This window comes from Streptomyces sp. NPDC005863, assembly GCF_042871345.1.
Taxonomy (GTDB): Bacteria; Actinomycetota; Actinomycetes; order Streptomycetales; family Streptomycetaceae; genus Streptomyces.
On the sequence record NZ_JBIAII010000004.1, the window covers coordinates 1 to 115343 of the forward strand.

General features: G+C 72.1%; 86 protein-coding genes and 1 tRNA gene (1 of these 87 running past the window's edge). 50 read left to right on the forward strand and 37 right to left on the reverse strand.

Features of this window, described 5'->3' with window-relative positions:
• Positions 1–289: 289 nt before the first annotated feature.
• The 3 genes from ACFYO9_RS16325 (at position 290) to ACFYO9_RS16335 (ending at position 5812) form a co-directional block, all read left to right on the forward strand.
• A complete protein-coding gene (locus ACFYO9_RS16325; RefSeq protein ID WP_355819683.1) occupies positions 290–1402 on the forward strand; it encodes a DUF1996 domain-containing protein in 1113 nt (370 codons plus the stop codon).
• Positions 1403–1538: 136 nt separating this feature from the next.
• The gene (locus tag ACFYO9_RS16330) at positions 1539–3299 is read left to right on the forward strand and encodes a discoidin domain-containing protein (protein ID WP_358778970.1); all 1761 of its coding nucleotides are present in this window, start codon (positions 1539–1541) and stop codon (positions 3297–3299) included.
• A 44-nt stretch (positions 3300–3343) separates the two neighbouring features.
• Positions 3344–5812 (forward strand): glycoside hydrolase family 3 C-terminal domain-containing protein, encoded by a 2469-nt coding sequence (locus ACFYO9_RS16335; RefSeq protein WP_358778969.1) that lies wholly within the window; start codon positions 3344–3346, stop codon positions 5810–5812.
• On the opposite strand, the gene ACFYO9_RS16340 is transcribed toward ACFYO9_RS16335, so the two are convergent.
• The 4 genes from ACFYO9_RS16340 to ACFYO9_RS16355 form a co-directional block, all read right to left on the reverse strand.
• Positions 5773–7455 (reverse strand): ABC transporter family substrate-binding protein, encoded by a 1683-nt coding sequence (locus tag ACFYO9_RS16340; protein WP_358778968.1) that lies wholly within the window; start codon positions 7453–7455, stop codon positions 5773–5775. The two genes, ACFYO9_RS16335 and ACFYO9_RS16340, sit on opposite strands and share 40 nt — an antisense overlap.
• Positions 7456–7516: 61 nt before the next feature.
• Positions 7517–9658 carry an ABC transporter ATP-binding protein gene (locus ACFYO9_RS16345; protein WP_358778967.1) on the reverse strand — a complete coding sequence of 714 codons (2142 nt, stop codon included), beginning with the start codon at positions 9656–9658 and terminating at the stop codon, positions 7517–7519.
• Positions 9655–10554 (reverse strand): ABC transporter permease, encoded by a 900-nt coding sequence (locus ACFYO9_RS16350; RefSeq protein ID WP_355819673.1) that lies wholly within the window; start codon positions 10552–10554, stop codon positions 9655–9657. Before ACFYO9_RS16350 ends, ACFYO9_RS16345 begins: the two co-directional genes overlap by 4 nt.
• Before the next feature lies 1 nt (position 10555).
• A complete protein-coding gene (locus ACFYO9_RS16355; RefSeq protein ID WP_358707395.1) occupies positions 10556–11536 on the reverse strand; it encodes an ABC transporter permease in 981 nt (326 codons plus the stop codon).
• A gap of 380 nt (positions 11537–11916) precedes the next feature.
• On the opposite strand from ACFYO9_RS16355, the gene ACFYO9_RS16360 reads away from it, so the two are divergent.
• Entirely contained in the window at positions 11917–13059 is a 1143-nt protein-coding gene (locus ACFYO9_RS16360; protein ID WP_358778966.1) for a LacI family DNA-binding transcriptional regulator, read from the forward strand.
• A 299-nt stretch (positions 13060–13358) separates the two neighbouring features.
• Here the strand turns inward: ACFYO9_RS16360 and ACFYO9_RS16365 are convergent, their stop codons facing one another.
• The 3 genes from ACFYO9_RS16365 to ACFYO9_RS16375 all read right to left on the reverse strand — a co-directional run bounded on the left by ACFYO9_RS16365 (position 13359) and on the right by ACFYO9_RS16375 (position 15348).
• Entirely contained in the window at positions 13359–14363 is a 1005-nt protein-coding gene (locus tag ACFYO9_RS16365) for a YdcF family protein (RefSeq protein ID WP_358778965.1), read from the reverse strand.
• A 52-nt stretch (positions 14364–14415) separates the two neighbouring features.
• Positions 14416–14988 (reverse strand): dihydrofolate reductase family protein, encoded by a 573-nt coding sequence (locus ACFYO9_RS16370; RefSeq protein WP_355819662.1) that lies wholly within the window; start codon positions 14986–14988, stop codon positions 14416–14418.
• 210 nt (positions 14989–15198) lie between these two features.
• The gene (locus tag ACFYO9_RS16375; protein ID WP_355819660.1) at positions 15199–15348 is read right to left on the reverse strand and encodes a hypothetical protein; all 150 of its coding nucleotides are present in this window, start codon (positions 15346–15348) and stop codon (positions 15199–15201) included.
• A 187-nt stretch (positions 15349–15535) separates the two neighbouring features.
• Here ACFYO9_RS16375 and ACFYO9_RS16380 point away from each other — a divergent pair, with 187 nt between their 5' ends.
• The 12 genes from ACFYO9_RS16380 (at position 15536) to ACFYO9_RS16435 (ending at position 35778) form a co-directional block, all read left to right on the forward strand.
• Complete coding sequence (locus ACFYO9_RS16380) at positions 15536–16102, forward strand: DoxX family protein (protein ID WP_355819658.1); 567 nt, start codon at positions 15536–15538, stop codon at positions 16100–16102.
• A 252-nt stretch (positions 16103–16354) separates the two neighbouring features.
• Complete coding sequence (locus ACFYO9_RS16385; protein ID WP_355819655.1) at positions 16355–17122, forward strand: heparin lyase I family protein; 768 nt, start codon at positions 16355–16357, stop codon at positions 17120–17122.
• Between the two features lie 72 nt (positions 17123–17194).
• Positions 17195–17467, forward strand: coding sequence for a hypothetical protein (locus ACFYO9_RS16390; protein WP_358778964.1), 273 nt, complete (start codon positions 17195–17197; stop codon positions 17465–17467).
• Positions 17468–17565: 98 nt separating this feature from the next.
• Positions 17566–18945: a mycothione reductase gene (locus tag ACFYO9_RS16395; protein WP_358778963.1), complete on the forward strand. Its 1380-nt coding sequence runs from the start codon at positions 17566–17568 to the stop codon at positions 18943–18945.
• Positions 18946–19278: 333 nt separating this feature from the next.
• Positions 19279–19518 (forward strand): phosphopantetheine-binding protein, encoded by a 240-nt coding sequence (locus ACFYO9_RS16400; RefSeq protein ID WP_358707383.1) that lies wholly within the window; start codon positions 19279–19281, stop codon positions 19516–19518.
• Positions 19515–20366, forward strand: coding sequence for a siderophore-interacting protein (locus ACFYO9_RS16405; RefSeq protein ID WP_358778962.1), 852 nt, complete (start codon positions 19515–19517; stop codon positions 20364–20366). Before ACFYO9_RS16400 ends, ACFYO9_RS16405 begins: the two co-directional genes overlap by 4 nt.
• Before the next feature lie 131 nt (positions 20367–20497).
• Entirely contained in the window at positions 20498–21493 is a 996-nt protein-coding gene (locus tag ACFYO9_RS16410; RefSeq protein ID WP_358778961.1) for an ABC transporter substrate-binding protein, read from the forward strand.
• Positions 21490–22524 (forward strand): iron chelate uptake ABC transporter family permease subunit, encoded by a 1035-nt coding sequence (locus tag ACFYO9_RS16415; RefSeq protein WP_358778960.1) that lies wholly within the window; start codon positions 21490–21492, stop codon positions 22522–22524. The genes ACFYO9_RS16410 and ACFYO9_RS16415 overlap by 4 nt, the downstream gene beginning before the upstream one ends.
• A 71-nt stretch (positions 22525–22595) precedes the next feature.
• A complete protein-coding gene (locus ACFYO9_RS16420) occupies positions 22596–23525 on the forward strand; it encodes an iron chelate uptake ABC transporter family permease subunit (RefSeq protein ID WP_358708076.1) in 930 nt (309 codons plus the stop codon).
• Positions 23526–23559: 34 nt separating this feature from the next.
• Positions 23560–24345, forward strand: a complete 786-nt coding sequence (locus ACFYO9_RS16425; RefSeq protein WP_358778959.1) for an ABC transporter ATP-binding protein — start codon at positions 23560–23562, stop codon at positions 24343–24345.
• A gap of 1 nt (position 24346) precedes the next feature.
• Positions 24347–34381, forward strand: a complete 10035-nt coding sequence (locus ACFYO9_RS16430) for an amino acid adenylation domain-containing protein (RefSeq protein WP_358778958.1) — start codon at positions 24347–24349, stop codon at positions 34379–34381.
• Positions 34378–35778, forward strand: a complete 1401-nt coding sequence (locus ACFYO9_RS16435; protein WP_358778957.1) for an MDR family MFS transporter — start codon at positions 34378–34380, stop codon at positions 35776–35778. The genes ACFYO9_RS16430 and ACFYO9_RS16435 overlap by 4 nt, the downstream gene beginning before the upstream one ends.
• 50 nt (positions 35779–35828) lie before the next feature.
• Here ACFYO9_RS16435 and ACFYO9_RS16440 read toward each other — a convergent pair whose 3' ends face one another.
• The 3 genes from ACFYO9_RS16440 to ACFYO9_RS16450 form a co-directional block, all read right to left on the reverse strand.
• Positions 35829–36722: a geranyl diphosphate 2-C-methyltransferase gene (locus ACFYO9_RS16440; protein WP_355819628.1), complete on the reverse strand. Its 894-nt coding sequence runs from the start codon at positions 36720–36722 to the stop codon at positions 35829–35831.
• 16 nt (positions 36723–36738) lie between these two features.
• Positions 36739–38088, reverse strand: a complete 1350-nt coding sequence (locus ACFYO9_RS16445; RefSeq protein WP_358778956.1) for a family 2 encapsulin nanocompartment cargo protein terpene cyclase — start codon at positions 38086–38088, stop codon at positions 36739–36741.
• Positions 38089–38157: 69 nt separating this feature from the next.
• Positions 38158–39570, reverse strand: a complete 1413-nt coding sequence (locus tag ACFYO9_RS16450; RefSeq protein ID WP_358778955.1) for a family 2B encapsulin nanocompartment shell protein — start codon at positions 39568–39570, stop codon at positions 38158–38160.
• 475 nt (positions 39571–40045) lie between these two features.
• Between ACFYO9_RS16450 and ACFYO9_RS16455 the strand changes: the two genes are divergently transcribed.
• Positions 40046–41428 (forward strand): monooxygenase, encoded by a 1383-nt coding sequence (locus tag ACFYO9_RS16455; RefSeq protein WP_358778954.1) that lies wholly within the window; start codon positions 40046–40048, stop codon positions 41426–41428.
• Positions 41429–41438: 10 nt separating this feature from the next.
• On the opposite strand, the gene ACFYO9_RS16460 is transcribed toward ACFYO9_RS16455, so the two are convergent.
• Entirely contained in the window at positions 41439–42068 is a 630-nt protein-coding gene (locus ACFYO9_RS16460; RefSeq protein WP_355819616.1) for an alpha-ketoglutarate-dependent dioxygenase AlkB, read from the reverse strand.
• Between the two features lie 118 nt (positions 42069–42186).
• On the reverse strand, positions 42187–42453 hold the full coding sequence (locus tag ACFYO9_RS16465) for a GlsB/YeaQ/YmgE family stress response membrane protein (RefSeq protein WP_355819613.1): 267 nt from the start codon (positions 42451–42453) through the stop codon (positions 42187–42189).
• A gap of 260 nt (positions 42454–42713) precedes the next feature.
• Between ACFYO9_RS16465 and ACFYO9_RS16470 the strand changes: the two genes are divergently transcribed.
• Complete coding sequence (locus ACFYO9_RS16470; RefSeq protein ID WP_355819610.1) at positions 42714–44759, forward strand: SpoIIE family protein phosphatase; 2046 nt, start codon at positions 42714–42716, stop codon at positions 44757–44759.
• Positions 44760–44861: 102 nt separating this feature from the next.
• Here the strand turns inward: ACFYO9_RS16470 and ACFYO9_RS16475 are convergent, their stop codons facing one another.
• The 6 genes from ACFYO9_RS16475 to ACFYO9_RS16500 all read right to left on the reverse strand — a co-directional run bounded on the left by ACFYO9_RS16475 (position 44862) and on the right by ACFYO9_RS16500 (position 53467).
• Positions 44862–46385 carry a catalase gene (locus tag ACFYO9_RS16475; RefSeq protein WP_355819607.1) on the reverse strand — a complete coding sequence of 508 codons (1524 nt, stop codon included), beginning with the start codon at positions 46383–46385 and terminating at the stop codon, positions 44862–44864.
• Positions 46386–46592: 207 nt separating this feature from the next.
• On the reverse strand, positions 46593–48326 hold the full coding sequence (locus ACFYO9_RS16480; protein ID WP_358779359.1) for a thiamine pyrophosphate-dependent enzyme: 1734 nt from the start codon (positions 48324–48326) through the stop codon (positions 46593–46595).
• Between the two features lie 52 nt (positions 48327–48378).
• On the reverse strand, positions 48379–49962 hold the full coding sequence (locus ACFYO9_RS16485) for an FMN-binding glutamate synthase family protein (protein ID WP_358779360.1): 1584 nt from the start codon (positions 49960–49962) through the stop codon (positions 48379–48381).
• Between the two features lie 87 nt (positions 49963–50049).
• Complete coding sequence (locus ACFYO9_RS16490; RefSeq protein WP_355819598.1) at positions 50050–50694, reverse strand: endonuclease; 645 nt, start codon at positions 50692–50694, stop codon at positions 50050–50052.
• 47 nt (positions 50695–50741) lie between these two features.
• Positions 50742–52862: a glycogen debranching protein GlgX gene (glgX, locus tag ACFYO9_RS16495; protein ID WP_358779361.1), complete on the reverse strand. Its 2121-nt coding sequence runs from the start codon at positions 52860–52862 to the stop codon at positions 50742–50744.
• Between the two features lie 122 nt (positions 52863–52984).
• Complete coding sequence (locus ACFYO9_RS16500; protein ID WP_358779362.1) at positions 52985–53467, reverse strand: pep a2; 483 nt, start codon at positions 53465–53467, stop codon at positions 52985–52987.
• Positions 53468–53771: 304 nt separating this feature from the next.
• Here ACFYO9_RS16500 and ACFYO9_RS16505 point away from each other — a divergent pair, with 304 nt between their 5' ends.
• The 16 genes from ACFYO9_RS16505 to ACFYO9_RS16580 all read left to right on the forward strand — a co-directional run bounded on the left by ACFYO9_RS16505 (position 53772) and on the right by ACFYO9_RS16580 (position 77261).
• The gene (locus ACFYO9_RS16505; protein ID WP_355819589.1) at positions 53772–54017 is read left to right on the forward strand and encodes a DUF5133 domain-containing protein; all 246 of its coding nucleotides are present in this window, start codon (positions 53772–53774) and stop codon (positions 54015–54017) included.
• Between the two features lie 59 nt (positions 54018–54076).
• Positions 54077–56170: an alpha-1,4-glucan--maltose-1-phosphate maltosyltransferase gene (locus tag ACFYO9_RS16510; protein WP_358779363.1), complete on the forward strand. Its 2094-nt coding sequence runs from the start codon at positions 54077–54079 to the stop codon at positions 56168–56170.
• Entirely contained in the window at positions 56167–57900 is a 1734-nt protein-coding gene (gene treS, locus ACFYO9_RS16515; protein WP_388666366.1) for a maltose alpha-D-glucosyltransferase, read from the forward strand. The genes ACFYO9_RS16510 and treS overlap by 4 nt, the downstream gene beginning before the upstream one ends.
• 13 nt (positions 57901–57913) lie before the next feature.
• On the forward strand, positions 57914–59254 hold the full coding sequence (locus ACFYO9_RS16520; RefSeq protein ID WP_355809798.1) for a maltokinase: 1341 nt from the start codon (positions 57914–57916) through the stop codon (positions 59252–59254).
• A gap of 117 nt (positions 59255–59371) precedes the next feature.
• Complete coding sequence (gene glgB, locus ACFYO9_RS16525) at positions 59372–61765, forward strand: 1,4-alpha-glucan branching enzyme (protein WP_388666369.1); 2394 nt, start codon at positions 59372–59374, stop codon at positions 61763–61765.
• Positions 61766–61820: 55 nt separating this feature from the next.
• A complete protein-coding gene (locus tag ACFYO9_RS16530; protein WP_355809796.1) occupies positions 61821–62147 on the forward strand; it encodes a plasmid stabilization protein in 327 nt (108 codons plus the stop codon).
• Between the two features lie 129 nt (positions 62148–62276).
• The gene (locus ACFYO9_RS16535; RefSeq protein ID WP_355809793.1) at positions 62277–62810 is read left to right on the forward strand and encodes a GNAT family N-acetyltransferase; all 534 of its coding nucleotides are present in this window, start codon (positions 62277–62279) and stop codon (positions 62808–62810) included.
• Positions 62811–62959: 149 nt separating this feature from the next.
• Entirely contained in the window at positions 62960–63283 is a 324-nt protein-coding gene (locus tag ACFYO9_RS16540; protein WP_355809791.1) for an ANTAR domain-containing protein, read from the forward strand.
• 261 nt (positions 63284–63544) lie between these two features.
• Positions 63545–66586 (forward strand): FAD-linked oxidase C-terminal domain-containing protein, encoded by a 3042-nt coding sequence (locus tag ACFYO9_RS16545; RefSeq protein ID WP_358778932.1) that lies wholly within the window; start codon positions 63545–63547, stop codon positions 66584–66586.
• A gap of 61 nt (positions 66587–66647) precedes the next feature.
• Positions 66648–68471 (forward strand): thiamine pyrophosphate-requiring protein, encoded by a 1824-nt coding sequence (locus ACFYO9_RS16550; RefSeq protein ID WP_358778931.1) that lies wholly within the window; start codon positions 66648–66650, stop codon positions 68469–68471.
• Positions 68468–69595 carry an enolase C-terminal domain-like protein gene (locus ACFYO9_RS16555; protein WP_358778930.1) on the forward strand — a complete coding sequence of 376 codons (1128 nt, stop codon included), beginning with the start codon at positions 68468–68470 and terminating at the stop codon, positions 69593–69595. The genes ACFYO9_RS16550 and ACFYO9_RS16555 overlap by 4 nt, the downstream gene beginning before the upstream one ends.
• A 52-nt stretch (positions 69596–69647) precedes the next feature.
• Positions 69648–71456, forward strand: coding sequence for a glycoside hydrolase family 15 protein (locus tag ACFYO9_RS16560; protein ID WP_358778929.1), 1809 nt, complete (start codon positions 69648–69650; stop codon positions 71454–71456).
• An 82-nt stretch (positions 71457–71538) separates the two neighbouring features.
• Entirely contained in the window at positions 71539–72546 is a 1008-nt protein-coding gene (locus ACFYO9_RS16565; RefSeq protein WP_358778928.1) for an SDR family oxidoreductase, read from the forward strand.
• Between the two features lie 194 nt (positions 72547–72740).
• Positions 72741–74207: an aldehyde dehydrogenase family protein gene (locus ACFYO9_RS16570; protein ID WP_358709338.1), complete on the forward strand. Its 1467-nt coding sequence runs from the start codon at positions 72741–72743 to the stop codon at positions 74205–74207.
• Between the two features lie 28 nt (positions 74208–74235).
• Positions 74236–75804 carry a GMC oxidoreductase gene (locus ACFYO9_RS16575; protein WP_358778927.1) on the forward strand — a complete coding sequence of 523 codons (1569 nt, stop codon included), beginning with the start codon at positions 74236–74238 and terminating at the stop codon, positions 75802–75804.
• A complete protein-coding gene (locus tag ACFYO9_RS16580) occupies positions 75801–77261 on the forward strand; it encodes an APC family permease (protein WP_355809773.1) in 1461 nt (486 codons plus the stop codon). The genes ACFYO9_RS16575 and ACFYO9_RS16580 overlap by 4 nt, the downstream gene beginning before the upstream one ends.
• 31 nt (positions 77262–77292) lie before the next feature.
• Here the strand turns inward: ACFYO9_RS16580 and ACFYO9_RS16585 are convergent, their stop codons facing one another.
• Both ACFYO9_RS16585 and ACFYO9_RS16590 read right to left on the reverse strand, forming a co-directional pair.
• Entirely contained in the window at positions 77293–77841 is a 549-nt protein-coding gene (locus ACFYO9_RS16585; protein WP_358778926.1) for a hypothetical protein, read from the reverse strand.
• 277 nt (positions 77842–78118) lie between these two features.
• Positions 78119–79261, reverse strand: coding sequence for a PQQ-dependent sugar dehydrogenase (locus ACFYO9_RS16590; protein WP_358778925.1), 1143 nt, complete (start codon positions 79259–79261; stop codon positions 78119–78121).
• 401 nt (positions 79262–79662) lie between these two features.
• Here ACFYO9_RS16590 and ACFYO9_RS16595 point away from each other — a divergent pair, with 401 nt between their 5' ends.
• Both ACFYO9_RS16595 and ACFYO9_RS16600 read left to right on the forward strand, forming a co-directional pair.
• Positions 79663–80694: a phospholipase gene (locus ACFYO9_RS16595; RefSeq protein WP_358778924.1), complete on the forward strand. Its 1032-nt coding sequence runs from the start codon at positions 79663–79665 to the stop codon at positions 80692–80694.
• Between the two features lie 87 nt (positions 80695–80781).
• A tRNA-Met gene (locus tag ACFYO9_RS16600) sits at positions 80782–80855 on the forward strand.
• Positions 80856–80916: 61 nt separating this feature from the next.
• Here the strand turns inward: ACFYO9_RS16600 and ACFYO9_RS16605 are convergent.
• Positions 80917–81357: a DUF2000 domain-containing protein gene (locus tag ACFYO9_RS16605; protein ID WP_358778923.1), complete on the reverse strand. Its 441-nt coding sequence runs from the start codon at positions 81355–81357 to the stop codon at positions 80917–80919.
• A 50-nt stretch (positions 81358–81407) separates the two neighbouring features.
• Between ACFYO9_RS16605 and ACFYO9_RS16610 the strand changes: the two genes are divergently transcribed.
• Complete coding sequence (locus tag ACFYO9_RS16610; RefSeq protein WP_358709326.1) at positions 81408–82268, forward strand: AraC family transcriptional regulator; 861 nt, start codon at positions 81408–81410, stop codon at positions 82266–82268.
• 280 nt (positions 82269–82548) lie between these two features.
• Complete coding sequence (locus ACFYO9_RS16615; RefSeq protein WP_355809756.1) at positions 82549–83013, forward strand: SPW repeat protein; 465 nt, start codon at positions 82549–82551, stop codon at positions 83011–83013.
• A 74-nt stretch (positions 83014–83087) separates the two neighbouring features.
• On the opposite strand, the gene ACFYO9_RS16620 is transcribed toward ACFYO9_RS16615, so the two are convergent.
• On the reverse strand, positions 83088–83522 hold the full coding sequence (locus ACFYO9_RS16620; RefSeq protein WP_358778922.1) for a hydrolase: 435 nt from the start codon (positions 83520–83522) through the stop codon (positions 83088–83090).
• Positions 83523–83664: 142 nt separating this feature from the next.
• Between ACFYO9_RS16620 and ACFYO9_RS16625 the strand changes: the two genes are divergently transcribed.
• A complete protein-coding gene (locus ACFYO9_RS16625) occupies positions 83665–84726 on the forward strand; it encodes an endonuclease/exonuclease/phosphatase family protein (protein ID WP_358778921.1) in 1062 nt (353 codons plus the stop codon).
• Here ACFYO9_RS16625 and ACFYO9_RS16630 read toward each other — a convergent pair.
• Together ACFYO9_RS16630 and ACFYO9_RS16635 are read right to left on the reverse strand one after the other, a co-directional pair.
• On the reverse strand, positions 84697–85539 hold the full coding sequence (locus ACFYO9_RS16630) for a cytochrome c oxidase assembly protein (RefSeq protein ID WP_358778935.1): 843 nt from the start codon (positions 85537–85539) through the stop codon (positions 84697–84699). The two genes, ACFYO9_RS16625 and ACFYO9_RS16630, sit on opposite strands and share 30 nt — an antisense overlap.
• A 44-nt stretch (positions 85540–85583) precedes the next feature.
• Positions 85584–86141: a DUF2243 domain-containing protein gene (locus tag ACFYO9_RS16635; RefSeq protein ID WP_358778920.1), complete on the reverse strand. Its 558-nt coding sequence runs from the start codon at positions 86139–86141 to the stop codon at positions 85584–85586.
• Positions 86142–86389: 248 nt separating this feature from the next.
• Between ACFYO9_RS16635 and ACFYO9_RS16640 the strand changes: the two genes are divergently transcribed.
• The 5 genes from ACFYO9_RS16640 (at position 86390) to ACFYO9_RS16660 (ending at position 90715) form a co-directional block, all read left to right on the forward strand.
• A complete protein-coding gene (locus ACFYO9_RS16640) occupies positions 86390–87730 on the forward strand; it encodes an APC family permease (protein ID WP_355809745.1) in 1341 nt (446 codons plus the stop codon).
• 103 nt (positions 87731–87833) lie between these two features.
• Entirely contained in the window at positions 87834–88742 is a 909-nt protein-coding gene (locus tag ACFYO9_RS16645) for an AraC family transcriptional regulator (RefSeq protein WP_358778919.1), read from the forward strand.
• A gap of 125 nt (positions 88743–88867) precedes the next feature.
• Positions 88868–89332, forward strand: coding sequence for an SRPBCC family protein (locus tag ACFYO9_RS16650; protein ID WP_358778918.1), 465 nt, complete (start codon positions 88868–88870; stop codon positions 89330–89332).
• A 79-nt stretch (positions 89333–89411) separates the two neighbouring features.
• Positions 89412–89864: an SRPBCC family protein gene (locus ACFYO9_RS16655; protein WP_355809737.1), complete on the forward strand. Its 453-nt coding sequence runs from the start codon at positions 89412–89414 to the stop codon at positions 89862–89864.
• 149 nt (positions 89865–90013) lie between these two features.
• Positions 90014–90715: a GNAT family N-acetyltransferase gene (locus ACFYO9_RS16660; RefSeq protein ID WP_358778917.1), complete on the forward strand. Its 702-nt coding sequence runs from the start codon at positions 90014–90016 to the stop codon at positions 90713–90715.
• Positions 90716–90736: 21 nt separating this feature from the next.
• On the opposite strand, the gene ACFYO9_RS16665 is transcribed toward ACFYO9_RS16660, so the two are convergent.
• The 4 genes from ACFYO9_RS16665 to ACFYO9_RS16680 all read right to left on the reverse strand — a co-directional run bounded on the left by ACFYO9_RS16665 (position 90737) and on the right by ACFYO9_RS16680 (position 96835).
• Positions 90737–92092 carry a phosphatase PAP2 family protein gene (locus ACFYO9_RS16665; protein ID WP_388666372.1) on the reverse strand — a complete coding sequence of 452 codons (1356 nt, stop codon included), beginning with the start codon at positions 92090–92092 and terminating at the stop codon, positions 90737–90739.
• 105 nt (positions 92093–92197) lie between these two features.
• Positions 92198–92815 carry an SUKH-4 family immunity protein gene (locus tag ACFYO9_RS16670; RefSeq protein ID WP_358778916.1) on the reverse strand — a complete coding sequence of 206 codons (618 nt, stop codon included), beginning with the start codon at positions 92813–92815 and terminating at the stop codon, positions 92198–92200.
• Between the two features lie 224 nt (positions 92816–93039).
• A complete protein-coding gene (locus tag ACFYO9_RS16675) occupies positions 93040–93432 on the reverse strand; it encodes a peptidase inhibitor family I36 protein (protein ID WP_358778915.1) in 393 nt (130 codons plus the stop codon).
• Positions 93433–93520: 88 nt separating this feature from the next.
• A complete protein-coding gene (locus ACFYO9_RS16680; RefSeq protein WP_358778914.1) occupies positions 93521–96835 on the reverse strand; it encodes a LuxR C-terminal-related transcriptional regulator in 3315 nt (1104 codons plus the stop codon).
• A 514-nt stretch (positions 96836–97349) separates the two neighbouring features.
• Here ACFYO9_RS16680 and ACFYO9_RS16685 point away from each other — a divergent pair.
• Positions 97350–98951, forward strand: a complete 1602-nt coding sequence (locus ACFYO9_RS16685) for a S8 family peptidase (RefSeq protein WP_358778913.1) — start codon at positions 97350–97352, stop codon at positions 98949–98951.
• A 69-nt stretch (positions 98952–99020) separates the two neighbouring features.
• Here the strand turns inward: ACFYO9_RS16685 and ACFYO9_RS16690 are convergent, their stop codons facing one another.
• The 3 genes from ACFYO9_RS16690 to ACFYO9_RS16700 all read right to left on the reverse strand — a co-directional run bounded on the left by ACFYO9_RS16690 (position 99021) and on the right by ACFYO9_RS16700 (position 102085).
• Complete coding sequence (locus ACFYO9_RS16690; protein WP_358778912.1) at positions 99021–99524, reverse strand: metallophosphoesterase; 504 nt, start codon at positions 99522–99524, stop codon at positions 99021–99023.
• Between the two features lie 12 nt (positions 99525–99536).
• The gene (proP, locus tag ACFYO9_RS16695; protein WP_358778911.1) at positions 99537–101090 is read right to left on the reverse strand and encodes a glycine betaine/L-proline transporter ProP; all 1554 of its coding nucleotides are present in this window, start codon (positions 101088–101090) and stop codon (positions 99537–99539) included.
• Between the two features lie 200 nt (positions 101091–101290).
• Positions 101291–102085, reverse strand: a complete 795-nt coding sequence (locus ACFYO9_RS16700; RefSeq protein ID WP_358778910.1) for a SigB/SigF/SigG family RNA polymerase sigma factor — start codon at positions 102083–102085, stop codon at positions 101291–101293.
• A gap of 340 nt (positions 102086–102425) precedes the next feature.
• Here ACFYO9_RS16700 and ACFYO9_RS16705 point away from each other — a divergent pair, with 340 nt between their 5' ends.
• Positions 102426–102653: a DUF5133 domain-containing protein gene (locus tag ACFYO9_RS16705; RefSeq protein ID WP_358709296.1), complete on the forward strand. Its 228-nt coding sequence runs from the start codon at positions 102426–102428 to the stop codon at positions 102651–102653.
• Between the two features lie 145 nt (positions 102654–102798).
• On the opposite strand, the gene ACFYO9_RS16710 is transcribed toward ACFYO9_RS16705, so the two are convergent.
• Entirely contained in the window at positions 102799–103404 is a 606-nt protein-coding gene (locus ACFYO9_RS16710) for an NAD(P)H-dependent oxidoreductase (RefSeq protein WP_358778909.1), read from the reverse strand.
• Between the two features lie 59 nt (positions 103405–103463).
• Here ACFYO9_RS16710 and ACFYO9_RS16715 point away from each other — a divergent pair, with 59 nt between their 5' ends.
• Both ACFYO9_RS16715 and ACFYO9_RS16720 read left to right on the forward strand, forming a co-directional pair.
• Positions 103464–103586, forward strand: a complete 123-nt coding sequence (locus ACFYO9_RS16715; RefSeq protein WP_388666375.1) for a hypothetical protein — start codon at positions 103464–103466, stop codon at positions 103584–103586.
• Between the two features lie 73 nt (positions 103587–103659).
• The gene (locus ACFYO9_RS16720) at positions 103660–105273 is read left to right on the forward strand and encodes an AMP-binding protein (RefSeq protein ID WP_355809712.1); all 1614 of its coding nucleotides are present in this window, start codon (positions 103660–103662) and stop codon (positions 105271–105273) included.
• A 155-nt stretch (positions 105274–105428) separates the two neighbouring features.
• Here the strand turns inward: ACFYO9_RS16720 and ACFYO9_RS16725 are convergent, their stop codons facing one another.
• Entirely contained in the window at positions 105429–106406 is a 978-nt protein-coding gene (locus ACFYO9_RS16725) for a helix-turn-helix transcriptional regulator (protein WP_388666425.1), read from the reverse strand.
• Between the two features lie 134 nt (positions 106407–106540).
• Here ACFYO9_RS16725 and ACFYO9_RS16730 point away from each other — a divergent pair, with 134 nt between their 5' ends.
• The gene (locus tag ACFYO9_RS16730; RefSeq protein WP_358775680.1) at positions 106541–106942 is read left to right on the forward strand and encodes a RidA family protein; all 402 of its coding nucleotides are present in this window, start codon (positions 106541–106543) and stop codon (positions 106940–106942) included.
• Between the two features lie 109 nt (positions 106943–107051).
• Here ACFYO9_RS16730 and ACFYO9_RS16735 read toward each other — a convergent pair whose 3' ends face one another.
• From ACFYO9_RS16735 to ACFYO9_RS16750, 4 genes are all read right to left on the reverse strand, one after another.
• Complete coding sequence (locus tag ACFYO9_RS16735) at positions 107052–108773, reverse strand: ABC-F family ATP-binding cassette domain-containing protein (protein WP_358775682.1); 1722 nt, start codon at positions 108771–108773, stop codon at positions 107052–107054.
• A gap of 84 nt (positions 108774–108857) precedes the next feature.
• Positions 108858–110492 carry an ABC-F family ATP-binding cassette domain-containing protein gene (locus tag ACFYO9_RS16740; protein WP_358775684.1) on the reverse strand — a complete coding sequence of 545 codons (1635 nt, stop codon included), beginning with the start codon at positions 110490–110492 and terminating at the stop codon, positions 108858–108860.
• Positions 110493–110798: 306 nt separating this feature from the next.
• Positions 110799–111707, reverse strand: a complete 909-nt coding sequence (locus tag ACFYO9_RS16745; RefSeq protein ID WP_358775686.1) for a hypothetical protein — start codon at positions 111705–111707, stop codon at positions 110799–110801.
• 155 nt (positions 111708–111862) lie between these two features.
• On the reverse strand, positions 111863–113086 hold the full coding sequence (locus ACFYO9_RS16750; RefSeq protein ID WP_358775688.1) for a S1 family peptidase: 1224 nt from the start codon (positions 113084–113086) through the stop codon (positions 111863–111865).
• 404 nt (positions 113087–113490) lie between these two features.
• On the opposite strand from ACFYO9_RS16750, the gene ACFYO9_RS16755 reads away from it, so the two are divergent.
• Positions 113491–115343, forward strand: the 5' portion of a protein-coding gene (locus ACFYO9_RS16755) for an AAA family ATPase (protein WP_358775690.1). It continues 1192 nt past the right edge of the window; 1853 of the gene's 3045 nt are visible here — the first part of the coding sequence; its start codon is at positions 113491–113493; the stop codon falls past the right edge of the window.

Consider the following 115343-nt stretch of genomic DNA (forward strand, 5'->3'; position numbering starts at 1 on the left):
CCGCATCGCCCTCGACCTCATCGTCTGGCTGGCCGCACGCAACATTCCAGGGCGGCCAGCCGGACGGATCACCGACTTCCAAAACACGACCTAGTTGGGCCAAGTCGGCACCGGCGTGACGGCCAAGAGGCCGCGCTCCGGAGGTCGGAAGCCGGGGGAGTGCCGAGCGTTCACTTTCTATTGACACGGTCACGCCAGGACCGCAACACTCCGGAAACGGGAGAGCGCTCTCCCGATGCGCTCGCAAGGTCCCCCAAGGCAGTCCCTTCCGACGTGGCAGGAGGTCTCCATGGCACGGAGATCGAAGATCATCTCAGGGTTACTGGTATCCGGCGCGCTCCTGGTGACCTCGCTGGGGGTGGGTGGCATGGCGCTGGGCGCCGACGCCGACCCCGTACCGGCGAGCGCGGCAGGCGGTGGTTCCGCGCACGCGGCGCACTCCCCGCAGCGGGCGGGCCACGCCATGGCGGCGTCCACCGTTCCGGCCGCCGAGGACCGTGACGGCGACGGCTTCATCCCGGCGAAGTCCCCGGTCGCCACCGTGAAACCCGCGCTGAAGGACCCGCCCCACCGGTACTTCCACGAGTTCCAGGCCAACTGTTCGGTCACGCACACCAGGCCGGACGACCCGATCGTCTACCCGGGCCAGCCGGGGAAGTCCCACGACCACACCTTCATGGGCAACACGACGACCGACGCCCGCAGCACCACGGACTCCCTCAAGCAGGGGAACACCGCCTGCAAGGCGCCGGGCGACAAGTCGGCGTACTGGATGCCCACCCTGTTCAAGGGCGACAAGGCGGTGCTGCCGATCGGCCCGCAGACCATCTACTACAAGGCGGGTGTCACCGACTACACGAGCGTGCGCCCGTTCCCGGAAGGGCTGCGCTATGTCGTCGGCAGCCCCATGCAGTCCGCGGACGAGTTCCGCCACCACCCCGGCTTCGTGGAGGGCTGGGAGTGCGGTGAGAGCTTCTTCAACGTCGACATCCCGAAGAACTGTCCGTCCACGCAGTCCACTCAGCTCAACATCCGCTTCCAGGCTCCGAGTTGCTGGGACGGCGTGCACCTGGACTCTCCCGACCACCAGAGTCACATGGCCTATCCGCAGGTGAAGGCCGGCACGAACGACAACATCTGCCCGGCGTCCCACCCGGTCGCGCTGCCGATGATCGAGTTCAAGATGGCGTTCCCGGTCAACGGTGATATGTCGCAGGTGCGACTGGCCAGCGGCGCGGGCCACTCGTTCCACTACGACTTCTTCAACGCGTGGGACCCCGCGACGCTCAAGGCGCTGGTCGACCACTGTGTCGTCGGCGGTCTGCAGTGCAACGCCCGCGGGTACGACGAGACGCACCCGGAAGCCGGCGCGGCGCTCGACGAGAACTACGAGCTGCCCTGACGCACGCCGGGGGTGGCCCGGCTCCCCCGGGCCGCCCCCGGTTTGCCTCGGCACCTTCCTCTCCCCGGGTTCCGTGTCGCACCCCGGAACCACCTCCCTCACAAGCCTGCTCCTCACCCCCGTCAGGAGATCCCCCATGCCTTCGATCCCCGCCCGCCGGCCAACAGGCGGCCGCCGCCTGGCCGTTCCGCTCACGGTCGCCCTGTTCGCCACCGGTTGTCTCGCGCTGCCCGCCCAGCAGGCCGGGGCCGCGGGCAACGTGGTGAAGGTGACCGGCTCCCAGGGCAACTGGCAGCTGTCGGTGAACGGTTCGCCCTATCAGGTCAAGGGCCTGACCTGGGGCCCGAGCGTCGCCGACGCCGACAAGTACATGCCGGACCTCAAGTCCATGGGCGTCAACACGATCCGCACCTGGGGCACCGACGCCTCCAGCAAGCCGCTGTTCGACTCGGCCGCCGCCCATGGCGTCAAGGTGATCGCGGGCTTCTGGCTGCAGCCGGGCGGCGGCCCGGGCAGTGGCGGCTGCGTCAACTACCTGACCGACACCGCGTACAAGAACCAGATGCTCGACGAGTTCCCCAAGTGGGTGCAGACCTACAAGGACCACGCCGGTGTCCTGATGTGGAACGTCGGCAACGAATCGGTGCTCGGACTGCAGAACTGCTACACGGGCGACGAGCTGGAACGGCAGCGCAACGCCTACACCACCTTCGTCAACGACATCGCCAAGAAGATCCACGCCGTCGACCCGAACCACCCCGTCACCTCCACCGACGCGTGGACCGGCGCCTGGCCCTACTACAAGAGGAACGCCCCGGACCTCGATCTGTACGCCGTGAACTCCTACAACGCGGTGTGCGACATCAAGTCCACCTGGGAACAGGGCGGTTACACCAAGCCGTACATCGTCACCGAGACCGGCCCCGCGGGGGAGTGGGAGGTCCCCGACGACGCCAACGGGGTGCCCGATGAGCCCACCGACCGGGCCAAGGCCGAGGGGTACACCAAGGCCTGGAACTGCGTCACCGGCCACAAGGGCGTCGCGCTCGGCGCCACGATGTTCCACTACGGCACCGAGTACGACTTCGGCGGCATCTGGTTCAACCTGCTGCCCGCGGGCCAGAAGCGCCTGTCGTACTACGCGGTGAAGAAGGCCTACGGAGGCGACACCTCGCACGACAACACCCCGCCCGTCATCTCCCAGATGAGCGTCGAAGGGGACCCGGCCAAGGTCCCCGCAGGCGGCGCCCTGACCCTCGCCACCCGGGCGACCGACCCCGACGGGGACGCCCTGTCCTACGAGGTGCTCGCCAACAGCATGTACATCGACCAGGACAAGAACCTGACGCCGCTGCGCCTCACGAACCTGGGCTCCGGCCGGCTGAAGGTCACCGCGCCCGACCGCACGGGCGTCTGGAAGATCTATGTGAAGGTCACCGACGGCAAGGGCAACGTCGGCGTCGAGACGCGCTCGGTGCGGGTCGTCGCCCCACCCGTCAACGGCACGAACATCGCCCTCGGCAAGACCGCCACCGCCTCCTCCCACCAGGCCGGCGGCGGCGACTGCCCCTGCACCCCCGCGGCGGCCGTCGACGGCAAGGTGACGACGCGCTGGGCCAGCGACTGGAGCGACCCCCAGTGGCTCCAGGTCGACCTCGGCTCCACCCAGTCGTTCAAGCACGTCCAGCTCAACTGGGAGACGTCGTACGCGAAGGCCTACACCCTCCAGACCTCCGACGACGGGCAGAACTGGCGGACCGTCCACGAGGTGGGTGACGGCAACGGCGGCATCGACGACTTCGACGTCAGCGGCACCGGCCGCTACGTCCGCGTCAACGGCACCGCCCGCGGCACCGGATGGGGCTACTCGCTCTACGAGTTCGGTGTCTATCGCTGAACGAACCCGTCCGCGACGAGAACGACGAGAGCAAGGCGGTCCCGATGAACGACGAGGAACTCCTGCGGCTGCTCGACAAGTTGAGCACCGAGCAGAAGGTGCGCCTGCTGACCGGCGCGACGACGTGGCGCACCCACGCCGAACCCGCCGTCGGACTGGGGGAGATGGTGACCTCGGACGGACCCGCCGGCGTACGGGGCGAGGCGTGGGACGAGCGGGAGACGTCGGCGCTGCTGCCGTCGGCGTCCGCGCTCGCGGCCACGTGGGACGAGCCGCTCGTCGAGGAGCTCGGCGGGCTCCTGGCCCGGGAGGCCCGGCGCAAGGGCGTGCACGTGGTGCTCGCCCCCACGCTGAACCTGCACCGCTCGCCGGTGGCAGGGCGGCACTTCGAATGCCTCTCCGAGGACCCGGAGCTCGCGGGCCGGACCGGGGCCGCCCTGGTCCGCGGCATCCAGGCGCACGGCGTCGCCGCCACCGCCAAGCACTACGTGGCCAACGACTCCGAGGCGGGCCGCATGACCGTGGACGTCCGGGTGGCCGAGCGGACCCTGCGGGAGGTGTACCTCGCCCCCTTCGAGGCGGCGGTGCGGGCCGGGGCATGGGCGGTGATGGCGGGCTACAACGGCGTCAACGGCACCACCATGACGGCCCATCCACTGCTGACGCGGCCCCTCAAGGACGACTGGGGCTTCGACGGGGTGGTGCTCTCGGACTGGGGCGCGGCCCGCACCACCGTCGACACCGCGAGTGCCGGCCTCGACCTCGTCATGCCGGGGCCCGGCGGCCCGTGGGCCGAGGCGCTCCTCGACGCCGTTCGCGCGGGCCGCGTTCCCCGGGCGGCCGTCGACGACAAGGTGATCCGGGTCCTGCGGCTGGCCGACCGGGTGGGGGCACTCGACCCCGCCCGTACCCCGGCCGTGCCCGCACCGCCGCCTGTCTCCGCCCGTCGGCTGCTGCGCCGCGCCGCGGCGGCCGGCACGGTCCTCGTGGCCAACGACGGTCTACTGCCGCTGGCGGCAACGGAGTTGGGCACGGTCGCGGTGATCGGAACCCATGCGGTACGGCCTCAGGTGCAGGGCGGTGGCAGCGCCGGGGTCCACCCGGAGCGGATCGTCACGCCACTGGCCGGAATCCGCGACCACCTGCGCGGCCGGGCACGGGTCGTCCACGCTACCGGCCCGGCCGTCGGCGCCCCGCCGCCCCCGCTGGACACCTCGAACTGCGTCGACCCGCGCACGGGGGAGCCGGGCGTCCTCGTCAGGCTCCTGGACCCCGAAGGCCGAGAGCTCCACGCCGAACACCGCGCCACAGGACGCGAGTTGGAGCCCGCCGTCCCGCCGGGGGCACACACCGTGGAGATCCGGGCGCTGCTGACCCCGGCGGTCGCGGGCGCGTGGACCTTCGGCGTCGGCGGCTTCGGCCGGCTGACACTGACCGTCGACGGGCGGCCGGTGGTGGACGGCGACTTCCCGTGCCGCACCGACGACCCGGCCGTCAAGCACGTCACCCCGCCCTGTCAGTACGGACGGGCGGACCTCGGCGCCACCGAACCGGTGCTCGTGGTGGCCCGGCGGGAACTCGCCCCGGACACCGGCCGCGCCACCGTCGTCACCGCCGCGCCGCCCCACCCCGATCCGCACGAGGCGCTGGCCGAGGCCGTCGAGACGGCGCGCCGGGCCGACGTGGCGGTCGTCGTGGTCGGCACCGCCGAGGGCGCGGAAGCCGAGGGCCAGGACCGGAGTTCGCTCACCCTGCCCGGCCAGCAGGACGACCTGGTCACCGCCGTCGCGGCCGCCAACAGGCGGACGGTGGTCGTCGTCGACGCGGGCGCGCCGGTGGAACTGCCGTGGCGGAACGCGGTCGCCGCCGTGCTGCTCACCTGGTTCCCCGGGCAGGAGGCGGGCGGCGCGCTCGCCGACGTCCTCTTCGGCGCGACCGAACCGGGCGGCCGGCTGCCGACCACCTGGGGCGCCCGCCTGGGCGACGCCCCGGTCGCCACCACCCACCCCGACCGGAACGCCGTGACCTACGCCGAGGGCCTGCACATGGGCCACCGCGCGTGGCTGCGCTCCGGGCGCTCGCCCGCGTACTGGTTCGGGCACGGGCTCGGCTACACGACCTGGGCGTACGAGGGCGTCGAGGCGCCGGCCACGGTGGTGGCCGGCGACGACTTCCGCGTACGGGTCAGGCTGCGCAACACCGGTGGGCGCGCCGGCCGCGAGGTCGTCCAGGCGTATCTGGCCAGACCGGGGTCGGCGGTGGAGCGCCCGGTGCGCTGGCTCGCGGGCTACACGGCGGTGCGGGCGGCGCCGGGCGAGACGGTGGAGGCGGTGGTGCGCGTCCCGGGACGCGCCCTGCGGCACTGGTCGGCTCCTGCGGGGTCCTGGCGGATCGAGGCGGGCCGGTTCTCGGTGCTCGTGGGGCGCTCCGCGGGCGATGTGCCCCTCGCCACCACCGTGGCCGTGAAGGAGGGCTACTTCTCCCAGCCCACCGTCTCGGGCAGCGGGTTGTAGAAGATGGTCGCGCCCACGTTCGCCAGACCCTTTTTGACGCTGTACGTCGACGGGCCGCTGTACAGCGGGAGCTTGGCGTACTCCTGGAGCGCCTTCCGCTCGACCTTGTTCACCGCCGTCGTCTGCCGGCCCAGGTCGGCGATGTCCGTCGTGGCCCGGATCTCCTTGTCCAGCGCCGGGGAGCCGGCCCCCGTGATGTTGGAGTCACGGTCCGAGCAGTAGGTGTCGCACACATAGCGGGTCCCGTAGGGATCCATGGAGCGGTTGCCGGAGAGGAACAGGTCGAACTTGCGCTCGTTGATGATGTGGGAGAAGTCCGCGTCGTCCGCCTTCTTGATGACGAGGCGTACGCCGACCGGCTTCAGCATCGCGGCCAGAGCACCGGCGGTTGCCTTGCCCAGCGGGTCGTCACCAAGCAGCGTGTATCCGACCTCGAGCTTCTTGCCGCCCTTCGCCCGGATCCCGTCGCTCCCCGGCTTCCAGCCCGCCGCGTCGAGGTCCTTCTTCGCCCGGTCGGGCCCGTACTTCAGGACCGCCGAGACGTTGTCCTCGTACCCCTTCTGGAAGCTGTAGAGCACCGCAGAGCCGGGCAGCGGCTCCTGGTAGTCCAGGCCCTGGAACTGGATCTTCGCGATCTGGGTGCGGTCGATGCCCTCCTGGATCGCCTTGCGCACCGCCTTGTCCCCGAGGACCGACGACTTGGTGTTGAAGTTCAGCGAGTACTCGAACGGGCTGCCGCCGCTGCGTATCTCGGTGCCCTTGAGCCCCTTCACCTGCTTGAGGCTCTCGGCGTCGACCGCGGAGACATAGTCGAGCTGACCGTTCTTGAAGGCGTTGACCGCCGCCGTCGACTCCAGGTTCACGTAGACGCGCTTGTCGAGCTTGCCCTTCCTGCCCCACCACTTCGGGTTGCGGACGAAGGTGATGTTGCCCGAGTGGGTGTCCCACTTGCCGACCGTGTACGGGCCTGCGCCCCACTCGGGGTGCGCCTTCTTCACGTACGCCTTGTTGAAGGTGTCGACCTTCGCCGCCTTCGGATGCAGGAACGTGCTGAACAGGCTCGGCCAGGACGGGTTGACGCCCTCGAAGGTGATGACGGCCTGCTTGTCGTCCTTGCCCCGCGCGACGTCGGTGATCCGGTCGTAGCCGTCCGTGGACGAGGCCGCGAAGTCCTTGTCGGAACCGTTGTTGGCCTTCCAGGTGGCTTTGATCGCGGTCCAGTCGATCGGCGTTCCGTCGTTGAAGACGGCCTTCTTGTTGAGCGTCAGGACGACCTTCTGGTTGCCGCCCTTCACCGACACCTTCACATCGCTGAAGTAGTCCCGGTTGTACCGCACTTCACCGGTGGGGGAGAAGGTGATCGCGTCGGCGTTGTACCAGGCCCACACCCGGGCCGCCGTCAGCGTGCTGTTGACGTTGAAGGGGTTGCCCTGTTCGTCGAACGTCCCCGACGTCGTGTAGGTCCCGCCGTCCCTGACCTTGTCGTACGGCGTCGGGTTGTAGTCGGCGGCTCCGGAGGCGGAGGCCGGGGTGTTCTTCGCGTTCGACCCCGCGGTGCCGTCACCGGATGAGGACTGGCAGGCGGTGGCGGTGACGGAGATGGCCGCTACGAGGGCGACGGGCAGGGCGAGTCTTGCGCGCATGAGGAAGGGTCCCTGAGTTGAAGTGTGGCGTGTCGAGGGGGGAGTTGGACGTGTGTCGCCGTTACGCGGCGTGGCAGGCGTAGGCGTGGCCCGGTTGGCCCGGCACTGCTCTGGGGGCGGGGCGTTCCGTGCGGCAGCGCTCCCGGACGTCGTCGTCGGCGAGCCGGTACAAGGGGCACCGGTCGACGAACACGCAACCGGGCGGCAGGTTCGTGGCACGCGGCTGCTCGCCCTCCAGGACGATCCGTTCGCGGGCGCGTTCGCGCTCCGGGTCGGGTACGGGGATCGCCGACAGCAGTGCCTTGGTGTACGGGTGCTTCGGGTCGGAGAAGAGCGTCTCCGTGTTGCCGGTCTCGACGATGTGTCCCAGGTACATCACCGCGATGCGGTCGCAGATGTAGCGCACCACGGCGAGGTCGTGGGCGACCATGAGATAGGCGAGTCCCAGTTCGCGCTTGAGCCGGCCGAGCAGGTTGAGCACGCCGGCCTGCACCGACACGTCCAGGGCGGAGAGCGGCTCGTCGAGGGCGAGCAGTTTCGGGTCCGTGGCCAGGGCGCGGGCGATGCCGACGCGTTGGCGCTGGCCTCCGGAGAGCGCGGTCGGGAAGCGGTCGCTCACCGAGGGGTCGAGGCCGACGAGCGTCAGGAGTTCTTGGACGCGGGAGCGGATGACGTCACGGTCGCGGCCCACGGCCCGCAGGGGTTCGGCGAGCAGTTGGTGGACGGTCAGGCGCGGGTCGAGGGCGCCCATCGGATCCTGCATGACGATCTGCACGTCGTGCCGCAGGGTGCGTGCGCGTCCGCCGGAACCGGATGAGGTGACGGAGGTGTTCACGGCGGCACCGGCACCGGCGCCCTTGCCCGCCGCCCCGACCTCCTGCCCCGCGATCTCGATCCGGCCGCCCTCGGGTCGTTGCAGCCGCAGGATCTCCATCAGCGTCGTCGTCTTGCCGCTGCCCGACTCGCCGACCAGCCCCAGCGTCTCTCCGCCGCGCAGCTCGAAGCTGACCCCGTTGACCGCGTGCAGGGTGCCGACCCGGCGCTTGATGAACGCGCCCCTGGTGACGGGGAAGGTCTTGACTAGGTCCTCGACGCGGAGCACCACGTCGCCGCCGGTGGCCCGGCTCGTGCCCGCTTCCCGGCCGACGGACGCGACGCCTCCGGTGGGGTCCAGGGTGCCGGCGGCGATCTCGTCGGCGCGCAGGCAGGCCACGTCCCCGTGCCCGGCGACCTGGCGCAGCTCCGGTTCGTCGGAGCCGCACGCGTCGAGCGCGACGGCGCACCGGCTCGCGAAGGGGCAGCCGCCCGGCAGGTCCGCCAGGGCGGGCGGCTCTCCACCGATCGGTACGAGGGGCCTGCGGACCCCGCCGTCCACGGTCGGCACGGCGGCGAGGAGCCGGGCGGTGTACGGCATCGTCGGCCTGCGGAACAGCGCCTGCACGTCCGTCTTCTCCACGAAGCGGCCCGCGTACATGACGGCGACGTCGTCGGCGTGCCCGGCCACGACGCCGAGGTCATGGGTGATCAGGACGAGCCCGGCGCCGGTCTCACGCTGCGCGAGACGCAGCACGTCGAGGATCTGCGCCTGCACCGTGACGTCGAGCGCGGTGGTGGGTTCGTCGGCCACCAGCACCCTCGGCCGGTTGGCGATCGCCAGGGCGATGACCACGCGCTGGCGCATGCCGCCGGAGAACTCGTGGGGGAAGGCCGAGGCACGACCCCGCGGGTCGGGTATGCCGACGAGGTCGAGCAGTTCGACGGCCTGCTCCCAGGCCGCCTTCCTGGACAGGTCCTGGTGGACCCGCAGCGCGTCGGAGAGCAGCCGGCCCACGGAGAAGATGGGGGTGAGCGCGGACAGCGGGTCCTGGAAGACCATGCCGATGGAGGCGCCCCGTACGCGCGACAGTGCCCGGTCGTCGAGGCCGATCAGGTTCTGTCCGCCGAGCCACACCTCGCCGCCGAGGCCGGCGGTGGGCGGCAGCAGGCCCATGACGCCCATCGCGGTGGCCGACTTGCCGGAGCCGGACTCGCCGACGATGCCGAGGGTCCGGCCCGGCAGCAGGTCGAAGCTGACGCCGCGCACCGCCTCGACGGGCCCGGCCTCGGAGGGGAAGGAGATCCGCAGGTCCCGTACGGAGAGCACGGGCGTGACGTCGGCGGTGGAAGCCGGGTCGTCCCGCAGGGGGCTGGTGAGCGTCGTCATCGTCGGCCTCCCGCCGCGCCGGTCACTGAGGTGGGGTCGAGGGCGTCGCGCAGCCCGTCTCCGATGAAGGTCATCGAGATGGTGAGCAGGACGACGAGACCCGCTGGGAAGGCGAAGAGCCAGGGGGCACTGGTGACCGTGGTCGCCCCGTCGGCGAGCATCGTGCCGAGGGAGACGTCCGGGGTCTGGACGCCGAATCCGAGGAACGAGAGGGCGGTCTCGCTGAGCACGGTCGCGACGACGCCGAGCGTCACGTTGACGATGAGCAGGGAACCGAGGTTGGGGATGATGTGGCGCAGGACGATGCGCAGCGGGTGGACGCCCATGAACTCCGCCGCCTTCACGTAGTCCCGTTCGCGCAGCGAGGTGGAGACGGACCAGACGATCCGGGCGGTGGACATCCAGCCGAACACGGTCAACACGAGGATGAGGGCACGCCAGTCACCGGCCAGACGGTTGGAGACCAGCGCGAGGATGAGGAACGAGGGGACGATCAGCAGGAAGTGGATGACGGCGAGCGTCAGCCTCTCCACCCGGCCGCCGAAGTACGCGGCGCTGGAGCCGATGACCGCCGCGACGACGATCGTCAATACGGACACACTCACAGCGATCACCAGCGACCGTCGCAGACCGTGCACCGCGCTCGCGTAGATGTCGTTGCCGCCCTGGTTGGTGCCGAACCAGTGCACGTCGCTCGGTGGCCGGGTGAGGGCGGTGAAGTCGGCGTCGGTGTGCGTGTAGGACGTGAACAGGCCGCCGAACAGGCTGAACAGCACGAGAAGTACGAAGATGACGACCCCGGCGACGGCGAGGCGGTTGCGCAGGAAGCGTCGCAGGTAGAGCCGGCCGCGTCCGAGATCTCTGCGTGGCTGGACGGTGTCGATTGCTGTCGCCATGTCAACTCACCCGCACCCTCGGGTCGAGGAAGACCGTGGCGATGTCCGCGAGGATGGCGCCGATCGCGGTGAGCACCGCGGCGAACGCGGCCGTCGCGACGGCGCCGTGCACATCGTTCTTGCTGATGGTCTGGACGAAGTACCGGCCCATGCCGTTCCAGCCGAAGACCGTCTCGGTGATGACGGCACCGGTGAAGATGGCGGGCACGCTGAACGCCACGGAGGCCACCGTCGGGATCAGCGCGGCGCGCAGGGCGTGCCTGCGGACGGCCTGGCCGCGGGTGAGGCCGGTGGCCTGGGCCGTGCGCACGAAGTCGGCGTTGATCGTGTCGAGCAGCAGCGAACGCTGCGTCAGGTGGTAGCCCACGTAACCCATCAGGGTCAGCGTGAGCGTCGGCAGAATCAGATGGAGGAGCCGGTCACCGATCGTCGGGAACAGCCCCTCCACGTTGGGTGAGTTCTCCCCGGCGACGTAGAGGAAGTCCAGCCCGGCATGCTGGTTGAGCCAGATGGCGACGAAGACCACGGCGAGCGCGGCGACGGATGTCGGGACGTTGAACACCGCGATGGATATGGCCTGTGAGACGCGGTCGGCCACACCGTACTGGCGGGACGCGGTGTAGACGGCGAGGGCGACGCCGACCACGACGGACAGGACGGTCGCCGTGACGACCAACTCGGCGCTGACGAGCGCTCGGTAGCCCACCTCGCCGTTGACGGAGACACCGGTGGGTGACGCGCCCCAGTCGAAGTCGAGGGTCACCGAAGTGAGCCAGTTCCACCACCGCTGCACCACCGGCACGCCGGGGTCGAGGTTGTACGGGGCGAGGGCCCGGCCGATCTGTTCCTCGGTGCGGGCGGGGCGCAACTCCTTGTAGTTCGATCGCGGGTCCAGAAACCAACTGGCCAAGAAGTACGTCGCGTTGGTCGCGACCGCGATCATCAGGAGCCAGCCGCCCGCCTTGCGCACTACATAGCGCATGGCAGGGACCGCCCCCTCACCACACGCGCGGGACGCGCCGGGACGGCGCCGGAGGGACAGGTCGAGTACATGTGTGGTGGAGCTTTCTGGGACGTACGGGTGACGTACGGGTACGGAACGGTGCCTCGAAGGAGGCGAATGTCAGCTTGATCCGTACTGGGCGGCCGCGCCAGATTTTGGGCGGGTTCGCCATGAGGCCGCAATGTTGCCGTAGAGATCGCAATGTTGGCGAAGCAAAAGATGATCTCGGGCGCGTGACGACGGGCCCGACGCGCCGGCCTCTGCGGCGGCCCCGTGCCGGCCCCGTGCCGGCCCCGTGCCGGTCCCGTACCGGGAGAGCGCTCTATCTCCGCGTGTGGAAGGGAAGTTAGAGTGCACGCATGGAGAGACGGTCGCTGACGCTCGAGGACGTGGCACGGGAGGCGGGCGTCTCCCGGGCGACCGTGTCGCGGGTGATCAACGGCGTTCGCAACGTCGACCCGGCCATCCGGGACGTGGTACGCGCCGCGATCGAACGGACCGGCTACGCGCCGAACCGGGCGGCACGCTCCCTGGTCACCCGGCGTACGGAGACCATCGCCCTGGTCATCTCGGGCGCGGGCGAGGAGAGCGAGTCCCGGAGGTCCGGGGACGGAGCCAATGGCGGCGGCCCGGACGGTGCGAACGACGGCGCCCCGGGCGGCGCGGATGAAGCCGCGGACGGTGGGGACGACGACACCCCGCAGAACACCTTCGCCGCCCGCGTCTTCGCCGACCCCTTCTTCGGCCGGGTCGTCAGCGGCGTGGTCGGCTTCCTGCGCCCGCGCTCGATGCACCCGGTGCTGATGGTCGCCGAGACCGAGGCGGCCCGGAGGCAGGTGACCGCCTTCCTCCGGCAGGGCAGCGCCGACGGGGCCCTCGTGGTCTCCACCCACGCCGTGGACCCGCTGCCCGCGATGCTGGTGGCCGAGGGACTGCCCGCGGTGTGCTTCGCGCGGCCCGCGCAGCCCGTCCCGATCAGCTATGTCGACCTGGCGCACCGGGAGGGCGGGCGGCTGGCCGCCGAGCATCTGCTGGCCCGGGGCCGGCGCGGACTGGCGAGCGTCACCGGCCCGCTCGACCTGCCGGCGGGACGCGAGCGGCTCGCCGGTTTCCGTGCGGCGCTGGAGCGCGCGGGGGCCGCGCACGTACCGATCGCGGAGGGCGGCTTCACCCGGGAGAGCGGCGCCGACGCGATGGCGCGGCTGCTGGCCGGGCACCCGGATCTGGACGGGGTGTTCGTGGCCAACGACCTCATGGCGCAGGGCGTGTGCGAGCTGCTGCGCGAGCGGGGCAGAAGCGTGCCGCAGGACGTGGCGGTGGTCGGCTTCGACGACTCCAGCGTGGCGCTGACCTGTCGGCCGCCGCTCACCACCGTGCGGCAGCCGGTCGAGAGGATGACGGCCGCCATGGCCGGGCTGCTCCTGGAACACGTGCAGGGCACCCGCACCGAGCCGACCTCGTTGATCTTCGAGCCGGAGCTGGTGGTGCGGGACTCCGCCTGAGGCTGACGCTGATGGCCTGAGCGCTGACGCTCATGGGCTGAGGGCTGACACTCACGGTGCCGTCCGGCTCACGGACAGAACGTGAGCGGCCGCGTCCCTGTCCCACGAAGGCGCGGCCGCTCAGCTCGGAGGAGGGCCGCCCACTGACCATTCTCAGCGGCCCCAGCAGGATGTCACCCCTGCACTGGTGCGACTGCCCACCACGGATGGGGTTACACGGATCTTTTCCGAGAGATCTCGGACGGCACTCTCCGAGAGGTCTCGGAAGGCTCTCCGAGAGGTGTCAGACGGCATTCCGGTCAGCGCGCGGCCCAGGTCAGGACCCCGCAGAGGACGAAGAGCAGACACATGGCGATGTTCGTCCGCTTGTAGGCGACGAGGACGGCCGCGAACTCGCGGATCGTCGCGTTGGGCCAGAAGTACGCCGCCGTGGTCGAGCCCACCACCTGCCCCCGGACGCCGACCCGGCGCGCCGTGAGCGCGGCACGGAAGGCGTGGTAGTTGTTCGTGACCACGACACACCGGTAGCCGGGATCGGTCTTCTCCATGATCGCCTTGCTGAACCGCAGGTTCTCCTCGGTCGTCGTCGACCGGTCCTCCCGTTCGATCAGGTCGGCGGGGAAGCCGCGCTCGGTGAGGAAGTCGGCCATCGCATGGGACTCCGGCAGCTCCTCGTCCGGCCCCTGGCCCCCCGAGGCGATGAGCACGGGTGCGCTGCCGCGCCTGCTGAGCAGCGTGTGCACCTCCTGCGCCCGCAGGAGCCGGCTGGCGAGCAGCGGGGGCACCTTGGAGCCGCCCATGAGGCCCGACCCCAGGACGACCACGAAGTCGGCCTTGCGGCGGATCCGCATGCGGCCGTACAGGAACGCGTACACGACGAAGCTCAGGAACAGGAACGAGAGGTAACAGGCCAGCCCCAGCGCCACCACCCCCACCCCGACCAGCACGGGCGTGCGCAGCACCGCCGCGGTGATCACGAGGGCCACGACGGCGACGACGCACACCGCGCCCATCAGGGAGAGCAGATTGGTGGGGCTCCTGCCCTCCTTGCGGACCATGTTCAGGCCGTTGAGGAAGAGCAGGCAGACGAGGACGAGAATGCCCAGCGCGCCGAGGCCGAGCAGCGCGGCGGCCACCACGCGTCCCGACGTGGAGCCCGCCGTGACCAGCTGGTACATCCAGGCCGCGAGCCCGCACAGGGCGGCGAGGCCGAGCAGCACGGCGTTGCCGAACCGGCGGCGCTCGCGCACCATGCGCCAGCAGAAGACGAGGAACAGCAGCGCCGCCGGGGCGTAGATGACCATCCGCACAGGGTCTCCGAGTTTCCGATCGTTCAGGTCTCCGGTCGTCCGGGCCTCAGCGGACGACGTCGAAGACGTTCTTCTGCAGGCCGTTGGCGTAGACCTCGTGCTCGACCAGGCGCAGCTTCTGGGCGTCCTTGTCCGTGTCGCTGAACAGCCGCTTGCCCGCCCCGAGCAGCAGGGGGAAGACGAGCAGGTGGTAGCGGTCGATGAGGCCGGCGTCCGAGAGGCTCCGGTTGAGGGCGGCGCTGCCGTGCACGATGATCGGGCCGCCCTCGGTCTCCTTGAGCGCCGCGACGTCGTCCAGCGAGCGCAGGATCGTGGTCTCGCCCCAGTTCTCCACCAGGTCCTTCTCGTCGAGGGTCGTGGAGACGACGTACTTCGGCAGCACCTTGTACCGCGCGAAATCCGCCATGTCGGGCCAGACGGCGCTGAACGCCTCGTAGCTGGCCCGGCCCAGCATCATCGCGGCGGCCTCCTGCTGCTCCCGGCCCTTGATCTCGTACGCCTCCGGGAGGAACTCGACGTCCTTGAACGTCCACCCGGAGTTCCGGTAGCCCGGCTCGCCGCCCGGGGCCTCCACCACGCCGTCGAGCGAGACGAAGGCGGTGCTGATGAGGGTGCGCATGGGCTCTCCTGGGTGGATCGGGTGTCCGGGGCACGGTCGGTCGGCGCCCTGGAGGCCGACGGTCCGGCCCGGTGCACCAACTATCCCTGAAGACCCCGGGACGTGGAGAAACTCATCGCGGAAGACTCATCGGCCTCCGCCCGGTTCCCCGTACGAGGGCGGCGGATCACTGGCGGCGGATCAGCGGATCAGCGGGTCAGCGGCGTCGCGTCAGTGGCGGCGTCCGCGCAGCCGCGTGAGGAGCGAACGGGCCTGCGCGCGCTTGCGCGGGTCGGCGGCGGCGCGGCGCACCGTGTCGACGGTCTGCCGGCCCTGCGGGGTGCGGCTGTAGGCCTTGAGGCGTGCGATCAGTCCGGCCATGAGGTCCTCCCGGGTTCTCACCGCCGTGGCGGCGGATGGGTCGCTGTCGTCGGGTTGCTGCTCCCGTACCCCGTAGCCGCGCCCGTACCCAGAGTCGGCTCCGTGCGGACGACGGGGGAGCGCGGCCCTGTGACCCGTTCGGCGCGAAAACGTGTCTGGAGGCGGCCTTTGCGGGAAGCCGAACGACATGGCTGTTCTCAGGAAATGCGCACGTCCGATGCTCGCCTCCGTCTTCGTCACCGGCGGGGCGCAAACCCTCCGTAACCCGGAGCGCGCGGCACCCGCCGTCGAGCCGCTCGCGGCCCCCGTCGCCTCCCGGGTCTCCTGGCTGCCCGAGGACCCCGAGAAGCTGGTCCGCATCAACGGTGCGGTGCAGCTGGGCGCCGGGCTGATGCTCGCGACCGGTCGGGTGCCGCGGGTGGCCGCCCTCGCGCTGGCCGGCACGCTGGTGCCGACGACGCTGGCCGGGCACGCCTGGTGGAAGGAGAAGGACCCCGAGCAGCGGGCCGCCCAGCGCACCCAGTTCATCAAGAACGTCTCGCTGTTCGGCGGACTCCTGATCGCGGCGGCCGACACGCACGGCAAGCCGTCCGTCGCCTACCGCGGCCGCGCCGCCGCGGTGACGGGCCGGCGCACCGCCCGGCGCGCCCGGCGCGACGCCGTGGACGCGCTGAGCGGGGCGGCGGAGGGGGCCGTGGGGACGGTCCGCTCGATCTCCGAGAGCGCGCAGCAGGCCGTCACGCGGCATCTGTGAGGAAGGGCCGGAGCTGCGGCCGGCCGACCCGACAGTGGACCTGACGGCGCGTCATCGGTACTCCGGTGGCGCGCCGTTCGGGTTGTGCGGTGGCGCGCCGGTCGGGTTGCGCGGTGGCACGCCGTTCGCGTTGTGCGTACCGGAGTTGTGAAGGTCGCCGTCTCCGGTGTGAAAGCGCTTGCTGTCCCCGAGGGCCGGTGCCATTCTCGGCCGGTGGCCGAATCCGTCACCTCCCTACGCGCAGGAGCAGCCGTGCACCGTACCGGGAAGACACTGATCTCGGCGGGCGGCGTCGCCGTCGCCGTCCTCGCCGCCTGGGCCCTCGCCGCCCCCGAGTCCAGCGGTGCCCCGGCCCATGAGCACGGCGCGAGGGCCGGCGCGACCAAGGGCGTGCTGTGGGACGGTGACGCCTCGAACGGACTCGGCGTGTTCGGCACCACCCTGTGCGAGTCGCCGGGGAGCGTCACCGTCGACAACTGGGGCGGCTCGCGCGGCGACATCTTCAAGTTCAACAAGCCTATCGGCGTGCCGCGTTGTGAGGCGCACAACGTGCGGATCGCGTCCGGCGAGTACCCCTGGCGGGAGGGCGGCACCTACTGGTTCGGCTGGGACTCGATGACCAAGACGGGCGAGGCCCAGACCGTCTTCCAGTGGAAGTCGAACGGCACCAACGACCAGCACAGCCAGAACTATCCCGTGATCATGAAGGTGGAGGACGGGAAGCTGAAGGTCTGGTACGTCGCGCCCGGCGAGGTGTGGACGCCCATCGGTTCCGCCGCGTGGTCGGCCGGAGCCTGGCACGCGATCCAGCTCGGCATCACCACCAGCTCGGGCAGCTCCGGGAAGCTCTCCGTCTACCTCGACGGACGGGAGATCGCCTCCCGCACCGGCGCCCGCACCTGGGACGACCTCGGCAACAAGCCGCGCTGGGGCACCTATTGGGGCACCGACACGAGTACGGCGTCGATCAACTGGATCGACGGGCTCGCGATGGGACAGGCCCGGTCGGACGTGGACTGACCACGCTGCGGCGGGAGTTGGCCCTTCGCGCCGCAGAGGTTGGGCCACGGAGTCCGGGGCATGCGACGGAGTATGACGACGCATGAAGAGCACAGTGGTCCGCCCGCCATGGGGGAGATGGAACGCGGTACGCCGCAGCGACTCGAGGCACGCGAGCGGATGTGGGGCGTGGCCTGGACGGGTCTGTGCGTCCTGCTGGCCCTGTGGTCGCTGGCCTGGGCGATCGGCGCGGCCACGGGCACGACGAACGCGTGGGTGTACTCGTTCGCCGGGCTCGTGCTCCTGGGGTGCGCGCTGTGGGCCCGCCGCTCGGTGATCCGCAACAGCCCGCCGCGCCACCTGTAGGTGCGTGCGGCCTGTAGGTGCGTGCGGCCGGTAGGTGCGTCCAGCCGGCAGGTGCGTACAAGAGGTGTGCGAGCGGCATACCTGGATACGCTCCGCATATGCGACACCATGATCTTCTCGTCCTCGGCGTGGGCACCGGCAACGCGGTGATCGACGACCGCTTCGCGCACCTCGACGTCGCCCTCGTCGCGGAGGGACCCTTCGGCGGCACCTGCCTCAACGCGGGCTGCATCCCCAGCAAGATGCTCGCCGTGACGGCCGAGGTGGCCGACACGGTCCGCGATTCCGGCCGGCACGACGTGCGGGCGAACCTGGAGGGGATCGCCTGGCCGGACGTCCAGGAACGCGTCTTCGGGCGGCTCGACGCCACCTCGCGGGACGGCGAGGACGGCCGCCGCGACGACGACTTCGTGACCGTCTACCGTGGGCGCGCGCGGTTCACCGGCGAGCGGGAACTCCTGGTGGATACGGCGGGCGGGCCCGTGCCGGTGAGCGCGGACCGGATCGTCGTGGCCGCGGGCGGGCGCCCCGTGGTGCCGCCCGTGGTCGCCGAATCAGGGCTGCCCTACGAGACGTCCGACACCGTGATGCGGCTCGACGAGGTGCCGCGGCGCATGGTGGTCCTCGGCGGCGGCTACATCGCCGCCGAGCTGGCCCACGTCTTCCACGCGGCGGGCACCTCCGTGACCGTCGTGGAGAAGCGGGACAAGCTCCTCGCCGAGCAGGACACCTCGGTCGCCTCGGCGTTCACCGAGATCGTGCGCCCCGTCCACGACCTGCGGCTGGGCCGCGAACTGGTCCGCGTGGAGGGCAGCCCCGGGGCGCTGCGGCTGACGCTCGACGACGACTCGGTCATCGAGGCCGACACCCTGCTCGTCGCCGTCGGGCGCACGCCGAACAGTGACCGGCTCGACCTGGACCGGGCCGGCGTCACCTGCGACGACGACGGTCTGATCGAGGTCGACGAGCAACTGCGCACGAGCGCCGGGAACGTGTGGGCCCTCGGCGACATCGTCCCCGGGCCGCCCCTGAAGCACGTGGCCAACCGGGAGGGCGAGGTGGTCGCGCACAACCTCCTCCACCCCGAGGAGCCGCGCACGATGTCGTACGACGTGGTGCCCTCGGCCGTCTTCACCCGCCCCCAGATCGCCCAGGTCGGCCTCACCGAACAGGCGGCCGCGGAGCAGGGCCTGGACTACGCGATCGGGACGTGCCGCTATGAGGACGTCGCGTACGGCTGGGCGCTGGAGGACACGCAGGGCTTCTGCAAGGTCCTCGCCGACCGCGCTTCCGGACGCCTGCTCGGCGCGCATGTGCTGGGTCCGCAGGCCGCCACCCTCATCCAGTCCTTCGTCCTCGCCATGACCTTCGGGCTGGGGGCGCGGGAGCTGGCCGAACGCCCGCTGTGGATCCACCCGGCCCTCACCGAGGTCGTCGACAACGCGCTCCGTGATCTTGACGTGGGGAAGGACGCTTGACGGTTACGGGTGGTGCGGCGGCGGGAGTCGCCGTCCCGCCTCGTACCGTCAACAGGCCGGTGAGCGCCGCGATGTGACGCGGTGGCGAGGTGTGGAGTCAGGGGAGGTCACAGGGTGTGCCTCCCCTTTTTCACGCCCTTCTCGCGCGTAGGTTAGGTTAGCCTTGCCTGAGTGGCTGCGGGGGGCGGAGCGCGGCTGCGCTGTTCGGTGCTGCCTTATTCGCCCGCGCCGTGTGGGGGAGTGCCCTCGTATGCCCGTATGCCCGTATGCCCGTATCCCCGTGCCTCCGTATCCCCATCCCCGTATGCCCGTACAGCCACAAGGAGCCGTCCGATGAGCCAGACCCTGTCGCCCGAGCGTGTCCGCGCCGACATCGCGGAGCTGCTCGACTGCGACCCCGCCGAGATCGTGCCCGGGGAGGACCTCTTCGACCTCGGGCTCGACTCGGTGCGGATCATGACGCTGGTTCAGCGGTGGCGCGCCGCGGGTGCCGGGTCGCTGGAGTTCCCCGACCTGGCCGAGCAGCCCGAACTGGCCCACTGGACCGAGCTCCTGACGGGGCGTGCCGCATGAGGCGGGTCGACCACCGGCACCGGCACCTGGAGCGGATCGCCGAGGTGCGGGAAGGGCCGCACGCCGAGAAGGTGGCCTACCCGATCGGCCTGCGGGAGGCCGAGGTCGTCCGCACGGCCATGGTCGGCGCCGGTCTGCTGCGGCTGACCCTGGGCGGCGCGGGCGTCGAGGGGTTCGAGGCGCACGCGCCGGACGAGCACGTGAAACTCATCTTCCCCGAGCCGGACGGTTCGTTGCGGCTGCCGGAGCGGAACGGGTCGATGCTGCGCTGGCCGCGGCCCGCCCCCACCTCGCGGGAGTACACCGTGCGCCGGTACGACCCGGCCGCCCGTGAGCTCGACATCGACATCGTCCCGCACGACGGTGGACTCGCCTCGGACTGGGCGCACCAGGTCGAGCCGGGCGCACGCGTGCACGTGGCGGGCCCGCCCGGCGGCCTGATCGTCCCGCACGCCTACGACCGCTACCTCCTCGCGGGCGACCTCACCGCCCTGCCCGCCATCGCCCGCCGCCTTGAGGAGCTGCCCCGGACCGCGAAGGGCTGGGCCTTCGTCGAAGTCGCCGGCGCGGCGGAGGAGATCGAGCTCGCGGCGCCCGAGGGCTTCGACGTGCACTGGCTGCACCGGGGAGCTCTCCCGGCGGGCACCGGCGGCGCGTTGGAGCGCGCCGTGACCGCGGTGGCCGTGCCCGAGGGGGAGCGGCTGTACGTGTGGATCGCCGGTGAGGCGGGACAGATCAAGCCGCTGCGCCGCTGGGTCCGTGACGAGCTGGGGCTCGGCAAGGCGGACCACGACATCACCGGCTACTGGAAGCGCGGCGTCGCCGACTTCGACGAGGACGACCACTGACCCCACGGCCGACCGGCCGGGACCGCTGACCGTACGGCCGGGCGGGCGGAACGGGTTCGGACCCCGGGGGGTCCTGTCTCTCAAAAACATCAACTAAGGTTAGCCTTACCTAAGCAACAGGGAGTGCATGTATGTCCATACGCAGATCGTCGGGGCTGATCGGAGCCGTGGCGCTGGCCCTGGCGTTGACCGGGTGCGGGTCGTCGGACGGTGGCTCGAAGGACTCCGGGAAGGGGTCGACCCGGGTGTTCGCCGCCGACAACGGCAAGATCAAGATCCCCGCCGACCCGCAGCGTGTGGTCGCCACCGGGTACGCCGTGCCCGTCCTGATCGAGGCCCATGTGCCGCTGGTCGGGGTCTCGTCGTGGAAGCGCGGCGAGCCGATGATGAGCGGGCGTGACCTCGCCACGTACAAGAAGCTCCCCAAGGTGGCGGGCGAACAGGCGGCAGAGACCAACTACGAGGCCGTCGCCGAGGCAAAGCCCGACCTGATCGTGATCGGCGTGCCGAAGCCGGCCCTCGGCGACGTCGACGTCAAGCGTCTCGAGTCCATCGCACCCGTGGTGGCGATCGGCCCGACCGTGCCGTCCATGTGGCGCCAGCAGTCCCGTCAGCAGGCCGACGCGGCGGGCGGGCTCGCGAAGTTCGACGCCATCAAGGACACCTACGAGGCCAAGGCCGCGAAGCTGGCGAAGAAGTACCGCAAGGTCCTCCCGCAGCTGAAGCTGGGCCACGTCGGCGCGTACGGCGAGAGCGCCAAGGGCACCTGGCAGCGGGAGTTCGGCCGCTCCTGGGGCACCAACATCGCCGAGGACGTCGGCGCGACGTACTACGGCAAGGTCAAGAAAAAGGGGCCCGGCTCGCGCGCCGTCAGCGAGTACCCCTCCCTCGAAGAGCTCCCCGACGCGCTCGGCGAGGCCGACGCCATCACGTACTCGGTCAACGCCGACGGCAGCGTCCCGCAGCCGGTGAAGTACGTCATGGACTCCAAGCTCTGGAAGAACCTGCCCGCCGTCAAGGCCGGCAAGACCTTCCCGCTGCGCTACACCGAGGCCGCCACGTACGGCCAGGCCATGCGGACCCTGGACGCGATCGACACGTCGTTCGCGCCGCTCCTGAAGCGGTGACCGTCGCGGGCCGCGCCCCCGAGGCGCCCGGAACCCGGCGGGCCGGACCGCGGATCGGACCGCAGATCGCCCTTCTCGCCGGCGGGGTCGTCCTGCTCGTGGTGGTCGCCGTGCTGAGCGTCGGCGTCGGCGCCCGGCACATCGCGCCCACCGAGGTCGTCCGCGCCCTCGTCGACAGCCGGGGCACCGACGACCACGTGATCGTGCGCGACGTCCGCGCGCCCCGCGCGCTGCTCGCCGTCGCGGTGGGCGCCGCCCTCGCGGTGGCCGGCGCGCTGATCCAGACGCTGGCCCGCAATCCGCTGGCCGAACCCGGCATCCTCGGGGTCACCGCGGGCGCCGGGTTCGCCATCACCGTCGGCTCCGGACTGGGTCTCGCCGCCGGGCAGACCGGCCAGTTGGGCTGGTCGGTCACCGGCTCGGTGCTCGCCGCGCTCCTCGTCGCGGCCGTCGGGCGCCGCTCCCCGCTGCGCCTCGTACTCACCGGCGTGGCGCTGACCGCGGTGCTCGGCGGCATCGCGCTGGGGCTGCGGCTGATGCTCCCCGACACCTTCGACGTCTACCGGTTCTGGTCGGTCGGCTCGCTCGCGTCCCGCGAACAGGCCCCGCTGGCATGGCCGTTGACCGCCATCGCGGTGTCCCTGCTCGGCGCCCTGCTGCTGAGCCGGGCGCTCAACGCGCTGGCGCTCGGCGAGAACGTGGCGCAGACCCTGGGCGCGAGCGTGGTCCGCGTACGGGCCTTCGCCCTCGTCCTGATCACCGTGTTGAGCGGGGCGGCGACGGCGGTGGCCGGGCCGGTCCTGTTCGTCGGCCTGATCGTGCCGCACCTGGTGCGCAGGCCGGCCGGCGGCTCGGTGCCGTGGCTGCTGGTCTACTCCATGGTCCTCGGGCCGATCCTGCTGCTGATCGCCGACATCGGCTCACGCGTGCTGCTGCCCACCGGTGAGGTGCCGGTGGCGATCGTCACCGCCTTCCTCGGTGGACCCATGCTGATCTGGGCCGTCCGCCGGTACGGGGCGGGGTCGCTGTGAGCGTGCTGCACATCCGCGGAGTGCGGGCCGAATGCCGCACGGTGGTGCTCGTCGCCGTCCTGGTCCCCCTGATGCTCGCCCTGGCCCTGACCGGACTCTGCTACGGCGCGTCCTGGTCCACCCCCGACGAGGTGTTCTCCGCACTGAGCGGCGCGGAACCCTCCGTCGTCATTTCGGACTGGCGGCTGCCGCGGGTACTCGCCGGACTGGTCTTCGGCGCCGCACTCGGCGTGGCCGGAGCCCTCTTCCAGAACCTCACCCGCAACCCGATGGGCAGCCCCGACGTCATCGGCCTCGACGCGGGCGCCTACACCGGCGCCCTCGTCGCCCTCACCGCCCTGTCGGGCACCTCCGCCCAACTCGCCGTCGGCTCCGTGACCGGCGGGCTCGTCGTCGCGGCCGCCATCTACCTCCTCTCCTTCGACCGGGGCTTCTCCGGACTGCGTCTCGTCGTCATCGGCATCGCCGTCAACGCGATGGTGACCGCGGTCAATTCGTGGATCGTGCTCCGCGCCGACCTGGAGGTGGCGATCGCGGCGGTCGGCTGGAGCGCCGGGTCGCTCAACGGCGTCGGCTGGTCGGACCTCGGCATCCCGTTCACGGTGATCGGCGTGCTGCTCGCCCTCATGGCCACCCGGGCGCACGCCATGCACCAGGCGTCGCTCGGCGACGCCGTCGCCGTCACCACCGGCGTCGGCCTCGACCGGCTCCGCCTCGTCATGGTCCTGGTCGGCGTCGGCTGCACGGCGACGGTGACCGCGGTGGCCGGGCCGATCGCGTTCATCGCGCTCGCCGCCCCGCAGATCGGCCGCAGGCTCGCCGGAGCGGCCGGTGTCCCGCTGCTGCCCGCGGCGCTCACCGGGGCGGTGCTTCTCCTGGGCGCCGACCTGATCGCCCAGATGCTGCTGGCGCCCGTCGCGCTGCCGGTGGGCGTGGTGAGCACCGCGATCGGCGGCTGTTACCTGATCTGGCTGCTGACCAAGGAGGTGAGGCGCGCATGACCGCACGCCCGCTGACCAAGGAGGGGGTACGCGCATGACCGCACGCCTGACCGCGCGGGACCTCACCCTGCGCTACGGGGACCGCGTGGTCTCCACCCGGCTGAGCCTCGACGTCCCCGACGGCGCGTTCACCGCCGTCGTCGGCCCCAACGGCTGCGGAAAATCAACCCTGTTGAGGGCCTTCGTACGGCTGCTGCGCCCCGACAGCGGCCACGTCGAGCTCGACGGCCGCGAGGTCTCCGCCCACCCGGCCAAGGCCCTCGCCAAGCAGCTCGGCTTCCTGCCGCAGGACCCGCAGGCCCCCGACGACATCAAGGTCCGCCAACTGGTCGGCCGGGGCCGCTTCCCGTACCAGTCGCTCCTCGCGCTGTGGTCCGCCGACGACGAGAAGGCCGTCACCGCGGCGATGGACGCCGCGGGCGTCACCGACCTCGCCGAACGGCCGGTGCGGGAACTCTCCGGCGGACAGCGCCAACGGGGGTGGATGGCCATGGTGCTCGCCCAGGAGACCCCCTATCTGCTGCTCGACGAGCCGACGTCCTTCCTCGACATCACCCACCAGTACCAACTGCTCGGCCTGCTGGCCGCGTTGCGCGACCAGGGCCGCACCGTCATCGCCGTCCTGCACGACATCAACCAGGCGTGCCGCTACGCCGACCACCTCGTCGCCATGAAGGACGGCCGGGTGGCCGCGGAGGGCGACCCCACGGACATCGTGGACGCCGCCCTGATCAAGGACGTCTTCGACCTGCCGAGCGTCATCGTCCCCGACCCGGTGACCGATACGCCGATGGTCGTCCCCACCCTGCAAGGAGAATGAGTTGAGCACCGCAAGCGTCTCCTCGGACGGCCTGCTCCCGTTGACCGGCGCCCAGATCGGCATCTGGAACGCCCAGCGCCTGGAGCCGGACTCGCCGTACTACGTCGTCGGCGACGTGGTGGAGATATCCGGCGGCGATCCCGTCGACGTCGGCGCGCTCGTCGAGGCCGTCCGGGCGACCACCGAGGAGGCCGAGACGCTGCGGCTGCGGGTGTACGACACCCCCGATGGGCCGCGCCAGAAGGTGGGCCAGGAACCGGTCCCGCCGCCCCGGGTGGTCGACGTGAGCGGGGAGGCCGACCCCGTCGCCGCGGCCCACGCCCTCGTCGACGCGGAGCGGGCCCGGGTGGGCGAGGCGTGCCGGGAGATGGTGGACCGGCCGCTGTACGCGCGTACCGTCATCAGACTCTCCGACCGCGAGGTCTGGTACACCCAGCTCGGCCACCACCTGGTCTTCGACGGCTACACCGCGGCGATGCTCGCCCGCCGCACCGCCGCCCGGTACACCGCCCTGGTCCGAGGGACCGACCCGCGCCCCTCAACCTTCGGCGGCTTCGCCGACTTCGTGGCCGCCGACACCGCCTACCGGGCGAGCGACCGGGCCCGCGAGGACCGCGCGTACTGGGTCGAGCGGTTCACCCCGCTGCCCGACCTCGGCGACAGTGACGCCGCCGCCGGCGCGCCCGGCGCCACCCTGACCGCCCGCGCCGCCCTCTCGCCCGGGGAGACGGCTCGGCTGCGCGCCTACGCCGAGGAGCAGGGTGTCACCTGGGGCGAGGCGCTGATCGCCGGCTACGCCGCCTTCCTGCACCGCATGTTCGGCCGCACCGACATCGTGTTCGCCCTTCCGCTGATGTGCCGCGCCGGCTCGGTCGAACTGCGCACCCCCGCCATGGCCGTCAACATCCTCCCGGTCCGGATGAGCGTCCAACCCGGCGACGGGCTCGGCGAGTTGAGCCGCCGGGCCGCCACCGTCCTGAAGGAGATGCGGGACCACCAGCGCTACCGCGGCGAGGACCTGCCGCGCGACCTCGGCGTGCCCGGCGCGGGCGCGCTGTTGCACGGCCGCGGGATCAACCTCAAGGCCTTCGACCTGGCCCTCGACTTCGCCGGGGCGAGCGGCGTGATGCGCAACGTCGCGGGCGGGCCGCCGGAGGACATGGGCCTGAGCGTCCTGCCCGCACGCGACGGCGGACTGCTCCTCGGCTTCGAGGTCGACGCACGGACCAACGACCAGGCCGCCGTCGATGCCCTCCTCGCCGGGCTGCGGACCCTGCTCTCCCGGCTGATCGACGGCCTGCCCGTGGGACGCATCGCCCTGGCCGACGACGCGGACCGGCTCCTCGCCGACCGGTGCCCGCCCGCCCTGCCCGGCACACCCGTCGACGTGCCGACGGCGTTCGACGCGATGGCCGCCGCCGACCCCGACGGCACGGCACTGGTCTGCGGCGAGCACCGGCTGACGGCCGCCGCGCTGGCCGACCGCGTGCACCGCGTCGCCCGTGCGCTGCGGGCCCGCTCCATCGGGGCCGAGGACGTCGTCGCGCTGGCCCTGCCGCGCTCCGCGGACTCGGTGACCGCCCTGCTCGCCGTCATGGACGCGGGCGCCGCGTTCCTGCCCCTGGACACCGCCCACCCCGCCGGGCGGCTGCGCGACCTGCTCGACGACACCCGCCCCGCCCTCGTCCTGACCGCCACCGACACCGTCGACGGGCTGCCCTGGCACACCCTGCTCGACGAGGCCGCCGCCCTGTCCGGCGCGCCGCTGACCGCCGCCGAACTGGCCGCGCCCCGCCACCCCGAACACCTCGCCTACGTGATCCACACCTCCGGGTCCACCGGCCGGCCCAAGGGCGTGCTCGGCCGGGTCGGCGGACTCGCCTCGCTCCTGCACCACCAGCGCGCCACGGTCGTCGCCGAGGCCGCACGCGCCGCCGGCCGGCGCCTGCGCGCCTCCCACACCTACTCGTTCGCCTTCGACTCGGCCTTCGATCACCTGGTCTGGCTGCTGTGCGGCCATGAACTGCACGTCTACGACGCCGACACCGTCCGCGACGCCGACGCGCTGCTTGCCGCGTACGACCGCGACGGCATCGACATCGTGGACACCACGCCCTCCATGGCCGCGCCGCTGATCGACGGCGGGCTCCTGGAGCGCGGGCCGGCGCTGCTCGTCCTCGGCGGCGAGGCCACCCCGCCCGCCCTGTGGCGGCGGATCGCCGACTCCGGGGTCACCGCGCGCAACCTCTACGGGCCCACCGAGGCCACCGTCGACGCCACCACCGCACGGATCGACGGCGACAACCCGACGATCGGCCACCCCCTCGCGGGCACCCGCGTCCATCTCCTCGACAGCGCCCTGCAGCCGGTGCCGCACGGGCGCACGGGTGAGCTGTACCTGGCGGGACCGCACCTGGCCCGCGGCTACCTCGGCAGGGCGGGAGCGAGCGCCGAACGGTTCGTCGCCGACCCCTTCGGCGCGCCGGGCGAGCGGATGTACCGCACCGGTGACCTGGCCCGCTGGGTGCCCGGCCGGGGCGTGGAGTACCAAGGCCGCGCCGACGGGCAGGTCAAGATCCGCGGCCACCGGGTCGAGACCGGCGAGGTCGAGGCCGCACTCGGCGCGCTGCCCGGCGTCACCGCGGCCGCCGCCACCCTCCGCTCCTCCCGCCTCATCGGTTACGTGGTGTCCACCTCGCTCACCGGGGACGCGGTGCGCGGCCTGCTGGCCGAACGGCTGCCCGACCACCTGGTGCCCGCGGCGGTCGTCGTCCTCGACTCGCTCCCGCTCACCCCCAACGGCAAGCTCGACCGCGCCGCCCTGCCCGCCCCCGCCTCCTTCGGCGGCGGCCGGGAGCCGAGCACCGAACGGGAGCGGCTGCTGTGCGCCGTACTCGCCGACGTGTTCGAGGTCGAACGGGTCGGCGTCGACGACGACTTCTTCGCGTTCGGCGGCGACAGCATCACCGCCATCACCCTCAGCAGCCGGCTCCGGGCCAAGGGCCTCGACCTGCGGCCGCGCGACCTCCTGGCCCGCCGCACCTTCGCCGCCCTCGCCGCGTCCGCCGGGCTCGTCGAGGACGCCGCCGAGCCCCCGGACAACTCGACCGAGTCGACCGAGCCGACCGGGCCGGTCCCCGCGCCGCCCATCGTGCGCGGCCTGCTCGACCCGCACCCGGACGTCGACGTCGTCGCCGGGTACGCGCAGTGGACCGCCCTGAGCGTCGACGCACTCGACCGCGCCGACCTGGTCGCGGGCGTCCAGGCCGTGCTCGACCACCACGACGCGCTGCGGCTGCGCGTGGACGACGGCCTGGAGGTGCTGCCCGGCGGCGGCCTGGAGGTGCTGCCCCGCGGCGCCGTACGCGCCGTCGTCGACGAGGTGCACGGCGCGGACACGACCACCGTGGCCGAACGCCTCGCCGGTCAACTCGACCCACGTACCGGCGACTTGGTGCGCGCCACCCTGATCCGCACCGAAGACGACGAGGCCGACCTGCTGGTCGTCGTCGTCCACCATCTCGCCATGGACGGCGTGTCCTGGCGCATCCTGCTCCCCGACCTGTACGCGGCCTGCACGGGCGCCGCCCTCGAACCCACCGGCACCTCATGGCGCCGCCACGCCCTGCACCTGGACGCCCAGGGCGAGTCCGGAGCGCGACGCGGCGAACTCGACCACTGGCGGACCGCCCTCGGCTCCGCCGCCCGGCTCGGCGCCCGCCCCCTCGACCCGGCACGCGACACCGTCTCGACCGCCCGCCGGTCGACCACCGTGGCCTCGCCGGAGACCACCGAGGCACTCCTCACCACGCTGCCCGCGGCCTACCGCGCCGGCGTCGACGAGGTGCTCCTGGCTGCCCTCACCCTCACCCTGCACGCCTGGGGCCTGCCCGGGGACGCGGTCACCGTCTCGATGGAGGGCCACGGCCGCGAACACCTCGAACTGTCCCGTACGGTCGGCTGGTTCACCTGTGAGTACCCGGTGCGGGTGCCCATGGAGGGCGAGGCGGGACGCGCGCTGCGCGCGGCCAAGGAGGCCCGGCGCGCCGTCCCCGACGGCGGCATCGGCTACGGCGTCCTGCGCCACCTCGACCCGCTGACCCGCCCGGAGTTCGGAGCCGTGCCGCCCCCGGACGTCCTGCTCAACTACCTCGGCCGGTTCGGGTCCCTGCCCGGCACCGGCTGGCGGCTGCCCGAGCGCGACGCCTTCTCGGTGACCGAGCCCGGCGCCAAGGCACTTGAGCAGGTGCTCGCCCTCAACTGCTTCGTCCACGAGGAGGGCGCGCCCCGGCTCGCCGTCGAGTGGACGGCCGCCTCCGAGGTGCTCGACGCCGCCACCGTGACGGCCCTGCGGGACACCTGGACCGCGACGCTGGACGCGCTGGCCGAGCACGCGCGCCACACCTCCGGCGGGCTCACCCCCTCCGACCTGCCGCACGTCGACCTCGACCAGGCCGCCATCGACGCCATCGAACGCACCGGCCGCATCGGCCGCATCGGCCGCATCGCAGACGTCCTGCCCGCCACCCCGCTGCAGGTCGGCCTCTCCTTCCACACCCTCGTCCGCGACGACCGGGACGCCGACGTCTACGTCGTCCAGGCCGTGACCACCCTTGTCGGCGACCTCGAACCCGGCCGGATGGCCGAGGCCGCCCGCGAACTGCTGCGCCGCCACCCCGCGTTGCGCGTCCACCTGGCCACGGCGGGGGACGACGTCGTCCAGGTCGTCCCCGCCGACATCGCCCTGGACTGGCGCGAGGACGACCGGTTCCCGCAGGCCGCCCGCGCCGAACTGGAACGCCCCTTCGACCCGGCACGCCCTCCGCTGATCCGCTTCCTGCTGTCCCGCGTCGGGCCCGCCGAGCACAAGCTGGTCATCACCAACCACCACGCGCTGCTCGACGGCTGGTCGATGCCGCTCGTCGGCCGCGCCCTGCTCGCCCTCTACGCCGAGCTGAGCGGCGGCCCCGCCGCCCCCGCCGCCCCGCCCCTGTCCGAGTACTTCCACTGGCTTGCGGGGCGCGACCACGACGTGGCGCTCACCGCCTGGCGGGACGCGCTGGCCGGCGTCGACGACGCGACGCGCCTCGCGCCCGCGAGCGTCGAGCGCGGCGTCCAGCGCCCCGGCCGCGAAACCGTCGCGCTCGGAAGGGAGTTCAGCGCCCGGCTGCGCGCCTTCGCCCGCGAACAGGGCGTCACCCTGACCACCGTCCTGCAGACCGCCTGGGGCCTGCTCCTCGGCAGGCTCACCGGCTGCCGCGACGTCGTCTTCGGCTGCCCCGTCTCCGGGCGGCCCGCCGAGGTCGACGGCGTGGAGTCGATGATCGGCCAGCTCGGCACCACCATCCCGGTCCGCGTCCGGCACACCCAGGACCAGACCGCCCGGGACCTCATGGCCCAGGTGCACGCCGAGAGCGTCGCGCTGGCCGAGCACCACCACGTCGGACTCCCCGAGATCCAGCGGGCGGTGGGCGTCGGCGAACTCTTCGACACCATGCTGGTGATGGAGAACTTCCCGCTGTCCAGCCGGAAGCGCACCCCGCTCGCCCCGGGCCTCGACCTCGCAGGCGTCGACATCACCGACGCCACGCACTACGCGCTGACCGTCATCGTCATCCCCGACGACGAGATCACCATCGGCCTCGGCTACCAGCCGCGCGCCTTCGACGCCGCCACCGTGCGCGACCACGGCCGCCGGCTGCACACCCTGCTGCGCGAACTCGTCGCCGACCCGGCGCGCCCCGCGCTCCGGCTGCCCACGCTCGACGCCGACGAACGCGGGCGGATCCTGCGCACCGGCACCGAGACCGTCCCCGCCAAGACCCGCGGCCACTGGCTGACGGAGTTCGCCGCCTGGGTCGACCGCAAGCCCGACGCCGAGGCCCTGGTCTGCCGCGACCGCAGCCTCAGTTACGCCGAGCTCGACCGGCGGGCCAACCGGCTCGCCCACGCGCTCATCGCGCACGGGGTGCGGCCCCAGGACCCCGTCGCCGTCCTGCTCGGCCGCGACGTCGAGATGACCGTCGCCCTGTTCGGCGTGGCCAAGGCGGGCGCGGTGTACGTGCCGATGGACGCGAGTTACCCGCGCGAGCGGCTCGCGTTCATGTTCGACGACATCGACCCCGCCGCCGTCGTCTCCACCGGCGCCGAACTGCCCGTCGCCCGCGAGATCCCGGTCCTGCGCCTCGACGACCCGGCCACCCTCGCCTCCGTACCCGACACCGACCCGGCCGATGCCCGTGCGAAGCTCACCGACGACGCGCTCGCGTACGTCATCTACACCTCCGGCACCACCGGCAGGCCCAAGGGCGTCTGCGTCACCCACCGGGGCGTCCCCGACCTGATCGCCCTCCAGGAGGAGGTCGTCGGCGTCACCGAGCACGACCGCTATCTGCACTTCGCGTCGACCGGCTTCGACGTCGCGTTCTGGCAGACCATGGTGCCGCTGCTGTCCGGCGGCACCTCCGTCATCGCCCCCGAAGAGGTGCGCGTCCCCGGCGACGAACTCCTCGACTACATCGCCGAACACCGGGTGACCGGAGTGAATTTGCTGCCGTCGTTCCTCGCCGCGATGCCCGACGACCGCACCGTCGACCCCGACGTGTTCTTCGTCGTCGGCGCCGAGCGGCTCGATCCCGAGCTGGCGCGCCGCTGGGGACGCGGCCGCCGGGCGCTCTTCAACGCGTACGGCCCGACGGAGGTCACCATCAACTCGGTGACCTGGCACTACGACCCGCAGGACGAGGGCCCGCTGCCGATCGGGCTGCCTGACCCGAATGTCCGCGCCTACGTGCTCGACGGCGGACTCCAGCCCACCGGCACCGGTGTGACGGGCGAGCTGTACCTCGGCGGGCCCAGCGTCGCCCGCGGCTACCTCGGTCGCCCCGGCCTGACCTCCGAGCGGTTCGTCGCCGACCCGTTCGGACCGCCCGGCGAGCGGATGTACCGCACCGGCGACCTGGTGCGGTGGCGGCCCGACGGGCAACTCGTGTTCCTCGGCCGCGCCGACCACCAGGTCAAGGTCCGCGGCTTCCGCGTCGAACTGGGCGAGATCGAGTCCACGCTGACCGGCCACCCCGACGTACGGGCCTGCGCCGTGATCGTGCGCGAGGGCCGGCTCGTCGGTTACGTCATCCCGGCCGACGGCGCCGACCCGGACACCGCACAGGTCCGCGCGTACCTGGCCGACGCGCTCCCCGACCACATGGTGCCGACGGTCCTCGTCCCCATCGACCGGCTGCCGCTCAGCCCCAGCGGCAAGCTCGACCCCACCGCGCTGCCCGCCCCCGAGACGGCGACCGCCGCACGGCGCGCGCCCGCGACCGAAGCCGAAGCGGTGCTGCTCGACGTCTTCCGGGACGTCCTCGGCACCGACGCCGTCGGACCCGACGACGACTTCTTCGCCATCGGCGGCGACAGCATCGTCTCGCTCCAAGTCGTCTCGCGCGCCCGGCGCCAAGGCCTCGGCCTGACCGCACGCGACGTGTTCGAGGGACTGACCGTCGCCGGGATCGCGGCCCGCGCCCGCGCCCTTCAGGCGGGGGAGGCGCCGGCCACCGGCGACGCGCCGCTCACCCCGATCATGCGCGACCTGCTGCGCTGGGCCGGAGCTGCGGCGGACGGGTTCTGCCAGTGGACGGAGATCTGCGTCCCGCCCGGCGGCGACTCCGCCACCTGGCACACCGTGCTCGACACCCTCCTCGCCCGGCACGACGTCCTGCGCGCCCGCCTCACCGACGACGCCCTGCACATCCCCGAGGCCGGCACGGTGACCGGCGCCGACGTACTGACCTGCGTACGGGCGACCGACGACGACCCGCGTCCGGTGATCGACGCCCACGTCGCCGCGGCCCGCGCGGCGATGAACCCGCGCACCGGCCCCATGCTGCGCGCGGTCTGGGTCGACGCCGGGCCCGGACGCCCGGGCAGGCTCGTCCTGATCGCCCACCACCTCGTCGTCGACGGCGTCTCCTGGCGCATCCTCCTCGACGACCTGGAACACGCCCACGCCGGAAACGCCCCGGCCCGCCACGGCGAGTCCTTCCTCGGCTGGGCACGGACGCTGCGCGACGCCGACCGCCGGGCCGAACTGCCGCACTGGCGGCGGATGACCGCCACCCGGCCGCTCGCCGCCCGCCCGCTCGACCCCGCGCGGGACACCGTGGCGACGGCACGCCACCACGAGCTCCGCCTCGACGCCGCGTCGACCCGTGCCCTGATCACCACCCTGCCCGCCGCCCACCGCAGCACCCCGGACGCGGTCCTGCTCACGGCGCTCGCCCGGGCGGTACGGGAGTGGCGCGGCGCGCCGGAGGTGCTGGTCGCGTTGGAGAGCCACGGACGACCGCACCAGGTCGACCTCTCGCAGACCGTCGGCTGGTTCACCGCCGTCCACCCGGCACGGCTGCACGCCGACGACGACGTGCGGGCGGTCCGGGAGCGGTTGCGCGCCCAGGGAGACGCGCTCGGGCACGGCATCCTCACCTCGGCGGGGTTGCTCGACCCGGTGGAGCCCGAGGTCGCCTGGAACTACCTCGGCCAGTTCCCCGGCGCACCGTCCCGGGAGACCCCCTGGCAGCCGGCCCCGGACGCCGACCCGCTCGGCTCCGGCGGCACCGGCGAACTCCCCCTGCCGCACGGCCTGATGGTCAACGCCCTGGTGCGCGACGACGCACTCGGCGTCCGGATCACCTGGCCCGCCGCGCTGTTCACCGCCGAGGAGATCGCGGAGCTGGCCGAGTGCCTGCGGGCCGCCCTCCTCGACCTCGCCGCCGCACCGGAGATCTCCGCGCTCGACCACAATCGGGCGGTCGCCGAGATCCAGCCGCTCACCCCGCTCCAGGAAGTGATGCTGAGGCACTCGCGCACCGAGCGCCCCGACCCGTACACGGTGCAGTCGACGTTCTCCCTGGCGGGCGCGCTCGACATCGACGCCCTGCGCGGCGCGGGCGCCGACCTGCTGGCCCGCCACCCCAACCTGGGCGCCGTCTTCCCCGCCGACCTCGCGGTGATCCCCAAGTCGCCGACGCCGGCCTTCCGCGTCGTCGACGGACCGGCCGACGCGGTCCTCGCGGCCGACCTGGCCGAGCCGTTCGACCTCGCCGCGGGCCCGCTGCTGCGGCTCACGGTGATCCGGACCGGGCCCGGGCGATCGCACCTGGTCATGACCAGCCACCACGTGCTCTCCGACGGCTGGTCGGCGCCGCGTATCCTCACCGAGCTGTTCGACCTCTACACCGCGCGGGTCCGCGGCACGGCCCCCGACCTGCCCGCCCCCGTGCCGTTCGGCGACTACCTGCGCTGGCGCGCCGACCACGAACCCGAACTCGCGCCGTGGGCCGCCGAGTTGGACGGCCTGCCGGAGGGTGCGTACCTCGCCGGGAGCGACACAGGCCCGGCCTGGCAGGACCCCACGCTCATCGGCTTCGACGCGGAGCTGGTGGCCGACCTCGGCCGGCTCGCCGCACGCCGCGGACTGACCCGCAACACGCTGGTGCAGGGTGCCTGGTCGGTCCTGCTCGCTCGGCGCTCGGGCCGCACCGACGTCTGCTTCGGCGCCATGGTCGCCTGCCGCCCTCCGGAGCTGGCGGGCGTCGAGGAGATCGTCGGCCTGCTCGCCAACACCGTTCCGGTACGGGCACGGCTCGCCGGCACCCTCGCGGAGACGCTCACCGAACTCCAGGCCCGACAGCGGGCGTTGGTCGACCACCACCACGTCGCCCTCTCCGACCTGGAGCGGCTGACCGGGCGGCGCAGGCTCTTCGACAGCCTCGTCGTGTTCGAGAACTACCCGGTCGACCCCGACCGCCTCCGCGAGCCTGCCCCCGGCCTCACGGTCGTCGGCACCCGGTTCCGCGAGTCCACCCACCACCCGGTGACCCTGACGGTCATGCCGGACGGCGACGGCTGGACGGGTGTCCTCGCCCATCGTGCCGGAGTGGACGTCGACGGCCTTGCCGACGAACTCGTCGCCCTGCTGCGTTCCCTGGACCGCCACCTCGACGACGACGTCAGCACCTTCCTGGAGGTGCGATGACCGGCGCCGTCGCACCACCGCCCAAACGGGTGGACGGGGACCTGCTGCGGATCGCGTTCATCCTGGTGCTCGGCACCTTCATGGCGACGCTCGACGCCACCATCGTCAGCGTCGGAATCGACAGCCTGACCAAGGAGTTCGACGCCTCCGTCGCCGACATCCAGTGGGTGAGCACCGCCTATCTGCTGGCCGTCGTCGGCGCGGTGCCCGCCTCCGGCTGGCTGGCCGACCGGTTCGGCGGCCGCCGGGTCTGGCTCACCGCCGTGGGCGTGTTCCTGCTCGGCTCGCTGCTCTGCGCGCTGGCGTGGTCGGCGGCCGCGCTCATCGTGTTCCGGGTGGTCCAGGGCCTCGGTGGCGGGCTGCTGCCCGCCACCGGACAGGCGCTCCTGGCCCGGGTCGCGGGACGGCACCGCACCGGCCGGGTGATCAGCGTCGTCGCCGTCGTCCCGCTGCTCTCACCGGTGTTCGGCCCGCTCGTCGGCGGCGCCCTGCTCGGGGTGGCGTCCTGGCCGTGGCTGTTCCTGGTCAACCTGCCGATCGGCCTGGTCGCGGCCGCCCTCGCCCGCCGGTACGTGCCCGACGTGCCGCCCTCGCCGCGGCGCACCGCGTTCGACCTCCGGGGCGCCGCGCTGCTCTCGCCCGGTCTGGCCGTCCTGGTCTACGGGCTGACCGAGGTGGCCCACGGCCGCACCCTGCCGGCCGTCGTCGGGGTGGTGGCGGGCCTGGCGATGCTGGCCGCCTTCACCGTGCACGGGCTGCGGACCGCAGGGACACCGCTGGTCGACCCGCGCTTGTTCGCCCGGCCGCCGTTCGGTGCCGCCGCGCTCGCGCTGCTCGTCCTGGGCGCGTCGGTGTTCGGCACGACGTTCCTGCTGCCGCTGTACTTCCAGACGGGCCGGGGCCTGACCCCGTGGGAGGCGGGACTGCTGCTCGCACCCCAGGGGCTCGGGGCGGCAGCGGGATCGGTCCTGGTCAACCGGACCATCGACACGGTGGCGCCGCGGACCCTGGTGGTCACCGGCATCGTGCTGATCGTCGCCGGCACGGTCCCGTTCACCCGGCTCGGCCACGCACCGCCCGACGCGGTGATCATCGCGGCGCTCGCGGTGCGCGGCATCGGGATGGCGATGATCGGCGCACCGGTGATGAACATCGTCTACAGCCGCATCGAGCCCGAACACCTGCCGCGGGCGTCCGGTGCCCTCAACCTCCTGAACACGGTGGGTGGTTCGGTGGGAACCGCCGCCCTCGCCGTGGTCCTGCAGAACCGGCTGTCCGCCCGGCCCACGGACATCTCGTCGGCGTTCGGCGACACCTTCTGGTGGGTGCTCGCCTTCTGCCTGCTCGCGGCGGCGGGGGCGACGCGACTGCCCCGTACGCGGCCCAAAAGGGCATAGGCGAGAGGGAGGGCTCGCGACTGTCGGGCCCTCCCCGGTCGTTCCGTCGCTCAGACGCGGTCGGCCGCGATCAGCAGGTACTGGAAGGACCCGTCACGGTAGGAGTTGATGAACGCGTCCTCGATCCCCGTCACCAGCGAGGACGTCGCCCGCAGCTCCCAGTACGGCAGCGTGTCGGGCGTGAGGTCGATGACGGCCTGCGGCACGAGGCGGTTGTCGGCCATGGCGCGCAGGTACTCGCGGCGGGAGTGGATGTTGCACTCGAAGTGCGCGTTGATCTGCGAGACCCACTTCGAGGGCTGGCCGTACCGCGGATTCCAGCAGCCGGTGATGGTGACGTAGCGGCCGCCGACCTTGAGGACCCGTGAATGCTCCGCGAAGAGGTCCTCGAGGTCGACGTACATGCTCGACTCGTTGTTCCACGACGCCGCGGCCTGCCCGGTCTCGAAGGGCGTGGCGAGCATGTTGCAGACGCGGGCCCGGACGTAGTCCTGGATGCGCAGTTCGTGGGCGCGCCCGTTGGCGAAGTCGGCCTGCTTCGCCGAGAGCGTGACCCCCTCGACCTTGCAGCCGAACCGCTGGTGCGCCATCACCATCGAGCCGCCGCGGCCGCAACCGGCGTCCACCAGCATGTCGTCGCGTCCGATGTCGCCGAGGTGCCCGAGGAGGTACTCGGCCTGCGCCGACTCCAGCCGGTGCAGCTCGGCGATGAGCTTCTTCTCGCTCTCGCTGTCCCCGGGGTCGCCGAGCGCGCTCCGGTCGACCTCGCCGATGCCGTAGTGGTGGTGGTAGAGACCGTCGACATCGCCGAGACGCAGGTTCACGGGCCGGGCCTCGCCGTCCCAGTAGCGGGCGATGTCCCCCTGGTAGGGCGTCGCCGGGCCGGGGATGCGCAGGGGGGTGGCGGCGGTGGCCGGGGTGGCGGTGAGTTCGGTGCTGGTCACAGGTGTATCCATTCTCTTACCAGAAGTCGGGCAGGCTGTAGCGGTAGGTGTTCGTCCGGTGCCAGTGGTGGTTGCCGTCGACCCATGCGGCCACGCCCCGCAGGAAGCGCTGCACGGTCGGCACCGGACAGGCGGCGGCCAGGGCCGCGGCCTCGGCCTCGAAGTCGTGCATGAGGTCGTTGTGGACCTCGACCGACTTCAGATAGGCGTCCCGGTCGGAGAGCCCCTCGCGCTCGGCGATCACCACCGGCAGGTTCAGGTGCCGGCCGGGGGAGGCGAGCTCCTTGGTGTACGAGTACAGGTCGTTGACGATGGTCGTCGCGTTGCCCGCGAGCGCGATGACCTTCTGCATGGCGGGCTGTGCGTGCAGGTCCGCCGGCAGTTCGTAGCCGCCGACGGTGTCGGTGATGGTGGGGCAGGGGCGGAAGTTGTTGAACTGGCGCATCGCCAGGTACTCCCACACCTCCGGTACGTGGTCCAGCTGCGCCCAGGCCGCCTCGGCGAGGTAGCCGAGGTGGAGCCTGGCCATGTCGTGCCGGTACCGGTCGGCCTGGGAGGCGCTGGACGCCTCGACGAAGTACTCCATGGCGGAGCGGTAGGCCCGCCGGGGAGCGTCCGAGTGGAGCGATTTCTCCCACTGCGGCTGGTACTCCCGTGTGGTGTACAGCGGGTCGAGGGCGGTGTGCGCCAGGAGCAGCCGCTCGCCGAGACCGTCGGGGGAGCCGCCGTGGTCCTCGCAGTAGCAGTCGTCCACCGCGTTCTCGGCCACCATCAGGCGGGTGGCGAGCATCAGATGGTCGACGGTGGGGGCGTCCGGGTGGCAGCCCACCATGTAGCGCCCCACCAGGAAGCCGTCGAACTCCTCCTCCCAGTCGTCGGGGTAGAGGCTGACCTCGTCAAGGGCCCAGGCCTTGATCCGGCGGCTGACCTCCTCGACCCGCGCGGGGTCCGGCTCGGGCACCGGGTGGTGGTAGAGGCCCGGGATCGGGGTGCCCTCGACCGCGGCCTCGGACGGCGTGGCTGCGGGCAGCGCGGGCGGTGGTGGCTCCTCGCGCGGGACGAGCCGCAGACCGGCGGTGCCGATCCCGCTGGGGCCGCTGAGCAGCCGCGCCAAGCCGCCGCCGGTACCCGGCACTTCGGCCGGTACCTCGGCCGGCACTTCGGCCGTTGCCTCGACCGGTGCCTCGGCGGCGGAGGCCTCGGGTGGTGCGGCAGGGGCGGGCAGGTCGGGCGCGGCGGGCGGGCCGCCGAACGCGGCCCTGATGTCGCAGGCGCGGGCCGCCGCGTCCGCGAGGACGTCCGCCCCGAAGGGGGTGACGGCCTCCGGCGCACTCGGCTGCGGGGGTGTCGGCTCAGGCGCGGGCATCACTGGCTCCTTGAAGGTGGGCCGCTATGGGGGCCGCTACGGGACCGCTTCGGGACCGCTTCGGGACCGCTACTTGGGCCAGCGGCCGATCTGTACGTTCTCCAGGACGCCGACCGCGTCCGGCACGAGGATCGCGGCGGAGTAGTAGGTGCTGACGAGGTAGGAGGTGATCGCCTTCTCGTTCAGGCCCATGAAGCGGACCGAGAGGCCCGGCTCGTACTCGTCGGGGAGGCCGGTCTGGTGCAGACCGATGACGCCCTGGTTCTCCTCGCCGGTACGCATGCAGAGGATCGAGCTGGTCTTCTCCTTGGTGATCGGGATCTTGTTGCAGGGCAGGATCGGCACACCGCGCCAGGCGGGGACCTGCTGGCCGCCGAGGTCGATATGGTCGGGGTAGACGCCGCGCGCGTTCAGCTCACGCCCGATCGCCGCGATCGTCTTCGGGTGCGCGAGGAAGAACTTGGATCCGCGTCGGCGGCACAGCAGTTCGTCCATGTCGTCCGGGGTGGGCGGGCCCGCGTGCGGCTGGATGCGCTGCTTGAAGTCGGCGTTGTGGAGCAGGCCGAACTCCCGGTTGTTGATCAGCTCGTGTTCCTGGCGTTCGCGCAACGCCTCGATGGTGAGCCGCAGTTGCTCCTTGGTCTGGTTCATCGGGCCGTTGTAGAGGTCGGCGACCCTGGTGTGGATGCGCAGGATGGTTTGGGCGACGGAGAGCTCGTACTCCCGGGGCTTCTCCTCGTAGTCGACGAACGTGCCCGGCAGTTCCGCCTCGCCGGTGTGGCCGGCCGACATCGCGATCTCCGCCTCGCCGCGGTGGTTCTGCCGGCGGTCGCCGCGCGACTTGTACTCCTCGATGTGGTCGCGCAGGCTCGACGCCGAGGAGAGCACGGAGTTGAAGTCCTCGCGGGACAGGGTGAGCAGCGTGCCGGAGGTCTCGGCGGTCGCCGTCTGCTCCCAGCGGGCGTCCTCGTCGAGCAGTGCGTCGTCCCCGAACCGGTCGCCGTCGGCGAGCACGTCCAGTTCGACCTCTTCGCCGTACGGGCCCTCGGTGGTCTGGCCGATGCGGCCGTGGGCGATCAGGTGGAGCCGGTCCGCGGGGGCGCCGCGCCGGACCAGCGTCTCGCCGGTCTCGAAGTCGCGCTGGACGCACCGGTCGGCGAGGGCGCGGAGCACCTCCTCGTCCTCGAAGCCGCGCAGCGGGGCCAGTTCACCCAGCTCGCCCGGGATGACCCGGACGGTGCCGCCGTCCTGGATGAAGTCCACGCGCCCGTCGCCGACGGTGTAGGTCAGCCGGCGGTTCACGCGGTAGGCGCCGCCCTTGGTCTCCACCCAGGGGAGCATCCGCAGCAGCCAGCGGGAGGTGATCTCCTGCATCTGCGGGGCGGACTTGGTCGTGGTGGCGAGGTTGCGGGCGGCGGTCGTGCCCAGGCTGGACTGCTTGGGCGGCGCCGTCCGGGCTTCCGGGCTGGAGTCAACGGTCATCAGGCGGGCTCTCCTCGGTCATGACGGGTACGCGCCGATACGGGCGCCATCGGGCAACAGGAGGGAAAAGGGGTATAGGAACGGGAATCCGTCCAGATCCAGGGGAACACTAAGGGCCGCTCCGCCCACCGGACCAGGAAAAGCCGACGACATTAACTCGATACGATGATCGCGCCCTTGCGATGTTTGCCCGGGTGCCGACGGGATCCAGCCGTGATGTGCGGGGTGTTCCCCGCCGGGCCGCGCGGGCCGGTTGCGCCCGCACCCTGCGCATGCCCGTCGCATGTGCCGCCGTCGATCTCACCGACGGCCGTCCGAATCGCGTCAGGGCACGGCGCGACGGGGCGGCGGGTGCGGTCACACTTCGGTGAGCGCCGCGTCATGTCCCGTCCGCGGCACGGCACTTCCGTCCGAGTCCCTCGCGCCCGCCGCCCGGAGCGCGAGCGGGGCGCCGAGTCGAGAGAACGGACCGGCCATGACCCATCACCCGCACCACCCGTCGTCCGGTACGCGCTGGGGGCGGGCCGTCGTCGTCGGCGGCGGATACGCCGGGCTCGTGACGGCACGGGTCCTGGCCGACCACTTCACCGAGGTGCTCGTCCTGGAGCACGACCCGGTGGGGGCGGAGACCGGCGTCCATCCCCATGTCCCGCAGGGCTACCACGCGCACGCGCTGCTCGCCCGGGGCGGCGAGGCGCTGGAGGTGCTCTTTCCCGGACTGCGGGCCGAGCTCGCCGGACTCGGCGCCCCCGTCTTCGACTACGGGGAGCGGATCAGCTTCCTGCTGCCGACCGGATACGCCCCGTCCGACCCGGTCGGCGTCCCCGTCCAGACCTTCACGCGCGACGAGCTCGAACGGCGCCTGCGGCAAAGGGTATCGGCGCTGGCGACGGTCCGCGTGCTCGCGGCGACCCACTGCGAGACGGTGACGTCGAGCACCCCCGGCCGCCTGGACCGGGTCCGGTACCGCGCCGATGACGCCGACCCGGCCCACGGCGCCACCGACATCACCGCCGACCTGGTCGTCGACGCCTCGGGCCGCGCCACCTCCGTCGACCAGTGGCTCACGGACGCGCGGCTGCCCGTCTCCGCCAAGACCGTCGTCAAGGCCAAGATCACCTACACCTCGGCCTGTTATGAGCGTCCGCCCGACGACGCGCAGGACTTCGACATCGCGTACCAGATGGCCTTCGCGCCCGGCGTGCCGCGCGGCGGTGTGGTGCTGGCCGTGGAGCACCACCGCTGGATGTGCTCGCTCTTCGGCGTGGACGAGCATGTGCCGCCCACCGACGACGAGGGTTATCTGGACTTCGCCCACAGCCTCGGCAACCCGCGCCTCGCCGAACAGATCAAGCGCGGCACCCGGCAGGGGCGCATCCACCGCTACACCAACCCCGGCAACGAGTGGCGCCTGCACCACAAGAACGACCGCTGGCCCGAACGCCTCGTCGCGGTCGGCGACTCGCTCTGTGTCTTCAACCCCGTGTACGGGCAGGGGCTCACCGTCGCCGCCCTTGAGGCGGAGCTGCTGGGCCGGCTGCTCGGCCACCGGCGGGCACGGGCCGCCGGACTCGACGGCCTCAGCCGCGACTACCAGCGCGGCGCCGCGCGGATCATCCAGGTGCCCTGGACCATGGCGACCAGCTCGGACCTCATGTGGGCGCCCACCGGGCAGCCCCGGGCCGCGCGCTTCGCGCACTGGTACAACCGGCACGTCTTCGCGCTCGCGGTGCGTGACCCGGACGTGTGGGCGCGGTTCGTGCGGGTCCTGAACATGACGGCCCCGCCCTCGCTGCTGCTCCGCCCCTCCGTGCTGGGCAAGGTGGTACGGCGCGCGCTCACCCGCCGCAGGGCCTGAGGCCGGGCGGTCAGCGCACCCCGTGCGGCCGGAACTGGACGCTGATGCGTCCGCCGGTGGCCCGGGTCGACTTGGGGATCGCATGCTCCCAGGTGCGCTGGCAGGAGCCGCCCATCACGATCAGGTCGCCGTGTCCGAGCGGCCGTCGTACGGTCCCGCCACCGCGCAGCGGGCGCAGCAGCAGATCGCGGGGTGCTCCCACAGAGAGGATGGCGACCATCGTGTTCTCGCGGGCGCCGCGTCCGATGCGGTCGCCGTGCCAGGCGACGCTGTCCCGCCCGTCGCGGTAGTGGCACAGGCCCGCCGTGGTGAACGGTTCGCCGAGCTCGTCGGCGTAGTGCGCGCTCAGGGTCTGCCGGGCCTCGTCGAGGACGGGGTGGGGGAGCGGGTCGCCCGCGCCGTAGAAGGCGAGCAGACGCGGCACGGCCACGACCCGCTCGTACATCTGCCGGCGTTCCGCCTTCCAGGGGACGTCGGTGGCGAGGCGTTCGAACAGTTCGTCGGCGCCCTTGAGCCAGCCCGGCAGGAGGTCGATCCACGCCCCGTCGCCGAGGACGGTCCTGCGGATGCCGTCCAGGGAGCCCAGGCGTACGTCGTCGCTCTGGTCGAAGAGCGATCCCTGGAGCTGGTGGCCGGACATGCGACAAGGTTACACCTGAATCGAACGTGTGCACTAATGCGCCCGCCCGGTGCCGACGGCGGAGAAGACCTCCGAGCCGTCGGCACCGGGCGGGCGCCGCGCGGTTGCGCCGTTCGGGTCAGTGCGCCCGCTTGCCGGTGATCAGCCGGTACAGGAACAGCACGATCACGGAACCGATGATGGCGGCGATCCACGTCGACAGGTGGAAGAAGCCGTTGATCGAGTGCACACCGAAGATGACCTTGCCCAGCCAGCCGCCGAGCAGACCGCCCACGATGCCGATCAGCATCGTCACGAGGCAGCCGCCCGGGTCCTTGCCGGGCGTGAGGGCCTTGGCGATGGCTCCGGCGATGAGACCGATCAGGATCCAGGCGATGATGCCCACGAGTACGTTCCTTTCGCTTGTGTACATGACGGTCGCTTGCGTGCGTGCCGGCACGCGATCCGCCGTCCGACACCGTGACGGATGTCCCGCCCCGGCCCTTTCACACAGGACCAAGGTCACCTGCCGCGGGACCAAGGTCGGGGTTTCGACGGCGCCCGGTGGCGGGAGGGCCCGCGGTCACCATCGTCACCCGAGGCGCCCGGCCGCGCGCGCCGGACAGTTGGCGCATAGGGTGGCGGGGCGGCATACCGGAGACAGACATGACGTCAGCCAAGAAGCCCTCCATCGATCTGGAACAGTGCCTGCTCCTGACCGGCGTGGGCTGCTTCGACTGGGACCTGCGCAGCGGTGCGCTCCGCCTCGACGCGGGTTCTCTGGCCCTGCTCGACCTGCGCCCCGACGAGTTCGAGGGCACCGTCGGCTCGCTCCAGCGCCGGCTGCCCCCCGAAGAGGCCGTCCGGATCAACTACGCGGTCACCGAGGCCGTGAGCACCGGCGCCGACCACTACGGCGTCTACTTCCGCGCCCGGCACCGCGACGGCTCCCTGCACCTCGGCCACGCCCGCGGCCACATCACGCGCTCCCCCGAGGGACTGGCCGTACGCGTCCTCGGCACGCTGCGGGACGCCGCCAACGACGGGGCCGAACTCGCGGCCACCGACGCCCGTGAGGAGCGCCGCCAGGGCATCGCCCTGATGGTGCAGGGCACCACGGAGGCCCTCTCGCGGGCGGTCACCGTGGACGACGTGGTGGCCGTGCTCTCCGGCGCGACCGGCCTCGACCGGTTCGCCGCCGACGGCCTCGTCCTCGGCCTCGTCGAGGGCGAGAACCTGAAGCTCATCGCCCTGGTCGGCCACTCGATGCAGGTCCTCGACGAACTCAAGCTGTACAAGGTCGACGAGTCGCTGCCGCTCGCCGAGGCCGTCATGACCCGCCAGCCCCGCTTCGTGGGCTCACTGCCCGACCTGGCCCGGCGCTTCACCCGGCTGCGCCCCTACATCGAGAGCATGAAGCTGGACTCGGCGGCGTTCCTGCCGCTCGTCGCCCAGGACCGCGCCATCGGCGGGCTCGCGCTCTTCTACCGGGGCCGCAGGGACTTCAGCGACGCGGACCGCAACCTGTGCATCGGCCTGTCCGGCATCGTCGCCCAGTCGCTGCAGCGCGCCATGCTCTTCGACGAGGAGCGCGACCTCGCCAAGAGCCTGCAGGCCACGATGTTGCCGCGGGGGATCCCCGAGGTCGCGGACACCGAGGTCGCCGTGCGCTACCACGCCGCCTGGGGCGGCCGTGACGTCGGCGGCGACTTCTACGACGTCATCACCCTGCCCCGCGGCCGCATCGGCCTGGTCGTGGGGGACGTCCAGGGACACGACACCCACGCCGCCGCGATCATGGGACAACTGCGCATCGCCCTGCGGGCCTTCGCCGGCGAGGGGCACCCGCCCGCGACGGTGCTCTCACGCACCTCCCGCTTCCTGGCCGAACTGGACACCGAGCGGTTCGCCACCTGCACCTACGCCCAGTTCGACCCCGCCACCGGCATCGTGCGCGCGGTGCGGGCCGGACATCTTCCGCCGCTCGTACGCCACCAGGACGGCCGGGTCGGCGTGCCCCGGGTGCGCGGCGGGCTTCCGCTGGGCCTTGCCACCGAGTTCGGCATGGAGGACTACCCCGAGGTCCGGCTCGACCTGGTTCCGGGGGAGACCATGGTGCTGTACACGGACGGGCTCGTGGAGGACGCCGGGCTCGACCTCGACACCGGGATGCACAACCTCGCCGAGGTGCTGCGCGCAGGCCCCGATGCGGCGGAGGACCTGGCGGACCACCTCTCGAACGCGCTGTGGGAGCGCTGGGGCACCGGTGACGACGTGGCCCTCCTGGTGCTGCGCCGCCACCCCGACCCCGGCACCCTCCAGGAGCCGCGCATCCACCGGTACGTGCACCAGGCCGACCCCGAGGGCCTCGCCGACGCACGCGCGGCGCTGCGGGAGCACCTCGCCTCCTGGGGCCTCGGCGGGGTCGCCGACGACGTCGAGGTGGCCGCGGGCGAACTCCTCGTCAACGCCTTGGTGCACACCGAAGGCGGCGCGATCCTCACCCTGGAGGTGCTCACGGGACCGCCGCGCCGCGTCCGGCTGTGGGTGAAGGACCGCTCCAGCGACCGCCCGCGCAAGCGGACGCCGGGGGAGACCGCCACATCGGGGCGGGGGATGCTCCTGGTGGAGGCGGTCGCGTCCGGCTGGGGCGTGGAACCCCGGGGCGAGGGCAAGGCCGTCTGGTGCGACTTCGCGGTGCCGGACGCCTGACCACCCCGTACGCGGTCCCGACCGGCGGCACACATGGGTGTGCCGCCACCCATCGGGCGGCGGCACACACCGGGTGTCACTCTTCAGACGCGGGTCAGGCCGTCAGGCCTTGTCCTGCATGCTGCTCCGCGCCGGGTTGGCCTGCGCGGCGGCCTTGGGGTCCTTCTCGTCCGCCTTGGCGCGCACACCCTGCTCGATGCGCTCGCCCACCGACTTGTCGATGTTCTTCCAGTACGCGAAGGCCCGCTGGAGCACCGGCTCGGTCACGCCGTTGAGGAGATGCCCCACGACGTTGTCCACGAGGCGGTCGCGCGCCGCGTCGTCGAAGACCTCGCGCACCATGGTGCCCGGCTGACTCCAGTCGTCGTCCTCGGCGTGGTCGACGTAGGCGGCGCGGGTGATCTCGCCGTCCGCGTGCCAGCTGGGCGGGTTGCCGTAACGGGCGGTGTCGGCCGCCGGGCCGCCCTTGGAGTTCGGCGCGTACACCGGATCCGTGACCTTGCGGTAGGCCATGGCCCCGTCCTTGGAGTACGAGTGCACCGGCACGACGGGCGCGTTGACGGGCAGCTGCTGGTAGTTGCCGCCGATGCGGTGACGGTGCGCGTCCGCGTAGGAGAACAGCCGCGCGAGGAGCATGCGGTCGGGGCTGGGACCGATGCCCGGCACCAGGTTGTTCGGCTGGAACGCCGCCTGCTCGATCTCGGCGTGGTTGTCCGTGGGGTTGCGGTCCAGCGTCATCCGGCCGACCTCGGTCAGCGGGTAGTCGCCGTGCGGCCACACCTTGGTCAGGTCGAACGGGTTGAACCGGTAGGTGGCCGCATCCTCGTACGGCATGATCTGCACGTACAGCGTCCAGCTGGGGAAGTCGCCGTCCCGGATGTGCTCGAAGAGATCCCGGGTGTGGTAGTCGGTGTCGGCCGCGGCCATCTGGTCGGCCTCGTGCTGGGTGAAGCACTCCACGCCCTGGTCGGTCTTGAAGTGGTATTTCACCCAGAACCGCTCGCCCTGCGCGTTGATCCACATGTACGTGTGCGAGGTGTAGCCGTTCATGTGGCGCCAGGTGCGCGGGATGCCCCGGTCGCCCATCAGCCACGTGACCTGGTGGGCCGACTCCGGCGAGAGGGTCCAGAAGTCCCACTGCATGTCGTGGTCGCGCAGGTTGTTGTCCGCCCTGCGTTTCTGGGACCGGATGAAGTGCTGGAACTTCATCGGGTCCTTCACGAAGAAGACCGGGGTGTTGTTCCCGACCATGTCGTAGTTGCCCTCGGACGTGTAGAACTTCAGCGCGAAACCGCGCGGGTCCCGCCAGGTGTCCGGGGATCCGCGCTCACCGGCCACGGTGGAGAACCGGGCCACGAGATCGGTCCGGGTCCCGGGCTGGAAGACCGCGGCCTTCGTGTACGCGCTGACGTCCGCGGTGACCTCGAAGTGACCGAAGGCGCCGCTGCCCTTGGCGTGCGGCTGCCGTTCGGGAATGCGCTCCCGGTTGAACTGGGCCATCTGCTCGATCAGATAGCCGTCCTGCAGGAGGATCGGGCCACCGGCGCCAACGGTGAGCGAGTGTTCGTCGCTCTCGACCGGAACGCCGGCATCGGTGGTGGTCGCTTTACCTGTGGCGTCGCTCATGAGGTACGTGTGCCTTTCCTGCGGCGGTGTCTGGCGTTGGCGCCAAGTCCATATTGCGGCTTTTCTGGCATTGCTGCTATGTCGCCGAACCGGGCGCGGCCTACGCCTCCGGTGCGACCCGGGTGGATCTCTCACCGGACAGCCATCGAGTGCCCGGCTTGGCGCCGCCAATACCTGCTACGCACATCTGTTTGGCCCGACTTCGGTTCAGCGGCTGTCCGAGCTGGAGAGGTTCTCGCGGATCTTGGCGATGGCGAACCCCCAGCCCTGCTGGACGGTCGGCTTGGCCGGCACCGCGATCTCCTCGGGGTTGGTGAGGACGTCCAGGAGCACCGGCCCCGGCGTCGCGAAGGCCCGCTCGACGGCCTCGGTCAGCTCCTCCGCCCGGGTCACCCGGATGCCCGTGATCCCCATCGACTCCGCCACCGCGGCGAAGTCCGGGTTGTCGAGCTCGGTGCCGAACTCCGGCAGGCCCGCCTGCTCCTGCTCCAGCTTCACCATCCCGAGCCGCTGGTTGTCGAAGACGACCAGCTTGACCGGCAGCTGCTTGCTGCGGATGGTCATCAGGTCACCGAGCAGCATCCCGAGGCCGCCGTCGCCGCAGAAGGCGACGACCTGCCGGTCGGCGTCCAGGAGCTGCGCGCCGATCGCTTGCGGCATCGCGTTCGCCATCGAGCCGAGGTTGTACGAGCCGAGCAGCCGGCGGGACCCGCGCATCTCGACGAAGCGCGACAGCCACACCGTGGCCATGCCGGTGTCGGAGGTGAAGACGGCGTCGTCGGCGGCGACGGTGTCCACGGCGGCGGCCAGCGCCTCCGGGCGCACCAGGTGGTCCCGGTTGTCGAAGGCGGACCGCACCTTGCCGATCAGGCCGTCGTCGTGGCCGGGGCGGGCGAGCCGCTGCTGGCCCTGCTGCCACTTGGCGAACTTCTCCCGCGCCCCCTCCAGGTGCCCGCGGTCCTCACGCCGCTGCAGGCGGGAGAGCAGGCCGCGCACCGTGGGGCCGACGTCTGCGGCGAGAGCCACGTCGACCGGCACGCGCCGGCCGATGTGTTCGGCGACCCGGTCGACCTGGACGACCTTCTTCCCCTCCGGGTACCACTCCCGGTACGGGAAGTCCGTGCCGAGCAGCAGCAGGGTGTCGGCCTGGTCCATCGCGTGGGCGGCGGCCGGGTTGCCGATCAGCCCCGTCTGGCCGACCTGATAGGGGTTGCCGTCGCCCTCGAAGCCCTCCTTCGCCTTGAGGGTGAGCACCATGGGCGCGGCGAGGCGGTCGGCGAGGGCGAGGACGTCCTCGCGGGCGCCGCGTGCCCCCCGGCCGACCAGCATGGTGACCTTGCCGCCGTCGTCCAGCGCGGCGGCCGCCTCGTCCAGGACCGGGTCGTCGGGCCGGTTGGCGGACTCGGCGACGGAGAGCCGGGCGGGCCGGTCGTTCTCCAGCTCCTTGCCGCCGATGTCGCCGGGCACGGTCAGGACGGCCACGCCGCGGCGGCCGATGGCGGAGCGCACGGCGATCTCCAGCAGGCCCGGCAGCTGCTCCGGCGAGGTGACGGTGGCGCGGAAGACGGCGACGTCACGGAAGAGAAGGTCGTTGTCGACCTCCTGGAAGTAGTCGGTGCCCACCTCGGCGAGCGGCACCTGGCCGGCGATGGCGAGCACCGGGGTGCCGCTCTTGGCGGCGTCGTAGAGCCCGTTGAGCAGGTGTACGGAGCCCGGTCCCACGGTGCCCATGCAGACCCCGAGCTTGTCGGTGAGCTGGGACTGGGCGCCGGCGGCGAAGGCCGCGGCCTCCTCGTGCCGGCAGCTCACCCAGTCGACGGAACCGGAGGCGCGGATGGCGTCGGTGAAGGGGTTCAGGGCGTCGCCCACCACGCCGAAGACGTGGCGCACTCCGAGCTCTTCCAGGGCGTCGACCACGACACGGGCAACAGTGCGGGACATGAGAATTCCTTTCGGGTGGATCGAGAAGTGAGGGGGAGGGCGGGGGGCGCCGTCAGAGGGTGAAGGCGTCCGGGTCGGCCGCGCGCCAGTCCGCGGCCCAGCTCTCCGGCGGCTCCGCGAGCAGCTGACCGGGGGAGAGCCACTCGTACAGCTCGGCGTAGGAGCGGAAGTGGCCGCGGTCCTCGCGGCGGCGCAGCAGATGCGGGCCGAGCTTCGCGGTGTCGTGCACGCCCATCGCGGCCATGATCCGCAGCGCGCTCTGCACGGTGGCCTGCTGATAGCGCGTGACGCGGGCGGACTTGTCGGCGACGTCGAGGGCGCGGGCGCGGCGCGGGTCCTGGGTGGTGACACCGGTCGGGCAGCGGTTGGTGTGGCAGCGCTGGGCCTGGATGCAGCCGACCGCGAACATCATCGCGCGGGCCGCGTTGGTGTAGTCGGCGCCCATGGCGAGCCGCTTGACGATGTCGGCGCCGGTGGCGACCTTGCCGCTCGCGCCGATGCGGACACGGTCCCGCAGCCCGGTGCCGGTCAGCGCGGAGTGCACGGTGATGAGGCCGTCGGTGAGCGGCAGGCCGAGGTGGTCGGCGAACTCCAGCGGGGCCGCGCCGGTGCCGCCCTCCGCGCCGTCCACGACGATGAAGTCCGGGGTGATCCCCTCGGCCGCCATCGCCTTGCACACGGCGAGGAACTGCGTCCGGGAGCCGGGGCACAGCTTGAACCCCACCGGCTTGCCCCCGGTCAGCTCCCGCAGCCGGGCGACGAAGAGGACGAGCTCGCGCGGGGTGGAGAAGACGCGGTGGTACGGCGGTGAGACGACGGTCTCACCCTCGGGCACCCCTCGTACGGAGGCGATCTCGGTGTTGACCTTGGAGCCGGGCAGGACGCCGCCGATGCCCGGCTTCGCGCCCTGCGACAGCTTGAGCGACACACAGCGGACGGCGGGGTGGGCGGCCTTCTCGGCGAACTTTTCGGCGTCGAAGTCCCCGTCGCGGGTGCGGCAGCCGAAGTAGCCGGTGCCGATCTCCCAGACGAGGTCGCCGCCGGGCCGCAAGTGGTATTCGGACAGGCCGCCCTCGCCGGTGTCATGGGCGAATCCGCCGCGCGCCGCCCCGGTGTTGAGGGCCAGCACGGCGTTGGCGGAGAGCGAGCCGAAACTCATCGCCGACACATTGAGCAGCGCCATGTCGTACGGCCGGGTGCAGTCCGGGCCGCCGACGCGGACCCGGGGCGGCTCCTGGGGCACGTCCACCGGGGCCATGGACGGCACGAGCAGCTCGTAGCCGCGCTGGTCCATGTCGCGCTCGCTGCCGAACGGCTCCTCGGCGGAGACGCCCTTGGCCCGCTCGTAGACGATGCTGCGGGTGTCCCGGTCGAAGGGCCTGCCGTCGTAGTTGCGCTCCACGAAGTACTGCTGCAGCTCCGGGCGCACGGCCTCCATCAGGTAGCGCGCATGCCCGAGCACGGGATAGTTCCGCAGTACGTTGTGGCGCCGCTGGACGAGGTCGTACGCGCCGGTGAGCGCCACGGCCAGGAGGGGCGCCGCGAGCAGCCACCACCACGGCGACACCAGCGGGGCGAGGAGCACACCGCCCACCGCGCCGACCACCAGCAGGCCTACCGTTGCAAATCGGGTCATGATCCTCACGTGACCCGAATCCGGCAGGTCACACGTCACCCGGGCCACCGAATCCATGGCCCGGGGGGTGCGCGGCGGCCGAAGGCCCTAGCCTGCCGCCTCCAGACACTCCTCGGCGATCTTCTCGTCGAGCGCGGCCCGCACCAGCGCGGCGGCCACCACGCTCGGCCGCTCGTCGGTGAGCCGCAGCAGCGCGGACGCGTCCCGCGGCAGACCGAGGCGCTCCGCCCCCTGCAACACCTTGGCGTCGAGGTGCGGCCGGTACTCGGGCCACACGTCCTGCACCTCGCGGAGGAAGATGTCCACGCCGGTGGGGCCGAGGCCCGGCACCCGCCGCAGCAGGCGTTTCACGGCGGCCACGTCGCCGTCGGCCTCGTCCCGGACCCGGCGCAGGTCGCCGTGCCACGCGTCGATCACCAGCCGGGCGCCGTCACCGAGCTGGGTCGCCGTCCGTTCGTCGTAGCGCCGGTAGCCGCCGCGTCCGAGGGCGTCGACGCGCTGCTGCCAGGTGGCGTCGGCCATCTGCCGGGGCCCGCGCATCCCCGCGTCATACAGCGCGCGGGTACTCGCCACCGCGGCGGATGCCCGGATGCGGGCGCTGAGCAGGCAGGAGAGGACGAGCGTGCGGTAGAGCGGCTGCGGGGTGCCGGTCAGCCGGATGCCCGCCTCGGCGGCGTACGTCTGTCCCGAGGTCCTGAGCAGTTCCCGCAGCACGGCCTGCTTGCCGGCCATGGCGCACCTCCTTGGCTGGTTGTGGTCCGACCGGGTTCTCCTGCCCGCTAGGACGCGGTACCCACGGAGGGACGCGAGAGCACGAGGAGACTGTGCGGGGCGACGGTGACCTCGGCGCCGGCCTTGTGTTCCGTCTCGTCCGAGAGGCCCCGCGGATCGGTGGTGTCGAGGCGCGTCTCCCAGCGCTCGCCGTACGCGACGTCGGGCAGCCGGAAGACGACCGGGTCCCCGCAGCTGTTCAGGAGCAGCAGGAAGGAGTCGTCCACCACGGGCCTGCCCTGCGCGTCGGGCTCGGCGATGGCGTCGCCGTTGAGGAAGACGCCGACGGCGTGGGCGTCGGGGCGCTGCCAGTCCTCGTCCGTCATCTCCCGGGCGTCGGGCCGCAGCCACACCAGGTCGGGCAGGGGCCGGCTGTCGCGGGCCGGCGGCTCGCCGCGGAAGAAGCGGCGCCTGCGCAACACCGGGTGCGCGGCGCGCAGTTCGATGGCCCGCCGGGTGAAGCCGATCAGGTCGCGCTGCTCGTCGTCGAGGTCCCAGTCGACCCAGGAGAGCTCGTTGTCCTGGCAGTAGGCGTTGTTGTTGCCCTGCTGGGTGCGGCCCAGCTCGTCGCCGTGCGCCAGCATCGGGATGCCCTGCGAGACCATCAGCGTGGCGAGGAAGTTGCGCTGCTGGCGGGCGCGCAGCTCCAGGATCCGCCCGTCGGTGGTGGGGCCCTCGGCGCCGCAGTTCCACGAGCGGTTGTCGCTCTCGCCGTCCCGGTTGTCCTCCGCGTTGGCCTCGTTGTGCTTGGCGTCGTACGAGACCAGGTCGCGCAGCGTGAAGCCGTCGTGGGCGGTGACGAAGTTGACGCTGGCCCGCGGGCGGCGCCGGTCGTGCTGGTAGAGGTCGGACGAGCCGGTCAGCCGGGAGGCGAACTCGGCGAGCGTGTGGTCCCCGCACCGCCAGAAGTCCCGTACCGCGTCCCGGTACTTGCCGTTCCACTCCGACCACAGGGGCGGGAAGTTGCCCACCTGGTAGCCGCCGTCACCGACGTCCCAGGGCTCCGCGATGAGCTTGACCCGGCTGACCACCGGGTCCTGCTGGACCAGGTCGAAGAAGGCCGAGAGCCGGTCCACGTCGTGGAACTGCCGGGCCAGCGTGGCCGCCAGATCGAAGCGGAAGCCGTCGACGTGCATTTCGGTGACCCAGTACCGCAGCGAGTCCATGACCAGTTGCAGGACGTTCGGGTGCCGCATCAGCAGGCTGTTGCCGGTGCCGGTGGTGTCGAAGTAGTGGGCCCGGTCGCCCTCCGGCAGACGGTAGTACGAGGCGTTGTCGAGGCCGCGGAATGCGAGCGTGGGGCCGTTCTCGTTGCCCTCCGCCGTGTGGTTGTAGACCACGTCGAGAATCACTTCGAGGCCCGCCGCGTGCAGCGCCTTGACCATCGACTTGAACTCGTCGACCTGCTCGCCCCGGGCGCCGCGCGCCGCGTACCCGTTGTGCGGGGCGAAGAAGCCGATGGAGGCGTACCCCCAGTAGTTGGAGAGACCGCGGTCGCGCAGGAAGCCGTCCTGCACGTACTGGTGCACGGGCATCAGCTCGACGGCGGTCACCCCCAGGGAGGTGAGGTGGTCGATGACGGCGTCGCTCGCGAGGCCCGCGTAGGTGCCGCGCAGTTCGGCGGGGACCCCGGGATGCCGCTGTGTCAGACCGCGGACGTGCGCCTCGTAGACGACCGTCTCCGCGTACGGCCGACGGGGTGGCCGGTCGTCCCCCCAGGCGAAGGACGTGTCGACGACGACCGAGAGCGGGGTGTGCCCGGCGCTGTCCGCCCGTTCGGGTCCCTGCGCCGCGCGTTCGTACAGCGAGGCGTCGTTGTCCATCTCCCCCTCGATCGCCCGGGCGTAGGGGTCGAGGAGCAGCTTGGCGGGGTTGCACCGGTGGCCCGCGGCGGGGTCCCAGGGGCCGTGCACCCGGTAGCCGTACCGCTGGCCGGGGCCGACCCCGGGCAGGTAGCAGTGCCAGACGAAGCCGTCGACCTCGGTGAGGGTGACGTCGTCGTGCGTGCCGTCGTCGTGGAAGAGGACGAGGACGACGCGCTGGGCCACTTCGCTGAACAGGGCGAAGTTCGTGCCCTCCCCGTCGTAGGTGGCGCCCAGGGGGAAAGGGGATCCGGTCCAGGTGCGCACACGGCTGCCTTCCTGACGATGGACGGAGGCCCCGCGCCCGTAAGGGCAGGGCCTCCGCCTCCAGTTGCGGGGGTGGCGTAGGGCCGTCGCCGGTGGGGCGAACGGGCCGCTGCGCGCCGGGTTCACGTCTTCGGCGCACCCGCCAGGACTGCCATGGTCTCCTCCTGCGGCACCTCGAGCGACTCGGGCACACAGGGCACCGGCGTGCTCGGGGAGAGGGTGGCGTGGTCGGGCGTGCGGTCGCGGTGGGCGAACCAGATGATCTTTCCGTCGGCCGCCGGGCAGCTGCCCCAGCCGTCGCTCAGCGCGGCGATCTGGGCCAGGAATCCCTGCGGCGCGTAGTGCGGTCCGAGGTCGCGGTCCTTGTCCGACACGCCGGTGATGAGATGGTGCCCCGTCCACCACAGCTCGACGGCCGCCTGCTTGTTCGTTCCGTGCTCCTCGATGGCCCGCAGCAGCACACGGGTGCAGTGGCCGACGGGGTCGACGAGGATCCCCAGGCCCCAGTGGCGGAGATGGGCCGCCAGAATGCGATCGATCTGGTCGATCCGCTCCGGGCTGATCTCCACATCGAGGTGGTAGTAGCGGGGGGTTGCCGACTTCATTGCGCTTGGCTCCTCTCGGCGGAGCTCTCGCTCCTCTTCGGCCCTGCGGACCGAGCCCCGAACACGAAGCGTGAGCACTGATCGCTCCTGAGTCAGTCTCAGAGTGAGAGCACTACTCCATTCGCGCAACACGAGCACCAGAGGCCACTTGTTGAATAGCCAACAAGACGCTGCGTGGTCGAGCGTGCACCATGAGTCTGGAAACACCGATGTCGGCGCGAGCCGTCCGGTCCTCCATGTGCGGTGCCGTTCCGCGTCGGCCAGGCGCTCCGGTCGCACCCGTCGCAGAACGTAGGTGAGCAGCGTGGTGCTGTTGCCCGCCAAAGATGTCGTCGCGCGGCATCTGAGTCAGTACCGGTCGTGGGAACGGCTGTTGTTCGTCCGCCCCGCCGACCGTGACGTGCGCACGCACTTCGAGAACACCGCGTACACCCTCTGCGTGCTGATGGGGGAGTGCACGGCGCGGGCGGCCGCCGAGGCGGCCGAGGAGTACCTGCGTCCGCGCGCCGCGTGCCGGCCGAGGCCGGCGCCCGAGCGTCTGGGGCAGTAGTCACGCGCGGCTCCTGCCCGGGGCCGCGCCCACCACGAGCGCGGCGGAGGAGAGATTCGATGACCGCAGTTCCGGAGACGAACGCCGCCTCCGCGGCGCCGAGTTCCCCCCGCGCGCGGACACGGACGAAGACCCAGAGACAGACACAGGCTCAGGCGCCGGTGCTGCCCGTGCCGGTGCGGGACGTGCGGCCGCGCGTCGACGACGGGCGCCGCCCGGCGAAGGCCGTCCCCGGCGAGACCTTCCAGGTCACGGCGACGGTGTTCGGCGAGGGTCACGGGGCGGTCGGCGCCAATGTGGTGCTGCTCGGCCCCGACGGGCGGAGCGGCCCCTGGACGCCGATGCGCGAGCTGTCCCCGGGCTCCGACCGGTGGGGCGCCGAGGTCACCCCGGACGCGGAGGGCCGCTGGACGTACGCCGTGGAGGCGTGGACGGACCCCGTGGCCGAGTGGCGCCGCGCGGCCGAGGTCAAGATTCCCGCGGGCATCGACGTCGGGCTGGTCCTTGAGGAGGGCGCGGCGCTGTACGAGCGGGCCGCGACCGGCGCCCCGGCGGGCACGGAACGCCGGACCCTGCTGGCCGCCGCCGACACGTTGCAGGACGACCTGCGCACCCCTTCCGCACGGCTCGACGCCGCGCTGGCCCCCGCTGTGACGGCGGTCCTCGCACGGTTCCCCCTGCGGGAGCGCGTCACCCGCTCGGACGCTCTGCCGCTGCTGGTCGAGCGGCGCAGGGCGTTGTTCGGTTCCTGGTACGAGTTCTTCCCGCGCTCCGAGGGCGCCGAGGCGCGCGAGGGCGCGCCGCCGGTCTCCGGCACCTTCCGCACGGCGGCGCGACGGCTGCCCGCGATCGCGGCCATGGGCTTCGACGTGGTGTACCTGCCGCCGATCCACCCCATCGGCACCACCTTCCGCAAGGGCCCCGGCAACTCCCTGTCGGCGGGCCCCCACGACGTCGGCGTGCCGTGGGCGATCGGTTCGCCCGAGGGCGGTCATGACGCGGTCCATCCCGATCTGGGGACGCTGGAGGACTTCGACGCGTTCGTGCGCGAGGCCGACCGGCTCGGGCTCGAAGTGGCGCTCGACTTCGCGCTGCAGTGCTCGCCGGATCACCCCTGGGTGGAGAAGCACCCCGAATGGTTCACCCATCGCCCGGACGGCTCCATCGCGTACGCGGAGAACCCGCCGAAGAAGTACCAGGACATCTTCCCGATCGCCTTCGACCGCGATCTGCCGGGCCTGGTCGAGGAGTCCGTGCGGCTGCTGCGCTTCTGGATGGGCCACGGCGTACGGATCTTCCGCGTCGACAACCCGCACACCAAGCCCGTCGCGTACTGGGAACAGGTCCTCGCCGACATCAACGCCACCGACCCCGACGTGCTCTTCCTCGCCGAGGCCTTCACCAGGCCGCCGGTCGTGCGGGCACTGGCCCAGGCCGGGTTCCAGCAGTCGTACACCTACTTCACCTGGAAGAACACCAAGCAGGAGCTGGTCGACTACCTGACGGAGCTCGCCGGGGAGACCTCCCCGTATCTGCGCCCCAACTTCTTCGTGAACACCCCGGACATCCTCTCCGAGTTCCTCCAGACGGGTGGCCGGCCCGCCTTCGAGCTGCGGGCCGTGCTGGCCGCGACCCTCGCGCCGAGCTGGGGCGTGTACGCCGGGTTCGAGCTGTGCGAGAACGCCGCGGCCGGCCCGGGGAGCGAGGAGTACCTCGACTCGGAGAAGTACCAACTGCGGCCGCGCGACTGGGCGGCGGCCGAGCGCGAGGGGCGCACCATCGCCCCCCTCCTCACCGCGCTCAACCGGGTCCGACGGGACCACCCGGCCCTGCAGCAACTGCGCGACCTGCACTTCCACCAGGCCGACAACGAGGCGGTGATCGCCTACAGCAAGCGCTCCGGTGACGACACGGTCCTCGTGGTGGTCAACCTCGACCCGCACCACGTCCGCGAGGCCACCGTCCGCCTCGACATGCCGCGCCTCGGCCTCGGTTGGGACGAGACCGTGCCGGTACGGGACGAGCTCACCGGCGACACCTACCACTGGGGCAGGACCAACTACGTGCGTCTCGAACCGGGCCAGGCCCCCGCGCACGTCTTCCAGGTCCTGCGACCGTCTCCACCACTGATCGGAGGGTCACCCACGCAATGATCATCAACGAGCCCGTCAAGGACACCTTCGAGGACACTCCGGAGAAAGATCTCGATCCGGAGTGGTTCAGGCGTGCCGTCTTCTACGAGGTGCTGGTCCGTTCCTTCCAGGACAGCAACGGTGACGGCATCGGCGATCTGAAGGGCATCACCGCCAAGCTGGACTATCTGCAGTGGCTGGGGGTGGACTGCCTGTGGCTGCCCCCCTTCTTCAAATCACCCCTGCGCGACGGCGGTTACGACGTCTCCGACTACACCGCCGTACTGCCCGAGTTCGGCGATCTCGCCGACTTCGTGGAGTTCGTCGACTCCGCCCACCAGCGCGGCATGCGCGTCATCATCGACTTCGTCATGAACCACACCAGCGACCAGCACCCGTGGTTCCAGGCCTCACGCACCGACCCCACCGGCCCCTACGGCGACTACTACGTGTGGGCGGACGACGACAAGGCCTACCAGGACGCCCGCATCATCTTCGTCGACACCGAAGCCTCCAACTGGACCTTCGACCCGGTACGCGAGCAGTACTACTGGCACCGCTTCTTCTCCCACCAGCCCGACCTCAACTTCGAGAACCCCGCCGTCCAGGAAGAGATCATCTCCGCCCTGCGCTTCTGGCTCGACCTGGGCATCGACGGCTTCCGCCTGGACGCGGTCCCCTACCTCTACGCCGAGGAGGGCACCAACTGCGAAAACCTCCCGCGCACCCACCACCTCCTCAAACGCGTCCGCGCCGAGATCGACGCCCACTACCCCGACACCGTCCTGCTCGCCGAGGCCAACCAATGGCCCGAAGACGTCGTGGACTACTTCGGCGACTTCCAGGGCGGCGGCGACGAATGCCACATGGCCTTCCACTTCCCCGTCATGCCCCGCATCTTCATGGCCGTACGCCGCGAATCGCGCTACCCCGTCTCCGAAATCCTCGCCAAGACCCCCGCCATCCCCTCCGGCTGCCAATGGGGCATCTTCCTGCGCAACCACGACGAACTCACCCTGGAGATGGTCACCGACGAAGAACGCGACTACATGTACGCGGAATACGCCAAAGACCCCCGCATGCGCGCCAACATCGGCATCCGCCGCCGCCTGGCCCCCCTCCTGGACAACGACCGCAACCAGATCGAACTCTTCACCGCCCTGCTCCTGTCCCTGCCCGGATCCCCGATCCTCTACTACGGCGACGAGATCGGCATGGGCGACAACATCTGGCTCGGCGACCGCGACGCCGTGCGCACCCCCATGCAGTGGACACCCGACCGCAACGCCGGCTTCTCCTCCTGCGACCCCGGCCGCCTCTCCCTGCCCGCCATCATGGACCCCGTCTACGGCTACCAGGTCACCAACGTCGAAGCCGCCATGAGCAGCCCCTCCAGCCTGCTCCACTGGACCCGGCGCATGATCGAGATCCGCAAACAGAACCCCGCCTTCGGCCTCGGCTCCTACACCGAACTCCCCTCCACCAACCCCGCCGTCATCGCCTTCCTGCGCGAATACAAGGACGACCTCGTCCTGTGCGTCCACAACTTCTCCCGCTTCGCCCAACCCACCGAACTCGACCTCCAGACCTTCGAAGGACGCCACCCCGTCGAACTCGTCGGCGGCGTCCGTTTCCCGGCCATCGGTGAACTCCCCTATCTGCTGACTCTCGCGGGACACGGCTTCTACTGGTTCCGCCTGCGCGACGACCTTCCTCCGCCCCGTCCGGCGGCCCCCGCCGTGCGCCTCTGAAGGGACGTGTCGCATGCTCGAGACCGCACCGCTCACACAGGACAGCCTCAGCCCACCCCTGGTGCTGAGGTCACTGGCCGGGCTGCTCCGGGAATGGCTCCCGAAGCAGCGGTGGTTCGCGGCCAAGGGATGGCCCATCACGGACCTCTCCGTGGTGTCGATGACCACGCTGCACCCGGGCTGTCTGCATCTGCTGATCAGCACCCGGCACGACGGGACGACCCCGCACTGCTATCAACTCGTCCTCGGCATCCGCGAGGAACTGCCGCCCCGGCTCCACCACGCGGTCATCGGCAGGCCCACCGCGGGCCCGCTCGCCGGACTCAGCGTGTACGACGCCCTGTTGGACCCCCGCTCGGCCGGACTGCTGCTCGAACGGCTGCGTACCCCGGGCGCGGCGGGCCCGCTGCGCTTCGAGCGGGACGCGGGAAGCGAGGTGCCGGCCGGGCTCACGCCCCGGCTGCTCGACGGCGAGCAGTCCAACACCTCGCTGGTCTACGGCAACCGCTTCATCCTGAAGCTCTTCCGCCGCATCCAGTACGGCACCAACCCGGACCTGGAGGTGCCGCGCGCGCTGGCCGGCGAAGGTTGTGCGCGGGTGCCCGCGCCGGTGGCCTGGTTCTGGACCGAGCAGCCGCGCCGGACGACGCTCGGCGTGCTCCAGCCCTTCCTGCGCGACGCGACGGACGGCTGGACGCTGGCGCTGCAATCCCTGGACGCGGGCGAGGAGTTCACCGACGAGTCGTACGAACTCGGGCGCGCCACCGCCGAGGTGCACCTCGCCCTGGCCCAGGTCTTCGAGCCCCGGCCGCCGGACCGCCGCGAGGGCGGGGAGCTGGCCGCCGCGATGGCCGAACGCCTGGAGGCGGCCGCGAGCCAGGTGCCCGCGCTCGCCCCGTACGTGCCGCGGCTGCGCGGCGCCTACGACGTCGTCGCCGCGGGCGGCCGGCACCGGCCCGACCAGCGGATCCACGGCGATCTCCACCTGGGCCAGGTGCTGCGGGCCGGGGACCGGTGGTTCGTCATCGACTTCGAGGGCGAACCGGCGAGACCGCTCACCGAACGCCGACAGCTGCAGGCTCCGGTGCGCGACATCGCCGGCATGCTCCGCTCGTTCGACTACGCGGCCCACTCCGAGCGCCCCTGGCAACCGCAGTGGGCGGACCGCTGCCGCGAGGCGTTCTGCGCGGGCTACGCCGCGGCGGCGGCATGGGACCCGCGCACGGAGACCGCGCTGCTGCGGGCCCACGAGACGGACCGCGCGGTGTACGAGGCGCTGTACGAGGCCCGGCACCGGCCGGAATGGCTCCCCGTGCCCATGGCGGCGCTGGCCCGGCTGGCGGAGGGCCCATGACCCCCACCCCGGCCACCGCAGTGACGGAACGTTTCTGCGCACCTGATCCGCCCGCCCGACGTGCCGCCCCCTCGATGCACCGTCCCGCCCACCCCTCACCAGAGGAGAGCTGAATCCGTGGCCACCACCGATACGTCCGCTCCCGATCCGGCGGCCGCCCTCCTCGAGCGCCCGCGCCCCGCGCGGCCCGTCCGCGCGGTCAAACGGCGCGCCGACGGCCGCGACTCCCGCCCCGAGGCGCCGCTTGACGCCGTCCCGGCCGAGGCGCCGCTCGACCCCGCGGACCGCGACCGGCTGCTGTCGGGCACGCACCACGACCCGCACGCCGTGCTCGGCGCGCACCCTGTGCCCGGCGGGATCGCCTTCGTGGTCCTGCGCCCGTTCGCCGACGCTGTGCGGGTTGTCGTCGAGGACGGGCGGAGTCTGCGGCTGGACAGTGTGGGGGACGGCTTCTTCTCGGGCGTCCTGCCCCTGGACCCCGACGCCCCGGACCCGGCCGCCTCCGACGCCCCGGACCCCGCCGCCCCCGCTCCGGCGGCCCCGATCCCCGCGTACGAGCTGCGTGTGACGTACGAGGGCGGTGAGGTCGAGCTGCAGGACCCCTACCGCTTCCTGCCTGCCCTGGGCGAGCTCGACCTGCACCTCATCGGGGAGGGCCGCCACGAACAGCTGTGGCAGGCGCTGGGCGCGCACCCGATGACCCACCAGGGCGTCCGGGGCACCCGCTTCACCGTCTGGGCGCCGAACGCCCGGGGGGTGCGGGTGTGCGGCGAATTCTGTCACTGGGACGGCACCGCCCACCCGATGCGCTCCCTCGGTTCGACCGGTGTGTGGGAGCTGTTCGTGCCCGGGGTCGACGAGGGCACGCTGTACAAGTTCGACGTCACGCGGGCCGACGGCAGCCGGAGCATGCGGGCTGATCCGATGGCCCGCCGCACGGAGGTGCCGCCGGCGACCGCCTCGATCGTGGACGTCTCGACGTACGAGTGGCGGGACGACGAGTGGATGCGGCGGCGCGGCGACGTGCCGGTCCATGAGGCGCCGTTCTCGGTGTACGAGGTCCATCTGGCGTCCTGGCGGCCCGGGTTGACGTATCGTCAGCTGGCGGAGCAGCTCCCCGCATACGTGTCGGACCTCGGGTTCACCCACGTCGAACTGATGCCCGTCGCCGAGCACCCCTTCGGCGGCTCCTGGGGCTACCAGGTCACCGGCTTCTACGCCTCGACCGCACGCCTCGGCACCCCCGACGACTTCAAGTTCCTCGTCGACGCCTTCCACCAGGCCGGCATCGGGGTGCTCATGGACTGGGTGCCCGCCCATTTCCCGCGCGACGACTGGGCGTTGGCGGCGTTCGACGGGGAGCACCTGTACGAACCGGCCGACCCGCGGCGCGCGGAGCACCCCGACTGGGGGACGCTCACCTTCGACTACGGCCGCAAGGAGGTCCGCAACTTCCTGGTCGCCAACGCCACGTACTGGTGCGAGGAGTTCCACATCGACGGCCTGCGCGTCGACGCGGTGGCCTCGATGCTCTACCTCGACTACTCCCGCGAAGAGGGCCGGTGGGCGCCCAACGCGCACGGCGGCCGGGAGAACGAGGACGCCGTCGCCTTCCTGCAGGAGATGAACGCCACGGTCTACCGGCGCTGCCCCGGCGTGGTCACCATCGCCGAGGAGTCGACCGCGTGGGACGGCGTCACCCGGGCCACCCACGAGACCGGCGCCGGCGGCTACGGCGGCCTCGGCTTCGGCCTGAAGTGGAACATGGGCTGGTCGCACGACTCCCTGCAGTACGTCGCACACGAGCCCGTGCACCGCCAGTACCACCACTCGGACCTGACCTTCGCGATGGTCTACGCGTACAGCGAGAACTACCTGCTGCCCCTCTCGCACGACGAGGTCGTGCACGGCAAGCGCTCGCTGGTCTCCAAGATGCCCGGCGACTGGTGGCAGCAGCGCGCCAACCACCGCGCCTACCTGGCCTACATGTGGGCCCACCCCGGCAAGCAACTCCTCTTCATGGGACAGGAGTTCGCCCAGGGCGCCGAGTGGTCGCAGGAGCACGGGCTCGACTGGGGGCTCCTGGACGAGGCCTGGCCGGCGCGGCCCGACCACCTCGGCGTGCAGGAGCTGGTGGCGGACCTCAACCACCAGTACCGGACCGCGCCCGCCCTCTGGGAGCAGGACACGACACCGGCCGGGTTCTCCTGGGTCGTGGTGGACGCGGCGCAGGACAACGTCGTGGCCTTCCTGCGGTACGCCAAGGACGGCACCCCGCTGCTGTCGGTGAGCAACTTCTCCCCGGTGGTGCGTCACGGATACGAGCTGGCCGTGCCGGACTCCGTCGGCGCCTGGCAGGAGACCCTCAACACGGACGCGGCCCGCTACGGCGGCGGCGACGTGCGCAATCCGGGGCCGCTGAAGCCCGAGCGGCCCGCGGGCGGCGACGGGCCGGGACGCCTATGTGTGACGCTGCCGCCGCTGGGAACTTTGTGGCTGCGCCCGGCGTGACCGCCGGCCACCGGACGACCGCCGAATCGGGAACCGACACGGAAAGGGGCATCCCATGCCTGCTGGATCCAGCAAGAAGCGCGAACGGCAGTACGAGCACATCAAGGACAGCGCCGAGGACCGTGGAGCGTCCAAGGGGCGCGCCGAGGAGATCGCCGCTCGTACCGTGAACAAGGAACGCGCGCGCTCCGGTGAGTCGAAGACGGCGAGCAAGACCTCGACGCGCGACAAGAAGTCCGCCTCCGAGCGCGGCGGCGAGCGCTCGCACAGCGGGGCCGAGGGCCCGACCCGCGACCAGCTGTACGAGGAGGCCAAGAAGAAGAACATCGAGGGCCGCTCCTCGATGAACAAGAAGGAACTCAAGCAGGCGCTCGGCCGCTGAGCGGCGGCCCCACGTGCGCGACACCGTCCGGGCGGCCGAGACTCCGAGGAGTCCCGGGCCGCCCGCACGTGTCCGTGCCCCCGACGGGCCGATTACCGCCGTCGACGCCGCCACCGGCAGGATGGGCGCATGACAGAGATCCGCACGCCCCGCCTCCTCCTGCGCCGCTGGCACGACGACGACCTCGTGCCCATGGCGGACATCAACGCGGACCCCCGCGTCATGCACTGGATCGAGGACGGCTCGGTCCACGACCTGGAGCGCACGGCGGAGGAGATCGAGCGCTGGGAGGACGAGTGGGACGACGAGGGCTTCGGCCTCTTCGCCGTCGAGCTCCTGGCCTCGGGTGAACTGGCCGGCTTCACGGGCCTCACCGTGCCCGAGTTCCTGCCCGAGGTCATGCCCGCCGTCGCCATCAGCTGGCGGCTCGGCACGCCGTTCTGGGGCCAGGGGTACGCGTCCGAGGCCGCCCAGGCCACGCTCGAGTTCGCCCTCCAGGACCGCGGCCTCGACCGGGTCATCAGCATCGACCGTCCGGAGAACCGGACATCGGCCAACGTCATCGCCAAGCTCGGCATGGTCCCCGAGCGCGTCACGGACCACCCGGAGTACGGCTACCCGCTGAGCGTCCACGCGATCGACCTCACGGAGTACGAGGCCTGAGCCCGGCTCCGCGACCGACACCTTCCTGGCGCACCTGCCGGCGGACTCGCCGCTGCCCGGGCCCGTACGGGGCGAGAGCCCGTCCGGTTGCCCGGTGGCGGTCCGGGCCCGACCATGAGCTGGGGGCGTTGTCACGAGCGGAGGGCACCGTGCCATCAGAGGGTGCAGGGCAGCGTGGCGCCGGGCGGCGGCGGGCGCAGGTATCGGTCGGGACCGACGACGGGAGCCGGCAGGCGGCCGCGTCCAGGGCCGCCGTCGAGCGTGCCGCGAACGTGATCGTGGGCGTCGGCCGGTGTACGGCCGCGGAGGCGCGGGACATCCTGCGGAGGATCTCGCTGGCCACGGACATCAAGCCGTTCCACGTCGCTCAGCTGGTCGTCGAGTGGGGCCGCACCGGGTCCCTCTGCGCGGACGTACGGCACGAGCTGGAGCGGCAGTTGCTGCGCCACACCGGGGCGCACGAGGCGATCTGAGCGCCGGTCCGCCTCCCGTTTCCCGCCGACCGCCGGTTGCGCACGCCTGCTCCTCCTCGCAGAACGCAGAACTGCTGAAAGTTTCTCACCGCACCTACTTCCCGGCCAGTGGGGCGGACGTCCCCAGAGACACGTGAGCGACGTGTTTCCGCGTCCGTTCGGGCGGTTACCCGGCGTGCGGACCGACGTGGACGCCGCGCGGTACGCGTGCCCTCGCCCGTTCCGGTTGTCGGTCGGCGCGACAGAGGGGTGAATGAGGTCATGGATGTCGTCGGTCTGGAACGAGCGCTGCGCGAGCAGGTCGACGGCGAGGTGCGCTTCGACGCGGGCAGCCGCGGCGCGTACGTGACGGACGGTTCCAACTACCGGCAGGTGCCGATCGGCGTCGTGGTGCCCCGCACGGTCGACGCCGGTGCGGAGGCCGTCGCCGTCTGCGCCCGGTTCGGGGCCCCTGTCCTGTCCCGGGGCGGCGGGACCAGCCTGGGCGGCCAGTGCACCAACACCGCGGTCGTCATCGACTGGACCAAACACTGCCACCGGCTGCTCTCGGTCGATCCGAAGGAGCGGACCTGTGTGGTCGAGCCGGGACTGGTCCTCGACGAGCTGAACAGGCAGCTGGACCGGCACGGCTTGAAGTTCGGCCCCAAGCCCTCCACCCACAGCCACTGCTCGCTCGGCGGCATGATCGGCAACAACTCGTGCGGCGCCTCCGCCCAGGCGTACGGCAAGACCGTCGAGAACGTACGGCGCCTGGAGATCCTGACCTACGACGGCACCCGGATGTGGGTGGGCCCCACCACGGACGCGGAGTACGAGGAGATCGTCGCGGCCGGCGGGCGGCGCGCCGAGCTGTACCGGGGCCTGCGCGAGATCATCCAGAGCTCTCTTGCGGACGTGCGCCAGGGCTTTCCGCGGATCCCCCGGCGGGTGTCCGGGTACAACCTGGACTCCCTGCTCCCCGAGAACGGCTTCGACGTCGCCCGCGCCCTGGTCGGCAGCGAGGGCACCCTCGTCACCGTCCTGCGCGCCGAGCTGGAACTGGTGCCGGTCCCGTCGACGGAGGCCATGCTGGTCCTCGGCTACGACGACATCTGCGCCGCCGCCGACGACGTGCCGCGGCTCCTGGAGCACAGCGCCCCCACCCAGTTGGAGGCCATCGACGACCGCATGGCCCAGCTCATGCGCGAGGGGGGCGCCTGCCTCGACTCGCTCGACAACTTCCCGGCGGGCGAGAGCTGGCTGCTGCTGCAGTTCACCGGGGACAGTCGGGACGAGGCGGACCAGAAGGCCCACGCGCTGCTGGCGGCTCTCGGGCGCGGCGAGAAGGACGACACCGTGGCGTTCTCCGACGACCACGACCGGGAACAGCGGATGCTGAAGGCCCGCGAGGCCGGGCTCGGCGTCACCGCGCGGCCGCCCGACGGGCGGGAGACCTGGGAGGGCTGGGAGGACTCCGCGGTCCCGCCCGAGCGGCTCGGCGACTACCTGCGCGACCTCAAGGACCTCTTCACGGAGTTCGGCTACGACCGGCCGTCCCTGTACGGGCACTTCGGGCAGGGGTGTGTGCACACGCGGATCCCCTTCGAGCTCACGACCGTGCAGGGAGTCGCCACGTTCCGCGCGTTCCTGTTCCGCGCCGCCGACCTCGTCTCCTCCTACGGCGGGTCGCTCTCCGGGGAGCACGGCGACGGGCAGGCCCGCGGGGAGCTGCTGCCGCGCATGTACGGGCCCCGCGTCATCGAGGCGTTCGGCCGGGTCAAGGCGCTCTTCGACCCCGACGACCGGATGAACCCCGGCAAGGTGGTCGCACCGCACCGCGTGGACGAGAACCTCAGGCTCGGCGTCGACTGGCGCCCCGCCACCCCGGCCACGCACTTCGGCTACCCCGACGACGACCACTCCTTCGCCCGGGCGGTGCAGCGCTGCGTCGGCATCGGCAACTGCCGCACCCACCAGGGCGGTGTGATGTGTCCGTCCTACCGGGCGACCGGCGAGGAGGAGCACTCCACCCGGGGCCGGGCGCGGCTGCTCTTCGAGATGCTGGGCGGCCACGCCGACTCGCCGGTCACCGACGGCTGGCGCTCCACCGAGGTGCGCGACGCGCTCGACCTCTGTCTGGCCTGCAAGGGCTGCAAGTCAGACTGCCCCACCGGGGTCGACATGGCCACGTACAAGGCCGAGTTCCTCTCCCACCACTACGCGAAACGGCTGCGGCCCGCCGCGCACTACTCCATGGGATGGCTGCCGCTCTGGGCCCGGCTCTCCGCGCTCGCCCCGCGGCTGGCCAACGCCGCGCTGCACGCCCCGGGACTGGCCCGGGCCGGCAAACGGCTCGCGGGCGTCTCCGGCGAGCGGGACGCACCCGTGTTCGCCGAGGAGAACTTCGTCCAGTGGTGGCGGCGGCGCGCCGCGCCGGAGCCCGACCCGCACGATCCGCGCACCGTCGTGCTGTGGCCGGACACCTTCACGACGCACTTCCACCCGGCCATCGCCAAGGCGGCCGTGCGGGTCATGGAGGACGCCGGCTTTGGCGTCGCGGTGCCCACCCGGGCCGTCTGCTGCGGCCTCACCTGGATCTCGACGGGTCAACTCGGCGTCGCCGAGCGGGTGTTGCTCCGTACGCTCGACGTGCTCCGCCCCTGGATCGAGGCCGGCACCCCGGTGGTCGGCCTGGAACCCTCCTGCGCCGCGGTGTTCCGCTCGGACGCCCCGGAGCTGCTGCCCCGCAACGAGGACGTGCACCGCCTCGCCGGGCAGTTCAGGACGTTCTCCGAACTCCTGGTCAACGACACCCCCGACGGCTGGCGGCCACCGCGCCTCGCACGCATCGCCACCGTGCAGACCCACTGCCACCAGCACGCCGTGCTCAAGGACGACGCGGACCGGGAGCTGCTGCGCCGCGCCGGCATCGAGGCCGACGTCCTGGACGCCGGATGCTGCGGCCTCGCCGGCAACTTCGGCTTCGAACGCGACCACCACGACGTGTCGATGGCGGTCGGCGAGCTCGGCGTGCTGCCCGCGGTGCGCGAGGCCGCGCCCGGCGCCCTGGTCCTCGCGGACGGCTTCAGCTGCCGCACCCAGATCGAGCAGGGCGGCACCGGGCGCCGTGCGATGCACCTGGCCGAAGCCCTGGCGCTCGCCCTGGACGGCCCGCTCCCGGCCGACCGGCCCGAACGGCTCACCACTCGCCCCACCGTGCCGCGCTCGGCGCCGCGCCTGGTCACCGCGGCCGTGACCGCCGCCGGTGCGGGCGCCGCGCTCGGCGCGACCGCGCTGGCCCGCCGACACCGACATCGCCGCTGACCTGCCCTCGCCCGCACCGCCCCGCTCGGCCCCTCTCTCGGAAAGGAAGCACCCCGTGTCCATGAAAGTCTCCGATTACATCCTTCAGCGTCTGCGCGAGTGGGACGTCGAGCGCGTCTTCGCCTACGCCGGAGACGGCATCAACGGCCTGCTGGCCGCCTGGGGACGCGCGGACGACAAGCCCCGGTTCATCCAGTCCCGGCACGAGGAGATGTCCGCGTTCGAAGCCGTGGGCTACGCGAAGTTCTCCGGCAAGGTCGGGGTGTGCGCGGCGACTTCGGGCCCGGGCGCGATCCACCTCCTGAACGGCCTCTACGACGCCAAGCTCGACCACGTGCCCGTCGTGGCCATCGTCGGACAGACCGACCGCACCGCCATGGGCGGCTCCTACCAGCAGGAAGTCGACCTGCTGAGCCTCTACAAGGACGTCGCCTCCGAGTTCTGCGAGATGGTGACGGTCCCCGAGCAGCTCCCCAACGTCATCGACCGGGCCATGCGCACCGCCTACGCGCGCCGCACGGTGACCGCGATCATCGTCCCTGCCGACGTGCAGGAGCTCGACTACTCGCCGCCGACCCACGCGTTCAAGATGGTGCCCTCCAGCCTGGGCATGGCCTCGTACGCGCCCGTCCCCGCGCCTGCCGAGATCACTCGCGCCGCCGAGATCCTGAACGCGGGGGAGAAGGTCGCGGTGCTCATCGGCCAGGGCGCCCGCGGGGCCCGCGCCGAGGTCGAGGTGCTCGCCGAGACGCTGGGCGCCGGCGTCGCCAAGGCGCTGCTCGGCAAGGACGCGCTCCCCGACGACCTGCCGTACGTGACCGGGTCCATCGGGCTGCTCGGCACCCGCCCCTCGTACGAGCTCATGCAGGGCTGCGACACGCTGCTCGTCATCGGCTCCAGCTTCCCCTACAGCCAGTTCCTGCCCGACCTAGACCAAGCCCGCGCGGTGCAGATCGACATCGACCCGCACATGATCGGGCTGCGGTACCCCTTCGAGGTCAACCTGGTCGGTGACGCCAAGGAGACGCTCAAGGCCCTGCTGCCGCAGCTCAAGAAGAAGAAACACGGCTCCTGGCGGAAGAAGATCGAGAAGGACACCGCACGCTGGTGGGAGGTGATGGAGCGGCGCGCCGCGGTGGAGGCCGACCCCATCAACCCCGAGTACGTGGTGCACGCGCTGGACGCCCTGCTGCCGGACGACGTGATGCTCGCCGCCGACTCCGGCTCCGCCGCGAACTGGTACGCACGCCATCTGCGCATGCGCGGCACCATGCGCGGCTCCCTGTCCGGCACCCTCGCCACCATGGGCCCCGGAGTCCCGTACGTGATCGGCGCCAAGTTCGCCCACCCCGACCGGCCCGCCATCGCCATCGTGGGCGACGGCGCCATGCAGATGAACGGGCTCGGCGAGCTCGTCACGATCGCCAAGTACTGGCAGGAGTGGCGCGATCCGCGCCTGGTCGTCGCCGTCCTCAACAACCAGGACCTCAACCAGGTCACCTGGGAGATGCGCGCGATGTCCGGCGCCCCGCAGTTCCTGCCCTCGCAGTCGCTGCCCGATGTGCCCTACGCCGACTTCGCCACCTCCATCGGGCTCGGCGGGGTGCGCGTCGAGAAGCCGGCGGACGTGGAGGCGGCCTGGCACCGGGCGCTCGGCAGCGACCGGCCGTTCGTCATCGACTTCCGCACCGACCCCGCGGTGCCGCCGATCCCGCCGCACGCGAGCCTGGACCAGATCGAGGCCGCCGCGTCGGCCGTCGTGAAGGGCGACAGCGACCGGGTCGGCATGATCCGGCAGGGCCTGAAGGCGAAGGTCCAGGAGATGCTGCCCGGACGCGGTTCCGGCGGCGACTCCGGGACGCGCAAAGGAGCGGACGGCGCATGAGCCCTGGTGCCCGCCCCGAGGCGGATCCGTCGGTGGACGGTGTGGACGTGAGCGTCTACACCGTGCCCACCGACGCGCCGGAGGGCGACGGCACACTGACCTGGAGCTCCACCACCCTGGTCCTGGTGCGGGCGCGCAGCGGCGACACCGAGGGCCTCGGCTACACCTACGGGGCCCCGGCCACCGCCCGCGTCGTCAGTGATCAGCTCGCGCCGGTGGTGGCCGGACGGTGCGTGTGGGACGTGTCCGCGGCGAACGAGGCCATGCACCGGGCGCTGCGCAACGCGGGCCGCCCGGGTGTGGCCGCGGGCGCGCTCTCCGCCGTCGACGTCGCGCTGTGGGACCTCAAGGCGCGCGTGCTCGGACTGCCGCTGGTGCGGCTCCTCGGGGCGAGCCGGACGCGGGTGCCGGTGTACGGCAGCGGCGGCTTCACCACGTACGACGAACGACAGCAGGACCGTCAACTCCGCGCCTGGGTGGAGGAGTTGGGTATTCCGCGGGTCAAGATCAAGATCGGGGAGTCCTGGGGCGAGGAGGAGCGGCGGGACCGCGCCCGGGTGACCGAGGCCCGGCGCAGCATCGGCGACGGCGCCCGGCTGTACGTCGACGCCAACGGCGCGTACTCCGTCAAACAGGCCGTCCGCGTCGCCCGCCATCTCGACGACCAGGGCGTCACCTGGTTCGAGGAGCCGGTCTCCTCGGACGACCTGAAGAGCCTCGCGCGGATCCGGGCCGCGGTCACCCCGGAGGTCGCCGCGGGCGAATACGGCTACACCCTCGCCTACTTCGGCCACCTGCTCGACGCGGGCGCCGTCGACTGTCTCCAGGCCGATGTCACCCGGTGCGGCGGCATCACCGTATGGCTGCGCGCCGCCGCGCTCGCCGAGGCCGCCGGGCTGCAGATCTCCGGGCACTGCGCCCCGCACCTGCACGCCCACCCGGCCGCCGCCGTGCCCAACACCCGCCACCTGGAGTGGTTCCACGACCACACCCGCATCGAGCGGCTGCTCTTCGACGGCGTCCTCGACCCGGCCGGCGGGTCGATCAGGCCGGGCGCCTCCGGCGAGCCGGGACTCGGCCTGACCTTCCGGCACCGGGCGGCCGAGCCCTACCGCATCTCCTGACCCCGCAACCCCAGCGACCCCGCACCGAGCCCGACCGGAGAGGACCCCCATCATGCCGACGCCGAACGCGAGCGACACCGGCCCGGAGTTCCTCCCGCACGTGCTGCGCGAGTACGCGCTGTTGGCCGACGGCGAACGGGGCGCCCTGGTCGGGCCGCACGGGGACATCTCCTGGATGTGCGCGCCCCGCTGGGACTCCGACGCCGTCTTCTCCTCGCTCGTCGGCGGCAGCGGAACCTACGCCGTCACCCCGCTCGACCCCCGGCACGTCTGGGGAGGGTTCTACGAGACCGGCAGCCTGATCTGGCGCAGCCGCTTCATCACCGGCGAGGGACCCGTCGAGTGCCGGGAGGCCCTGGCCTTCCCCGGGGAGCCCGAGCGTGTCGTGCTGTTGCGCCGGGTGCTCGCCACCGACTGCCCGGCACGGGTCAGGGTCGTACTCGAACCCCGCGGCGCGTTCGGCGGCGACAGCAGCAGCCACGTCCGGCAGCACGACGGGGTATGGACGGGCAAGACCGGGCCGCTGCACTGGCGCTGGACCGGCGCGGCAGCGGCGCGCACGAGCCGCGACCCGGACGGCAACGGCGAAGTGCTCACCCTCGAACTGACCGTGCCCCTGGGCGGCCACCACGACTTCGTACTCGAACTCTCGCCGCACACCCTCCCCGCCGAACCGGTGGATCCCGACACGGCATGGGCCGCCACCGAGGCCTCCTGGGCGCGGGCCTGCCCCAAGCCGCCCGAGACCCTCGCCACCCGCGACGCGCACCACGCCCTCGCCGTGCTGCGCGGCCTCACCAGCAGCGGGGGCGGGATGGTCGCCGCCGCCACCATGTGCCTGCCCGAGCGCTCCGGCGCCGGCCGCAATTACGACTACCGCTACGCGTGGATCCGCGACCAGTGCTACGCGGGCATCGCCGCGGCCGGAGCCGGCGCCACCGGCCTCCTCGACTCCGCCGTCGGTTTCGTCGCGGGACGGCTCCTGCAGGACGGCCCGGAGCTCAAACCCGCCTACACCGTCACCGGCGGCCCGGTCCCCTCCGAACAGACCCTGGACCTGCCCGGCTACCCCGGCGGCACCGACAAGATCGGCAACTGGGTCAACCAGCAGTTCCAGCTCGACGCGTTCGGTGAAGCCCTCCAACTCCTCGCCGCCGCGGGCCACGTGGACCGACTCGACTCCGACGGATGGCGCGCCGTGCAGACCGGCGTCAGCGCCGTCGAACAGCTGTGGAACAGGCCCGACGCCGGCATCTGGGAGATCGACGACCGGCCCTGGACGCACTCCCGGCTGAGCTGCGTCGCCGGGCTGCGCGCGATCGCCGCACTGCCCGGCGCCGGCCGCCAGGTCGCCCGCCTCACCTCGCTCGCGGACGCCCTCCTCGCCGAGACGTCCCGCACCTGCCTGCACCCCGACGGCCACTGGAAGCGGTCCCCGGACGACCCCAACGTCGACGCGGCGCTGCTGCTCCCGCCGGTCCGCGGCGCGCTGCCGGCCGACGATCCCCGCACCCTCGCCACCCTGCGCGCCGTACGGCAGGAACTGGTCCGCGACGAGTACGTGTACCGCTTCCGGCACGACCGGCGCCCCCTGGGCGAGGCCGAGGGGGCGTTCCTGCTGTGCGGTTTCATGATGGCGCTGGCCGAGCACCAGCAGGGCCACACCGACCGCGCCCTGCGCCTCTTCGAGCGGAACCGGGCGGCCTGCGGACCGCCGGGACTGTTCTCCGAGGAGTACGACATCATCCAGCGCCAGCTGCGCGGCAACCTCCCGCAGGCCTTCGTCCACGCCCTGCTCCTGGAGTGCGCCGGACGCCTCACCGAGGACCCGCTGCCCCGATCCCAGCGCCGGCCCGTGTGACCGGCCGACACCCGCTGCCGCCCCCGGCACCACCACCCCGGCACCACCACCCCCGGCACCACCAGAAAGGACCCTCACCGCGATGCCCCAGAACGTAGTGATCACCGGCGCCAGTGCAGGCATCGGCCGTGCCACCGCCCAGCACTTCGGCCGCCGGGGCGCCAACGTCGTCCTGCTCGCCAGGGGAGAGGCGGGGCTGCGGGGCGCCGTCCGCGACGTCGAGGAGGCCGGCGGCGCGGCACTGGCGATCCCCACCGACATGGCCGACCACGCGGCGGTCGAGGCGGCGGCCACCCGGGCCGAGGAGCGGTTCGGACCCATCGACGTCTGGATCAACGTGGCGTTCACCTCGGTGTTCGCGCCGTTCGACGAGATCGGGGCGGACGAGTTCCGCCGGGTGACCGAGGTGACCTACCTCGGCTACGTGCACGGCACGATGGTGGCGCTCGACCGGATGAAGTCCCGGGACCGCGGCACGATCGTGCAGGTCGGCTCCGCGCTGGGGTCGAGGAGCATCCCGCTGCAGTCCGCCTACTGCGGCGCCAAGCACGCCATCAACGGCTTCACGGAATCGGTGCGCTGCGAACTGCTGCACCAGCACAGCAACGTGCGCGTCACCGTCGTCCAGATGCCCGCCGTGAACACCCCCCAGTTCTCCTGGGTCCTCTCCCGGCTGCCCCGCCACCCGCAGCCCGTCCCCCCGATCTACCAGCCCGAAGTGGCCGCCCGCGCCATCGCGTTCGCCGCCGACCACCCCCGGCGCAAGCAGTACTGGGTGGGCGCCAGCACCGTCGGCACGATCCTCGCGCAGAAGTTCGCGGCCCCCCTCCTCGACCGCTACCTCGCCCGCACCGGCTACGACTCCCAGCAGACCGACGAACACGTACCGGAGCGCCCCGGCAACCTGTGGGAACCCGTCGACAAGGCCGGCGCCGACGACCACGGGGCGCACGGCGCCTTCGACGCGCGCGCCCACGCCCGCAGCCCGCAGCTGTGGGCCTCCCACCACGCCCGGCTGCTCTCCGCCCTCGGCGCGGCCGCCGTCGTCGCAGCGGGCGGAGCCCTCGCGGGCCGCACCAGGGGGCGGTGACGCCCGCGTCCCGCGAGCCCGGCCCGATCCACACGTGAGGCCCTAGCCCAACCAGGTCCAATCTGCCCCCCAACCCTCGCCCGCCCGGTGCGTCCCGGCGGCCGGTGCGCGCCGACCCGACGATGTTGGTGCCCGGCGTGCGTGCCGGTGGGTGACCGCGGCACCGGACAGGTACCAGAGCGAGGGAGCCCACGATGCCGGAACTGTTCGTCGACGGGGAATGGACCGGAGCCGTCCAGGGAGCGCGGCGGGATGTGGTCAACCCGTACGACGCCTCCGTCATCCAGCAGGTCGACGACGCCGACGAGACGGACGTCGATCACGCCGTCCAGGCCGCCCGGCGCGCCTTCGACCGCGGCGACTGGTCGGGGGCGCCCACCCGGGAGCGGGCGGACGTGCTGCTCAGAGTGGCCCGGTTCCTGCTGCGCGACCAGGAGGAGATCGCCCACGTCGAGTCCCTCGACACCGGCAAGACGCTCGCCGAGGCACGGATCGACGTCGAGGACGTCTCGAACGCGTTCCGCTACTTCGGTGAGATCGCCGACAAGGACGGCGGCCGCGTCGTGGACGTCGGCCCCGACGTCCTCAGCCGGGTCACCTACCACCCCATCGGGGTCTGCGCGCTCATCGCGCCGTGGAACTACCCGCTGCTGCAGGCCTCCTGGAAGGTCGCCCCGGCCCTGGCCGCGGGCAACACCTTCGTGCTCAAGCCCAGCGAGACGACGCCGCTCTCCACGATCCACATGATGCGGCTCATCGCCGAGGCGGGCGCCCCCGCGGGCTCCGCCAACCTGGTGCTCGGCCCGGGCGCCACCGTCGGCGCGGCCATGTCCGCCCACCCCGAGGTGGACCTGGTCTCCTTCACCGGCGGGCTGGCCACCGGCCGCCGCATCATGGAGGCCTGCGCGCCCGGCGTGAAGAACATGGCGCTGGAACTCGGCGGCAAGAACCCCAACGTCGTCTTCGCCGACTGCGACTTCGAGACCGCCGTCGACCACGCGCTGGAGGCCTCTTTCCTCCACTCGGGACAGGTCTGCTCGGCCGGCTCCCGGCTCATCGTCGAGGACTCCCTGCACGACCGGTTCGTGGAGCGCCTCGCCGAACGCGCGAGCGCCATCCGGCTCGGCAACGGCCTCGACCCGCAGACCGAGAGCGGCCCGCTCAGCTCCGCGGAACACCGCGAGAAGGTCGAGAGCTATCTGGAGATCGCCCGCGACGACGGCGCCCGGCTCGTCTGCGGCGGCCGCCGCCCCGACGACCCCGAGCTCTCCCGCGGCTTCTTCCTGCTGCCCACCATCTACGCCGACTGCGACCGCTCCATGCGCATCGTCCAGGAGGAGGTCTTCGGCCCGGTGGTCACGGTGGAACGTTTCCGTACCGAGGAGGAGGCCGTCGAACTGGCCAACGACACGCGCTACGGCCTGGCCGGCGGCCTCTGGACGAACGACGCGAGTCGCGCCCAGCGGGTCGCGGCTGCGCTGCGGCACGGCACCGTCTGGATCAACGACTTCCACCCCTACGTGCCGCAGGCCGAGTGGGGCGGCTTCGGCCGCTCCGGCTTCGGCCGGGAGCTCGGGCCCACCGGCCTGCGCGAGTACCAGGAGGCCAAGCACATCTACCAGAACCTGAGGCCGGCTCCCGGCGGCTGGTTCCAGGGCTGAGCGGGCAGGGCGAGAGAGAGGGCGACGCATGCGCGACGAGACGACGACCTACGACTACGTGATCATCGGCGGCGGTACGGCGGGCTCCGTACTGGCGGCCCGGCTGAGCGAGGACCCCGGCTGCCGGGTGTGCGTGGTGGAGGGCGGACCGAGCGACGTCGGCGACGACCGCATCCTGCGGCTGCGCAACTGGATCAACCTGCTCGGCGGCGAGTTCGACTACGGCTACACCACCGAGGAGCAGCCGCGCGGCAACTCCCACATCCTGCACTCCCGGGCGCGCGTGCTCGGCGGCTGCTCCTCGCACAACACCCTCATCAGCTTCCTGCCGTTCCCGCAGGACCTCGAGGAGTGGGTGCGGATGGGGTGCGAAGGATGGGATCCGGAAACGATCCTGGCGTACCGGACGAGACTGCAGAACAACATCGTGCCGGTCGGCGCGGCCGACCGTAACCCGATCGCCCAGGACTTCGTCGCGGCGGCCACCGCGCGGCTCGGCGTCCCGGTCGTCGAGGACTTCAACGCCCGCCCCTTCACCGACGGCGCCGGGTTCTTCTCCCTCGCCTACGACCCGGAGACCAACAAGCGCTCCTCAGCGTCGGTCGCGTACCTCCACCCGATCATGGACCGACCCAACCTGACGCTCCGTCTGGAGACCTGGGCGCACCGGCTGTTGCGCGACGAGGAGGGGCGCTTCACCCGGGTGCAGGTGCGCAACCCCGACGGCTCGGAGTCGACCCTGGAGGCCGAGGCGGAGGTGCTGCTGTGCGCCGGCGCCATCGACACCCCGCGGCTGCTCATGCTCTCCGGCATCGGCCCTGCCGACCACCTGCGGGACGTGGGCATCGAGGTCAACGCGAACCTGCCGGGGGTGGGCGAGAACCTCCTCGACCACCCCGAGTCGGTGATCGTGTGGGAGACCCGCGGACCGCTGCCGCCCAACTCCGCGATGGACTCCGACGCCGGACTCTTCCTGCGCCGCGACGCGGACGGCGGGCCGCGCCCCGACCTGATGTTCCACTTCTACCAAGTGCCGTTCACCGTCAACACCGAACGGCTCGGCTACCCGGCCCCCGAGCACGGCGTCTGCATGACACCGAACGTGCCGCGCGCCCGGTCCACCGGCCGGATGTGGCTGCGCAGCGCCGACCCGGCGGACAAACCCGCCCTGGACTTCCGGTACTTCACCGACCCGGAGGGACACGACGAGCGCACCATCGTCGACGGCCTGAGGATCGCCCGCGAGGTGGCCGCCACCGCCCCGTTCAGCGACTGGCTGCTGCGCGAGGTGGCGCCGGGCCCCGACGTCCAGTCGGACGAGGACCTCTCGGAGTACGGGCGCCGCGCCGCGCACACCGTCTACCACCCGGCGGGCACCTGCCGGATGGGGGCCGAGGACGACCCGATGGCCGTCGTCGACCCGCAGTTGCGGCTGCGCGGGCACGACGGACTGCGCATCGTCGACGCGTCGGTCTTCCCGACCATGCCGACCATCAACCCGATGGTCACCGTGCTGCTCGTGGCCGAGCGCGCGGCCGACCTCATCAGCGCCCGGCCGGCTCCCGAGCCGCTGGCCGCGGAAGGGGGGAACCAGTGACCGTTCCCGGCACACCGGACGGCACCGCGGACGCCGCGCCCGGCGAGGAGAAGTCGGAGTTCCGCAAGGAGATGGGCCCTTGGGCGAACTTCGCCCTCGGGTTCACCTACCTCTCGCCGGTGGTGAGCACGTACACCCTCTTCGGCACGGCGCTCGCCGACGGCGGCCCGCCGATGATCTGGGCCTTCGTGATGGCGGGCTGCGGGCAGTTCCTCGTCGCCCTGGTCTTCGGCGAGGTCGTCGCGCAGTACCCGGTCGCGGGCGGCGTCTATCCGTGGGCGCGCCGGCTGTGGGGCAAGCGCTGGGCGTGGATGACCGGCTGGGTCTACATGTGGGCGCTGCTCGTCACGATCACCAGCGTCGCGTACGGCGCGGGGCCCTACATCGCGATCCTGCTCGGCTTCCGGCCCACCGTGCACACCACCGTGCTCTGCACGGTCGCCCTGATCGTCATCGGCGTCCTCATCAACTACGCCGGTACGAAGGCCCTTTCCTGGGCGGCGCTGATCGGCTTCAGCGCGGAGCTGCTCGGCGCGCTGGTGGTCGGCGTCATCCTGCTCACCACCCACCGATTCCACGGCCTCGGCGTCCTCTTCGACGACTACGGCGCGGCCGGCGACAGCTCGTATCTGCCCGTCTTCCTCGGCGCGGCGATCATCGGCTTCTACCAGTACTACGGCTTCGAGGCGTGCGGCGACGTCGCCGAAGAGGTCAAGCACCCCGGCACGGTGATCCCCAAGGCGATGCGCCGCACCATCTACGTCGGCGGGATCGCGGCGACGTTCACCTGTCTGACGCTGCTCCTGTCCGTCGTCGACTACCGGGCGGTGATCTCGGGCAAGGACACCGACCCGGTGGTCAACGTCCTCTTCGACGCCCTCGGCGAGGCGGGCGCGCGCACCGTGATGGCTGTCGTCCTCATCTCCTTCCTGTCCTGCACGATCAGCCTGCAGGCCGCCGCGGGCCGGCTGATCTACTCCTACGCCCGCGACGAGATGATCGTCGGGCACCGCCTGCTGCGGAAGTTCTCCGAGGCCCGCGCGGTCCCGCCGTACGCGCTGCTGCTCGCCGCGATCCTGCCCGCGCTGATCGCCTTCGGCTCGCTGATCTCCGCGGACGCCCTGACGAAGATCGTGTCCTTCGCGATCCTCGGCATCTACGCGGCGTTCCAGATGGTCGTCCTGGCCGCGCTGCGGGCCCGCCTCAAGGGCTGGAAGCCGAGCGGCGAGTACCGGATGGGGCGGTGGGGCATGGCGGTCAACATCGGGGCGCTCGCGTACGGCATCTTCGCCATCGTCAACATCGCCTGGCCGCGCACCCCCGAGGCCCCCTGGTACGACAACTGGATCGTGCTCCTGAGCGGTGGCGTCGTGATCGGCGCGGGCCTGGTGTACATGTTCACCACCCACCACTACGGCCGCAGCGACGCACCTTCGGGGAACGCGGTGCCGGACTAGACCTCCCCGGCCCGCGCCCGAGATTCGCGGGTTACTCCGCCGGTGCGAGGTCGGTGATCTTCTGGGTCCTGAGGTCCGACTGGACCTTGATCTTGCTGACCTCGGCGCTCGGCCCGTCGCTCCATGTGAGCGTCACCAGAGAGGTGGCGTGGCCGGCGCCGGAACCCGTGTAGGTGACTTTCCACTTCACCGGCACGTTCTGCGCGAACAGAATTCCGTCGGCGTGCTCCTTCTCCTCGAACGCGGCGACCTTCTTCTGTGCGGCGGCGCTCAAGTAGAAAGCGCGCAATGCCTTGGCCTGGCCGCCCGCCGCCGGGTCCTCGTTCGCCCATACGGAGTCGATGTAGGCGCCGTAGAAGTTGGCGACGCGGTCGGTCGTGCTGCGCGGGTCGCCCGTCTTGGCGGCGGGCGCGGCGGCCGCGCTGTGGGCGGGCGTCGCCGGGTGCGACGACGTCCCGGCCAGTGCGGGCGTGACGACGGCGACCGAGAGGGCGGCCGCGGCAGCGGTGGCGGCGAACAGGACGGTGCGCTTGCGGGAGATGCGAGAGGTACGCGTGGTGTGCGGAGCGCGAACGTTCATGTGAAGGGAACCTTCCCCGTTTATCTCGGTCCCGCACAAAGGGTGCGGTCGATGGTGCCGATGACGCCGGTTAAGACAGCGTCGGAGCCGGGCCAGTTCCCGAATTCCGGGTATTTTTCCCGGGGAAAATCCGAACGGGGCAATCGGATAAAGGTTGTACGGAGAAAAGGAAAATGGAGGCAAAGCGTTGCGCCGCCTCTGTGCGTGATCCCTCGGCAGGGGCGGTGCGGGTCGCCCGCGTACGAGGGCGACCCTTGACTACGGCTTCGCCGAGTTCTCACGCCGCCGCGGGATCGACGCGGTAGACGCTGCCTCCGATGTCGAGCACGTACAGCTCGCGGTGGCCGCCCTGCACGAACGAGACGACCTCGCCGCCGTTGACCCCGAGATCGCTGACGCCGGTCACCTTGCCGTCCTTCAACCGCAGCGTGCGCAGGGTGCCGTCGCAGTAGTCGCTGTAGACGTACTGACCCCTGAGCGCCGGAATGGTCTTGCCCCGGTAGACGAATCCGCCGGTCACCGAGCAGCCCAGACCGGTGCGGTCGTACTCGTGCACCGGCGGCACATGGTCGGCGGGCTCGGTGCCGTCACGGAACGGATGCGTGCCCTCCATCTGGGACCAGCCGTAGTTCTCGCCGCCCCGGCTGCGCGCCGGGGCCCAGTCGATCTCCTCCCACGCGCTCTGGCCGACGTCGCCGATGAGCAGGTCGCCCGTGCCCGCGTCGAAGGAGAACCGCCACGGATTGCGCAGCCCGTACGCCCAGATCTCGGGCCTGGCCTTCGGGTCGTCCGCGAAGGGGTTGTCCGGCGGGATCGCGTACGGCTTGCCGCCGCTGGGGTCGATGCGCAACAGCTTGCCGAGCAGGGTGCCGAGGTTCTGCCCGTTGCCGTGCGGGTCACCGCCCGAACCGCCGTCGCCGAGCGCGATGTAGAGGTAGCCGTCGGGGCCGAACTTGATGTCGCCGCCGTTGTGGTTGGAGTACGGCTGCGTCTGGGTGAGGACGGTGCGCCGGGTGGCCGGCTGGATCCTGCCCTTTCGTACGGCGAACTCGTCCACGGTGCTGGTGCCTTCGAGGTTCGTGAACGAGATGTAGAAGTGCGCGAAGTTCTTGTCGAACGCGACGCCGAGCAGGCCGCGTTCGCCGTCGGTGGTGGTCTCGGCTGAGATGTCGAGGACGGGCTCGCCGAGCCCTTGTTTGTCCAGGACCCGTACGGTGCCCGCGCGTTCGGCGATCCAGACCGTGCCGTCGGGGCCGGCCGTTCCGGCGGACGGGTTCTTGGCCATGGCCACCTTGGTCAGCGCGACCTTCGCCGGCCGGTGCTGGGCCACGGGCTCGTCGGCGGATGCCGTGGTCAGGACGAGGGAGGCGACGAGGCAGAGGGCGCCGACGATCGCCGAGCTTCTGGTGCGAACTTTCACCGTGATCCTCCTGGAGGCGGCGAACGGGGGGAGTTCACCCGGCTGCTGGGGGAAGTGCGGGGTGGTGTCGCCCGCGCCGGCGTGCAACCCGGGTGGGGGGAGGTGGGGATGGTGTGCTGCCGGCGCAGGACGAGAATACTGGGGGAGGGATGGCTGGTATAGACCAAGAGCCTCTGCATCTACGGGAGTTCGGCGGCGCCCCCTGGTCCGTGGCGCTTCTGGCTGACGGATCCGTAGCGCCCGTACATGCTCGTAGGGCGTTTCACCTGCGACGGGATGGGCAGGTGGGGCAGCTGGGGCCGGGTGCGCGAGCAAGCGCCCGGCCCGCTCCTGCCCGGGGTGCCGCGCCGAGCGGCGACGCACCTAGGAGGGAGCGCACAGGAACGGATGGGGAGACAACCGTGACACCTCGAGCCCGCACCAGCTCGACCGCTCGAGCCGCGACGCTGGGCGTCGTCTGCGGCGCCCTGGCGATGACGGCCCTGGCCACCGCCCCGGCCGGCGCCGCACCGGCCGGCACCAGGACCGCACCCGCGGACGCCACCGCACCCGCGCACGCGGCCGGGTCGCAGGGGAAGCGCCCGGTCTGGGCCATCGCCCACCGCGTCCTGACCGTCGACGGCGTGAACAAGGCCCTCGACCACGGCGCCAACGCGATGGAGATCGACGCCACCGCGTGGAAGAAGGGCTGGTGGGCCGATCACGACGGGCTCCCCACCAGCGCCGGCGACACCATGGCCGACATGTTCGATCGGATCGCGCAGCAGCGCAGGGCCGGCAAGAACGTCGGGTTCGTCTGGCTGGACATCAAGAACCCCGACCACTGCGACAGCGGCGACGCCGCCACGCGCCACTGCTCCACCGCCGCCCTGCGCGACCTGGCCCGCACCAAGCTGGAGAGCGCCGGAGTGCGCGTCCTGTACGGCTTCTACGGCACCGCGGGCGGGGCCGGATGGAAGGACGTCAGCCAGGACCTCAACCACCTGGAAGGCGTGGACATCAGCGGGGACGCCGCGGACGTCGAGGGCCAGTTCGGCGAGCACGGCGGAGCCATAGCCCACAACCAACGGGTCATGGACAAGGGCCTGTTCAACCTCGGCCTGCCGACCGTGCTGAACAAGGTGACCGACCAGCTGCGCCTCGGCGCGGCCGCACGGGACCGGGGCGACATCGCCCGCGTCTTCGGCTGGACGACCGCCGCGGGCGACGAAGAGGCGACCCGCCGTCTCCTGTCGGCCACCGGCGGCGACGCCGACGGGCTGATCTACGGCCACCGGGCGTCCTGCTACCCCGACGGCGTCTCCGCCACCCGGGGCTGCGGCAAGGACGACTCGTCCGCGCGGCAGGCCCTCGCGCACATCCAGGCGTTCGTCGGCGATCACGCCGACACCCGCCGCATGGCCACCACGGACGACGTCCCCTTCGGGAGCTGAGCGCCCGGCTCCCGCACCCGACCGGGCCGCTCCCTCCGTACGTGGTCATCGGCACCCCTCGCGATGGCGTACTGTTGGGTTCACCGACGCGGGGTGGAGCAGCTCGGTAGCTCGCTGGGCTCATAACCCAGAGGTCGCAGGTTCAAATCCTGTCCCCGCTACTGCGACAGCAGGGCCCCGGATCCCTTGAGGATCCGGGGCCCTGCTGCATGTGCGGCGTGCTCAGGGGTGCATGCGGGACCCCTTCATCACCTTGTCGACCGCGTTGCGCGGCCCGTACACGGCGACCCCGACCACATCGAGCCGCCCGGCCGGCACGGCCCGTACCGCCGCGCGGTTGTCGGCGTCGTTCCCGGTGGTGAAGAGGTCCGAGGTGAAGACCGCCCGGGGCAGGTCGCGGCCGAGCGCGCGGCCGTGCGCCGCCGTCACCGCCTCCTTCGTGCCCTCGAAGACCATGACCGGCTGGCGGAACATCGGCAGGTACGGGGTGTCGTCGGCGTCGGCGTACGGCTCGCCGATCACCTCGGGGACCTGCGTGCCGAGGCCGCTGACGAGGAACGCGGTGACATTCAGCCGCTGCCAGGTCTCCAGGTCCTCGCGCAGCACCACTGCGATCTTGGTGTCGAAACGTACGGGCGTGCTCTGCGTGGTGTCGGTCGTCATGCGTGCCAGGCTGCCGATCGCACCGCCCGCGCGTCTTGTACGTTCTTTGCATGCCGTCCCCGCAGGAGGTCTCCGCGTGGCGCCCGCAGGTCCCGGGCGTCGTCGAGGTCTTCCACGCGCACTTCACCGAGCACGCGTACCCGATGCACGTCCACGACGTGTGGACGCTGCTGATCGTCGACGACGGCGCGGTCCGCTACGACCTGGACCGGCGTGAACGCGGCACCCCGCGGGACACCGTCTCGCTGCTGCCGCCGCAGGTGCCGCACAACGGCTCCCCGGCCACCGCGCACGGCTTCCGCAAGCGGGTCCTGTACCTGGACGCGCCCCTGCTCGACGAGAGCCTCATCGGCCCGGCCGTGGACGCCCCCGACATCGCCGACCCGCTGCTGCGCCGCCGCATCGGGCAGCTGCACACGGCGCTCGCCCGGCGCGGCGACGAGCTGGAGGCCGAGAGCAGGCTCGCCCTGGTCGGCGAACGGCTCCGCGGCCACCTGCGGCCCCGGCTCTCCGCCCCGGGCCCGCGGCCCGGCGGCGTGGCGCACAGCCTGCGGGAACTGCTCGACGAGCGGCTGCTGAGCGGCGTCACCCTGGACGAGGCGGCGGAGCAGGTCCACGCGCACCCCACCCATCTCGTGCGGGCGTTCAGCGCCGCCTTCGGCATCGCCCCGCACCAGTACCTGATGGCCCGCAGGGTCGAACGCGCCCGCCGGCTGCTCCTCGACGGCCGGCCGCCCACGGAGGTGGCGACCGAGGTCGGCTTCTACGACCAGGCACACCTGAGCCGGCACTTCAAGCGGGTCGTGGGGATTCCGCCCGGCCGTTACGCCGGTGGGCGCGGTGGCAGGCGTGCCGCCACCCGCCCCGGCGGCCCCACGGGTGACGCGGCCGCCATACGACAAGACGGGTGATGCGCAGTATTCTCGGGATAGGACGGAGCCGACGCCGCAGCGGGCTCCGCCGAGCAACTCCATCTCAAGGCCCGTCGCTTCGAAGAGACGACGTGAGCCCCTCCGGCCAAGCGGGACGGACACCGTCCTCCGCGGCCCGGAATTCCGGCAGCCACATCGGTGCTGCCACCGCCCCGAGTCCTGGTCCGGCCGCGTGACGTCGTCGTCGCGGCCCTGTCCGCATCCCAAGAACCACCTACTGGAGGTGGACGCAGTGACAACGTCTCCCATGTCCCCGTCCATGGAAACGCACCCGGACATCGCCGACATCCGCGCCCGTCACGAGAGTGCCGAGCGGGCGGCGAGCTCGCCGAAAGTGCAGGCCATCGACACGTTGGCCTTCCTCACGGGGCTCTACCTGGCCGCGTCGCCCTGGATCGTCGGCTTCGAAGGCCTGACGCGGCTGACGGTCACCAACCTCATCGTCGGCATCGCGTACGCCCTGCTGATGAGCGGTGGCTTCGGCCGTGCCTACGACCGCACGCACAGCATGGCGTGGGCCGCCTGTGCGCTGGGCGTCTGGACGATCGTCGCGCCCTGGGTCGTGGCGGGTGACGTCAGCACCACGAGGACCGTGGTGAGCAACGTCATCGCCGGTGGCGTCGCTCTGCTGCTCGCCCTGGCCGCCAGCGCGGCGGCCCGGCAGGGCGAGGCCGGCGCGAGCCGGGGCAGCAAGCGGGGCATGTACCGCGCGGGTCCCGGCTGACCGGCCGGAGCGGAACGGGCCCTCGGCGCTGCGGCGCCGGGGGCCCGTCTGCGTGTACGCCATGCGGACCGCGCTCACCGCAGGCCGGCCCGCCGGGTCGCCCGCTTCGCGCCCAGCAGGACCCGGTAGCGCGTACGGCCCGCGAAGTCGGCCAGGCTCCACACGGCCGGCCGGCCGACCTCCGCGCAGAGATGAAGGACCGCGTCGTCGCCCGCCCACACGCCGACGTGCGCGCCGTAGGCGTCGGCGGAGCCGTTGAAGAGCAGGAGATCGAGCGGCTCGGGCACCGGAACGTGGACGGTCGCCTCCGTGTCATCCCACAACTCGCTGGACCGCAGGGGCGGCGGAACCAGCCCGAAGTGGCCGAGCACTCCGTAGGCGAACAGTTGGCAGTTCGCTCCCGCCGCGAGTCCGGGACGCGCCGTCACGGCGGCAGCGCCCGGGTGGCGTGCCCCGGCGTACGGGACGGTCCAGAAGTCGGCCGGGAGGCGGTCCAGGAGCGGTTCCATGGCTCCATGGTGGGCCCGGCGATCGGGACGACGCGCGCAACCGCAGGTCAGCCATGGTCGTCCTCCTCCTCGAGGAGCCGGAGCGATCATCGACGTCGTCCGTGACCGCCGTCCGCGCTCCTGACGGAGAGGATGGCCAGGAATGACGGACACCGCGGTGGACGACGACCGCGCGGGCGGGGAGCGGGCGGGCGACCTTCGCCGGGGGAGGCGGGGGAGCTGGGGGAGTCGGTGGCGCCGGTGGGGGCGGGGCAGCTGTGCCGTCCTGCTCGGGATGCTGTGCGTCCTGCCCCTCGTCCGGCTGACGGGGCTCGACGCGGGTACACCGCTCGCCGTTCCGGTGGTCCTCCTGCCCTACGCCGGGGTGCTCAGCCTGCTCGTCCTCGTCACCGTCGTGGCGGTCCCGGCGCTGCGGTCCGTCCGGCGGGGCGCCGTCGCCGCGCTGCTCGTGGCCGTCCATCTGACCCTGCTCGTACCGCGGTTCGTCCCGGACGATCGGCCGCACCTACCGGCACACGCTCCTGAGCTGCGCGTGGCCACCCTCAACACCCACGTCGGCGCGGCGGACGCGCGGGCGGTGGTCCGGCTGGTGAGGGAGGAGCGGATCGACGTCCTGGCCGTACAGGAGCTGCCCGCCGCAGGCGTCGCCGCGCTCGCCGAGGCCGGCCTGGACAGGGCGCTGCCGTACCGCGAACTGCACCCGGAGAACGACTCCTCGCTCTACTCCCGGCTCCCGCTGACCCACGGAGGCGAGCTGAAGGCCGACACGGCCTGGCCCCAGACCACCGCGCGGGTCACCGTCGGAGGACGCACGGTGCGCCTGGTGGCGGTGCACACCTACTACCCCCTCGGTGACGCCGGGAGGTGGAACCGGGACATGACCGCCCTCACCTCCGCCGCCCGCGCGGCCGGCCCTGACACGGTGTTCCTGGGCGACTTCAACGCCACCGTCGACCACGCGCCCCTGCGTGATCTGCTCGACGAGGGCCACCTCAGCGACACCCACGCCGAACTGGGCCGCGGCTGGGCCCGCACCTGGCCCGTCGGCGGGACGCTGCTGCCGCCACTGGTCCAGCTCGACCACGTCGTGCACGGCTCCGGCCTGGCGGGCGTCTCGGTCGGCGAACGGACCGTGCCGGGAACGGATCACCGGGCGGTCGTCGCCACGCTCGCCCTACTGCCGGCCCAGGAGCGCACCGGCTGAGCCGCCGCCGGCCGGGACGACGGCACGGGCCGTCGTGCGGCGCGCGCGCTCGGGCCGCCAGGTGGTGACCAGGGCGGCGGCCAGGAGCAGTTCGGCGATGTCACCGCCGTAGTACATGATCTCCGCCCCGCCCTGCACCTGGACGATGGGCGCGTGGGCGTGGACCCAGAAGCCGCCGTACATCAGCTGGGAGATCACCGCGTGCCCGGCGATCGCGACACCGAGACAGACGAGCCGCACACGCGCGCTCGGCCGGGCCGGGGCGGGGTCGGGGCCCGCGATGACATGCGCGAAGAGGCAGCCGGCCAGCAGGAAGTGCGCGTGCAGCAGCCAGTGGCCCACGGGGCGGGTCATGGTCGCGTCGTAGAGCGGCGTGAAGTAGAGCAGGGCGAGGCTGCCCGTGGACAGCGTCAGCGCGACGGCCGGGCGCGTGAGGAAACGGGCGGGCGGACTGTGCAGTACGGCGGTGAGTTGCCGCCCCCGTACCGCGGGCAGCACGCGCAGCAGGAGGGTCACCGGCGCGCCGAGGACGAGCGCCAACGGCGCGTACATGCCGATGAGCATGTGCTGGACCATGTGGCCGCGGAAGTCCTCGTGCGCGAAGGGCGCCACGGGCGGCAGCAGCGCCACGCCGAGCAGCAGGATCCCGGTCAGGAACCACGCCGTACGCCAGGGGCTCCAGCCCAGCGCGGGGTTGCGCCGGCGGGCCCGGCGGGCGAGGAGCAGATAGCCGACGGCGCCCGCCGAGAGGACCAGCGCGGGCAGCGCCACCGCGAACGCGCTGTCGCCGGTGGCGTGCTCGTGGCCGTGCATGGGGTGGTCCACCGGACTCACCGGACTCACCGGACTCACCGGGCTCACCGGCCTTCCCGGTGCCCGGCGGGCGCGTCGGCGTCGAGGTAGGTGCCGCCGCGCTGGAGCAGGTAGCCGCCGGCCACCAGCAGGGCGCCGAGGACGAGGAAGCCGATGTCCCACCAGACCTGCCCGTCCCCGGCATAGACGTGGTGGATCCCGAGGATGTGGTGGTCCAGGACGCCCTCGACCAGGTTGAACAGCCCCCAGCCGACGAGCATCCAGCCCCAAAGCACCCGCGAGCCCCAGACCCGCAGCCGGCTGTGCGTGACCCGCGAGTACAGCGACGCGAGGCCGAGCAGGACCGCGAGCCAGCACACGGTGTGGAAGACGCCGTCCCACAGGGTGTTCATCTGCAGCCCGGAGACCGTGTGGGGGTTGTAGTACTTCACCCCGATGTGGTCCTGATTGGTGCTGCTCAGCATGTGGTGCCAGCGCAGCAGCTGATGCAGCAGGATGCCGTCGACGAAACCGCCCATGCCCACGCCGAGCACGATGCCGGGCAGTTGGAGGCTCCTCGGTGATAAGGTCCGGGCGCGGACCTCACCCGTGGTCGTGGCCATCGTTCGTCTCCACTTCTGCACCTGAAGTGCGCGGGGGAACACGTTTACGAGCAGGTTCCCTGCCCGCGCCGATCCGCACCCGGCGAGCGCTGCCATCCGGACCCACCGGGGCGCCGACCGCTCCGGATCGGCCATCGCCCACCGCGCCGGGTCGTCCGGCTGGGCCCCCGCCGGACACCCGCCCCCGCCTCCCCGGCATCCAGGGGAACCTCCGCCTGCCGCGCCCTTCACGGGGTACATGACTCTCCGTGAAAGCTCCCCTCCCGACTCCCGCGGCCCAGGACGCCCAGCCGTCCCTCAAGAAGGCCCTCACCACACCGCTGCTCTACTTCTTCATCCTCGGCGACGTCCTCGGCGCCGGCGTGTACGTCCTGGTGGGCCAGGTCGCCGCCGACGCGGGCGGCGCCGTGTGGGTGCCGCTGCTCGTGGCGCTGTGCCTGGCCCTGCTGACCGCCGCCTCGTACGCGGAACTCGTCACCAAGTACCCGAGGGCGGGCGGCGCGTCGCACTACACGACCCTGGCGTTCGGGCCCTTCGCCGGGTTCCTGGCGGGCTTCTGCATGCTCGCCTCCGGCATCGTGTCCGTCGGCGCCCTGGCCCGCGGCTTCGGCGGCGACTACCTCACCGAGTTCGTCACGCTGCCCGTCGTGCTGGTCGCGATCGTGTTCCTGGGCGCGCTGGCGCTCCTGAACGCGCGGGGCATCAGCGAGTCGACCCGCGCCAACGTCGTGGCCACCGTGATCGAGGTCGGCGGACTGCTGCTCGTCATCGGGCTCGGCGCCTGGATCGTGCTGCGGGGCGACGGGGACCTGGGGCGGCTGACCAAGCTGGGCACGGCGGACAAGGGGCCCGCGGCGGCCGTCCTGAGCGGAGCGGTCCTCGCCTACTACTCGTTCGTCGGCTTCGAGACCTCCGTGAACGTGGCGGAGGAGACCCGGGACCCGCGCCGTTCCTACCCCCGGGCGCTGTTCGGCGCGCTGGTCACGGCGGGCATCGTGTACGCCCTGGTCGGAATGACGGCCTCCGCGGCGGTACCGACCCGCATTCTGACCGAATCCAGCGGGCCGCTCCTTGAGGTCGTCCGCGCGGCCGGTGGCGTCCCGACGGAGCTGTTCAGCGCGATCGCTCTGGTGGCGGTGGCCAACGGCGCCCTGCTCACCGGCATCATGGCCTCGCGGCTCGCCTACGGCATGGCGCGGGACGGTCTGCTGCCGCGCTTCCTGACCCTGGTCCTGCCGGGCCGGCGCACACCGTGGGCGGCGATCGCCGCGACCACCCTCCTCTCCCTCGTGCTCGCGCTGACCGGCGACGTGGCCACGCTCGCCTCGACGCTCGTCCTGCTCCTGCTGGTGGTCTTCCTCCTCGTCAACGTGTCGGTCCTGGTGCTGCGCAAGGACCCGGGGGAGCGGGAGCACTTCCGGGTGCCCACCGTCCTGCCGGTGCTGGGCGCCGCCTCGTGCGTCCTGCTCGCCACGCAGGTCGAACGCGACGTATGGGTGCGCGGACTGATCGTCCTGGGCGTGGGAGTGGTGCTGGGTGCGGTCGCGGCGTACCGCAGGCGCCGTGCGGAGGGCGTACGCGAGGGCTGAGGGGGCGGAGCCGGGCCGCAGGGAATGGAGACGGGCTTCAGGGACCGGACCCGGGCCGCAAAGAGCGGGTCGGCGTGGGGCGGCGGTCGGTAGCCTCGACGCCATGGTGTTCGACTCCACCCGTTTCGATCTCCGGCCCTACGTCGGCTTCGACATGGCGCGCTACGTGCGGCGCACGTACTGCAGTTGGGAGGCGTTCGGCTGGCGGTCGCTGCTGGTCCAGCGGTTCGAACACGTTCCCGTGGCCGACGACATGGAGCTGCCGGGCGCGGCCGACCTGCACATGGTGCTGCCCGTCGGCGGTCGGGCCGTGATGGAGTCGCGCAGCGGTGGCCGGGCGGTCCGCTCCGCCTGGACCCCGGGGCGGGTGCAGTTGGGCATCCCGGACCGGCCCGTCCTGCGCCGCTACCGCGGGGACGGGGCGATGCGGAGCGTGCAGGTCCATGTTCCGCGCGACACGGTCGATTCGGTCGCGGCACGGCTGGGCGGCGGCCCGGTGGACTTCGAGGCGATGGCGGCGTCCCTGGCCGCGGGGGACCCGCTGATCGAGGAGACCGTCCGCGCGCTCGGCACGCCGGGCGGGGACGACGGCGGCGAGCTCTACGCCGAGTCGGCGGCCGCCTTCCTCACCACTCACTTGCTGACCCGCCATGCGCGAGGGCGGAAACGACGCACGGACCCGTGCCCCGCGACGCGGGAGGACGCACGCGTCGGCGCGGCCGTCGCGATGATGCACGACCGCCTGGCCGACCCGCTCACCCTGGCCGAGCTCGCGGGGGAGGCGCACATGAGCGTCTACCACTTCGTCCGGGTCTTCAAGGCGGCGACCGGAGCGACCCCGTACAGGTTCCTCACCCGGCTGCGCGTCGAGGAGGCGCAACGGCTGCTGCGCGGCACCGACTTGGCGATCGCCCAGATCGCGCCGCGGGTCGGCTTCGCAGGACCGGGCGCTCTGTCGGCCGCCTTCCTCCGGCAGACCGGAGTGCGCCCCTCCGCGTACCGCAATTCCTGACCGGAGGACCGCAATTCCACGCATGGGATCGGTGCCGGTCCGTCCCTAGGGTTGCCTCATGATCAACCCCTGACCGGCCCGGCCCCGTCCGGTTCGGTCAGCCGGACATCGTGAGGAGTCCCGGAATGCAGTCGTACGACGTCACGGCCGACTCGACGGCCCCGCCCGCGGCCGTGTGGTCCCTGCTTCTCGACCCGCTGAGCTGGCCCAAGTGGTCGCGCATCGACGCGCTGGAGGCGGCGGAGTCCCGCGACCTGTCACCCGACGGACGCGACGGCGTCGGAGCGACCCGGGCCTTCCGCACCGGCAAGGTCGTCACCAAGGAGCGGATCACCGGCCTCGAACCCGTCCACCGGTTTCGCTACGAGGGCGTGCGGATCGCGCAGATGTCGCGGTACCAGGCCACCATCGAGCTGGATGAGCTGCCGGGCGGCGGAACCAGGATCCACTGGCACGGGACCTACGTGGGCAGCCGGGGGACGCGCCGGCTCTTCCAGTGGTACCTCCGCCGCTTCATGCGGGCCATGGCGGTCGGGCTCGCCGAGTACGCAGGGCGCACCCGCGAGATCGATGAAGTGGTACGGGAGTGAAGCCGGAGAGCCAGGGCACTCGCGTGGAAGGAAAGTGGTGATCCACCACTTCACCGGTTCACGAGGAAGGGTGTCATTCGTGTCGCAAGTCGAAGAGTCCGTCGAAGTCAATGTGCCGGTGCGTACGGCATACGACCAGTGGACCCAGTTCGAGACGTTCCCCGAGTTCATGGACGGTGTGCAGCGCATCGAGCAGCGCACCGACACGCTCACCCACTGGGTGACGAAGATCGACGGTGTGGAGCGGGAGTTCGACGCCGAGATCACCGAGCAGATCCCCGACGAGCGGGTCGCGTGGACCACGGTGGACGGTCAGGCCAAGCAGGCTGGCGTCGTCACCTTCCACCGCCTGGACGACGAACGCACCAAGGTCATGCTGCAGCTCCACTACGAGCCCGAGGGCATGGCCGAGAAGGCCGGCGACAAGCTCGGTTTCGTCAAGCGGCAGGTCACCGGGGACCTGGGGCGGTTCAAGGAGTTCATCGAGCGGCGTGACGGAGTGGAGACCGGCGCCTGGCGCGGCCAGGTCTGACCCCTCGTACATCCCTCACCCGCCAGCGCGAAGGCCCGGACCGCGAGGTCCGGGCCTTCGCGTAGGCGGGCGGGATGCGGCCTGCCGGCCGTGGCCGCGTGCGGCCCCCGCCGTCGTCGCGAGGACCCCTGGATGCGAGGATCCGGCGAGTGAACAGTGATCTCACCGTGCTCGACAACCCCGTCGCCGAGTCGTTGCTCGCGGCGCACGCACATCTGGCCCGGCGGACCGGACAGGCGGCGACGTACCTGCCGGGCGTGGCGACCTTCTGCGCCCTGCCGACCGAGCCGGGCCCGGCGGACTGGGCGGACCTGGCGCGGCTGCTCGGCCACGGCGGCTTCGCCGACATGTTCAGCAACACGGCGCTGCCGCCCGCGGACTGGGAGCCGGTCTTCGAACTCGAAGGACGCCAGATGCTGTGGCGCGGGGGACACCCGACCGGGGAGTCGCGCCCGGCCGACGGCGTCTCCCTGGTGGAGCTCGGACCGGACGACGTGCCCGAGATGCTCGACCTCGTCGAGCGGGCCGAGCCGGGCCCGTTCGGGGCGCGCACTCGCGAGCTCGGCACCTACCTCGGGATCCGCGCGCAAGGAACGCTGGTGGCGATGGCGGGCGAACGGCTCCGGCCGCCGGGCTGGACCGAGATCAGCGCCGTGTGCACGGCCCCCGAGGCGCGCGGCCAGGGCCACGCCGCCCGGCTGGTGAGCGCGCTGGTCGCGCGGATCCTGTCCGGCGGCGAGCAGCCGTTCCTGCACGTCGCCGAGGCGAACGCCGGCGCCATCGCCCTCTACGAGCGCCTCGGCTTCAAGACCCGCGCCGCGGTGACTTTCCGCGGCTTCCGCACCCCGTGAGGCGCCGCTGACGCGGGTGCCTCAGGCCAGCGCGGGCTGGGGCTCCGGCTGCTGGGGCGGTGCGGCCTTCGGGTCCCACTGCCGGGTGGTGCGTACGTAGCCGTAGATCACCGAGGCCATCGCCAGGACGAGGAGCGGGCCCGCGAGCCACGCGTGCTCGGCCATTTCCACCGGCAGATAGCGGTACGACACCAGGAGCGCGGCGAAGACCGTGGTGCCGTAGGCGACGAACCGGGTGGCCGACCGGTCCCAGCCGCGGTCGAGGGCGCGCAGGGCTCCCTCGATCGTGAGCGCGAACACCACACCGGCCAGCAGGTCCACGCCGTAGTGGTAGCCGAAGCCGAGCGTCGCGCCGAGCGTGCAGACCAGCCAGAACGTCCCCGCGTAGCGCAGCAGGCGGGGGCCCTTGCGGGAGTGGATGAAGATCGCGGTGGCCCACGCCGTGTGCAGGCTGGGCACGCAGTTGCGCGGGGTGAGCCCGTCGTACGGCACCGGGTGCGGGATGCCGAGCGCCGGGGGCGTGTGCGGCCATAGGTCGGCCACCGCCCACTCGACGCCGCCGGTCCCGGAGGTGCCGGGACCGTACGCGAAGATCGGCCCGACCACCGGGAAGATCATGTAGATGCCCGGCCCGATGAGCCCGATCACCAGGAACGTGCGCACCAGGTGGTGGCTCGGGAAGCGGCGCTCGGACGCCACGTTGCGCAGCTGGTAGAGCGCGACGACGATCGCGGCGACCGCGAGCTGGGCGTAGACCAGGTCGAGGACGTAGGTGCCGATCGGCGCGGTGGTCTCCAGGAGCCGGCCCGCCAGCCACGACGGGTTGCCGAGGGCGTGGTCGGCGGTCGCCACGTACGGGTCGAGCACGTTCGGGTGGGCCTTCGCGGTGATGAGCAGCCAGGTGTCACCGGTCTTGCGCCCGGTCACCAGCAGCAGGCCGAGTCCGACGCCCTTCAGGAGCAGGACGCGCTCCTGGCCGCTGCGGCGGGTGAGGGCGATGACCGCGCAGCCGAGGATCACCCACAGCGCGCCGTTGCCGAAGAGGCGATCGGAGGGGGTGTGCAGGCCCGCCGCCCAGCGCACCAGCGCGAACATCAGGTCGATCCCGACGGCGGCGCCCACCGCGATGAACCGCTCCCGCCAGGTGAGGACCACCATCGTCAGCGCCATGCCGCCGTACAGCGGCCCCGGCTTGGGCGGGAAAATCACCTCGCGTGCCTGATCGGTGATCGGGCCCGGGCTGCCGTAATGACGCGCGGCGAGCTCCAGCGCGACGAGGAACCCGAGGGCCACGACACCGGCCGCGGTCCAAAGAACGATCCGTGGTCTGCGGTCCGGGGTGAGGTGCGTGGCGTGGCTTATTCGGGAGGAAAACACGGACCGATCATGCCATCGGGGTGACGGGAGGAGTGCGGCGGTGGGCTCGGAGGCCCGACCGCCCGTGGGGGGTACGGGCCGTCGGTGGGCGGGGCGGGCCGGCCGTCACCCGTAGAGCGAGCGGGCCCCCGGGGAGTCGCCGGTGAAGCGTTGGCCTGCGGCGATCTCCTCCCCGACCACCGACCAGGTCGTCTCGTCGTCCCGGAAGGGGAGCGGGTCGACGGCGTGCGTCGCGTCGCGGATGGCCTCGACCTCACGCTCCAGGCGCTCGAAGTCGGCCTCCTCGTCCCCGTCGTCGCCGCTGAAGGTGAACTCCTCCAGGAGGCGCTGGAGCCGGGCCGCGAGCCGGACCAGGGAGGAGACGTCGGTGTGGAGCTGCTCGGCGGTTCCCTCGTCGGCGTCGAAGGCGTACACCGTGCCCGACGCGGGGTCGAGGGCGACATGGGCGTTGAGCAGCCAGCCGATGACGGGCCACCCGCCGGCGTCCGGCGAGACGTCCTCGTGGTCCTCGGCGTGGACGGCGTCCCGCACGAGGGGCAGCGTGCCCGCTTCCTCGTCCGGCTTCCGCAGGTGGAACGTCCCGGTGGGGACGCCGACGGTCTGCAGGAGGCGGGCGCCTTCGGTGTCCACGGCACAGGGAGGGAAGGCGGTGACGGGCAGCGTCGCGAGACGGTCCTCGCCGAAGATCTCGGCGAGGCCGCCGCGGGTGACGTCGAAAAGCACGGGCCGGAACTCCGAACTGCGCGGCGCCGCCCGGCGCCGGGAAACTCTGGCTGGACGGAAGCGGTCACAGCGACAGCGGTGCGGATCGGGGCGCTTCCGGCGACCGGCGCTCACGCGCCGCCACCGCCCCGACGCAGGCTCTCACGTGCCGCTGGAGCCCGGCCCTCCGGGTCGGATCAGCACGCCATCGAATCAGTGCGCCGTTGAATCAGTACGCCACCGGATCAGCACGCACCGACCCGCAGCGAGCTGATGTTGTCGTTCCGGTTGTACTGGGAGGTGTCGCCCCGCCAGTTCCCCACCGGCCACGTGGCGCCGTCTCGGTTGATGTTCAGCCAGGTGCAGAAGGTCTTGCCGGTCCTGTTCCACACCGAGGAGATCTGGTCGTTCAGATTGAAGTCGCGAAGGTCGTCGGAGCCCACCTGGAACCGCGCCATCCGGCCCCACCCTCCGGCGTCCTCCCAGGCGCAGAACCAGCCGACCGGGCAGTCCTGATAAGCGGTGATCGACACATCCGTCGCCGCCGGGGCCGTGGACGCCTGGGCGGCGGGAACCGATACGAGCACTCCGGCCGCGGCGAGTCCCACCGCGGAACAGAGTCGTGTGAACCGTTGCATGAGGGAAGTGCCCTCCTTCGATTCATGTGCGTGTGATGCCGGGGAAGTCCGGCCCTCCGCCCGCTGCGCGCAGAAGAGCGCGGCGTGCTCAGGTGCATTGTCGCGGTGACTCCCACGGGGTGCCCTGGGCGCGTGTGACTCTGGCCGAAAAGCAGTCCTCGCCCGTACGGCCCGCCAGGGCGATGCCGGTCCGGGACGCGACGTTCAACTTCCGCATGATGCGCGCCACATGGTGCTCGACGGTCCGGGTCGACAGCACCAGGCTCTCGGCGATCTCCCGGTTCGCCCGCCCCTGGACGACGAGTTCGGCCACTTCCCGCTCGCGGGGCGAGAGCTGGTCGCCGTACCCGAGGCGGCCGCGGCGGTGGGTGGTGACGATGTCGTGGCGGCGCAGCAGCCGCTGACAGCGGGCGACGTCCCAGCGCGCGCCCAGTGCGCGGTAGGCCTCGACGACGTCCTGGATGACGCCGGCCGCGGACACGACGTCCCCCGCCGCGCCGGGCGGATCCAGCAGACAGCGCCCACGAGCCTCCGCCGCCCGCGCGGCGTCGAAGGGCCGGCCGAGCCCGCGCCACCGCACCTCCGCGTCCTCCCACAGACCGACCGCCTCGTCCGTACGCCCGTCGGCCTCGGCGAGCAGCGCCCGGCACATGGTCAGCGCGGCACGTGCGGCGGGCGCGTCGAGACGCCCGGTCGCCGCGGCGAACTCGGCGACGAGCCGACGGGCCCGCCCGTCCTGCCCGCTGCCGCACAGGGCCTCGACCGCGGTGGGCGCCACCTCGCCGGCCCACACCCAGCCGCCGGTGCGCTCCAGGCGGTGCAGGGCCTCCTCCACCGCCTCGCACGCCTGGCCGGGCCGCCCCGCCTCCAGGTGCACGCGGGCGGTGGCGGCGGCAGCGGCGGTGAGGATGACGCCGGTGTCGTAGCGCGTGGTCCCGGCCGCCTCCGCCAGGTCGCGGCGGGCCCGCGGGACGTCACCGAGGACGTGCAGTGCGGTCAGCCCGCGGACCAGCATGGCCTCGGCGGTCAGATCGGGTATCTCCGCGTAGTGCCGGGTGGTGCGGTCGGCCGCGTCGTGCAGCCCGTCCCACCGGCCCTCGTGCCAGCCGAGCACCAACTGGGCGGTCCGCGTGAGCCCTTCCAGGTACGGACTGCTCGTCTCGGCGAGGCCGTGGGCCGCCCGCGCGAGGAAGTCGCGGGCCCGCGCGTCGTATCCGAGCGCGGTGGCCGCGTGCGCGAGGTTGGTCCAGCCGCGGGCGTGATGCGCGGCTTCCATGGCGGTCGCGGCCGGACCGCGCAGTGCTTCGGCCGCGGTCCAGGCGCGGGGGTCGCCGAGCAGCATCAGCGCGGTCGCGCGGTTCGCGGCGATGGCGGCGCGGGCACCCGGCTCCGTGACCTGGCCGTCGAGCGCCTCGCACCGGGCGAGCCAGTGCAGGTGGCGGTCGACCGGCCAGCCCTTGATGGACGGAATGGCGGCGACCGCCATGGCGCGTGCGGCGGTCTGCGGGTCCGTGAGCTCGAGGTCGGGTATGGCGCGGGCCACCTCGTTCAGGCTGTCCAGCGCGCCTCCGCTCTGGTTGCGGAGCACGACGCTCAGGTGCAGCCGGATCTCGCCGCGCAGCCGCGGCGGCGGGTCGTCCTCGTCGAGTACGCGCCGCACGGCGGCGACCACGCGCCCGTCGGCGCGGGCGAGTTGGGCCGTGCGCGCGAGCTTCGCCGCGGTACGGATACGGCCCGCGGCGCGCGGGTCCTCGTCGACGGCGCGGGTGTAGAGGCTGGTCGCGGTGGAGTAGTCGCCGGCCGTGGCCGCCCGGTCGGCCGCCGCCACGAGGCAGCGCACCCCCTCACGCACGCGTCCGGCAGCCCGGTACAGGCGGGCGAGGTCGACCAGCGGCAACGGACCGTCACCCCCGCGGTGCAGGGCCCGCGCGGCGCGCAGACTCAGCCGGGCAAGGCGGGGCCCCGGCATGCGCGCCAGCGCGGCGCGGCGGTCCAGCGGATGGCGGAAGTCGGGGTGGCGACCGTCGGCCCGCAGCACGGCCTGCCGCACGCACATCTCCACGGCCGTCTCGGCGCGGTCGGCGGCGACCTGGCCCACGTCGGCGAGCACGGAGACCGGCGCGGGGCGGCCGAGCACCGCCGCGGCCTCGACGATGCGCAGGGCGTCCTCGTCGAGACGGGCGTACCGCAGGGCGAAGTCCCGCCGGAGTGGGGGCGGAACGCCCACGGACCGTACGGCCGCGAGTACGGAGTCCGCGGCCGGAGGCGTGTGGTCGCCGACGAGAGCCGACGCCGTCTCCGTCGCGCCGGTGAGGTCGTCGGCGGATGCCGCACCGTGCGCTCTGTAGGCGTCGACCCCTGCGGCCCATTCGTACGGCGAATCGCGCTCCCGCCGGCCGTTTCCTCCCGCGGTCGTGGCTGGACCGGCGCTCCCGATGTCCCGCACGTTCCGGCCGTCGACCGCGATCAAGGGCGCTCGTCGGGTGCCCTGTGCCGGAGCGCGCAGCAGCTCCCCGGCGGCCCGCAACAGGATCTCGGCCACCTCCGGGAGGCCGCCGGTCCGCTCGTGCACGAGGACGACCAGGTCGTGCAACTCCTCGACACGCTGCGGCCGGTGGGCGTGCAGCCATCGGCGTACGAACTCCTCCGTCTCCTCGCACGTCCAGGGCCGGACGGAGATCTCCGCCACCGGGGTCCGCGCCGCCAAGCCGACCCCGAAGAGCGGCAGCCCCGGCGCGGCGTCCTCGGTGACGACCAGCCGCAGCCGGGGCGGCATCGCGCCGATCAGGTGGTGGAGCAGGGCGAGGGTGGCGGGGTCGGCGTGGTGGACGTCCTCCACGACCAGGACGCAGTCCCCCAACGAGGCCAGCAGCGCCCCGACGGCACGCGGCAACAACGCACGCCATGACGCCGGGTCGGCCGCCGCCGCGGGCGGTTCCGGCAACCGCTCGGCCAACTCGGGTACGAGGAGTCCCACGACCCCGGCGACGTCGGGGAGGGACGGCTGCGGGCCGACGGGACGGCACGGCAGCCCGGCGAGGGCGTCGGCGAGGGGGGCCAGCGCGAACGCGGGGGTGCCGGCTCCCTCCGACGCGCCGGCCCACCCCGCCCTCGGGCCGGCGTCGACGCTGTCCCACCCCGCCCCCGTCACCCCCGGGCACGTCCCGCGCAACTGCGTCCACCCCGTGAACTCCGGCTCATCCAGGACCTCGTCCACCAGGCGGGACACGCCCGTTCCGCACTCTCCTCGCACCACCGCGAGCACCGGGCCCGCGCGCAACGCCTCCCGCAGGCGCCCGGTCTCCTCGGCTCGGCCCACGGAACCGCCTCCCTCATCGGCCGCCGCCTCCACGTCCCACGCGGAGTCGGAGGAACGGTCCGCATCGAAGAAACGTCGGGTCACGGGTCCGCCTCTCGCCTGCCGGTGCCCCCGGGGATCCGCCCTCGGCGAGGAGCCGGCCTCTCGCCGGTGCACGGCGTTCGTTGAACGGTGGTCTACCCGGCGGTGAGGCGGCCTCGCAATAGGGGTCCACCACCTACGGAATGACGACGCCCGCTGTCAGGCAGGCCGTCAGACCGGTGGTCGGGTCGGCCGAGGGGCCGGAACCGCGAGAGGTGCGGACCGGTGCGTCGGCCCGCACGCCACTCATTGGGTAGCGCTACGGATTGCTGTGCCGCCTCCGTGAGGCCGAAGCTCTGCCCGTCCGGTGACGCCACCTCGTACGTCCCGGCCCCCCGCAGCACCCGTCACTCCTGCACTACTCGTAACCCAAGACCCACTCGTAATCCCCGCACCGCTCATACCCGCGTCCCACCCGCACACATCGCCCTGTCATGCACATGGCAGCCGTGCGGTTCAACCCCCACAACACGCACCGCACCGCGCGGCCCCCCATATCCGAGTCCGAGGAGACCCCATGAAATTCGACGCTCGCGTCGTCCGGCGCATGCTCGCCGTCGGCGCAAGTACCGCCCTGCTCGCGGGAGTTGCCGCGACCTCCGGTGCCGCTGCCGCCCCTGTGCCGCCCGGCGACGGCGAGGGCCGCATCGTCGGGGCGGACCGTCCCGGCGCCGTCGACGGCTCGTACATCGTCACCTTCAAGAACTCCGTCGCCCGCGCCGACATCCCGGCCTCGGCGAAGGCCCTGGCCAAGGAGCACGCGGGGAGCCTGCGCTACACGTACACCGCCGCCCTGCGCGGCTTCGCCGTGCGGATGTCGGAAGGTGAGGCGAAGGAGCTGGCCGCCGACCCGGCGGTGGCCCGCGTGGAGGCCGACGCCGTCGCCCACGCGGTCGACACGCAGACCAACCCGCCCTCCTGGGGCCTGGACCGCGTCGACCAGCGCGACCTGCCGGTCGACAAGAGCTACACGTACGACACGACCGCCTCCGGCGTGAACGCGTACATCGTCGACACCGGCATCCGCATGAGCCACCGCGACTTCGGCGGCCGCGCGGTGAGCGGCTACGACTTCATCGACGACGACTCCAACGCCTCCGACTGCCAGGGCCACGGCACGCACGTCGCCGGGACCGTCGGCGGCGGCGCGTACGGCGTCGCCAAGGGCGTCAAGCTGATCGGCGTGCGCGTGCTGAACTGCCAGGGCACCTCGGGCGACACCTGGGCCCCGGTCCTCGCCGGCATCGACTGGGTCACCAAGAACGCGGTCAAGCCGGCCGTGGCCAACATGAGCATCGGCGGCGGTAAGACCCAGTCCGTCAACGACGCCGTGGCCACCTCCATAACCTCCGGGGTGACATGGGTCGTGGCGGCCGGGAACAACAACGCCGACTCGTGCTCGTACTCCCCGTCCTCCACCCCGTCGGCCATCACGGTCGGGGCCACCAACAGCCGGGACGCCCGCGCCACCGGCTGGTCCAACGGGCAGGGCTCCAACTACGGTTCCTGTCTGGACATCTTCGCCCCGGGCGACAGCATCGTCTCGTCCTCCAACTCCGGTGACAGCGCCTCGCAGACGATGAGCGGCACCTCCATGGCCTCCCCGCACGTCGCGGGCGCCGCCGCCTTGCTGCTCGCCGCCCATCCGACGTGGACCCCGGCCCAGGTCCGCGACCAGCTGGTCACCGACGCCACCTCCGGCAAGGTGACCGACCCGCGCACCGGCTCCCCGAACAAGCTCCTGCACACGGGCGGCGACAGCACCCCGCCCACCGGCAAGAAGTTCGAGAACACCGACGACTACCCGATCCGCGACAACGCCACCGTCGAATCGCCGCTCCCCGTCACCGGCGTCACCGGCAAGGCCCCCGCCGGCCTGTCCGTGACCGTGGACATCCGGCACACCTACCGCGGCGACCTGAAGGTCGAGCTCGTCGCGCCCGACGGCACCGCCTACCTCCTTAAGAACTACGACAGCGACGACAGCGCCGACGACGTCCGGGCCACCTACCGCGTCGACGCCTCCAGCGAGACCGCCGACGGCACGTGGAAGCTGCGCGTGACCGACAACTGGACGAATGACACCGGGACGATCGGCGCCTGGGCGCTGCAGTTCTGAAAGTTCGCAGAGAGCCCGCCCCGTGGGGCGTCGACCGTGCACGCGCCGGTCGGCGTCCCGTCGGCGCGCTCAGCGCCTCGGCGGCAGCCGGTGCAGGGTCACCTCGTGCAGCGCCGCGTCCGCGACCGTCAACGTGAGGAACGTGCAGAACGGCTGGCGCCTGCGGTCGGTGGGGGAGCCGGGGTTGAGGAGCCGAAGGCCACCGGGCGCCTCCGTGTCCCAGGGGATGTGGCTGTGCCCGAACACGAGGACGTCGAGGTCGGGGAAGCGCTCGGCGCACCGGCGTTCGCGCCCGGTGGCCGCCCCGGTCTCATGGACGACACCGAACCGCACCCCGGCGAGCTCGGCCCGCTCGACCTCGGCGAGCCGACGGCGCAACGGCGGCCCGTCGTTGTTCCCGTACACGGCGATCAGCCGGCGCGACCTGGACTCGAACAGATCGAGCGTGGGTTCGTCGATCCAGTCGCCGGCGTGGATCACCACGTCAGCCCGGTCGATCTCCGCGAGCAACGCGTCCGGCAGACGCTTCGCCCGCGCCGGCACATGGGTGTCGGAGGTCAGCAGAAGCCGCATGGGGTCAGCATGTCACTCGTCGTCCTTGCCCGAGCGCCGCTTCCCGGCATCCCCGCGCCGGCCGCCCCGGGGATGCCACAGCCGCAGCCACACGTCGCGGGCGTGCCGGCCCGCCTCCGTACGGCTGCGCGCCACCACCTCGCGCGCCTCGTCGTGCGTCTCGACCATGGGGCCGGAGCCGCGCAGGGGGCGGCCGGCCGTCTCGTGCAGGAAGGACGTCGACACCAGGCCGATCGCCCCGGCCACCATCAGATAAAAGGCCGGGACCAGCGTGTTGCCGGTGGAGTCCACCAGGTACGAGGCGAGGAGCGGGGTCGTACCGCCGAAGATGGAGACGGAGATGTTGTAGGCGATCGACAGGGCGCCGTACCGCAGCCGGGTGGGGAACAGGGCGGGCAAGGTGGCGGCGGCCGTTCCGGCGAAGCAGACCAGGAGCAGCCCGAGGATCACGCAGCCGAACGCGGGCAGCAGGATCCCGCCCTCCCGGATCAGCAGGAACGCGGGCACGGCGAGGATGATCATGGCGATGCTGCCGACCATGAACATCGGCCGCCGGCCCCACCGGTCCGAGCTGCGCCCCACGGTGGTGATGGCGAGGACCACAAGCAGCATGGTCCCGAGGACCAGGAGCTGCGCGGTCGTGTCGCTCTCCCCGAGGGTGACCGTCATGAACGTCGGCAGATACGACGTCACCATGTAGTTGGTGACGTTGTAGAGCAGCACGAGGCCCATGCAGATCAGCACCGCCTGCCAGTGCCGGGCGAAGATCTCCCGGAGCCGGCCGTGGCCGGACTGGCGGGCCTGCTCGACGGGGTCGCTCTCGCCGCGCTCGGACTCCGCCTCGCGTTCGGCGGCGGAGCTGGCCGCCTCCTGCTGGAACGCGGGCGTCTCCTCCAGCTTCATCCGCATGTAGAGCCCGATGAGGCCGAGCGGTCCCGCGACGAAGAACGGGATGCGCCAGCCCCAGCTCTCCAGGCCGTCGGTCCCGAGCGTCAGAGTCAGCACCGTGACGAGACCGGATCCCAGGGAGTAGCCCACGAAGGTGCCGAAGTCGAGCCAGCTGCCGAGGAATCCGCGCCGCTGGTCGGGTGCGTACTCGGCGATATAGGTGGTGGCACCCGCGTACTCGCCGCCCGTGGAGAAGCCCTGGACCAGCCGGCACAGGAGCAGCAGCAGCGGCGCGGCGAAACCGATCGAGGCGTACGTGGGAAGCAGGCCGACGGCGAAGGTGCTGGCCGCCATCATGATCATGGTCGCGGCGAGCACCCGCTGCCGGCCGATCCGGTCGCCGAGCGGCCCGAAGACGAGGCCGCCGAGCGGACGTACAAGAAACGCCGCGGCGAAGGTGGCGAACGTGGAGACCACCTGGGCGCCCGGCGAACTGGAGGGGAAGAATACTTTTCCGATGGTGCCCGCCAAATAGGCGTAGACACCGAAGTCGAACCATTCCATGGTGTTGCCGAGCGCGGCGGCCGTCACGGCGCGGCGCACCTTCGGCCGGTCCGAGACCATCACGTCCTCGGTGCTGAGCGTCTTCTTCCGGCGGCGCAGCAGTGTGCGGGCCATACGGTCCGTCGCCGAACGCGAGGCGCGCGATTCGCTCTCCGCCGCACGGGGTTTTCGGGGCGTGCGGCGTGAGGGGCCTTTCACCATGGAGCTTTTCTCCTCTTGCCTGCCGAGAGGAAGCCGTGTCGCCGCAAGTCTGGGCCGACCGGGGACGACCGGCAAATCGTCGGGCGGCCCTCTCGAGCAGGCGCTGAGGGTTCTCAGGCCGCTTGGCGGGCGGAGGCGTGGCCGAGCGCGTGGGCGCGGACCTGCTCGCAGCTGCGGGTGATCAGCCGGGAGATGTGCATCTGCGAGACGCCGATCTCCTCCGCGATCCTGGACTGCGACATGTCCTCGAAGAACCGCAGATAGAGGATGGTGCGTTCGCGCTCGGGAAGCTTCTCCAGGCCGCCCCGCGCGGCCTCCCGGTCGGCGATCAGATCGAAGCCGGGGTCGGCGGCGCCGAGGGTGTCGGCGAGGCTGTAACCGTCCTGCGCGGCGCCGATCTCGGCGTCCAGGGAGAGGCTGCTGTGGCTCTCCAGGGCCTCCATCCCGTCCCGGACCTCGTCCGACGTCAGACCGGCCTGCACGGCGAGCTCGTCCACCCCGGGCTCGGCGGGGTGGCCCGGCTGGTTCATCAGGTCCTGGTGGGCGACGCGGACCTTGTTGCGCAGCTCCTGCACCCGGCGCGGCACGTGCACGTCCCAGCTGTGGTCGCGGAAGTGGCGGCGCAGCTCGCCGGTGATGGTGGGGACGCCGTACGACGGGAACGCGCCGCGGTCCGGGTCGTACCGCTCGACGGCCTTGACCAGACCGAGGGCGGCGACCTGCTTCAGGTCGTCGAGGTTCTCGCCCTTGTTGCGGAAGCGGCCGGCGATGCGGTGCGCCATCGGCAGCCAGGCCTCGACCAACTCCTCGACCAGTACGTCGCGTTCGCGGCCCACGGGAGTGGCGGCGAGACGGCGAAAGGCCTGCTCGGTGTCGGGGGCATCGTCATGGGCATGGCGGTTAGTCATGAGCACTCCTCATCACTGGGGTCAGCGGGGGTGGCCCACGGCATGAGCCGTGGCCTTCTCCTGGAGGAGCGCCTGTTGTCCCAAGCACTCGACGACCGCCTGCCCTGCGTCTCCGGCGGCAAACAGACTTCCGGACGAAAAGGATCAAGTGAGGGCCGGCCGGCGGGGGCGGCGGAGCCGACCGGTCGACGCGGGACGTCCGGTCCTCGACTGGAGCGGCGGGGTTGCCGGGGGGACAATGCTGGGGGGCGGGAGAGTGCCGACCCGGATTCGGGGCACAAGGGGCGGAGCGATGCCCCGTGTGAGTGGTGGCGATGAGTGGCTATGAGGGAGGCCTCTGATGCTGTTGGCACATCCGATCGTGCTGAAGAACCTGGTGGAGCAGTACGAGACGCTGCGTACCCTGCACGCCGAGAAGGGCACCAAGGAAGCGCGTCAACGCATGGAGGACGTCGCCTACACGCTCTGTGTGTCCACCGGCACGCGTGACATCAAGGCCGCCCTCGCCGCCGCCCGCCACCAGCTCTCCGCGGCTCAGGTCGGGGACGGCCCCGTCGCCACCGCGTAGCAGCGGGCGAAGCAGCAGAGGGCGGACGAACGCCGGACACGACGAAGGGCCCGCGCCGAAGCGATCGGCGCGGGCCCTTCGCGGTGCCACGGATTGCGGTGCCACGGATTGCGGTGACCCGGACGCGCCGGGACCCCGAGGCGGACTACTGGGCGGGCGCCTGGAACGGCGCGTCACGCAACAGGCGGGCCAGGTGCACCGTGTTCGCGGCGAGAGTGCGCGTCGTGCCCGCGACGCTGTCGGGCGTCTCGTCGAGGTCCTGGTAGTCGGTGCCCTGCATGGCCTCGCCGACCCAGTACGTGACGGCTCCCGGCGCCAGCGAGAAGCCGACGTCGTTGAGCCCCTGGAAGACGTCGGCGCTCACGTTGTGCGCGCCGTCCTCGTTGCCCACCACCGCGACGGCGGCCGCCTTGCCGTAGAACAGCGGCCGTCCCTGGTCGTCGGTCTCGGAGGAGTCCGCGTTCAGGCGCTCCAGGACGCGCTGGCAGATGCTGGACGGGTGGCCGAGCCAGATGGGCGTGGCGATCAGCAGGATGTCGGCCGCGAGGACCTTCTCGCGCAGCGCGGGCCAGGCGTCGCCGTCGCCCATGTCGACACCGATGCCGGGCTTCACGTCGTGGTCGGCGATCCGCACCGACTCGACGGTCACCTCCCGCTTCTCCAGCTCGGCGAGCACCTGCCCGGCCAGCTTCTCGCTGCTGGAGGCGGAGGGGGACGGGGAGAGGGTGCAGACGAGTGCCAGGGCGCGCACGGTGGCTCCTTCACGAAACGGTGGCGGACAGAGTGGAGAAACCTCCAGTCCCCTTGATCGTGACCCTGAAACGTGCCACCCGCACGGGCAGAGGCGGCGGAGCGGCGGTGGGGCGGTGCGGCGGATCGGCGGTGCCGCGCATCGTCGGTGCGGCGGAGCGGCGGATCGGCGAGGCCGAATAGTACTCCGTCGACTCTTGGCCGAAGTCGCCCCCTGCGATGCCAAGGTTCCGCCGCGGCATGTTTGCATATGTCCATGATCGTTAAAGCACAGCAAACCTCGAATCCACGGACGTACGTGGACCGGATCCTGGAGCACTGGCAGGAGAACGAGGACGCCGAGGCCCTCGTCCAGGGCGCCCAGCGCCTCACCCGGGGGGAGGCCAGGCGCCGGCTGTTCGGCCTGGGGCACGCGCTGCGCCGCCAGGGGCTGCGGCCCGGCGACGGAGTAGGGCTGTTCCTGGCCAATCGTGTGGACTCCGTCCTGGTCCAGCTCGCGGTCCACCTCATCGGCTGCCGTGTCGTGTTCCTGCCGCCCGAGCCCGGTCCCGGCGAACTCGCCGCGCTGGTCGAGCAGTCGCGGGCGCGCGCCGTCGTCACCGACCCGCTCTTCGCCGAGCGTGCCGCCGACGCGGCGGGCCGCAGCGTCCACGCCCCCGTACTGCTCAGCCTCGGGCCCTGCGCGCAGCCGTGCACGGACCTGCTGGTCGAGGCGGCCGAGTGCCCGACGGAGCGCCCCGAGGGCGTGCCCGCCCCGGCGCCGGACGAGGCCGTCACCGTCCTGTACACCGGCGGCACCCTGGGCCGCCCCAAGCTCGCCGCGCACAGCCACCGGCTGTACGACGCGCTGGTGGGCCGCATGGACGACGGTGAGGACGGTTCCGGTTCCTCCTTCTTCCCGTCCATGGTCGCGGACACGGACCGCGTTCTCGCCGCGACCCTGCTCACGCACGGCAGCGGCCACCTCACCTCGATCCAGGCGCTGGTGACGGGCTCCGCGCTCGTCGTGCTGCCCGAGTTCGACGCGGGCGAGGCGGTGCGGGTGCTCCGCGAGGAGCGCATCACCACCACGATGTTCGTGCCGCCGATGATGTACGCGGTTCTCGACCACCCCGAGGCCGCGCCGGGCTCCTTCCCCGCCCTGCGACGCGTCGTCGTCGGCGGAGCGGCCACGTCGCCGAGCCGGTTGCAGCAGGCCGTCGAGGTGTTCGGTCCGGTGCTGGGGCAGGGCTACGGCCAGTCGGAGGCGCTCGGCATCGCCGCGTTCGGCGTGGACGACCTCGCCTCGGAGGGCGCCCGCCGCCCCGAGCTCTGGCGCAGCTGCGGCCGCGCCATATGCGACGTCGAGATCGAGATCCGCGCCGAGGACAGCACGGAGGCGCTCGCCGTACGGCAGGTCGGCGAGGTGTGCGTCCGGGGCGAGACGGTGATGCTCGGCTACTACGAGGACCCCGAGCGCACCGCACAGGCGATGCAGGACGGCTGGCTGCGCACCGGCGACATGGGCTACCTCGACGCGGAGGGCTACCTGTACCTCGTCGACCGGGCGAAGGACATCATCGTCACCGGCAGCACCAGCGACAACGTCTACTCCAGGGTCCTGGAGGACTTCCTGCTGACGCTGCCCGGCGTGAGCAACGCGGCGGCGCTCGGCGTGCCGGACGAGGAGTTCGGGGAGGCCGTCCAGATCTTCCTCGCCACGGCCGAGGACGCCGAGGTCGACCCGGAGGAGGTCGGCGCGGCGGTGACCGCGGAGCTGGGCGACCTGTACACGCCCCGCAAGACGGTCCTGCTTGACACACTGCCGACGACGAAGGTCGGCAAGGTCGACAAGAAGGCGCTGCGCGCCGCGTGGGTGAACGCGGCGTGAGTACCCGCTAGCCACACCGGAACCGGAGCCGTCACCCACGCGCCGACCACCGGACCCCACCGTCGCCGTCGCCGTCACCGTCACTGTCACCTCCCGCCCCACCCACCCGGGCCGCTCCCGCAGGCGACCCGGCAGGGGTGGCCGGTGCGCCGGTCTCAGGGCGACGGGTCTCCGTAGCGAGCGGCGACGGCTGCGGCGCGATCGCGCAGGGCCGTACGCAAGGAGCGCGGATCCAGGACTTCGGCCTCCGTACCGAGCTGCCACAGCGCCCACTCCGCGTGCCGAGCGTCTTGGAAGACCACCTCCAGCCGCAGCCAGCCGTCCGCGCCGGATTCCCCGGCGCGGACGGCCAACGCTGTGCCCACGAGTTCATCCCGCCGCGTCTGCAATACCCGTACCAACACTGTGAGTTGGTCGCCACGGGCCCGAAACTGGGCACTGCGTTCCTGCCAAACCCGCGCCAGGTCGACTCGATCCGGTCGCTGTGCCGGTTCGGCCCCGGCCTCGGCGGCCAAAATCCGGGACAGCCGGTAAGTGCGGTCCTCGCCGGACCTCCGGGCCAGCAAGTAGCCCTGGCCGCGCACGGTCACCAGGCCGATCGGGTCCACCGTGCGCCACGTCGGGTCCCGGCCCACGGCTGCGTAGTGGATGCGCAACTTGCGCCCGTCGAACACCGCGTGCCGCACCTCGGCTGCCACAAAGTCGGGCATCTCCTCGGTGACCTGCCGACGGGAGAGAAGGTCGGCCTCGGGGTCGACGAGTACGCGTTCGGTGACCTCGACCGCGCTGTGCCGTTGGCTGCCGGGCAGCGCGTCGATCACCTTGAGCATGGCCGAGGCGAGCGCCGAGCCGAGGCCGAACGCCTGCGCGCCGCGCCGCGATCCGGCGACCAGCAGGGCGAGGGCCTCGTCCCGATGAAGACCGGTGAGGTCGGTCCGGAAGCCAGGAGACAGGGCGAAGCCGCCGTGCCGACCGCGCTCGGCGTAGACCGGAACACCGGCCGAGGACAGCGCCTCGATGTCGCGCAGCACGGTGCGGGTGGAGACCTCCAGCTCGCGGGCGAGCGTGTCCGCGGTGAGCCGACCACGCTGACGCAGCAGCAGTACCAGCGAGACCAGCCGGTCGGCACGCATGCGAAAACCCCCGTCGAACGAATACATGACCAAGGATGTCGTGATTCGTTGCGAGGCTCGTCCGTACGACGTCGGGGCCGGCGGTTCCCGGCCCGAGGAACGTACGTACTCCGCACGCAACGAATGGAGCTGACGTGGCAGTCGAACGCAGAGCGGTCAACCCGGTGACATGGTCCGTGGAGAGGGGATTCAACCAGGGCGAGGTCGTCTCCGGGCACACCAGGACCCTGTACATCTCCGGGCAGACAGCGATGAGCGGCGACGGCAGGCCCCTGCACGAGGGGGACATGGCGGGGCAGTTGGCGCTTGCCGTCGACAACCTGGAGGCGGTGCTCGCCGAGGTGGAGATGACGCTCGGGAACCTCGTCCGGCTCAACGTCTACGCGACCGACGTCGACCTGCTCTTCCCGCACTACGGCGTACTGGCGGCGAGGCTGGCCGCCGCCGGAGTGGCGCCGCCCACCACGATGCTCGGGGTGTCCCGGCTGGCGATCCCCGGCCAACTGGTCGAACTCGAGGGGACCGCCGTCGGGTGAGCCGGGTGAGCGGTTGAACCGCGTGCATCTGTGAACCGGGCGGACCACCACCTCGGCGAGGCACCTCCTCCCGTCAACCGCGCACCCCCTCGTCGCCCCGCCCCCGCCCCTACCCCAGCCGCAACTCACGTCCCTGCCACCGGCGGCGGAGCCAGCGGTCGTGGCTTGCCAGCGCGATTGCGCCGGGGCCGCTGCCCAGGGCCTCCTCCAGTTCGTCGCACAGGCGTGGGGAGAGGTGGTTGGTGGGCTCGTCGAGCAGGAGCAGGTGGGGTGGCCGGGCCACCAGCAGGGCGAGCGCGAGCCGTCGACGCTGCCCGACGGACAGCGAGCCAACCGGTTTGCCCAGGTCAGCCGCGTGCATCAGGCCGAGCGAGGCCAGCGGGGTCACCTCGGCCCGCTGCGAGCCGAGGGCCAGTTGGTACGTGTCCCGTACCGTACGGTCGGGCCGGTCGAACACGGTGTCCTGGGTGAGCAGCCCCACGGTCAGGTGATGCCGTCGACGCACCTCGCCCTCAGCGGCCAGGCGTCCCGCCAGCACGTCGAGCAGCGTCGACTTGCCCGCGCCGTTCGCCCCCGTGACCAAGAGCCGGTCGGTCACCGACACGTCCAGGGCATCCAGTGCGAGTCGGCCCGGCACCCGTACCGCCCGTAGCGCGACCAGCGGCTCCGCCACCGGGTCCTCCGGCGAGGGAGCCCCCTGCACCGGCGCCTGGGCCGCCAGCGTCTTGGCGGCGAACCGCAGGGGCCGAGGCGGCGCGGCCACTTGGACGCGCTCCAACTCCTCCAGACGCCGCATGGCATTGCGCACCCGGCGGGAGATCTGGCTCTGCACCCGCCCCGCCCGGTGCCCGTACCCCATCTTCTCGTTGTCGCGCGGTCCCCGGTCCGGGGCGACCCGGCGCGCGGTGACACCCGCCGCGCGCCGCAACTCCCGTAGTTCTTCCTGCTCTTCGGCGTGACGCTGCTCCCAGCGCGCCCGCTCGGCGCGCTTCGCGCCCATGTAGGCCGTGTAGTTGCCGCCGTAGCGGACCGGACCGTCCACCGCCGGGTCGAGGTCGATCAGGTCGGTGCAGACCGAGTCGAGGAAGGCGCGGTCATGGCTGGCGGCCACCACCGTGCCCGGCAGGGCGCGGAGTTGCTCCTCCAGGAAGGCGGCCGCGTCGTCGTCGAGGTGGTTGGTCGGCTCGTCGAGGAGCAGCGCCGACGGCCGGCGGACGAGCAGCGCGGCCAGGGCGAGCCGGCCGCGCTCCCCGCCCGACAGCGTGCCCAGCGTGCGACGGTACGCGACCGCGCCCAGGCCGAGCCCGTCAAGGACCAGGCCGGCCCGCCGGCCGGCGTCCCAGGACTCGCGGTCCTGGGCCTGTTCGAGGCGTCCGCCGTACGCGTCGAGGAGATCCTGATGGCCGGGGGAGTCCACGGCGGTACGGGCGAGCTCCTCGCTCAGCCGTTGCAGCTCCGCCAGGTCCTCGCGGGCCTCGCGCAGCGCGTCGTCGAGGACCGCGGCGACGGTCGAGCCGGCGTCGAAGGGCATCTCCTGGTGCAGGAAGCCGAGGTCGGCGGGGCGCGAGACGCTGCCGACGTCGGGCTCGTCCGCGCCGGCGAGCACCCGCAACAGGGTGGACTTGCCGACCCCGTTCTCGCCGATCAGCCCGATGCGGTGGCCGGGGGACGCGGTCAGGGAGACGCCGTCCAGAACCCGCCGCCCGCCGAGAACGCGGACGATCTCGTGGGCGAGCAGGGCGGATTGGGGCTGTGCCCGAACCCGGGGAGGGGAGGGCTGGGGGGATTGAGATGGGGACTGGGGCTGGGACTGGGAGTGGGAATGCGGCATGGGGAACCGTCCTACGGAGTCGATCGGTGGTCGGCCCGCCGGGCGCGGCACGCCTCGGCGCGGGCCACTGCGCTCACCGGCGGCTCACACCGTGGGGGCCCCGGTCTCCCTGAGCACGCCGTCGGCAAGCCGCAGCCGGCGGCTCACCCCGATGTCGGCGAGAAAGCGCTCGTCGTGGCTGATCACGACGAAGGCGCCCTGGTAGGAATTGACCGCGCTCTCCAACTGGCCCGCGCTGACCAGGTCGAGGTTGTTGGTGGGCTCGTCGAGGAGCAGCAGCTGAGGTGCCGGTTCCGCGCAGAGCACGCAGGCGAGGGTGGCCCGCAGCCGCTCGCCGCCGGAGAGCACGCCCACGGGAAGGTGGGCGCGCGGGCCCCGGAAGAGGAAGCGGGCGAGCAGGTTCATCCGCTCGGCCTCGGGCCGCTCGGGGGCGAACGCGGCGAAGTTCTCCGCCACGGTGCGCTCCAGGTCAAGGAGGTCGAGGCGCTGTGACAGATAGGCGATCCGGCCGTCATTGCGCTTGATCACGCCATCGTCCGGCACGAGATCGCCGGTGATCAGGCGCAGCAAGGTGGTCTTGCCGGCGCCGTTGGGCCCGGTCAGCGCGATGCGCTCGGGTCCGCGCACGGTCAGGTCGACGCCGCCGTCGGCGAACACGGCCCGGCCCGCGTGGTGGACCTGCAGGCCCTCGCCGAGGAAGAGGTTGCGCCCGGCCGGCACCTGGGTGGCGGGCAGTTCCAGGGTGATGCGCTGCTCGTCGCGGAGCGCGCGCCCGGCCTCGTCGAGCCGGGCCTTGGCCTCGCTCACCCGGGTCGCGTGCATCTGGCCCGCCCGGCCCGCGGACTCCTGCGCGCCGCGCTTCATGTTGCCGGCGAAGATGCGGGGGAGACCGGCGCTCTTGAGGTTGCGGGCGGCGTTGCTCTGCCGGCGTTCGGCACGCTCACGGGCCTGCTGCAGCTCGCGCTTCTCGCGCTTGAGCTCCTGCTCGGCGTTGCGGATGTTCTTCTCGGCCACCTCTTGCTCGGCGCGCACGGCCTCCTCGTACGCGCTGAAGTTCCCGCCGTAGAAACGCAGTTCGTCACTGCCCAGTTCGGCGATGCGCTCCATGCGGTCGAGCAGCGGGCGGTCGTGGCTGACCAGCAGCAGACAGCCGGTGAAGTTCTCCAGGACGTCGTAGAGCTTGTGCCGGGCCTCGAGGTCGAGGTTGTTGGTCGGCTCGTCGAGAAGGAGTACGTCGGGCCGCTTGAGCAGTTGCGCGGCGAGGCCGAGGGAGACGATCTGACCGCCGCTGAGGGTGCTCAGGCCACGGTCGAGGTCCAGGTCGGCGAGGCCCAGGCGGTCGAGCTGGGCGCGGGTGCGCTCCTCGACGTCCCAGTCGTCGCCGATGGTGGTGAAGTGCGCCTCGCTCACGTCGCCGGACTCGACCGCGTCGAGGGCGCGGATGACGGCGGCGACACCGAGCACCTCGGCGACGGTGAGGGATCCCGTCAGGGGGAGGCTCTGCGGGAGGTGGCCGAGGGTGCCGCTGACCGAGACCGAGCCGGTGGCGGGCCTGAGCTCGCCGGCGATCAGCTTGAGCAGCGTGCTCTTGCCGGAGCCGTTGGGAGCGACCAGGCCGGTGCGGCCGGTGGCCAGGGTGAAGGACAGGTCGCCGAAGACCGGGGTGTCGTCGGGCCAGGCGAAGGAGAGGTTCGAGCAGGTGATGGCGGCGTCGGACATGGAGATGACCTCGAGGGGTTGAGGGCAGACAGACCTCTGCCCTGGGCAGGGTGGGGAAGGGAACGACGAACAAGGCCACGGCAGCGGCACGCGTACGCGCCGGCCGGTGGCCTGTCACACCCGGATCTCATCCGGAGATGTCGTCTTCACCCACCACGTCTGTGACTCCTCGATCAGTACTTCGTGATCAGTCTTGAATCCGCGCGTCCGTGATCGACGTGATCCCGTGATCAACGTGATCGACACGTCCGCTCATTCGGAGCGTAACAGGTGTCGATTCCTGCCACGCTTTCCTTCGACCGGACGTCACCCGGGCCACTCCCACTCGATCCCGTACACGCCCGGCCTGCAGTGGGTGGGGAGCAGATGGGTCGTGTGGAAGGTGTCGAGGGTGGTGCGGTGCCGGTGCTGGGGCTCGGCGCCGATCTGCCGGCGGTGATAGCTCCAGCAACTGGCGGGGAGCGCTCGGGGGTGGAACCGCACCTGCAGCAGGTAGGCCCGCAGCGGTGTGGTGACGCGGCGCTCGTGCTGGTGGGAGATGTCCGATGCGGCCCGGAGCGTGTAGGCGACCACCGCGGTCTCGGTCCTGGCCAGTTGCCGCCCGAGGGGGATGTCGGCGGCCACACAGCCGAGTTCGGGCAGGAATCGCATGCGCGGTGGCGGCCCGTACGGGACGGCGAGCTCCACGGTCCCGGCCTTCGGGGAGTCGAGGAAGTGGACGACGGTCAGATGCTGGACGGCGTCGCGGACCGCCTGTACGACCGTGGTGATCGACGTCTCGTGGATGGAGCGGTGCTCGTCCAGGCTCACCGTCTCCTGGATGGTCAAGGGCCGCAGCCCCTCGTTGAAGCGGGGGAACGCGTCGCCGAGCGCCTGTTCCACGTCCGAGTTCTCGCCGTAGACCGTGCGGGCGACGGCCGGATCGAGGGGCGGGGGCCCGCCGCGCGGACGATGCGGGCCGAGCAGCGAGCGCAGGGTGCCGGCGGGCAGATGGAGCAGTGGCTCCAACGCGTCCACGGCGCGCAGCGATTGGGCTCGCTCCGGCTGGCTGCGGCCGCGCTGCCAGTGGCTGAGGGTGGCGAGGCTGACGGTGATCTGCTGGGCCCTGAGGTGGTCGCGTATGCGTTCCAGCGGCAGCCCACGCTGTTGCAGGGCCTGACGGAACACGGTGGCGAACGTCGCGTCGGATCCTTCGGGGTGGGGGAGGTTCGGCATGGCGTCTTTCGGCGGGCGGGAGACACCATCGGCTCTTGGGGCGGCGGTCCCTCGCTCCGATGAAGGCGGCTCAACGGCGGTTTCCGGCCACACGGGCGACCAGGGGCCGCCCACCATAGCCGGTGGGCGGCCCCTGGTCGTCCCTGAAAGGACGGTCAGTTGGTGTTGAGCGTCAGGCCGTAGTACGAGAGGGCGTCGTCGAGCGGCTGGAAATAGGAGGAACCGCGCGAGTTGACACCTCCCGTGCACTCCTGGTCGATCGGGCCGCCGGAGGTCATGCCCTGGGCCTGGTTGCCGGAGATGTACGCGCCGCCGCTGTCGCCGCCCTCGGTGCAGACGCTGGAGGTCGCGAGCCCGGTGACCACGGTGTCGGGGCCGCCGTTCCGGTCGACGTAGGTGACGGAGACGTTGTACGAACCGACCTTGCCGCACGTCCAGCCGGTGGTCGCGCCGGACTTGCAGAGCGCGGCACCGGACGCGGCGCGGCGGCTGCCGTTGACGGCCACGTTCCCGGCCTGGCCCCAGGTGCCGACCTTCGTCGTGATCGAGTGGCCGGAGTTGATGGTGGCGACGCCCATGTCGACGCTGTTGGTGCCGATCGCGAAGCGGGTGTGGTTGCCCTTGGCGAACGCGGTGCCGTCGAAGCGCAGGGTGGGCAGGCCGGCGATGCAGTGGCCCGCGCTGACGAGGTACTGACGGCCGGACCGGTCGTGGGCGCCGTAGCCGACGGAACACCAGCCGTTGGTGTCGTTGATCGTCATCTTGCTGCCGGGGGCGATCGCGGCCTGCGGCGCGCGCTTCTCCTGGTCCCGTACGACCTTGACGGCGGAGCCGTACGCCGCGGCCTTGGCGAGGAACGCCTTCGCGGCGGCTCCGCGGTCGCTGTTGACCCTGACGGTGACCTTGTCCGAGGCCAGGTCCACGGACCAGTCGACGACACCGGCGGGTGCGCGCCGGGCGGCCGCGGCGTCGAGCCGCGCCTTGATCCCGTCGAGCGCGTCCTCGCCGCGGGCCGGCACGCGGGCGTCGAGGCCGGCCTTCTCGACGGCGGCGACGTCGGCGCTGTCGTCGACGTTGACGGTCAGCTTGCCTGCGGCGTCGAAGAACGCGCCGTCCTCGGATATCCCGCCCTTCTTCAGGTCGGCGAGCCTGGCCTGCTGAGCGGCCTGCCGGTCGAGCCGGTCGACCGCTGCCCGCTCGCTCACACCGAGCGACGCGGCGAGCGCCCGCACCATCTCCGGCTGGTAGCGCGCGTCGGACGCGGCGTCCTTGGTGGGTGCTTGTGCCTGCGCCGTGGCCTGGGTTCCCACGACCACTGATGCCGAGAGCAGGGCGGCCACGGCGGCGAATCTGTATCTACGAGAATGCGACACATTCATTCCTTCCGGATGGCAGGCGGGAACTCTCGGGTAATACGGGGAAACACGTGGGGCGTGTCCACGTGAGGTATCGCCGAAGGTGGGGTTCCCGCCCGGCGGCGAGCGTGGGGCTCGCCGCGGCATGAACTCTGGCTCAGCGCCGTTCTCTTGGACAAGGCCCGTGACCAGGGGAGCTTTTAACAGAACAGCAAGGGAACTGTTAAAACAGCACCCGCCCGCATTGGCTTTGCGACGAAATGCCGATGGCGTGCAAACGCCCCGCCCGGCCCCTCAGAGCGGCGCACTTACATTGCGTCAGCCGCGGCGTCACATTCCGGAAGTGCTGCATCAGACCTCGTCCCTGACACCGCAAGGCCCTCATACGTGCTTTCCCGCGCCTCGTACGCCATGCGATGCTCGGCACCGTGCACACCAGTCACACAAGTACCGTCTTCGTCGGCCGCGACGCCGAACTGGCCGTCCTCGGCGCGGCCCTGTCCCGGGCGGACACGGGAGAGCCGAGCGCCTTGATCATCGGCGGGGAGGCCGGAGTCGGGAAGACGCGGCTCCTGGAGGAGTTCCTCGGCCGGGCCGCCGCGGACGGAGCGGTCGTCGGCCGGGGCGGCTGTGTCGAGACCGGCGCCGACGCCCTGCCGTACCACCCCCTCTCCACCGCCCTGCGCTCGCTGCGCCGCAGGATCGGCCCGGAGCTCGACGCCGCCGTCGCGGGAGAGGAGGGCGAGCTCGCCCGCCTGCTGCCCGAACTCGGCGACATGGACCACGGCCGGACCGAAGCCGACGGCCGCGCCCGGCTCTTCGAACTCACGGCCCGCCTCCTGGAGCGGATCACCGCCGACCGGACGCTCATCCTGGCCCTCGAAGACCTGCACTGGGCCGACCGCTCCACCCGCGAACTGCTCAGCTACCTGCTGCGCGCCCTCACCGACAGCCGGCTCCTCATCGTCGTCACCTACCGCGCCGACGACCTGCACCGACGCCACCCGCTGCGGCCCGCCCTCGCCGAGTACGAGCGGCTGCGCACCGTCACCCGCCTCGAACTGCCCCGCTTCGACTGCTCCGAGGTCCGGCGCCAGCTCACCGCCCTGCACGGCGAGGCGCCGCCCGAGCAGCTCGTCGACCGGGTCTTCGCACGCTCCGAGGGCAACGCGTTCTTCGTCGAGGAACTGGCCCGCAGCATCGCCGAAGGCTCCCCGGGCGGCATCAGCGACTCCCTGCTGGACCTGCTGCTGGTCCGGGTCGAGGCGCTCCCGGACGAGGTGCAGCGTGTGGTGCGCATCGCCGCCGGGGGCGGCTCCGAGGTGGAGTTCCGTCTCCTTGCCGCCGTCACGGGCCTCGGCGAGGACGAGCTGATCGAGACGCTGCGCGGCGCTGTCGGCGCCTCCGTCCTGGAACCCGCCGACGAGGGCGAGTCGTTCCGGTTCCGGCACGCCCTGATGCGCGAAGCCGTGGCCGGTGACCTGCTGCCCGGCGAGCGGTCGCGGCTCAGCCGCCGCTACGCCGAGGCTCTTGAGGCCGACCCCGGTCTCGTACGCTCCGACGAGCGGGCCGGACGGCTCTCCGGCTACTGGTTCGATGCCCGCGATCCGGCCCGCGCGCTGCCCGCCACGATCGCCGCGGCGGCCGCCGCCCGGATGCGGCACGCCTTCGCCGAGCAGCATCAACTGCTGGAACGTGCGCTGGAACTGTGGGACGACGCACCCGACGAGCTGCGCCGGGCGGCGATACGTCAGGGGGTCGACGACGACCGCATTCGTCCGGCCATCACCCCTGAACCGACGGGGGACTTCGTGGATCTGCTCGCCGCGGTCTGCGTCGCCGCGCGCCTCGCGGGTGAACGGGAGCGGGCGCTCGCCACCAGCAAACGGGCGCTGCGCCTGCTGGAGGACGGCGCCGAGACCGCGTCCCCGGAGGCGCCGCCCGGCCCGGGCAGGGCGGATCGGATCCGGGCGGCCTGGTTCTGGACCGAGCGCTACCAAGTCATGCGTGACCTGTGCCGATCCGACGGCTGGGAAGAGCTCTCCCGAGCCCAGGAGCTGATGCGGGGCCTGCCCCCGTCCGTCGTGCACGCCGACGTCCTCACGTACGCGGCGCATTGGAACGCGGTGCACCAACCGGGCCTGCACGCCATCGAGTTGGCGCGCGAAGCGGTCGAGCTCTGCCGGACGACCGGAGCCGAGACCAGCCTCATCACCGCGGAACAGAGCCTGGCCTGGCTGATGATGCACTCCGGCGACACCGAGGGCGGGCTCCGACTGGC

What these genes read in the sequence shown, in the direction of transcription:
- ACFYO9_RS16325 (WP_355819683.1), top strand. Translation starts at nt 290, where the DNA reads ATGGCACGGAGATCGAAGATCATCTCAGGGTTACTGGTATCCGGCGCG.
- ACFYO9_RS16330 (WP_358778970.1), top strand. Translation starts at nt 1,539, where the DNA reads ATGCCTTCGATCCCCGCCCGCCGGCCAACAGGCGGCCGCCGCCTGGCC.
- ACFYO9_RS16335 (WP_358778969.1), top strand. Translation starts at nt 3,344, where the DNA reads ATGAACGACGAGGAACTCCTGCGGCTGCTCGACAAGTTGAGCACCGAG.
- ACFYO9_RS16340 (WP_358778968.1), bottom strand. Translation starts at nt 7,455, where the DNA reads ATGCGCGCAAGACTCGCCCTGCCCGTCGCCCTCGTAGCGGCCATCTCC.
- ACFYO9_RS16345 (WP_358778967.1), bottom strand. Translation starts at nt 9,658, where the DNA reads ATGACGACGCTCACCAGCCCCCTGCGGGACGACCCGGCTTCCACCGCC.
- ACFYO9_RS16350 (WP_355819673.1), bottom strand. Translation starts at nt 10,554, where the DNA reads ATGGCGACAGCAATCGACACCGTCCAGCCACGCAGAGATCTCGGACGC.
- ACFYO9_RS16355 (WP_358707395.1), bottom strand. Translation starts at nt 11,536, where the DNA reads ATGCGCTATGTAGTGCGCAAGGCGGGCGGCTGGCTCCTGATGATCGCG.
- ACFYO9_RS16360 (WP_358778966.1), top strand. Translation starts at nt 11,917, where the DNA reads ATGGAGAGACGGTCGCTGACGCTCGAGGACGTGGCACGGGAGGCGGGC.
- ACFYO9_RS16365 (WP_358778965.1), bottom strand. Translation starts at nt 14,363, where the DNA reads ATGGTCATCTACGCCCCGGCGGCGCTGCTGTTCCTCGTCTTCTGCTGG.
- ACFYO9_RS16370 (WP_355819662.1), bottom strand. Translation starts at nt 14,988, where the DNA reads ATGCGCACCCTCATCAGCACCGCCTTCGTCTCGCTCGACGGCGTGGTG.
- ACFYO9_RS16375 (WP_355819660.1), bottom strand. Translation starts at nt 15,348, where the DNA reads ATGGCCGGACTGATCGCACGCCTCAAGGCCTACAGCCGCACCCCGCAG.
- ACFYO9_RS16380 (WP_355819658.1), top strand. Translation starts at nt 15,536, where the DNA reads ATGGCTGTTCTCAGGAAATGCGCACGTCCGATGCTCGCCTCCGTCTTC.
- ACFYO9_RS16390 (WP_358778964.1), top strand. Translation starts at nt 17,195, where the DNA reads ATGACGACGCATGAAGAGCACAGTGGTCCGCCCGCCATGGGGGAGATG.
- ACFYO9_RS16395 (WP_358778963.1), top strand. Translation starts at nt 17,566, where the DNA reads ATGCGACACCATGATCTTCTCGTCCTCGGCGTGGGCACCGGCAACGCG.
- ACFYO9_RS16400 (WP_358707383.1), top strand. Translation starts at nt 19,279, where the DNA reads ATGAGCCAGACCCTGTCGCCCGAGCGTGTCCGCGCCGACATCGCGGAG.
- ACFYO9_RS16405 (WP_358778962.1), top strand. Translation starts at nt 19,515, where the DNA reads ATGAGGCGGGTCGACCACCGGCACCGGCACCTGGAGCGGATCGCCGAG.
- ACFYO9_RS16410 (WP_358778961.1), top strand. Translation starts at nt 20,498, where the DNA reads ATGTCCATACGCAGATCGTCGGGGCTGATCGGAGCCGTGGCGCTGGCC.
- ACFYO9_RS16420 (WP_358708076.1), top strand. Translation starts at nt 22,596, where the DNA reads ATGCTCGCCCTGGCCCTGACCGGACTCTGCTACGGCGCGTCCTGGTCC.
- ACFYO9_RS16425 (WP_358778959.1), top strand. Translation starts at nt 23,560, where the DNA reads ATGACCGCACGCCTGACCGCGCGGGACCTCACCCTGCGCTACGGGGAC.
- ACFYO9_RS16435 (WP_358778957.1), top strand. Translation starts at nt 34,378, where the DNA reads ATGACCGGCGCCGTCGCACCACCGCCCAAACGGGTGGACGGGGACCTG.
- ACFYO9_RS16445 (WP_358778956.1), bottom strand. Translation starts at nt 38,088, where the DNA reads ATGCCCGCGCCTGAGCCGACACCCCCGCAGCCGAGTGCGCCGGAGGCC.
- ACFYO9_RS16450 (WP_358778955.1), bottom strand. Translation starts at nt 39,570, where the DNA reads ATGACCGTTGACTCCAGCCCGGAAGCCCGGACGGCGCCGCCCAAGCAG.
- ACFYO9_RS16455 (WP_358778954.1), top strand. Translation starts at nt 40,046, where the DNA reads ATGACCCATCACCCGCACCACCCGTCGTCCGGTACGCGCTGGGGGCGG.
- ACFYO9_RS16460 (WP_355819616.1), bottom strand. Translation starts at nt 42,068, where the DNA reads ATGTCCGGCCACCAGCTCCAGGGATCGCTCTTCGACCAGAGCGACGAC.
- ACFYO9_RS16470 (WP_355819610.1), top strand. Translation starts at nt 42,714, where the DNA reads ATGACGTCAGCCAAGAAGCCCTCCATCGATCTGGAACAGTGCCTGCTC.
- ACFYO9_RS16475 (WP_355819607.1), bottom strand. Translation starts at nt 46,385, where the DNA reads ATGAGCGACGCCACAGGTAAAGCGACCACCACCGATGCCGGCGTTCCG.
- ACFYO9_RS16480 (WP_358779359.1), bottom strand. Translation starts at nt 48,326, where the DNA reads ATGTCCCGCACTGTTGCCCGTGTCGTGGTCGACGCCCTGGAAGAGCTC.
- ACFYO9_RS16485 (WP_358779360.1), bottom strand. Translation starts at nt 49,962, where the DNA reads ATGACCCGATTTGCAACGGTAGGCCTGCTGGTGGTCGGCGCGGTGGGC.
- ACFYO9_RS16490 (WP_355819598.1), bottom strand. Translation starts at nt 50,694, where the DNA reads ATGGCCGGCAAGCAGGCCGTGCTGCGGGAACTGCTCAGGACCTCGGGA.
- ACFYO9_RS16500 (WP_358779362.1), bottom strand. Translation starts at nt 53,467, where the DNA reads ATGAAGTCGGCAACCCCCCGCTACTACCACCTCGATGTGGAGATCAGC.
- ACFYO9_RS16510 (WP_358779363.1), top strand. Translation starts at nt 54,077, where the DNA reads ATGACCGCAGTTCCGGAGACGAACGCCGCCTCCGCGGCGCCGAGTTCC.
- treS (WP_388666366.1), top strand. Translation starts at nt 56,167, where the DNA reads ATGATCATCAACGAGCCCGTCAAGGACACCTTCGAGGACACTCCGGAG.
- ACFYO9_RS16520 (WP_355809798.1), top strand. Translation starts at nt 57,914, where the DNA reads ATGCTCGAGACCGCACCGCTCACACAGGACAGCCTCAGCCCACCCCTG.
- ACFYO9_RS16530 (WP_355809796.1), top strand. Translation starts at nt 61,821, where the DNA reads ATGCCTGCTGGATCCAGCAAGAAGCGCGAACGGCAGTACGAGCACATC.
- ACFYO9_RS16535 (WP_355809793.1), top strand. Translation starts at nt 62,277, where the DNA reads ATGACAGAGATCCGCACGCCCCGCCTCCTCCTGCGCCGCTGGCACGAC.
- ACFYO9_RS16545 (WP_358778932.1), top strand. Translation starts at nt 63,545, where the DNA reads ATGGATGTCGTCGGTCTGGAACGAGCGCTGCGCGAGCAGGTCGACGGC.
- ACFYO9_RS16550 (WP_358778931.1), top strand. Translation starts at nt 66,648, where the DNA reads ATGAAAGTCTCCGATTACATCCTTCAGCGTCTGCGCGAGTGGGACGTC.
- ACFYO9_RS16555 (WP_358778930.1), top strand. Translation starts at nt 68,468, where the DNA reads ATGAGCCCTGGTGCCCGCCCCGAGGCGGATCCGTCGGTGGACGGTGTG.
- ACFYO9_RS16560 (WP_358778929.1), top strand. Translation starts at nt 69,648, where the DNA reads ATGCCGACGCCGAACGCGAGCGACACCGGCCCGGAGTTCCTCCCGCAC.
- ACFYO9_RS16565 (WP_358778928.1), top strand. Translation starts at nt 71,539, where the DNA reads ATGCCCCAGAACGTAGTGATCACCGGCGCCAGTGCAGGCATCGGCCGT.
- ACFYO9_RS16570 (WP_358709338.1), top strand. Translation starts at nt 72,741, where the DNA reads ATGCCGGAACTGTTCGTCGACGGGGAATGGACCGGAGCCGTCCAGGGA.
- ACFYO9_RS16575 (WP_358778927.1), top strand. Translation starts at nt 74,236, where the DNA reads ATGCGCGACGAGACGACGACCTACGACTACGTGATCATCGGCGGCGGT.
- ACFYO9_RS16585 (WP_358778926.1), bottom strand. Translation starts at nt 77,841, where the DNA reads ATGAACGTTCGCGCTCCGCACACCACGCGTACCTCTCGCATCTCCCGC.
- ACFYO9_RS16605 (WP_358778923.1), bottom strand. Translation starts at nt 81,357, where the DNA reads ATGACGACCGACACCACGCAGAGCACGCCCGTACGTTTCGACACCAAG.
- ACFYO9_RS16610 (WP_358709326.1), top strand. Translation starts at nt 81,408, where the DNA reads ATGCCGTCCCCGCAGGAGGTCTCCGCGTGGCGCCCGCAGGTCCCGGGC.
- ACFYO9_RS16615 (WP_355809756.1), top strand. Translation starts at nt 82,549, where the DNA reads ATGGAAACGCACCCGGACATCGCCGACATCCGCGCCCGTCACGAGAGT.
- ACFYO9_RS16620 (WP_358778922.1), bottom strand. Translation starts at nt 83,522, where the DNA reads ATGGAACCGCTCCTGGACCGCCTCCCGGCCGACTTCTGGACCGTCCCG.
- ACFYO9_RS16625 (WP_358778921.1), top strand. Translation starts at nt 83,665, where the DNA reads ATGACGGACACCGCGGTGGACGACGACCGCGCGGGCGGGGAGCGGGCG.
- ACFYO9_RS16630 (WP_358778935.1), bottom strand. Translation starts at nt 85,539, where the DNA reads ATGCACGGCCACGAGCACGCCACCGGCGACAGCGCGTTCGCGGTGGCG.
- ACFYO9_RS16635 (WP_358778920.1), bottom strand. Translation starts at nt 86,141, where the DNA reads ATGGCCACGACCACGGGTGAGGTCCGCGCCCGGACCTTATCACCGAGG.
- ACFYO9_RS16645 (WP_358778919.1), top strand. Translation starts at nt 87,834, where the DNA reads ATGGTGTTCGACTCCACCCGTTTCGATCTCCGGCCCTACGTCGGCTTC.
- ACFYO9_RS16650 (WP_358778918.1), top strand. Translation starts at nt 88,868, where the DNA reads ATGCAGTCGTACGACGTCACGGCCGACTCGACGGCCCCGCCCGCGGCC.
- ACFYO9_RS16675 (WP_358778915.1), bottom strand. Translation starts at nt 93,432, where the DNA reads ATGCAACGGTTCACACGACTCTGTTCCGCGGTGGGACTCGCCGCGGCC.
- ACFYO9_RS16685 (WP_358778913.1), top strand. Translation starts at nt 97,350, where the DNA reads ATGAAATTCGACGCTCGCGTCGTCCGGCGCATGCTCGCCGTCGGCGCA.
- ACFYO9_RS16690 (WP_358778912.1), bottom strand. Translation starts at nt 99,524, where the DNA reads ATGCGGCTTCTGCTGACCTCCGACACCCATGTGCCGGCGCGGGCGAAG.
- proP (WP_358778911.1), bottom strand. Translation starts at nt 101,090, where the DNA reads ATGGCCCGCACACTGCTGCGCCGCCGGAAGAAGACGCTCAGCACCGAG.
- ACFYO9_RS16700 (WP_358778910.1), bottom strand. Translation starts at nt 102,085, where the DNA reads ATGACTAACCGCCATGCCCATGACGATGCCCCCGACACCGAGCAGGCC.
- ACFYO9_RS16705 (WP_358709296.1), top strand. Translation starts at nt 102,426, where the DNA reads ATGCTGTTGGCACATCCGATCGTGCTGAAGAACCTGGTGGAGCAGTAC.
- ACFYO9_RS16720 (WP_355809712.1), top strand. Translation starts at nt 103,660, where the DNA reads ATGATCGTTAAAGCACAGCAAACCTCGAATCCACGGACGTACGTGGAC.
- ACFYO9_RS16725 (WP_388666425.1), bottom strand. Translation starts at nt 106,406, where the DNA reads ATGCGTGCCGACCGGCTGGTCTCGCTGGTACTGCTGCTGCGTCAGCGT.
- ACFYO9_RS16735 (WP_358775682.1), bottom strand. Translation starts at nt 108,773, where the DNA reads ATGCCGCATTCCCACTCCCAGTCCCAGCCCCAGTCCCCATCTCAATCC.
- ACFYO9_RS16740 (WP_358775684.1), bottom strand. Translation starts at nt 110,492, where the DNA reads ATGTCCGACGCCGCCATCACCTGCTCGAACCTCTCCTTCGCCTGGCCC.
- ACFYO9_RS16745 (WP_358775686.1), bottom strand. Translation starts at nt 111,707, where the DNA reads ATGCCGAACCTCCCCCACCCCGAAGGATCCGACGCGACGTTCGCCACC.
- ACFYO9_RS16750 (WP_358775688.1), bottom strand. Translation starts at nt 113,086, where the DNA reads ATGAATGTGTCGCATTCTCGTAGATACAGATTCGCCGCCGTGGCCGCC.